At 42.1% G+C, this 115,343-nt stretch carries 114 protein-coding genes, 1 other RNA gene, 4 pseudogenes and 3 riboswitches (2 of these 122 cut by a window edge); of the genes and pseudogenes, 51 read left to right on the top strand and 68 right to left on the bottom strand.

Annotation, left to right across the window (positions count from 1 at the left end):
* On the top strand, positions 1-387 hold the end of the coding sequence (locus E3K36_05850) for a dehydrogenase (protein ID MCF6154769.1). It extends 1,296 nt beyond the left edge of the window; 387 of the gene's 1,683 nt are visible here — the last part of the coding sequence; the start codon falls outside the window, past its left edge; the stop codon is at positions 385-387.
* On the top strand, positions 380-904 hold the full coding sequence (locus E3K36_05855; protein MCF6154770.1) for a hypothetical protein: 525 nt from the start codon (positions 380-382) through the stop codon (positions 902-904). The genes E3K36_05850 and E3K36_05855 overlap by 8 nt, the downstream gene beginning before the upstream one ends.
* Before the next feature lie 71 nt (positions 905-975).
* Here the strand turns inward: E3K36_05855 and E3K36_05860 are convergent, their stop codons facing one another.
* Both E3K36_05860 and E3K36_05865 read right to left on the bottom strand, forming a co-directional pair.
* Positions 976-2,226 carry a hypothetical protein gene (locus E3K36_05860; GenBank protein ID MCF6154771.1) on the bottom strand — a complete coding sequence of 417 codons (1,251 nt, stop codon included), beginning with the start codon at positions 2,224-2,226 and terminating at the stop codon, positions 976-978.
* A gap of 85 nt (positions 2,227-2,311) precedes the next feature.
* Positions 2,312-3,496 carry a hypothetical protein gene (locus E3K36_05865; protein ID MCF6154772.1) on the bottom strand — a complete coding sequence of 395 codons (1,185 nt, stop codon included), beginning with the start codon at positions 3,494-3,496 and terminating at the stop codon, positions 2,312-2,314.
* 193 nt (positions 3,497-3,689) lie between these two features.
* On the opposite strand from E3K36_05865, the gene E3K36_05870 reads away from it, so the two are divergent.
* Complete coding sequence (locus E3K36_05870) at positions 3,690-3,959, top strand: hypothetical protein (protein ID MCF6154773.1); 270 nt, start codon at positions 3,690-3,692, stop codon at positions 3,957-3,959.
* A 105-nt stretch (positions 3,960-4,064) separates the two neighbouring features.
* Here E3K36_05870 and E3K36_05875 read toward each other — a convergent pair whose 3' ends face one another.
* The 4 genes from E3K36_05875 to E3K36_05890 form a co-directional block, all read right to left on the bottom strand.
* Positions 4,065-4,979 (bottom strand): SPFH/Band 7/PHB domain protein, encoded by a 915-nt coding sequence (locus E3K36_05875; protein MCF6154774.1) that lies wholly within the window; start codon positions 4,977-4,979, stop codon positions 4,065-4,067.
* Between the two features lie 10 nt (positions 4,980-4,989).
* Positions 4,990-5,433 carry an NfeD family protein gene (locus E3K36_05880; GenBank protein ID MCF6154775.1) on the bottom strand — a complete coding sequence of 148 codons (444 nt, stop codon included), beginning with the start codon at positions 5,431-5,433 and terminating at the stop codon, positions 4,990-4,992.
* An 885-nt stretch (positions 5,434-6,318) separates the two neighbouring features.
* Entirely contained in the window at positions 6,319-6,537 is a 219-nt protein-coding gene (locus E3K36_05885) for a hypothetical protein (protein ID MCF6154776.1), read from the bottom strand.
* A gap of 242 nt (positions 6,538-6,779) precedes the next feature.
* Positions 6,780-7,430, bottom strand: a complete 651-nt coding sequence (locus E3K36_05890) for a hypothetical protein (GenBank protein MCF6154777.1) — start codon at positions 7,428-7,430, stop codon at positions 6,780-6,782.
* Between the two features lie 11 nt (positions 7,431-7,441).
* Positions 7,442-7,558, bottom strand: a riboswitch (cyclic di-GMP riboswitch).
* 299 nt (positions 7,559-7,857) lie between these two features.
* Between E3K36_05890 and proC the strand changes: the two genes are divergently transcribed.
* The 3 genes from proC (at position 7,858) to E3K36_05905 (ending at position 12,571) form a co-directional block, all read left to right on the top strand.
* Positions 7,858-8,673, top strand: a complete 816-nt coding sequence (gene proC / locus E3K36_05895) for a pyrroline-5-carboxylate reductase (protein ID MCF6154778.1) — start codon at positions 7,858-7,860, stop codon at positions 8,671-8,673.
* A gap of 15 nt (positions 8,674-8,688) precedes the next feature.
* Positions 8,689-10,701: a transketolase gene (tkt, locus tag E3K36_05900; GenBank protein MCF6154779.1), complete on the top strand. Its 2,013-nt coding sequence runs from the start codon at positions 8,689-8,691 to the stop codon at positions 10,699-10,701.
* A 91-nt stretch (positions 10,702-10,792) separates the two neighbouring features.
* Positions 10,793-12,571: an SLC13 family permease gene (locus tag E3K36_05905; GenBank protein ID MCF6154780.1), complete on the top strand. Its 1,779-nt coding sequence runs from the start codon at positions 10,793-10,795 to the stop codon at positions 12,569-12,571.
* A 52-nt stretch (positions 12,572-12,623) separates the two neighbouring features.
* On the opposite strand, the gene queC is transcribed toward E3K36_05905, so the two are convergent.
* Together queC and E3K36_05915 are read right to left on the bottom strand one after the other, a co-directional pair.
* Positions 12,624-13,295 (bottom strand): 7-cyano-7-deazaguanine synthase QueC, encoded by a 672-nt coding sequence (queC, locus tag E3K36_05910; protein MCF6154781.1) that lies wholly within the window; start codon positions 13,293-13,295, stop codon positions 12,624-12,626.
* Between the two features lie 6 nt (positions 13,296-13,301).
* Positions 13,302-13,937, bottom strand: a complete 636-nt coding sequence (locus tag E3K36_05915; GenBank protein ID MCF6154782.1) for a radical SAM protein — start codon at positions 13,935-13,937, stop codon at positions 13,302-13,304.
* A gap of 229 nt (positions 13,938-14,166) precedes the next feature.
* On the opposite strand from E3K36_05915, the gene E3K36_05920 reads away from it, so the two are divergent.
* Positions 14,167-15,144: an alpha/beta hydrolase gene (locus tag E3K36_05920; GenBank protein MCF6154783.1), complete on the top strand. Its 978-nt coding sequence runs from the start codon at positions 14,167-14,169 to the stop codon at positions 15,142-15,144.
* Positions 15,145-15,294: 150 nt separating this feature from the next.
* Here the strand turns inward: E3K36_05920 and E3K36_05925 are convergent, their stop codons facing one another.
* The 5 genes from E3K36_05925 to E3K36_05945 all read right to left on the bottom strand — a co-directional run bounded on the left by E3K36_05925 (position 15,295) and on the right by E3K36_05945 (position 21,106).
* Positions 15,295-17,304 carry an ABC transporter ATP-binding protein gene (locus tag E3K36_05925; protein MCF6154784.1) on the bottom strand — a complete coding sequence of 670 codons (2,010 nt, stop codon included), beginning with the start codon at positions 17,302-17,304 and terminating at the stop codon, positions 15,295-15,297.
* Between the two features lie 295 nt (positions 17,305-17,599).
* On the bottom strand, positions 17,600-17,788 hold the full coding sequence (locus E3K36_05930; GenBank protein ID MCF6154785.1) for a hypothetical protein: 189 nt from the start codon (positions 17,786-17,788) through the stop codon (positions 17,600-17,602).
* Between the two features lie 143 nt (positions 17,789-17,931).
* The gene (locus tag E3K36_05935; GenBank protein MCF6154786.1) at positions 17,932-19,140 is read right to left on the bottom strand and encodes an FtsX-like permease family protein; all 1,209 of its coding nucleotides are present in this window, start codon (positions 19,138-19,140) and stop codon (positions 17,932-17,934) included.
* 41 nt (positions 19,141-19,181) lie between these two features.
* Entirely contained in the window at positions 19,182-19,901 is a 720-nt protein-coding gene (locus E3K36_05940) for an ABC transporter ATP-binding protein (protein ID MCF6154787.1), read from the bottom strand.
* A 2-nt stretch (positions 19,902-19,903) separates the two neighbouring features.
* Positions 19,904-21,106 (bottom strand): efflux RND transporter periplasmic adaptor subunit, encoded by a 1,203-nt coding sequence (locus tag E3K36_05945; protein MCF6154788.1) that lies wholly within the window; start codon positions 21,104-21,106, stop codon positions 19,904-19,906.
* 301 nt (positions 21,107-21,407) lie between these two features.
* Between E3K36_05945 and E3K36_05950 the strand changes: the two genes are divergently transcribed.
* From E3K36_05950 to lpoB, 3 genes are all read left to right on the top strand, one after another.
* Positions 21,408-22,745 carry a hypothetical protein gene (locus E3K36_05950; GenBank protein ID MCF6154789.1) on the top strand — a complete coding sequence of 446 codons (1,338 nt, stop codon included), beginning with the start codon at positions 21,408-21,410 and terminating at the stop codon, positions 22,743-22,745.
* A gap of 34 nt (positions 22,746-22,779) precedes the next feature.
* On the top strand, positions 22,780-23,244 hold the full coding sequence (locus tag E3K36_05955; protein MCF6154790.1) for a DUF1425 domain-containing protein: 465 nt from the start codon (positions 22,780-22,782) through the stop codon (positions 23,242-23,244).
* An 82-nt stretch (positions 23,245-23,326) separates the two neighbouring features.
* On the top strand, positions 23,327-23,920 hold the full coding sequence (lpoB, locus tag E3K36_05960) for a penicillin-binding protein activator LpoB (GenBank protein MCF6154791.1): 594 nt from the start codon (positions 23,327-23,329) through the stop codon (positions 23,918-23,920).
* Positions 23,921-23,936: 16 nt separating this feature from the next.
* On the opposite strand, the gene E3K36_05965 is transcribed toward lpoB, so the two are convergent.
* A complete protein-coding gene (locus E3K36_05965) occupies positions 23,937-24,728 on the bottom strand; it encodes an MBL fold metallo-hydrolase (protein MCF6154792.1) in 792 nt (263 codons plus the stop codon).
* A 99-nt stretch (positions 24,729-24,827) separates the two neighbouring features.
* Here E3K36_05965 and E3K36_05970 point away from each other — a divergent pair, with 99 nt between their 5' ends.
* Genes E3K36_05970 through E3K36_05980 form a run of 3 tightly spaced genes read left to right on the top strand, consistent with a single transcriptional unit; the run spans position 24,828 to position 26,781 of the window.
* Positions 24,828-25,424 carry a hypothetical protein gene (locus E3K36_05970; GenBank protein MCF6154793.1) on the top strand — a complete coding sequence of 199 codons (597 nt, stop codon included), beginning with the start codon at positions 24,828-24,830 and terminating at the stop codon, positions 25,422-25,424.
* The gene (locus tag E3K36_05975; protein ID MCF6154794.1) at positions 25,421-26,224 is read left to right on the top strand and encodes an acyltransferase; all 804 of its coding nucleotides are present in this window, start codon (positions 25,421-25,423) and stop codon (positions 26,222-26,224) included. Before E3K36_05970 ends, E3K36_05975 begins: the two co-directional genes overlap by 4 nt.
* A gap of 53 nt (positions 26,225-26,277) precedes the next feature.
* A complete protein-coding gene (locus E3K36_05980) occupies positions 26,278-26,781 on the top strand; it encodes a type 1 glutamine amidotransferase (GenBank protein ID MCF6154795.1) in 504 nt (167 codons plus the stop codon).
* Between the two features lie 73 nt (positions 26,782-26,854).
* On the opposite strand, the gene E3K36_05985 is transcribed toward E3K36_05980, so the two are convergent.
* Entirely contained in the window at positions 26,855-27,409 is a 555-nt protein-coding gene (locus E3K36_05985) for a hypothetical protein (protein ID MCF6154796.1), read from the bottom strand.
* A gap of 145 nt (positions 27,410-27,554) precedes the next feature.
* A riboswitch (cyclic di-GMP riboswitch) is annotated at positions 27,555-27,666 on the bottom strand.
* A 67-nt stretch (positions 27,667-27,733) separates the two neighbouring features.
* The gene (locus tag E3K36_05990; protein MCF6154797.1) at positions 27,734-29,479 is read right to left on the bottom strand and encodes a DUF1858 domain-containing protein; all 1,746 of its coding nucleotides are present in this window, start codon (positions 29,477-29,479) and stop codon (positions 27,734-27,736) included.
* 268 nt (positions 29,480-29,747) lie between these two features.
* Between E3K36_05990 and E3K36_05995 the strand changes: the two genes are divergently transcribed.
* Entirely contained in the window at positions 29,748-30,200 is a 453-nt protein-coding gene (locus tag E3K36_05995) for an Hsp20/alpha crystallin family protein (GenBank protein ID MCF6154798.1), read from the top strand.
* A gap of 246 nt (positions 30,201-30,446) precedes the next feature.
* On the opposite strand, the gene murB is transcribed toward E3K36_05995, so the two are convergent.
* On the bottom strand, positions 30,447-31,349 hold the full coding sequence (gene murB / locus E3K36_06000) for a UDP-N-acetylmuramate dehydrogenase (protein MCF6154799.1): 903 nt from the start codon (positions 31,347-31,349) through the stop codon (positions 30,447-30,449).
* A 238-nt stretch (positions 31,350-31,587) separates the two neighbouring features.
* Here murB and E3K36_06005 point away from each other — a divergent pair, with 238 nt between their 5' ends.
* From E3K36_06005 to E3K36_06020, 4 genes are all read left to right on the top strand, one after another.
* Complete coding sequence (locus tag E3K36_06005) at positions 31,588-31,869, top strand: hypothetical protein (protein MCF6154800.1); 282 nt, start codon at positions 31,588-31,590, stop codon at positions 31,867-31,869.
* Between the two features lie 311 nt (positions 31,870-32,180).
* Positions 32,181-32,450 (top strand): hypothetical protein, encoded by a 270-nt coding sequence (locus tag E3K36_06010; protein MCF6154801.1) that lies wholly within the window; start codon positions 32,181-32,183, stop codon positions 32,448-32,450.
* Positions 32,447-33,400 carry an ISL3 family transposase gene (locus tag E3K36_06015; protein MCF6154802.1) on the top strand — a complete coding sequence of 318 codons (954 nt, stop codon included), beginning with the start codon at positions 32,447-32,449 and terminating at the stop codon, positions 33,398-33,400. Before E3K36_06010 ends, E3K36_06015 begins: the two co-directional genes overlap by 4 nt.
* Positions 33,390-34,097 carry an SDR family NAD(P)-dependent oxidoreductase gene (locus E3K36_06020; GenBank protein MCF6154803.1) on the top strand — a complete coding sequence of 236 codons (708 nt, stop codon included), beginning with the start codon at positions 33,390-33,392 and terminating at the stop codon, positions 34,095-34,097. Before E3K36_06015 ends, E3K36_06020 begins: the two co-directional genes overlap by 11 nt.
* A gap of 110 nt (positions 34,098-34,207) precedes the next feature.
* Here the strand turns inward: E3K36_06020 and E3K36_06025 are convergent, their stop codons facing one another.
* The 9 genes from E3K36_06025 to E3K36_06065 form a co-directional block, all read right to left on the bottom strand.
* Positions 34,208-34,939, bottom strand: coding sequence for a DUF3047 domain-containing protein (locus tag E3K36_06025; GenBank protein ID MCF6154804.1), 732 nt, complete (start codon positions 34,937-34,939; stop codon positions 34,208-34,210).
* Between the two features lie 166 nt (positions 34,940-35,105).
* Positions 35,106-36,734: a 2Fe-2S iron-sulfur cluster binding domain-containing protein gene (locus E3K36_06030; protein ID MCF6154805.1), complete on the bottom strand. Its 1,629-nt coding sequence runs from the start codon at positions 36,732-36,734 to the stop codon at positions 35,106-35,108.
* Positions 36,735-36,749: 15 nt separating this feature from the next.
* Positions 36,750-38,165, bottom strand: coding sequence for a hypothetical protein (locus E3K36_06035; protein ID MCF6154806.1), 1,416 nt, complete (start codon positions 38,163-38,165; stop codon positions 36,750-36,752).
* Positions 38,159-38,878: an FMN-binding protein gene (locus E3K36_06040; protein MCF6154807.1), complete on the bottom strand. Its 720-nt coding sequence runs from the start codon at positions 38,876-38,878 to the stop codon at positions 38,159-38,161. Before E3K36_06040 ends, E3K36_06035 begins: the two co-directional genes overlap by 7 nt.
* Before the next feature lie 130 nt (positions 38,879-39,008).
* On the bottom strand, positions 39,009-40,112 hold the full coding sequence (locus E3K36_06045; protein MCF6154808.1) for an RnfABCDGE type electron transport complex subunit D: 1,104 nt from the start codon (positions 40,110-40,112) through the stop codon (positions 39,009-39,011).
* The gene (locus E3K36_06050) at positions 40,109-41,179 is read right to left on the bottom strand and encodes a hypothetical protein (protein ID MCF6154809.1); all 1,071 of its coding nucleotides are present in this window, start codon (positions 41,177-41,179) and stop codon (positions 40,109-40,111) included. Before E3K36_06050 ends, E3K36_06045 begins: the two co-directional genes overlap by 4 nt.
* A gap of 577 nt (positions 41,180-41,756) precedes the next feature.
* Positions 41,757-42,920: an IS4 family transposase gene (locus E3K36_06055; protein MCF6154810.1), complete on the bottom strand. Its 1,164-nt coding sequence runs from the start codon at positions 42,918-42,920 to the stop codon at positions 41,757-41,759.
* Between the two features lie 212 nt (positions 42,921-43,132).
* Positions 43,133-43,513, bottom strand: coding sequence for a type II toxin-antitoxin system PemK/MazF family toxin (locus tag E3K36_06060; GenBank protein ID MCF6154811.1), 381 nt, complete (start codon positions 43,511-43,513; stop codon positions 43,133-43,135).
* Positions 43,443-43,706 carry a hypothetical protein gene (locus tag E3K36_06065; GenBank protein ID MCF6154812.1) on the bottom strand — a complete coding sequence of 88 codons (264 nt, stop codon included), beginning with the start codon at positions 43,704-43,706 and terminating at the stop codon, positions 43,443-43,445. The genes E3K36_06060 and E3K36_06065 overlap by 71 nt, the downstream gene beginning before the upstream one ends.
* Before the next feature lie 162 nt (positions 43,707-43,868).
* Here E3K36_06065 and E3K36_06070 point away from each other — a divergent pair, with 162 nt between their 5' ends.
* On the top strand, positions 43,869-44,099 hold the full coding sequence (locus E3K36_06070; protein ID MCF6154813.1) for a DUF2283 domain-containing protein: 231 nt from the start codon (positions 43,869-43,871) through the stop codon (positions 44,097-44,099).
* 59 nt (positions 44,100-44,158) lie between these two features.
* Here E3K36_06070 and E3K36_06075 read toward each other — a convergent pair whose 3' ends face one another.
* Complete coding sequence (locus tag E3K36_06075; protein MCF6154814.1) at positions 44,159-47,554, bottom strand: hypothetical protein; 3,396 nt, start codon at positions 47,552-47,554, stop codon at positions 44,159-44,161.
* 799 nt (positions 47,555-48,353) lie between these two features.
* Complete coding sequence (locus E3K36_06080) at positions 48,354-48,647, bottom strand: hypothetical protein (GenBank protein ID MCF6154815.1); 294 nt, start codon at positions 48,645-48,647, stop codon at positions 48,354-48,356.
* Between the two features lie 99 nt (positions 48,648-48,746).
* On the opposite strand from E3K36_06080, the gene E3K36_06085 reads away from it, so the two are divergent.
* Positions 48,747-49,160, top strand: a complete 414-nt coding sequence (locus tag E3K36_06085; GenBank protein ID MCF6154816.1) for a hypothetical protein — start codon at positions 48,747-48,749, stop codon at positions 49,158-49,160.
* Here E3K36_06085 and E3K36_06090 read toward each other — a convergent pair.
* The 12 genes and pseudogenes from E3K36_06090 to E3K36_06145 form a co-directional block, all read right to left on the bottom strand.
* Entirely contained in the window at positions 49,144-49,416 is a 273-nt protein-coding gene (locus E3K36_06090; GenBank protein MCF6154817.1) for a hypothetical protein, read from the bottom strand. The genes E3K36_06085 and E3K36_06090 overlap by 17 nt on opposite strands.
* 123 nt (positions 49,417-49,539) lie before the next feature.
* Positions 49,540-49,875 carry a hypothetical protein gene (locus E3K36_06095; GenBank protein ID MCF6154818.1) on the bottom strand — a complete coding sequence of 112 codons (336 nt, stop codon included), beginning with the start codon at positions 49,873-49,875 and terminating at the stop codon, positions 49,540-49,542.
* A 337-nt stretch (positions 49,876-50,212) separates the two neighbouring features.
* Positions 50,213-50,901: pseudogene (locus E3K36_06100) on the bottom strand (hypothetical protein).
* Positions 50,902-51,173: 272 nt separating this feature from the next.
* Complete coding sequence (locus tag E3K36_06105; GenBank protein ID MCF6154819.1) at positions 51,174-51,392, bottom strand: hypothetical protein; 219 nt, start codon at positions 51,390-51,392, stop codon at positions 51,174-51,176.
* Positions 51,393-51,396: 4 nt separating this feature from the next.
* Positions 51,397-52,272: a peptidase S8 gene (locus tag E3K36_06110; GenBank protein ID MCF6154820.1), complete on the bottom strand. Its 876-nt coding sequence runs from the start codon at positions 52,270-52,272 to the stop codon at positions 51,397-51,399.
* 132 nt (positions 52,273-52,404) lie between these two features.
* A riboswitch (cyclic di-GMP riboswitch) is annotated at positions 52,405-52,538 on the bottom strand.
* A gap of 74 nt (positions 52,539-52,612) precedes the next feature.
* Positions 52,613-53,092, bottom strand: a complete 480-nt coding sequence (locus tag E3K36_06115; GenBank protein ID MCF6154821.1) for an N-acetyltransferase — start codon at positions 53,090-53,092, stop codon at positions 52,613-52,615.
* Between the two features lie 251 nt (positions 53,093-53,343).
* Positions 53,344-54,714 (bottom strand): YchF/TatD family DNA exonuclease, encoded by a 1,371-nt coding sequence (locus tag E3K36_06120; GenBank protein MCF6154822.1) that lies wholly within the window; start codon positions 54,712-54,714, stop codon positions 53,344-53,346.
* Between the two features lie 9 nt (positions 54,715-54,723).
* Positions 54,724-55,122, bottom strand: coding sequence for a YraN family protein (locus E3K36_06125; protein MCF6154823.1), 399 nt, complete (start codon positions 55,120-55,122; stop codon positions 54,724-54,726).
* Positions 55,123-55,259: 137 nt separating this feature from the next.
* The gene (locus E3K36_06130; GenBank protein ID MCF6154824.1) at positions 55,260-55,661 is read right to left on the bottom strand and encodes a 50S ribosomal protein L19; all 402 of its coding nucleotides are present in this window, start codon (positions 55,659-55,661) and stop codon (positions 55,260-55,262) included.
* 70 nt (positions 55,662-55,731) lie between these two features.
* The gene (gene trmD, locus E3K36_06135; protein MCF6154825.1) at positions 55,732-56,412 is read right to left on the bottom strand and encodes a tRNA (guanosine(37)-N1)-methyltransferase TrmD; all 681 of its coding nucleotides are present in this window, start codon (positions 56,410-56,412) and stop codon (positions 55,732-55,734) included.
* Positions 56,413-56,415: 3 nt separating this feature from the next.
* Positions 56,416-56,673, bottom strand: a complete 258-nt coding sequence (rpsP, locus tag E3K36_06140) for a 30S ribosomal protein S16 (protein ID MCF6154826.1) — start codon at positions 56,671-56,673, stop codon at positions 56,416-56,418.
* 24 nt (positions 56,674-56,697) lie between these two features.
* Positions 56,698-58,050 carry a signal recognition particle protein gene (locus E3K36_06145; protein MCF6154827.1) on the bottom strand — a complete coding sequence of 451 codons (1,353 nt, stop codon included), beginning with the start codon at positions 58,048-58,050 and terminating at the stop codon, positions 56,698-56,700.
* Positions 58,051-58,275: 225 nt separating this feature from the next.
* Here E3K36_06145 and rpmE point away from each other — a divergent pair, with 225 nt between their 5' ends.
* The 13 genes from rpmE to E3K36_06210 all read left to right on the top strand — a co-directional run bounded on the left by rpmE (position 58,276) and on the right by E3K36_06210 (position 72,406).
* On the top strand, positions 58,276-58,506 hold the full coding sequence (rpmE, locus tag E3K36_06150; GenBank protein ID MCF6154828.1) for a 50S ribosomal protein L31: 231 nt from the start codon (positions 58,276-58,278) through the stop codon (positions 58,504-58,506).
* Entirely contained in the window at positions 58,503-59,594 is a 1,092-nt protein-coding gene (gene prfA / locus E3K36_06155; GenBank protein MCF6154829.1) for a peptide chain release factor 1, read from the top strand. The genes rpmE and prfA overlap by 4 nt, the downstream gene beginning before the upstream one ends.
* 26 nt (positions 59,595-59,620) lie before the next feature.
* The gene (prmC, locus tag E3K36_06160; protein MCF6154830.1) at positions 59,621-60,634 is read left to right on the top strand and encodes a peptide chain release factor N(5)-glutamine methyltransferase; all 1,014 of its coding nucleotides are present in this window, start codon (positions 59,621-59,623) and stop codon (positions 60,632-60,634) included.
* The gene (murA, locus tag E3K36_06165) at positions 60,627-61,892 is read left to right on the top strand and encodes a UDP-N-acetylglucosamine 1-carboxyvinyltransferase (protein ID MCF6154831.1); all 1,266 of its coding nucleotides are present in this window, start codon (positions 60,627-60,629) and stop codon (positions 61,890-61,892) included. Before prmC ends, murA begins: the two co-directional genes overlap by 8 nt.
* 140 nt (positions 61,893-62,032) lie before the next feature.
* Entirely contained in the window at positions 62,033-62,893 is an 861-nt protein-coding gene (locus tag E3K36_06170) for a PAS domain-containing protein (GenBank protein ID MCF6154832.1), read from the top strand.
* A gap of 55 nt (positions 62,894-62,948) precedes the next feature.
* Positions 62,949-64,124 (top strand): phosphopentomutase, encoded by a 1,176-nt coding sequence (locus E3K36_06175; GenBank protein ID MCF6154833.1) that lies wholly within the window; start codon positions 62,949-62,951, stop codon positions 64,122-64,124.
* Between the two features lie 168 nt (positions 64,125-64,292).
* Positions 64,293-64,799, top strand: coding sequence for a PTS sugar transporter subunit IIA (locus E3K36_06180; GenBank protein ID MCF6154834.1), 507 nt, complete (start codon positions 64,293-64,295; stop codon positions 64,797-64,799).
* 40 nt (positions 64,800-64,839) lie between these two features.
* Positions 64,840-65,862, top strand: coding sequence for an HlyC/CorC family transporter (locus tag E3K36_06185; GenBank protein MCF6154835.1), 1,023 nt, complete (start codon positions 64,840-64,842; stop codon positions 65,860-65,862).
* Between the two features lie 119 nt (positions 65,863-65,981).
* A complete protein-coding gene (locus E3K36_06190) occupies positions 65,982-66,992 on the top strand; it encodes an NAD-dependent epimerase/dehydratase family protein (protein ID MCF6154836.1) in 1,011 nt (336 codons plus the stop codon).
* A 381-nt stretch (positions 66,993-67,373) separates the two neighbouring features.
* Positions 67,374-68,699, top strand: a complete 1,326-nt coding sequence (locus E3K36_06195) for a DUF92 domain-containing protein (protein ID MCF6154837.1) — start codon at positions 67,374-67,376, stop codon at positions 68,697-68,699.
* A gap of 346 nt (positions 68,700-69,045) precedes the next feature.
* On the top strand, positions 69,046-70,263 hold the full coding sequence (locus tag E3K36_06200; GenBank protein MCF6154838.1) for a class I SAM-dependent rRNA methyltransferase: 1,218 nt from the start codon (positions 69,046-69,048) through the stop codon (positions 70,261-70,263).
* Positions 70,264-70,299: 36 nt separating this feature from the next.
* Positions 70,300-71,079: an undecaprenyl-diphosphate phosphatase gene (locus E3K36_06205; GenBank protein MCF6154839.1), complete on the top strand. Its 780-nt coding sequence runs from the start codon at positions 70,300-70,302 to the stop codon at positions 71,077-71,079.
* Between the two features lie 91 nt (positions 71,080-71,170).
* Positions 71,171-72,406 carry a PDZ domain-containing protein gene (locus tag E3K36_06210; GenBank protein ID MCF6154840.1) on the top strand — a complete coding sequence of 412 codons (1,236 nt, stop codon included), beginning with the start codon at positions 71,171-71,173 and terminating at the stop codon, positions 72,404-72,406.
* A gap of 96 nt (positions 72,407-72,502) precedes the next feature.
* Here the strand turns inward: E3K36_06210 and E3K36_06215 are convergent, their stop codons facing one another.
* The 6 genes from E3K36_06215 to E3K36_06240 form a co-directional block, all read right to left on the bottom strand.
* Positions 72,503-72,919 (bottom strand): hypothetical protein, encoded by a 417-nt coding sequence (locus E3K36_06215; protein MCF6154841.1) that lies wholly within the window; start codon positions 72,917-72,919, stop codon positions 72,503-72,505.
* Entirely contained in the window at positions 72,916-73,941 is a 1,026-nt protein-coding gene (locus tag E3K36_06220; protein ID MCF6154842.1) for a hypothetical protein, read from the bottom strand. The genes E3K36_06215 and E3K36_06220 overlap by 4 nt, the downstream gene beginning before the upstream one ends.
* A gap of 80 nt (positions 73,942-74,021) precedes the next feature.
* On the bottom strand, positions 74,022-74,420 hold the full coding sequence (locus tag E3K36_06225) for a hypothetical protein (protein MCF6154843.1): 399 nt from the start codon (positions 74,418-74,420) through the stop codon (positions 74,022-74,024).
* Between the two features lie 188 nt (positions 74,421-74,608).
* Positions 74,609-75,670: an ACR3 family arsenite efflux transporter gene (gene arsB / locus E3K36_06230; GenBank protein MCF6154844.1), complete on the bottom strand. Its 1,062-nt coding sequence runs from the start codon at positions 75,668-75,670 to the stop codon at positions 74,609-74,611.
* Positions 75,660-76,058, bottom strand: a complete 399-nt coding sequence (locus tag E3K36_06235) for an arsenate reductase ArsC (protein ID MCF6154845.1) — start codon at positions 76,056-76,058, stop codon at positions 75,660-75,662. The genes arsB and E3K36_06235 overlap by 11 nt, the downstream gene beginning before the upstream one ends.
* 191 nt (positions 76,059-76,249) lie before the next feature.
* The gene (locus tag E3K36_06240; GenBank protein MCF6154846.1) at positions 76,250-76,549 is read right to left on the bottom strand and encodes an ArsR family transcriptional regulator; all 300 of its coding nucleotides are present in this window, start codon (positions 76,547-76,549) and stop codon (positions 76,250-76,252) included.
* A gap of 185 nt (positions 76,550-76,734) precedes the next feature.
* Between E3K36_06240 and E3K36_06245 the strand changes: the two genes are divergently transcribed.
* The 6 genes from E3K36_06245 (at position 76,735) to E3K36_06270 (ending at position 83,286) form a co-directional block, all read left to right on the top strand.
* Positions 76,735-78,633, top strand: a complete 1,899-nt coding sequence (locus E3K36_06245) for a radical SAM protein (GenBank protein MCF6154847.1) — start codon at positions 76,735-76,737, stop codon at positions 78,631-78,633.
* Positions 78,634-78,666: 33 nt separating this feature from the next.
* The gene (locus E3K36_06250) at positions 78,667-80,742 is read left to right on the top strand and encodes a HAMP domain-containing protein (GenBank protein ID MCF6154848.1); all 2,076 of its coding nucleotides are present in this window, start codon (positions 78,667-78,669) and stop codon (positions 80,740-80,742) included.
* A gap of 36 nt (positions 80,743-80,778) precedes the next feature.
* Positions 80,779-81,147: a response regulator gene (locus tag E3K36_06255; protein ID MCF6154849.1), complete on the top strand. Its 369-nt coding sequence runs from the start codon at positions 80,779-80,781 to the stop codon at positions 81,145-81,147.
* A gap of 106 nt (positions 81,148-81,253) precedes the next feature.
* Positions 81,254-82,147, top strand: coding sequence for a transglutaminase domain-containing protein (locus E3K36_06260; GenBank protein MCF6154850.1), 894 nt, complete (start codon positions 81,254-81,256; stop codon positions 82,145-82,147).
* Between the two features lie 113 nt (positions 82,148-82,260).
* Positions 82,261-82,878, top strand: a complete 618-nt coding sequence (locus E3K36_06265) for a CBS domain-containing protein (GenBank protein MCF6154851.1) — start codon at positions 82,261-82,263, stop codon at positions 82,876-82,878.
* Positions 82,879-82,950: 72 nt separating this feature from the next.
* Positions 82,951-83,286 (top strand): hypothetical protein, encoded by a 336-nt coding sequence (locus E3K36_06270; protein MCF6154852.1) that lies wholly within the window; start codon positions 82,951-82,953, stop codon positions 83,284-83,286.
* Between the two features lie 162 nt (positions 83,287-83,448).
* Here the strand turns inward: E3K36_06270 and E3K36_06275 are convergent.
* Positions 83,449-83,790 (bottom strand): annotated as a pseudogene (locus E3K36_06275) (DUF1524 domain-containing protein).
* A 9-nt stretch (positions 83,791-83,799) separates the two neighbouring features.
* Positions 83,800-84,741, bottom strand: a complete 942-nt coding sequence (locus tag E3K36_06280) for a hypothetical protein (GenBank protein MCF6154853.1) — start codon at positions 84,739-84,741, stop codon at positions 83,800-83,802.
* 312 nt (positions 84,742-85,053) lie between these two features.
* Here E3K36_06280 and E3K36_06285 point away from each other — a divergent pair, with 312 nt between their 5' ends.
* Positions 85,054-85,254: a cold-shock protein gene (locus E3K36_06285; GenBank protein MCF6154854.1), complete on the top strand. Its 201-nt coding sequence runs from the start codon at positions 85,054-85,056 to the stop codon at positions 85,252-85,254.
* Positions 85,255-85,435: 181 nt separating this feature from the next.
* Here E3K36_06285 and hemB read toward each other — a convergent pair whose 3' ends face one another.
* A complete protein-coding gene (hemB, locus tag E3K36_06290; GenBank protein ID MCF6154855.1) occupies positions 85,436-86,428 on the bottom strand; it encodes a porphobilinogen synthase in 993 nt (330 codons plus the stop codon).
* Positions 86,429-86,997: 569 nt separating this feature from the next.
* Here hemB and E3K36_06295 point away from each other — a divergent pair.
* A complete protein-coding gene (locus E3K36_06295) occupies positions 86,998-87,411 on the top strand; it encodes a hypothetical protein (GenBank protein MCF6154856.1) in 414 nt (137 codons plus the stop codon).
* Between the two features lie 80 nt (positions 87,412-87,491).
* Here E3K36_06295 and E3K36_06300 read toward each other — a convergent pair whose 3' ends face one another.
* Both E3K36_06300 and E3K36_06305 read right to left on the bottom strand, forming a co-directional pair.
* A complete protein-coding gene (locus E3K36_06300; GenBank protein MCF6154857.1) occupies positions 87,492-88,544 on the bottom strand; it encodes an NAD(P)/FAD-dependent oxidoreductase in 1,053 nt (350 codons plus the stop codon).
* A 258-nt stretch (positions 88,545-88,802) separates the two neighbouring features.
* Positions 88,803-90,758 carry a sensor domain-containing diguanylate cyclase gene (locus tag E3K36_06305; protein MCF6154858.1) on the bottom strand — a complete coding sequence of 652 codons (1,956 nt, stop codon included), beginning with the start codon at positions 90,756-90,758 and terminating at the stop codon, positions 88,803-88,805.
* Between the two features lie 390 nt (positions 90,759-91,148).
* On the opposite strand from E3K36_06305, the gene E3K36_06310 reads away from it, so the two are divergent.
* The 6 genes from E3K36_06310 (at position 91,149) to E3K36_06335 (ending at position 100,058) form a co-directional block, all read left to right on the top strand.
* A complete protein-coding gene (locus E3K36_06310) occupies positions 91,149-93,608 on the top strand; it encodes a glycosyltransferase (GenBank protein MCF6154859.1) in 2,460 nt (819 codons plus the stop codon).
* 64 nt (positions 93,609-93,672) lie between these two features.
* Positions 93,673-94,080, top strand: coding sequence for a hypothetical protein (locus tag E3K36_06315; protein MCF6154860.1), 408 nt, complete (start codon positions 93,673-93,675; stop codon positions 94,078-94,080).
* Positions 94,081-94,123: 43 nt separating this feature from the next.
* The gene (locus tag E3K36_06320; GenBank protein ID MCF6154861.1) at positions 94,124-97,003 is read left to right on the top strand and encodes a tetratricopeptide repeat protein; all 2,880 of its coding nucleotides are present in this window, start codon (positions 94,124-94,126) and stop codon (positions 97,001-97,003) included.
* The gene (locus tag E3K36_06325) at positions 96,955-97,743 is read left to right on the top strand and encodes a hypothetical protein (protein MCF6154862.1); all 789 of its coding nucleotides are present in this window, start codon (positions 96,955-96,957) and stop codon (positions 97,741-97,743) included. Before E3K36_06320 ends, E3K36_06325 begins: the two co-directional genes overlap by 49 nt.
* Before the next feature lie 2 nt (positions 97,744-97,745).
* Positions 97,746-98,867: a cellulase gene (locus E3K36_06330; GenBank protein MCF6154863.1), complete on the top strand. Its 1,122-nt coding sequence runs from the start codon at positions 97,746-97,748 to the stop codon at positions 98,865-98,867.
* Between the two features lie 357 nt (positions 98,868-99,224).
* A complete protein-coding gene (locus E3K36_06335) occupies positions 99,225-100,058 on the top strand; it encodes a hypothetical protein (GenBank protein MCF6154864.1) in 834 nt (277 codons plus the stop codon).
* A gap of 17 nt (positions 100,059-100,075) precedes the next feature.
* Here E3K36_06335 and E3K36_06340 read toward each other — a convergent pair whose 3' ends face one another.
* From E3K36_06340 to E3K36_06350, 3 genes are all read right to left on the bottom strand, one after another.
* On the bottom strand, positions 100,076-101,584 hold the full coding sequence (locus E3K36_06340) for a PDZ domain-containing protein (GenBank protein MCF6154865.1): 1,509 nt from the start codon (positions 101,582-101,584) through the stop codon (positions 100,076-100,078).
* 347 nt (positions 101,585-101,931) lie between these two features.
* Positions 101,932-102,282, bottom strand: coding sequence for a hypothetical protein (locus E3K36_06345; GenBank protein ID MCF6154866.1), 351 nt, complete (start codon positions 102,280-102,282; stop codon positions 101,932-101,934).
* Between the two features lie 176 nt (positions 102,283-102,458).
* Positions 102,459-102,791, bottom strand: coding sequence for a hypothetical protein (locus E3K36_06350; protein ID MCF6154867.1), 333 nt, complete (start codon positions 102,789-102,791; stop codon positions 102,459-102,461).
* 512 nt (positions 102,792-103,303) lie between these two features.
* Between E3K36_06350 and ssrA the strand changes: the two genes are divergently transcribed.
* Positions 103,304-103,659: a transfer-messenger RNA gene (gene ssrA / locus E3K36_06355) on the top strand.
* 104 nt (positions 103,660-103,763) lie between these two features.
* Here the strand turns inward: ssrA and E3K36_06360 are convergent.
* From E3K36_06360 to E3K36_06425, 14 genes and pseudogenes are all read right to left on the bottom strand, one after another.
* A pseudogene (locus E3K36_06360) lies at positions 103,764-104,942 on the bottom strand (site-specific integrase).
* Positions 104,943-104,955: 13 nt separating this feature from the next.
* Entirely contained in the window at positions 104,956-105,474 is a 519-nt protein-coding gene (locus E3K36_06365; protein MCF6154868.1) for a hypothetical protein, read from the bottom strand.
* Positions 105,464-105,730: a hypothetical protein gene (locus tag E3K36_06370; protein ID MCF6154869.1), complete on the bottom strand. Its 267-nt coding sequence runs from the start codon at positions 105,728-105,730 to the stop codon at positions 105,464-105,466. The genes E3K36_06365 and E3K36_06370 overlap by 11 nt, the downstream gene beginning before the upstream one ends.
* 235 nt (positions 105,731-105,965) lie before the next feature.
* Positions 105,966-106,454, bottom strand: coding sequence for a hypothetical protein (locus E3K36_06375; GenBank protein MCF6154870.1), 489 nt, complete (start codon positions 106,452-106,454; stop codon positions 105,966-105,968).
* A gap of 276 nt (positions 106,455-106,730) precedes the next feature.
* Positions 106,731-107,135: a hypothetical protein gene (locus tag E3K36_06380; GenBank protein MCF6154871.1), complete on the bottom strand. Its 405-nt coding sequence runs from the start codon at positions 107,133-107,135 to the stop codon at positions 106,731-106,733.
* A gap of 271 nt (positions 107,136-107,406) precedes the next feature.
* Positions 107,407-107,967, bottom strand: coding sequence for a hypothetical protein (locus E3K36_06385; protein MCF6154872.1), 561 nt, complete (start codon positions 107,965-107,967; stop codon positions 107,407-107,409).
* Between the two features lie 29 nt (positions 107,968-107,996).
* Positions 107,997-108,557 carry a hypothetical protein gene (locus E3K36_06390; protein MCF6154873.1) on the bottom strand — a complete coding sequence of 187 codons (561 nt, stop codon included), beginning with the start codon at positions 108,555-108,557 and terminating at the stop codon, positions 107,997-107,999.
* The gene (locus tag E3K36_06395; GenBank protein ID MCF6154874.1) at positions 108,545-109,150 is read right to left on the bottom strand and encodes a hypothetical protein; all 606 of its coding nucleotides are present in this window, start codon (positions 109,148-109,150) and stop codon (positions 108,545-108,547) included. The genes E3K36_06390 and E3K36_06395 overlap by 13 nt, the downstream gene beginning before the upstream one ends.
* Positions 109,147-109,332: a hypothetical protein gene (locus E3K36_06400; protein ID MCF6154875.1), complete on the bottom strand. Its 186-nt coding sequence runs from the start codon at positions 109,330-109,332 to the stop codon at positions 109,147-109,149. Before E3K36_06400 ends, E3K36_06395 begins: the two co-directional genes overlap by 4 nt.
* A 14-nt stretch (positions 109,333-109,346) precedes the next feature.
* Positions 109,347-110,051, bottom strand: a complete 705-nt coding sequence (locus E3K36_06405; GenBank protein MCF6154876.1) for a hypothetical protein — start codon at positions 110,049-110,051, stop codon at positions 109,347-109,349.
* 863 nt (positions 110,052-110,914) lie between these two features.
* Positions 110,915-111,388, bottom strand: coding sequence for a hypothetical protein (locus E3K36_06410; protein ID MCF6154877.1), 474 nt, complete (start codon positions 111,386-111,388; stop codon positions 110,915-110,917).
* Between the two features lie 301 nt (positions 111,389-111,689).
* Positions 111,690-112,064, bottom strand: a complete 375-nt coding sequence (locus E3K36_06415; protein ID MCF6154878.1) for a hypothetical protein — start codon at positions 112,062-112,064, stop codon at positions 111,690-111,692.
* Positions 112,054-112,350: a hypothetical protein gene (locus tag E3K36_06420; protein ID MCF6154879.1), complete on the bottom strand. Its 297-nt coding sequence runs from the start codon at positions 112,348-112,350 to the stop codon at positions 112,054-112,056. Before E3K36_06420 ends, E3K36_06415 begins: the two co-directional genes overlap by 11 nt.
* Positions 112,351-112,730: 380 nt before the next feature.
* Positions 112,731-112,969: pseudogene (locus E3K36_06425) on the bottom strand (hypothetical protein).
* A 492-nt stretch (positions 112,970-113,461) separates the two neighbouring features.
* Between E3K36_06425 and E3K36_06430 the strand changes: the two are divergent.
* The 3 genes from E3K36_06430 to E3K36_06440 form a co-directional block, all read left to right on the top strand.
* On the top strand, positions 113,462-113,668 hold the full coding sequence (locus E3K36_06430; GenBank protein ID MCF6154880.1) for a hypothetical protein: 207 nt from the start codon (positions 113,462-113,464) through the stop codon (positions 113,666-113,668).
* A gap of 240 nt (positions 113,669-113,908) precedes the next feature.
* Positions 113,909-114,784 (top strand): hydrolase TatD, encoded by an 876-nt coding sequence (locus tag E3K36_06435; GenBank protein ID MCF6154881.1) that lies wholly within the window; start codon positions 113,909-113,911, stop codon positions 114,782-114,784.
* A protein-coding gene (locus E3K36_06440; protein ID MCF6154882.1) for a hypothetical protein crosses the window boundary here: on the top strand, positions 114,785-115,343 show its 5' portion. Its footprint extends 365 nt past the window's final position; only the first 559 of its 924 coding nucleotides appear in the window; it begins with the start codon at positions 114,785-114,787; its stop codon lies off the right edge, out of view.

The raw sequence follows: 115,343 nt of genomic DNA on the forward strand, positions 1-115,343 counted from the left end.
GCCCCTCCTTACGCCATGTCCATGGATGCTATTATTGTTGCTGCCAATGTTTTAGGCAATAAATTATCTGGAAAGACGCAGGGTATCCTTCCCCATGCGGTTGCAGAAAGACTGGATCGGGGCGAGGATTTTGTATTGCTTGATGTAAGGACAGAGTTAGAGTATAAGAGCGGCCATATCAAGGGATGTAAACACATTCCGCTGGATAAACTTGCATCACGGGCTCACGAACTCGACGTCTCCAAGGAAATTATTACTTACTGTCGTGCAGGCCTGCGTGCTGCACAAGCCTATCGCATCTTAAAAAATGCAGGATTCAGCAATGTGAAGTATATGGATGGCAGCATTCTGGTATGGACGTATGGACTGGAAAAATACTATGGCTAAAGAAGAACTATTTAGGGCTTATCATGAAATCTATGCAACAAATTTTGGTTTCATGCCATGCATAGAGCAGTGTGACGGCCGTTGTGAGCAAAAACCGTTGTCCGTACTCTTGCCCTACGAAGATGAGTTTATCTTTGCACGGAGTGGCAAACACATTAGCAATGAAAGGTTAAAACTAGAAGAAGGAACCCTTGAAATCATCGGCAGTGTGTGTAACTTTACGGATGGCATACAATGCTTTATCCATGCACATCGCCCCATTGCCTGCCGTTTGTATCCCTTCTACCCGAATTTGACATTTGAAGGCGAGTTAGAACTGCTCATCGATGAATTCTGTCCGCTTACGGAATCATTGATCAAAGACTCTGCCTATGTATCAAATATCGCATCGGCGTTAAACAAGCTCATTCCACTAATCGACAAGGATTACTGGAAGATGCTGAACCAAATACCGTCACACCTCTGGGATGATACCTGTAAGGTAAGGCGTGTGTGCATATTGGCAAAGGATTTGTAACGAACCGTTCCCGTCATAATTTTCAAACAGAGCGAACTGAAGTTCGTGCTACAATTACAACTTCGCATTCCCTACAACATTTCAGGAGAAGATGCCTGATAACAAACAACTCCTGAAACCATGGTAAATATATTTTTCGAGTCAGCAGAGAAAATCTGGTGGTAAATATCCTTTGAGTGGAAATCCGGCAATCTAATTCCGCAGAGATCAGCCCTAAAACCCTCCTTAATTTGTCCCACGTGTAATTCGAGACCAAGGGCCTTTGCCCCGTTTACCGTAGCCATAGAGAGTATGGTCTCCGGTGAAAGATCATAGTGAAGAAATAAGAATTTCATTTCATCCAGGATGCTCAGGGTATCATTGCTGGCCAGGCTGTCGGTACCCAGTCCGACATTGACCCCTGCGCTCAAAAGTCTGTGTACAGGATGCTGTGCATGGCCAAAGAATTGGTGGCTCCTGGGACAGAATGCTACACTTGCACTGGCGGACTTAATCGCAGATATCTCTTCATCGGTAACATAATTGCAGTGAATAAGGAGTGGGCGATTATCTAATATTCCTGTTCCCTTCAGATATTGTATGGGAGTGAGTCCAGACGGTTGCCAGTTAGCAGGCATGGCTCGTAACTGCCGCAAAAAACCGGGAAAGTTTCCGGTGCCTTTTGTCAGGAATTCAATCTCGTCCTGTGTCTCTGCAATATGCGTGCAAACAGGTATCCCTGTCTGACGGGAAAATTGAGCGACTACCTGATATAACTCTTTCGAAACAGAATACGGTGCATGGGGAGAGAGGCCGGTATGAAACAAATCATCTGATTCATACACCGATAATTCCGATTGGATCTTTGTAATAACATCCCTTGCATGGTCAGGATTCAAGTCAATGACTTCTTTATAGACAACCTTGCGTAAAGGGCTTTTTTTTAATGCAGAAAAAGAATATTCCGTATTGGCAATGTCTGCAACCGTTGTGGTACCTGCCTCAATACAGAATCTAATCCCTTTTTCCGTCGATGCGGTATAGTCTGCCGCACTCCACCGTATCCTCGCCCCTACTAACTGAAATACCCAATGGGTAAAATTACTGGTAGGTTTGATACGCCCATGAAAATTGGTCAAATCGAGGTGGGTATGTATATTGATAAGACCTGGCAGGATAACTGCATTTCCCAAATCAATAATTTTATCAATATTGGTAAGCATCCTGATATCATCAAATGTACCAACCCGGTGTATCTTTGGCCCTTTAATGGCCACAGCACCGTTTTCAATACACTTCTCCGGATTTGAAATGAGATACTTTGCCTTTACGATAGTAGTCATATTTTACGGTTAATTACTCAGAATTCTTTACCTTTCTGTACCCTTTTGTTTCCAGTCCTTGTCATAAGTTTATTAAAAGAACAATTTATTTATCAACCGGTTTCATACTTTTGGGCCTCACATCAAAAAAAGTTAGTGGCCCGTGCGGATACATTCCCTGACTTACCATCCCCATCATATTGTGGTCATGGGCAATACTGATACCGGGTCCATAATTACACGACAGGCATCCTCGTTTGGCAGAAAAGTCAGAGATTTTGTACAATATGTCATATCGCTCACCCGAGCCAATAAGTAAAGTATCTTTTTCATACGGATAGCTTAGCTTTCTCCCATCCGTCCCGATTACCAGCCCATGAAACCCATGTGGGTGCCATGCATAGATATGGTTATACCCTATGGCCATTAATCGAATCAATACCGTCTCACCTTCGTATGCAACAACCCTTGTCTTGGGGTCATTAATCGTGGACAAAGGATTAGCCAAATTATCCATGAATATTCTGCCATTGAGCATAAAATAATTCGACTTCCAATCCAATCCACGCCGTATGTTGCCTTCTGTCCTGAGCATCTCCATATATCCGCTATCGACTTCGCTCATAATAAGGGTATATTCCCGGTCAAATTTATATCCGTAGATTTCATTTGGACTCTTCTCTATGATCAGCGGGAAATACATCCCCGCCATGAGATGATTGGTGGTATCCACATGGCAATGCCCCATATAGGACCCTTCAATGTCTTCCGGTATTGTTAACAAATACCGGTACTTTTCCCCTGGAAATACAGGAGTATACGGCAAATTTGGTACACCATCATAAGCAGGGATTAAATCTAATCCATGGAAATGGATGGTGTGCGGAACTCCATGAATCCCTGAATGCTTCTCTGTTTCATAAAAACCCGCATTGTGCAACACGACAACGTAGTTCTTGCCTGATCTGAGACGTATCTCGTCGCCAGGCACTTTTAATGGCAGTAATTTTTCATCCCTTTCTTCTTTTGTCTTGACTTCTCCGGCATCGGCAAAATCATTTGCATGGGTAAACCCCCAGAAATAGATAAATTCTCCGTCAGCCATTTCCTGATAACCATCTGTTGCATACAGATGAAATTCACCTTCTATCTGCCCTTTTTTACTTAATTCAGAGAAGCTCCCTTCTAATTTTGAGTCTCCGGGTATGAGTATCTCTTCAGGGGCAGCCGTAACGGGAAGGCAACATAAAATCGTAATCAAGAAATAGAATGCAAAGTATTTTTTCTGCATATATCGTACTTTAAAAATAAACTCGAAAGTTTTCCTTTTATAAGACAAAAGAAAAATAGGATAAAGTAAAGTTTAGCACACACGGTATGGGGGGTGCAAGTATCATGTGGAAATAGGGTATGGTTAAGATTTTGTGACACTCTCAGAGGAAACGGAGAGAAACAGGGAACACAAACTTTATCCGGAGGCAAAAATGAAGCGTGCCGACGGCACGGAACTCCTTTCCTACACTAGCCCGGATGCAGGCTCCCTTACCGTGAGAGGAGAACTGAACAAAGTCACTGCAAACATCGTCCTTGGGATGAACTTTGCAGGAATCCACTGGCGGACGGATTATTCCCAATCGCTCAAGCTGGGTGAAGGTGTTGCCATCGGCCTCCTGCAAGATCCTAAAAATACCCTGAAAGAGAGCTTTGCTGGGTTTTCTCTCACCAAATTTGACGGGACAACAATAATCATTTAATTGTACTATTTTTTATCCGATCGGTATTTATAATGCTTGAAAAAGACATTGCCCGATCTTAGTTGCAGTAAGGCGAGTGATCAGATCGTCTGTTTCGCGAACTTTTCAATTCTCGGTATTTTTCTTCTCGTCTTTTTCCAAAGCGCGCTTTTCTTTCAAAAGTTCACTAATTCCGGCGATACTTCCCAGAATAGCCGTGGCCTCATAAGGCAAAAAGACCTTCGTTGCTTTGCCATCAGCAATTTTTTGGAGAGATTCGAGGTATTTTATCGCGATTAAATCATTTGTCGGCCTACCTTTATGAATGGATTCGAAGACGGTCTGGATTGCCTCGGCCTCTCCTTTGGCTACTGTGAGCTTCTGATATTTATCAGCTTCTGCAACTTTTTTTATTGCCTCCGCTTGCCCTTCAGCCTTAAGGATTGCTGATTGCTTGTGGCCCTCTGCCTCAAGAATCATTGCCCGCCTCTCTCGTTCAGCCTTCATCTGTCGGTGCATGGCCTCCGTAACGTCCTTGGGAGGTTCTATTCTCTGGAGTTCGACCCTTGTTACCTTGGTCCCCCATTTGTCTGTTGCAGTATCAAGAATTTCCCGCAATTTCGTGTTTATTATCTCTCGTGAAGTAAGCGATTCGTCCAGGGCTAAATCACCGATGAGATTCCTCAAATTCGTCTGCGCAAGTTTGGTAGCAGCCATGTAATAATTGGCGACATTATACGTAACCTGTACCGGATCGGTAACCATATAATAGATTACTGCATCTACCTCGACAACGACATTATCCTTGGTAATTACTGCCTGTGGAGGGACATCAACCACCTGTTCCCGCATATCTACTTTAAGCATTCTCTCCAGAAAAGGTACGATAACGGTAAGTCCGCTATCAGCTGTACGTTGATATTTTCCCATCCTTTCTATCAGCCCTTTTTGCCATGGTCTGACGATTTTAATTCCGGTAGCAGCGATCACAAACACAACAATTGCTAAGATAGCAAATACCAGTATTTCGGCAGATATCATTTCCTGCATATCACCCTCCTTCACTCAAAATTTTGACCACAAGGTGTGTTCCAACCACCTTTATCACCTCAACCTTTTTTCCGACAGGTATTATTTCTCCCGTATCGCTATCAGCTCTCCAGTTCTCATTTCTTATTCTGACAAGACCGGTATTTTTTATAGTATCGATTTCTTCCAGTACGACGCCTTTTTCACCAATATACCGGTTAGCACCGATACCCAACGGTTGCTTTTTGGTAAACCGTTCCGCAAATCTTCTGGAAATCGCAAAAAGCACACTTGCAATAAGGAGAAAAGCGCCCCATTGCCAGCCCATACCGAATCCCAGGATCGCTAAAATACCCGCTACTGCCGCTCCAATACCAAACCACAAAAGAAAAAATCCAGGGGTAAATATCTCACCAATAATAAAAGCGGCAGCAATAGACATCCATATCCACCAGATCTGAGTCACTTTTTTATTTCCTCGTTTTTATGAATGAGAGGGTAGCGGGTCAGATATTCATCTTTCAAAGCCAATTATGAGAGACAAGTATTGAGTTATGAAGGTCTGAACTGTTTCCCACTTGACCCTATTTTCGCGCCAATTCCTGAAGTAAATACCCCGCTAGCCGGGTGTGAATCGCAAAATATATGGTGTAGTATTTACAAAAGAAGCCCCCTTCACGATATTGCGATAGGAAATGCTTGAGATTCCCAATAGGAGAGAAGGAGTAGAAGACAAAAAAAGTCTATCACATACAGTGTGTGAGTGCAAGTATCATTTTTTGCTTATACGAAAGAGATATTTTTTAAAATATCCAGCTTTTTTATTCTTGACACAATTGATAGTTCCCGTTTAAGATGAGGGGACGCAAGTAAAGGATCTTGCTAGCCGTTTAAGCAGTTTAAACCACTTATAAGACAGCCTTACTGCCGAAGGTGTTTCTGATGAATATCCTTCCAGTAAGGCTTTTTTGTTTTTACGGGTAAAAAAGAGCTATGCTGAAGCCTATAGCTGTTTTCAATTCACCGAAAAACCTGATAATCTCTCATTTTATGCCAGGAATATCCTCTTTTTCCGCATCCATTTTGTTTACTGTGATGATTCTTCGGTCGTCCGGGAAGTGCTCTTGTTTGTAGTCGATCATCTGATTGATGATCATCTCAGAAAGTTTTTCGCTGCATTTGGTATTTGAATTTCGAATTTGTCAAATAAACAAATGATAGTATAGTCAAGTTAAACACGGACAAACAAAGTTCGTTCATACCACCCTGTAACCCGAATAAATAAACTGAAAATTCCTATACAATCGAGTTAACTCTTTCACGTATCCTTGCCCATAAAAGTTGTACCCGTTCATATACCACACGCGCAACAATACTTGAAAAACTTCTTCCATAGTCTCTTTGCCGGATCAACCAATCCTGCAATCCGTTTGTGAAACGGAATGGGTGCCACGTCTGCATGTGCGGCTTCCTTAATCTTTACCGGATATGCCACTGGGTTAGCATTTTCATTATACAACCAAACGAGACGGCATTCAGGTCCTCGTCGATAAGCACATTGCACCATCATGGAATGGTTGGGTCTCTATGGTATCTACCACCCAACCCCCGGTGTTATACACATTCATCCAGCCTTGATATTCTTTAAACACCATATCGTTCTTGAAAAGTATTAGGGGTTTTGACCAAATACAAAGGTTACATCAGATGGTATATTTTGTTTGCATTCCGTCATGATCTGTTGCTTCAGGTGTACGCTCGGGTACTTCCGATGACCCATAAATATTTTTACTAAGCGCCTAATATACTGGTTTATGTATCAAGATGCTTTCCTTCAGAACGAAGACTGAGAATGAAAAAAATAAGGGATACAAACCATACAACCAGAGTAAAAAAGAGCATGTAGATAAAGGTTTCTCCTCCTGATATATCCCATACCCTTTTAGCTGTCCCCTGAACCCATTCATGATAAGAACCAAGATAGCTTGTCCTCCCCCAAAGGCCAAATACCCACAGGAAGGCATAAATAAAAATACTCACATATGTGATTCTCACCCAGGAAAGCTTGTTCTTTCGTATCAGGAATGTTGAAATAGAGAACCCACTGTTTGCAGCGAAAAAGAATGCCAGGAGAAATATGGACAGAAAGAAAGGGTAATCTGTCACCGAATCCTTATGCCACCACATATGAGTGGTTTCCCAGCCAAAGTAATTCACAAGGAAATAAACGGGAATCCAACTGAAAAAGAATATGTGGAACAAGTTATTCTTTACCAATGCGCTCAGGTAATACTCCGGCCTTCGGGTCAGTAATTGTTTCCGGGCTGCATCAGCGAAGATGTGGCCTATGGCAAATGCTATCGGTATATCGATTTGAACCATGTTTATACGGCTATCTTTCTTGCTTATTTGGAATAACCAGAATAAGCTAAAATAAAAATGCCTTACCGCAAAGATATTCATTCAAAAACATCTTCGGCAGTAAGGCTATCTTTCCCTAAGCCGTTTAAACAGTTTAAATCGTTTAAACAGCTTACAAGGACCCTTTACTTTGCGTCCCCCTGACCACTCAGGGTTTGCCTTTATCGTCATGTTTTTATATATCGGCTTATATTGTATTTTGCCTTATTAAACACAGGAAAACTAATTTATGTCAAGTAAAAATATAAAATGATGCAAAGCAAAGATAAAAAGATATAGAATTCAACAGAATGAAAATGCTATGATATCCGGGCAATTTTTTATGCCACCAGACACAAAGTCAGAAAGAAAACCTTCGTGCCACCCCCGTGTCCCTCTCAATGAGGGGGAGGCGGCAACATGAAGTTCCTTGGGCATTGAATTACCGGTTTAAATAATTAGAAAATTACGTAAAAAGGAAACATCCATCATGGTAAAAGAAAAAATTGGGTTTATCGGTGGCGGGAAGATGGGAGAAGCATTGAGCAAGGGTATTATCAATGCCAAATTAAATACCCCTGATAATATCATGGTAAGCGATGTGATTGCGGAACGATGCAAACTTTTAAACAAGGAAATTGGTATAAAGACTACCCAAAACAACAAAGACGTTGTCTCCTTCGCTGATGTTATTATATTAGCCATAAAACCACAAATGATGAACGAAGTACTCAGCAATTTAAAAAATGACATCACCCCCCGGCATTTAGTGGTGTCTATTGCGGCAGGTATCCCTATCCGATTTATTGAATCCAGATTGCAGGCGGGTATTCGAATCATCCGGGTGATGCCCAATACCCCATGTCTGATAGGCGCCTCGGCCACTGCCTTCGCTCTGGGTAAATGCGCCACGGATGCAGACGGACAATTGGTGTTTCATCTGTTTAACGCCGTTGGAAGGGTATTCCAACTGGATGAAAAGTATCTTGATGCTGTAACAGGATTGAGCGGAAGTGGCCCTGCATACGTCTACATGTTTATTGAGGCATTGTCTGATGGTGGCGTCAAGATGGGTTTACCAAGGGATGTGGCCACCATACTTGCAGCACAAACCGTACTGGGGGCAGCAAAAATGGTGCTGGAAACAGGACAACACCCCGCACAGCTCAAGGATGCCGTGACCTCGCCCGGTGGAACAACCATTGAAGGGATAAGCAAATTGGAAGACAGCGGCCTCAGATCAGCCATGATAAACGCCGTTGAGGCTGCCACCTTAAAATCGAAGAAATTAGGTGAATTATTATAAACAGAGGAGTTATAGATGCTGATACATAAGATTGATAGAAACAAAATTGACCTTGCCGTAAACACCGTAAGAATGCTTTCCGCAGACGCCGTTGAAAAGGCTCAATCAGGCCATCCCGGTCTCCCTATGGGATTTGCCGACATCGCCTTTGTCCTCTGGATGCAATTCCTGCGGTTTAATCCGAAAGACCCGCAATGGCCCAATCGAGACCGATTTATCCTTTCTGCAGGTCACGGTTCCATGTTGTTATATGCATTACTCCATCTCTTCGGATATGATTTGTCATTAGACGACATAAAACAATTCCGACAATTTGGGAGCAAGACACCCGGCCATCCTGAATATGGACATACACCGGGAGTAGAAGTTACTACGGGACCTTTAGGACAGGGATTTGCAAACGGGGTGGGTATGGCATTGGCTGAAAAAATACTGGCAGAACGATTTAACAGAGACGGCAGAACTATTTTCGATCACCACATTTACGGGGTTGTAAGTGACGGGGACATGATGGAAGGGATTACCTCTGAGGCCGCCTCATTCGCCGGACACCTTGGCCTTTCCAATATTATCTATATTTACGATAGCAATCAAATCTCCATTGAGGGAAATACATCTCTTACCTTCACTGAAGACGTTGCAAAACGTTTTGAGGCGTATAATTGGCGGATTTTTAAGATTGACGGGCATAACCATAACGAAATTGCTGCAGCCATCGAGGCAGCACGGAATGAAAAAGAGAGACCTTCCCTGATCATTGCCAGGACCCACATTGGTAAAGGAAGCCCCAACAAACAGGATACTGCCGCCGCGCATGGCGAACCGCTGGGTGCTAAAGAACTCGAATTAACAAAGGAAAAACTTGGCTGGCCAAAAAGCCCGGCATTCTCCATCCCGGACGAAGTAAAACAACTTTGTGAGGCTCGTGTAATCGAACTAAAAGGAGAATATGAAATCTGGCAATCACGGTTCAATACCTCTATCAAAGAAGACCCAAATCTATCCCAATTCTGGGATGACTACTTTAAAAAAGAAATCCCTGACAATCTGGAATCTGAATTATTCAAAACTATCAGGAAGGATTCGATGGCCACCCGCTCAGCCTCCGGTGAGATGATGCAGGTGATTGCACAACAGATACCCTCTTTTATCGGTGGTTCTGCTGACCTTTGCCCATCCACAAAGACCTACATCAAAAGTGCACCTTCTCTGGACAAAGAGAAATTCGCCGGGAGAAATATTCATTTTGGGGTCAGGGAACACGCCATGGGCAGTGTTTTAAACGGATTGGCGCTGTACGGGGGAATTATTCCCTTTGGCTCAACCTTTCTGATGTTCTCTGATTATATGCGACCCACTATCCGGCTAGCCGCCATGATGAAGATCCAGGTTATCTATGTGTTTACCCACGATAGTATCTTTCTCGGAGAAGATGGACCCACCCACCAGCCCATTGAACATCTGCCATCCCTGCGTGCAATCCCTAACCTTCACGTGATAAGACCAGCAGATGCCACCGAAACAGCAGCAGCCTGGGTAGCGGCACTCAATCACAAAAGCGGTCCAACGGCGCTGATCCTGACCCGTCAGGACATCCCGGTAATCAACCGCTCTATCTATCCGTCACACAGTCAACTAAAATATGGTGCTTATATATTGAAGGATTCGGCAAAATCTCCCGAGATTATTCTCATGGCAACGGGATCAGAGGTCTCTATTGCCCTTGAAGCCACATTACAATTACAAGGAAAAGGGATCCAGGCAAGGCTGATCAGTGTACCTTGCTTTGAGTTGTTCAGATCAAACCCTGATGAATATAAGAACCGCATACTGCCACCCACATGCAAGAAACGGGTAGCCATTGAAGCCGCGGCAAAAAGCGATTGGTATGAATTTGTTGGATTGGATGGTCTTATCATTGGGCTTGATCGATACGGTACCTCTGCACCAGCAAAAACATTAGCCGAGCACTTTGGTTTTACGGCAAAAAATATCTTGAATGAAATTAATAAAAAATGGGGTATTTAAAATAAATGGAATAACTACACAGGCACGGAGTATACAAAAGAATATGTTTTATCTTTGTGTTCTTTGTGTCTTTGTGGTTACAAAATAAATCATGCTTGGATTTGAAATCTGGTATACAGCTGCCTTACTGCTCATTATGAGCATCCTCCTTTTCAAGGAGGTGCTGGAAATAGAAGTGGTCATTTTTTCGACTTTACTGCTCCTTATTATTGGGAAGGTTATCACACTGAAAGAGGCGTTCGTTGGGTTCTCCAACGAGGGGATGTTAACCATTGCACTGATGTATGTGGTAGTTGGGGCTTTTAGTAATACCGGTATGCTCAATCAGGTTACCCATATCATTTTTGGCAAAAAAAATACCGGCGATTCCCGCAAACTCCTGAGGCTTTTATTCCCGGTGTCTGTTGTTTCTGCATTTATTAATAATACTCCGGTTGTGGCAATGTTTATTCCGGTTATACGTTCCTGGGCAGAAAAACATCATTATGCATCTTCCAAGTACCTGATTCCCCTGTCTTACGCAGCAATTCTGGGGGGAACGTGTACCCTGATTGGCACAAGCACCAATTTGATCGTTCACGGGCTAATGATCGATTCAGGAATGAAAGGAATATCTTTTTTTGAAATTTCCAAGATTGGGATACCGCTTGCTCTTCTGGGTATTTTATTCATTAGTTTTCTAGGTCACCGATTGCTTCCTAACCGGAAAGACCCCTTGGTTGAACTGGGAGAACATACCAGAGAATTTGTTATCGAACTGAAAGTTACACCAGAATATGAAAATATAGGGAAAACAATTGAAGGTGCAGGATTGAGGCATTTGCAAGGTTTATTCCTTTTTCAGATAGAACGCAGGGGTCGGATTATTGCGCCGGCAGAACCAAACGAGAAACTATTGTTAGGTGATCGGCTGTTTTTTACAGGCATACCGAAAATGATATTAGAATTACAAAAGTTACCTGGCTTGCAATTGATACAGGATTCCCATTTTGATTTAAAGCAATATGATTCTGCCGTGATAAATACCTTTGAAGCTGTCGTATCCCCCGGCTCTCCCTTAGTTGGAAAAACGGTTCGTGAAAGTGATTTTCGGGCCAAATACGAGGCAGTTATCATTGCCATCCATCGTCATGGAGAGCGGATACAGAAGAAAATCGGTAACATAAGCTTACGGCCAGGTGATACATTACTGTTACTGGCAGGAAAGAATTTCCGTAAGAAATGGTACCATTCAAACGATTTTTATCTTATTGCAGATGCAGAAACATTACCTTCCAAGCCACAGTGGCGGGGATATTTGTCTCTTGGTGTATTTTTGCTAACAATCCTGTTAACCATCCTGGAAGTACTTCCATTGTTATCTGCAGCAGGTTTAGGAGTAATTATCCTGATGGCAACACGGACGATACGAATGGCGGAAGCAAGAAAGGCGATAGACTGGCGGACACTCATTATTATTGCTATGTCCCTGGGCATCGCAACGGCAATTGAAGAATCTGGGCTTGCAGAGTTATTGGCCAACGGAATCGCCAGGATTGGCTGTCATTTTGGTGTAATAGGCGTTTTAACAAGTATTTATATAATGACGAGTTTTTATACTCTCTTCATCACCAATAATGCAGCCGCTGCAATACTGTTCCCTATAGCTATTTCTTCAGCCTCGACAATTCATGCTGAGAGTCGTGCCTTTGCCCTCACAGTCCTTTTTGCCGCCTCAGCCAGTTTTGCAACACCAATTAGTTATCAAACGAATTTAATGGTGTACGGACCGGGTGGCTACAGGTTTAAAGACTACCTGAAAATTGGCATTCCATTACAGTGCCTCATTGGCATAATTACTATTTTTTTGGTCTATTACTTCTATTTTTGATGACCCTTTTCCCGTATTAATTTAATATTTTAAAAGTTCGTCACATTATAAATTAAACATAAGGAATCGGGTCTTTAACACCGGCTTCTTTAAAGGCCTTCAGACGTAAGAAACAACTGTGACATTGTCCACACGCCTTATCGGTATTTTTGTAACAGGACCAGCTGAAGTGGAGGGGGGCATGTAAAGATACGCCCATTTTTACAATCTCTGATTTGCTCTTGTGTATCAGGGGCGTTTCTACCTCGATACAGGTTGTTGGCCTTGTACCCACCTTGATGAGTTTATTAAAGGCCTCATAATAGATGGGCCTGCAATCGGGATAGCCGGGGCTGTCCTGCTCCACAGCGCCGATAAATACCTTCCACGCGCCAATAACCTCACCCCAGGAGACGGCAATTGCCAGTAAGTGTGTATTTCGGAAGGGGACATACGAGGTAGGAATTTCTTTGGTATCTACTTGTGCATCCTGTACGTTCATGCGCGGGTCTGTCAGACTCGATCCCCCGATTTTGCTGAGATAGTCAATATTTGATATGAGGATTCTGTCTTTGGGGATGTTGTAATATGATGCAATATCGTTAAAGGCCTTAAGCTCCCTCGATTCTGTGCGCTGACCGTAGTTAATATGTAAGAGTGCAAGTTGATACTGTGTATGCGCAATGGCAGCAGTTATGCAGCTGTCCATGCCACCACTCACCAGCACAATGGCTAAATCCTTCATGTAATGTTAAACCCCCCGTGTTTGTGGTTCCCAGATATATTTGTGGAGTTGCAGTTGAAATCGGACATGGAGGTTGTCTTCCAGGATCCATTGGGCAACCGTTCTCGGCACGATGCCATCAAAGACGGTTCCCATCAATACATTGGTAATCTCGGATAAACGATATTTCTCTATCACTTCTTTTGCCCATTCGTAATCACTTCGGGAATTTAAGACAAATTTTACCTCGTCAGATTTCGCAAGATAGTTAATATTTTGCCAGTGCATCAAATGACTCATGTTGCTATCTGGGCACTTAATATCCATAATTTTTATGGCTTCTTGTGGAATTATACGGATGTCGTAACTACCGTTTGTTTCCACTAAAACCGTATACTTTTTATCGAGCAATTCACCTATTAATAACGGCATATCTTTATCTGATAGAGGTTCACCACCAGTTATGCAAACCAATTTCGTTTTGAATCCAGCAACACGACCAAGGACTGAGCCAATCGACACCTCCGTCCCTTCTTCATATGCATAGGTGGTATCACAGTAACTGCACCGTAAGTTACATCCCGTTATGCGTATGAAGGTGCACGGCATACCGGCATATGACGTCTCTCCCTGGATACTCTTAAATATCTCATTTATTTTCATATATCACTAATTTTATTGGATTTTTCACGCATCTCAAGTGCATTATCATTTTTTTCATATGGAATTGCCAATAGATAATTCTATTTATTATCTTTGTATATTTAAATATACTATATAACCAAATAATACAATTAGTTGTTCTACCTATACAGTCATGTACGTTGAATAAAGCATGGGCCAAACCCAACACTAATCTATATCAGATTAACTATTTTAGAAAGGAGAACCTATGTCGAGATACTGGATGATCACGAATCGCAATGTGGAGAATGACGGCTTCGGCCCAAATCTGGCACCGCGGACTTACTGGATCAGCGAAGGAGGACCTCTTGATAAATTCAAAAATTGGAAGCAGGTGACCGGCAATCAGTTTCAATTGGAACTGATTAAGGCAGCTGATAAATTTCCTTTAATTTTAGATCCGGAAAGGCACGAAGACCAGAAACACGTCTCCATCTTCGTTCATGGATACAACAACGATTGGAAAGATGCGGCACAAAGATACGAATCGCTAAACGCCAAATTGTTTGAGGGTAATCAGGGTTTAGGTTTGTGCATCCTGTTTAGCTGGCCTTCGGATGGATTTGTGTTAGGATACTATCCGGACCGGATGGATGCCCGTAAATGTGCGCCAGACCTTTCAGAGGTGTTGAATGCGCTCTACGATTGGATGCTGGAGAAACAAAAAGCCGCCATTGAAGATCGGACACAATCTTGCCGTGCGAAGGTCTCAGTGATTGCTCATAGTATGGGTAATTACGTGCTTCAGAATGCCATGCAGTATACCTGGACCCGTAAAAACCAACCCCTGCTCGTCTCTCTCGTCAACCAATTATTGATGGTGGCGGCGGATGTAGACAATGATCTGTTTAAAAGCGGGGAAGAAATTGATAAAAGTGATGGTGACGCAATTGCAAACCTTACCTATCGGGTTACAGCGCTTTTCACCGGTCGCGATAATGTGCTTGGCATGTCGGCAGGTCTCAAGCATTTTGGCAAACGCCGTCTCGGCCGCAGCGGATTGGATCGCACATATCCAATTCCCGATAACGTCTGGGATGTAGATTGTACAACGTTAATTTCTAAGGACGCGGATAACATCCATTCAGCATATTTCGACGAGCCCAAAACAATAAAACTCATGCGACAAATCCTCCGCGGCGTTGACAGGAAAGTCCTGGCCTTGCAAAAACTCGCTCCGCAGTAGTTTCATGGAACGAATACTCGAAGTAGAAGAAATACGTGAACAAGTGAAAGCGGCGAAATTAGATCATCTCCAGTTAAAAGTAACAAGTGATCGGCATATTGTTATCGCTGGATATATGGCTTAACTTTGACATGAAACTGGTTGCAAATTTTATGACCACTTAGGGTGTTGGGGAGTCTCATTTAAATCGATAGCGGGTTCATGTGCTACAACTACTTCCGCCTTTGCAAACCCTGTTTCAGCCCCTTCTAACTTCACCTTTTCCTGAGTATCGAACTGCATCTCAAAGAGTTTTTTATAGAGCCCTCCATTTGCAAGAAGTTCATGATGGAGTCCTGTTTCCACAATCCTCCCCTTCTCCAGGACCACGATCAAATCGGCATGTAATATGGTCGATAACCGGTGTGCTATGACGAATGTTGTCCGGTTTTTTACCAATCGGTAGATGGCATTCTGGATGAGTTGTTCGGTCTCTGTATCAACAGATGATGTGGCCTCGTCCAGGATGAGTATCCGGGGATTGGCGAGGATGGCACGGGCAATGGCGATGCGTTGTTTTTGTCCACCGGAGAGTTTCACGCCGCGTTCGCCGATCACGGAATCATACCCCTTCGGCAATTCAACGATAAAATCATGTGCATTAGCAGCACGGGCAGCTTCTTCAATTTCCTTATCCATTGCATCGGATCGGGCATAAGCAATATTCGCCTTTACCGTATCATTAAACAGAAAAGATTCCTGGAGTACCATGGCCATTTGCTTGCGCAGGGAGTGGAGTTTGACTTCTCTGATATTATAACCATCAATGAAAATCCCTCCCTTCGTCGGGTCATAGAATCGGGGGATGAGTTTTGTAAGGGTGGTCTTACCGCTACCGCTGGGGCCCACAAAGGCAATCATCTGGCCGGGGCGCGCAGTGATATTGATGCCTCTCAGGACTTCTGTATCCGGATTATACCTGAAGTAGACATGTTTGAATTCAACTACACCACGCACGGGCGGCAAATCAATAGCATTGGGGGCATCTTTCAAATCGCACGGCGTATCCAGTATCTCAAAGATGCGCTCGGTGGATGCGATGGCACGTTGCACTTGATTGTAAAAGCGTGTAAGACCGGTAATGGGACTGTACATCATCTGGAGATAGGGAAAGAATATTACAAAGGTGCCCGCAGAGAGTTGTCCCTGAAGTACCTTATATCCACCGAGACAGATGACGACCACGGCCCCCGTCTCGGTTATCAGGTCTACAATGGGCCTTAATGCTGAAACAAGTTTCAATATGCGAACGTAGAGGTTGTAGTTCTCATAGTTTTTATTCCGGAAACGTCCCATTTCTTCGGCCTCTTTCGCAAATCCAGCAATAACCCGGATACCGGAGATATTGTCCTGAATGAGAGAGTTCAGTTCAGCCGTCTTGTCCCTCAGGGAGCGAAAGACCTTTCTGATCCTTTTCCCAAAATTATAGGTACATAAAGAGATAAAAGGGCAAACAAATAAGGCAATACTGGTGAGTTGCCAGTCGAGTTTTAAGCAAAAATACAGTATCCAGCCAAATTTAAACATGTCGGTAATAAAGGTAATAACAGGACCCACAACTGCCTGTTCCAGGGAATTAACGTCATTCATGAGACGGCTCATGATATCACCGGTCTTCGTATTTTCAAAATATTGTAGGGGGAATCGCTGGATATGGCTGTAGAGTTGATTCCGCATATCATAAATGAGCCTCTGTCCTAATTCGGAAGTAATGAAGCCGTGTGCCAGAGTAATACCGCTATGAAAGGTATGCATGAGGATAAAACTCACGGCAAGAAAGACCAGCGTAACGATAGTAGAATTATAACCTTCAAACCAATGCTTATAAATAGAACGGGAGGCAGTTAGTAAAGGTTTCGAGAGTGGGATAGGGTTCTTTTGTTCATAAAGGTAAGTTTTATCGGATGGGTTTTCCTCAGATGGATTGCCGGGTATCGTTTTTATAAATTTGTCAGCTATCTTGATCTCATCCACCGCAATGCCCAATATCTGGGTCGGTAAGACAGCAACATAAGCGCTTACAGCCGAGAGGATAAGAATAATTACTGATTTATGCCAATAAGGCTTTAGATAACCCAGCAGTCTGATATAGGTGTTTTTAGAAGAAATGTCTTTTTTCATACGTAACTATTATAAGGGAAAAACATCGTTTTACAAACCTTAGCATGTGCTGAGGGTTGTGTATTATTCCGGGGACAAAGTGAAAATACTACGCTTCCAAAGGACTTGTTACCTAAAATTGCCAGGACAAACGCATGTGGCGCGGCTGTTATTTCCGTAAAGAAAAAAATATTTGCTGATTTAAAAAAAGATAACTATTTAGCCTGGTGAAATAACAGGGTTTTGGAAGATGCCATAAAGCACAGAATGTCGTTTGGTTTTTAAGTCTGACATTCTGTCACGCTGTTCAATGGAATCACTGATCCTGTATCACAAAGTTGGCGCCATCATCTTGCGAAGCTATGTATGAGCCTACAGGACAAAGTACTTTACTGTCCGATTCACAGCGTATCAGTATCTTCCATAGTGCCTCAAGATTCTCCTTCTCGTGTTCGGATTCCGGAATCATTTTAATCCTTGTTTTGCCTTCAACAGAAATTCTCATGGTATGGCTCCTTTCAACTTTTGTCTGGTGCATTATAATTCTCTGTAAATCACAGATACTAGTAATACATGATTTTTAAGAAATCAATAATGTAAACGAAAATCAACATATATTCAATCTTCTTTTTAACTCAAATCACCGTTTCATTCATACCTGAGCGCCTCAATCGGGTTAAGCCTCGACGCCTTCCTCGCCGGATAATAACCAAAGAAGATACCGACCATGTTTGAAAAGAGGAATGCAACGGCGATAGATGGTGAAGATAGTAACGATGGCCATCCCCCATAGTAAGAAACCAATTTTGACGTGAAAATGCCAAAAATTATCCCGACTATCCCACCAATGGAGCTAAGAACAGTAGATTCTATCAGAAACTGGAAGAGGATATCCTTTTCCTTGGCACCGACTGCCATTCTGATGCCAATCTCTCTGGTCCTTTCGGTTGTGGAAACCAGCATGATATTCATGATGCCGATACCACCTACAAACAGGGATACTAATGCAATACTACCGAGGAGAACGGTCATCGTATGACTTGTTTCCATCACCGTTGAGGCAAATTCTACCTGGCTGATAACCGTGAAATCATTCTCTTCATTGGATCTCAGCCGGTGGCGTTGCCTTAAAAGAGAAGTAATTTGTTCGATTGCCTCAAACCGTGACTCTGCGGTAGTCGATGAAGCAAGCATATAACCAATATATGTAACCCCCATAATCTTTCTCTGTAAGGTCGTGTATGGCAGGAGAACCATATCGTCCTGATCCTGGCCTGTAGGAGATTGTCCTTTGGCGCTCAGTACACCGATTACTTTAAATGGTATATTGTTTACACGAACCCACTTGTCAACGGGGTCCAACGTTCCAAAAAGATTGGTTACAACAGTCTGCCCAAGGACACAAACCTTTGCCATGGTATTTACATCCTGCTGAGTAATAAATCTCCCGTCTTTTAACGGCCAGTTCCGTATAATCTGATAGTCAGGTCCTGCCCCCGACACCCCGGTTGTCCAGTTCATATTTCCGTAAACAACCTGCGTGGTTGTCCTGATACCGGGCGAAATATAACTTACGGCACTACATTCCTTTACTATAGCAAAGGCGTCTTCTGCCGTTAAGGTGATGGTTCCTGTGGTACCCCTGGCAGCGGCATGTGTGGTACTTATGGGGATAATAATAAGGACGTTTGTCCCTAAACTCTCCAGTTGTTTTTCAACAAAGGCTTTGGCTCCTTGCCCGATACTTACCATAACAATTACAGCGCCAACACCAATAACGATGCCAAGGATCGTCAGGGAGGAACGTAACTTGTTCCTCATAATTGCACGTAAAGCTATTTTAAAAAGTGCCGTCATAGGCGAAAAAGTCGTTCATTATAAAACCATAAGGCTGCTTCTCAAGATGCCTGAACCACAGGCGTAGCGGCGGATGGAGAAGGAGTGTCGCTTAACACCGTACCGTCTTTGAGAACAACAACCCTGCGGGCGTATCCGGCAATATCTGTTTCATGGGTAACGAGCACAATGGTAATACCCAGGTTAAGATTGAGGTCGGTGAGTACGTTCATGACATCTTTGCTGGTAGCGCTATCCAGGTTTCCCGTTGGTTCGTCGGCAAGGAGCAAGGTGGGGTCATTGATGATGGCACGTGCAATAGCAACGCGCTGCTGTTGTCCACCGGATAGTTGATTGGGATAGTGTTTTTGAAACCCCTCAAGGCCCAAAATACGCATTATCTGATGAATCTTATCGATGTCTTTTCCGGATATTTTCCTACTATAAATAAGGGGAAGTTCGATATTCTCTACTATCGTAGTCCGGCTGAGCAGGTTAAAACTCTGAAACACAAATCCTAGTTTCTTATTCCGGATTTCGGCCAACTCATTTTTTGAAAACCGGGAAACTTCGACACCTTCCAGATAATATTTCCCCCGGGTGGGACTATCGAGACATCCGAGTATATTCATCAAGGTGGACTTACCTGACCCGGATGCCCCCATAATAGCCACAAATTCCCCTTTTTTTATAGACAAAGACACCCCTTTTAAGGCCGTGACCTTAAACTCTCCCATCGTATATATCTTATAGATGTCATTCAACAATACGATATCATGCATGTTCAATAACGGCCTCTGCTCCAGGGAACCCTTTGCTGGCCTTTTACAGTTGCCCTAGGAAGGGTCTCACTTATCACAACCTCCTGGCCTTCTTTTACATCACCCTCCAGGATTTCTGTAAAGCTATCATTACCTATTCCCAGCTTCACAGCCACTTGTTTCAATTTTCCCTTGTCTAACACCCAAATGTGCGAGACGGTTTTTTTAGCTAATTTCCTGTCAGCAAGCACCTTTTTATCTACTTCTCCTTTTAAGATTTCAGAAGGGGTATATCGCAGTGCCGCATTGGGAACCCTTAAAACGTTCTCTGCCTTAGCCACTAAAATGGAAGTATTTGCCGTCATTCCGGGCTTGAGCTTCAGGGATGTATTATCGACATTAATTATCGTATCGTATGTCACAACATTTTGAAAAATAATAGGTGCCATACGGATCTCGGAGACCTTACCCTCAAACAGGTCCTCAGGAAAGGCATCTACCGTAAACTTTGCATCCTGTCCTGCCTGAACCATACCGATATCGGCTTCATCGACATTCGTATTGACCTGCATATGAACCAGATCTTCGGCAATATTAAAGAGGGTGGGAGTTTGAAAACTGGATACCACAGTTTGCCCTACGTCCACATTTCTGGAGATCACAATCCCGTTTAATGGGGAGACAATTACCGTATGTTCTAAATCTGTTTTTGCAATTTCCAGGGCTGCTTTGGCTTGTAATACCTGCGACTCGGCCAGTTTTATATCAGCCAGACCCGCCTGATATGTAGTCCGGGCAACATCAAGTTCTTCGATGGAGACAACACTTTTAGCAAACAATTTCTTTGAACGATGGTAATTTCTCCTATTATTTTTAGAATTCACTTTGGCCTTTTCAAGGGAAGCTATAGCAGTGGCAAGGGCTGCTTCCGCCTGTTTAACCCGATGTTCAAAGGGGACCGGGTCAATCTGGGCCACGACTTGGCCCACCTTAACTTCAGAATTATAGTCAACATACAGTTTCGAAATAATGCCAGTGACCTGACTACCGATTATAACGGTTCTTACAGGGTTTATGGTACCGGTTGCAGTGACATATCTCCTGATATTTTCTCTGTCTATTTTTTCTGTCTTGTAGTGAATAGATTCCTTATTGCCAAGGAAATAAATTGACGCTACGACAATGGCAATGAGACATAGGATACCAATAATCATGTATTTTTTCATAAGCTAAATTAAGATAATACAATTTACCAAGGATAGCAATTACAATTTTAAACGCCTTCTTTCGTGTAAATGACCTTGACACCTTATAATTCAACTATATAATTCCAATCATAAAACAGATACATAAGAGTAAAGAAGTGACTGCCATTACGTGGGATGACAAAGAGACGAGAAAGTGGCCGATAGATATAGATTTATGTTGTGTCGATTGAGACGACTTTTTTTTTGCGCTTCAGTCTTTTTTGTGCTACCTGTCGCCGGTTGTTCCACTACAAGCGTCTTCACTTCTTATACATCTAAAATGAATTTGTTGATTGACGATCTCGCAACCCGCCAGTTTGACAAGTCCCTTAAAATTCTTAATAAGTACCGGAAAAGCAATGACAAAATTCTCTATCTCCTGGAGCGCGGTCGTATTGCACAGATAAAGAATGATACAGATTCAAGCATGAAAGATTTTGAGGCAGCCATAGCAGCTGTTCGTCAGATGGAGGAAAAGGCAGTCATAAGCGCCTCTGATGTTGGAGCACAGACCGCCTCTTTATTAGCAAATGATAACACCATTCCTTACAGGGGAGATGGGTATGAAAAAGTATTTATGTACCAATTCCAGGCATTTAACTATCTGGCGAAAAAAGATCTTGAAGGCGCTGGCGTTGAGGTCAGACGTGCAAATCTTGAACAGAAATTAGCATTAGAAATGCATGAAAAGGAACTTGCCAGGGCGGAAGAAAAGGCAAGGGACAAAAAGATTGATACACAACAGGCCTATAACAATCTTAATTCAGCCTATCAGGGTATGGATGATGTTGCCGGCAAGGTAAAGAACTCTTTCCAAAATGCTTACACATTTTATATGTCCGGAATAGTATATGAATTGCTGAATCAACCGAACGATGCGTACATTGACTATAAAAAAGCCCTTCAAATATTTCCTGACAATGCTTACTTACAACGGGATGTAATGCGCCTGGCAAAAGATCTTGAAATGAACCAGGAATATGAAGATTATGCTTCCCGGTTTGGCATCAACTCTGTTAAAGGTAAGAAGAGTACGGGTGGTGGGAAAACCGGAGAGCTTGTGGTATTCTTTGAGAATGGTTTGGTTCCGCAAAAAAGGGAAATTCAAATCCCGATTCCTACTCCAAATGGTCTATTGGCAATTGCGTTTCCTATTTATCATATAAAATGGTCTGAGGTAGAACCGCTTTCTCTGTCTGAATCCGGTGGTAGCGGTTTTTTGGGTACGGCGGAATCTATTTGCCATGTACAGGCACTGGCTGTGAAATCGTTAAAGGAAAAAGTACCTGCCATGGTCATCAGACACATCATCAGGGCAGCAGCCAAGGCTGCCATTCAACAAAAGGCAAAAGATTCAGCAGGAAGTTTAGGACAGATATTTTCCTCGTTTTACAATGTAGTTTCGGAGAGGGCAGACGTAAGAAGCTGGTTAACATTACCACAAGATGTTCAGATCATGCGTATTCATCTTCCGGAAGGAGCACATCGTTTGCATCTGGTACATGAAGCATCGAAAGCATCCTCATATATTGATATTTTAATAAATCAAAATAAAAAAACTATACTAAGAGTGATACGGATAAAATCAGAACTTTACACTACATCAATAACTTTTTAAATAGAAGGATCAGGAAAGGGTAGGTATACATATCATGTCCAGCCATACAAAAGTAACTTCGAAGCATACAAAATTAAACTATTATGGGTTTATAATTATTTTGATGGCATTGTCCTTCATTGGTTGTTCCACCACAGCTGGTATTGAAGGCTCTCTGTCTGCAACTACCGGACAAGACGGGCAAACAGTATACAGAAAAAATGTGATCATTCATAACGACAGTTTAGCCCGGAACATTCAACTAGTGGATATGAAATCTGATTTTGTTGGAAACCTGCTCAGGGCTCATGTCTTTTTGCTTAACAAAGACAATGATACCTTAAATTTGCAGTTCAAGTTCTCCTGGTTTGATGAAGGCGGACGCGAATTAGACCCTGACACCGATGCATGGACTCCTGTAATACTCTATGGAAACGAATCCAAGTCATTGCAAGGTGTCGCTCCTAATCCCAATGCTAAAGAATTTAAGATAAAAATACGGGAGTTGCATAACGATTAAGTTGATGAAAGAGGCACGAGCTTTTCCCTTTTCAAATTTGAGATAAACGTATGAGAATTATAAAACAAGGAGGATACAGAGAATGCCGGGGTTAAAGAAATTTGTATGCGGATTAAGTATCGTAATTGTTACAGGGTGCTCTACGAGCGTAAAGTATGAAGATGCCACAAAGGTCGAAACAACAACAACCGACTTTGGGTCTACCGATTTACAGCAGATTGTTAACAAAATGGTTGACTCGCTCCTTACCTTTCCCCCCATTGTACAGGTGACCAATGAACGCCGCCCTGTTATATTTGTAAATACCATTAAAAATAAAACGTTAGAACATATCGATACAGAATCAATTACTGATTCTATAAGGACGAAGATCTTGCGTTCTGGCAAGTTTCGATTTGTTGACATGACAAAGGTAGATGCTGTTGAGAAACAGTTTGAATTCCAAAATGAAAGTGGCATGGTTAATAAAGCCACAGCCGCAGCCTTTGGTCAGCAGATTGGGGCTGAATATATGCTCTACGGTAATTTTTCGAGCATTGTAAAAAAAGCTGAAGATGTTCGCGACATTTATTATAAATTCACTCTTAATCTGATGCATCTGGAAACAGGTATTATTGAATGGGCAGACGAAAAAGAAATACGAAAAATTTCAGAGCGTAGCTTTTTCGGTTGGTAGAGAATACCTATATTCATTAAAAATCGATCACGAGTCCATCAAAGGCAAACTCGACGCCCGCCGGAAGCTTCCTGTTGTCTTCTTCATGCTCAATATCATGACACATATGAGTAAAGTAAGCCTTCCGTGGTTTTAACTGCTCGACGATACGTAATGCCTGCTCGATGCTGAAGTGTTTTACGTGAGGGATATAGCGAAGTGCTCCCAAAACAAGTACATCCAGGTCTTTTAATTTTTCCAGCGATCCGGCTGGTATCTCGCTTGCATCGGTAATGTAAGCGAATTTCTCAAACCGGTAACCCGTTACCTGCCCACCACCGTGAATCGCTTCTATAGGCACGACAGAAAGGCTGCCTATTTTTACTTTATCATGAATGACGTTCATAGAAAATCTGGGTTTATAACCACCCGGATCTGATTCGTTGTTAAAAACATAGGAAAAGGCATTTCGTATGGTAGCGAGTGTCTTAGAAGTGCCATAAATGGGGATATCCATATGTTGAACCATATTGAATCGCCGAAGATCGTCCAGACCAAAAATGTGGTCGGCATGGGGATGGGTAATAAGCACTGCATCCAGTCTTGTGACATTGTTTTTAATGCACTGAAGTCTCAGTTCCGGTGTGGCATCAATGAGGATATTGCACCCATTTTTACTGACCAATACAGAAGTACGCATCCGTTTATTTTTCGGATTATTAGACGTACAAACCCTGCAATTACAAGCTATCATGGGAACGCCGTGTGAAGTACCGGTGCCCAGGAATGTTACCTTCATAAATTCTGCAATCCCATTTGTGGCAGACAAACAGTTTTTCTCCTATACACTATTGGCTAAATTCTGTTATTATTATATGGATAATTTTGCAATGATTTCAAGGATTCTTTCGTGTTATTGTGAATAAAAATGAGAAAAAAATTTCTTTTCTTGTGGATGATGGTTCTGCTTTTCGCCTTTTCCAAAGATGCGGATGCTGTATACTTTTTCCTGTCTGATGAGCAAATCAAAGAGGCTATTGAATATGGTGAAAAAAACAAAGACCTCGATTATATCTCCTTCTTCAGTGATTGGGTAAATGTATCGAATGATGGATATGAATGGGCTGCATTAAATACGAAATTCAGCCTCCTGGCGTATGAAGCAAGAGAGGCAGCCCTGGCCGCCGGGAAGTTAACGGAAGCACAAATATATCAGTCTATTTCAGAGATGGAGGATATTTTGTCGTTTCGTGTTGTACTATATGGAAATTCTCCTGATTTTGCCAGGGATTATCGAGCAATATTATTGTATAAAAATAAACCTATTCAACCTGTCAATGAGCAAAACGATACACATGCCAAACCTGCAAACATTGGAATCAGAATCCCCACAACCTATCGCGCCACATGTCGGTATGATTTCCCAAATTATTATATAGAACCCGATGAGGAGGTCACGCTCATAATCCTTAGTACACTCAATAAAGAACGAAGTTTTGTTTTTAACTTGAAGGAAATGCGATGAAGGTTGGTTTTTTGCAAACATCACCCATTTTTGGGAAAAAGGATGAGAATCTACAGAATGCTATTCAGCTAATAAAGCAACTAGATGCCGACCTGGTGGTCTTACCGGAATTATTTAATACCGGTTATCAGTTTACATCAAAAGAAGAAACCCTTGCGTTGGCAGAAAAAGTTCCTGATGGAGAAACGACACGTACACTGATCAATCTGTCAAAAGAAAAACATCTTTATATCGTAGCAGGCCTGTCTGAACGGGAAAAAGGGCATTGTTATAACTCGGCTGTATTGGCAGGACCAAATGGATTCATTGGCTGCTATAGAAAGCTCCATCTATTCCACAATGAAAAAAAGTGGTTCGAGCCGGGAAATGTGGAATTGAACGTCTATAACATCGGGTATGCAAAGATTGGTATCATGATCTGTTTTGATTGGTTCTTTCCCGAAGTCCCAAGATACCTGGCCTTAAAGGGAGCAGATATTATCTGTCACCCAGCTAACCTTGTCCTGCCGTATTGTCCACAGGCTATGATAACACGATGTCTTGAAAATAGGGTCTTTGCTATTACTGCTAATCGTATCGGTACCGAGAAACGTTCGGAAGAAGCGCTTACTTTTATCGGTACCAGCCAGATTGTAGGGACAAAGGGGGAAGTCTTATATCGTGCCTCATCTGATCAGGATGAGGCAATCGTTCTTGAAATTAACCCAAAAATCGCACGTGATAAGCAAGTGACCCCAATGAATCATCTATTCAGTGACCGACGGTTAAAGTTCGTTATTCCCGGTGAGGAAAGAGAGTAAACAAATTCGAAATTCGAATATCGAAATCCGAAACAAATTGGAGGAGGAATGCTATGAAGGCACTGATAATAAGCGCAGACAATTTCGAAGACTCTGAACTTCTTGTCCCGTATTATCGATTAAAAGAAGAGGGAATTCAGGTAGACATTGCATCCATAAGAAAGGACAAGATAAAGGGGAAGCACGGTTATGAGGTAACAGTAGACAAAACTTTGCAGGAGGTGAGTCCCGGTGATTATGATGTTCTTATCCTCCCTGGTGGAAAGGCCCCTGAAACCATAAGGAAAGAAAGGGCAGCCATTGAAATAGTAAAACATTTTTTTCAGAAGAACAAACCCGTTTCTGCCATATGTCACGGGCCGCAGACACTGATAACAGCAGGCTTGTTAAAAGGCAGACATGCAACCTGTTATAAGTCTGTGGCTCAGGAAATGAAGGATGCCGGTGCCATGTATGAGGATAAGGAGGTTGTTGTCGATGGTAATCTTGTCACATCAAGACAGCCTTCGGATTTACCCGCTTTTTTAAGAGAGATGATGAACACACTAAACTTATAATCCCCCCTCTTTCCCCGCCCTGCAAGGCGGGGAAAGAGAGACGACGTTTGGTGATGCTATACTGCGCAAGGGATTAACCACCGCTTATTTGCATCCATTCCGGCCACTCTGGCCATTTTGGCCGGGCAGTCTCATGGCAGGTAAAACACGCATTTTTCAACATTGCATCAAGGCTTTTATACGTTTCTACAATATTGTGCTTTTTTGAAGTTTCGGCAACATTCTTTGCGGCATCAGCAACAGTTTTCATATATTTTTCAAAATCCTTTTTTACAGCCTGTACATCCTCAGCGTTTTTTGGATCCTTACCCGTCTCTTTGAACCACTCTCCAACTTGTCCACCCTCAGGAAAGAAATTTTTCATTATGGCTTGACTACTTTCTGCAACGGCATTAGACTCCTTAATTACAGCATCATGATCACCATCCATTATGGCCTCAAGGATCCTGGACATATGGGAACTGATCACTCGCATCAATGAACGGGTAGGTGTAGGCTCTGCACTATGCTTGGCCTCTATATCTTCTTTCGCAAGAACTATACCACCCTTCCATGCATAGGAAATACCTACCGCAGCTACAACAACCAAACAACTCGCTGTAATACGCAATAGACCAGCTTTTTTCATTTTCCTGCCTCCTTTCCAAAATAGCACACTTACGTTTTAATAAAGTAATACACGATTACCACAGAGTAATAGGGTTGTGCACGAAACTTTTTGCAAGACATCCATAAAATAAAAAAGCCTTACTGCAAAGACATTTGTTACCATCTTCGGCAGTAAGGCTGTCTCATATGCGGTTTAAACTGTTTAAACCGCTTAAACGGCTAGCAAGACCCTTTACTTTGCGTCCCCTGATTGCTCAGGGTTTGCCTTTATCGTTATGTTATTCTTTCTGGATACTTATATTATACTCATGGTATTTACGTCAAGTAAAAAATCAAAATGCTTTTATTTTTTTGAAGCAATTTTGTCGTTAAGGACCTTTAGGAATTTGTCAATATCAACATTGTGCATCTTGGTTGCCATTTCTATGCTTGCAACCCTGCCCATAGTGTTTCTCATCACCGGGTTCGCCATCTGACTAAACCCAAAGTCGAGAAATATTTGTAGCGTTTCCGGGTATTGGTCTACTGCATCAAAGACCTTTGTGTCCTTTGTGATCTCGGTTAACTTCTTAGCGGAGACCAGCGGTTTTGCCTCCTGCGTAGTATTCAGGGTTTTCCACAGATTATAACCAAAGATACCCAATGCCGCTAGTTCAAACCAACCAGAACTCCCCATAGTAGCATAGAATATGGTCTTGCCTCCACTCGTGCCCACTAATATCTGTGAAAATACCCTAAGAAAACAACCCGTGTTCAATAAGATAAAGGTAATGTTTGATAATTTTAAGCTATACATGTCGATCCCTTTAAACGTAGGGATCATTTTCGATGCATACCCAATAATCATCATCGTGATAAAACCCACAGTAACGGCATGATTCAGTGATCCGTGAAACCTTCGTTGTAATTCGGAACCATGCCCCAGAAATGGGATTATGAGCAGAATAACCGTGGTGACAATGAGCCAGATATATGCAGTGCGAATAGTTTTGGCGTAACTCCTGTCCATCACCACGTCATGAAGTTCCTTGGTAGACCGCTCAAAGATACGCAGACCGTATATGAACATGATAATCGCAAAGGCTATAGGAAATACGATAAATTGTGAAAGCCGAAGCGCAACAATGCTATTATTCGCAAACATGTGGGTAACAAAATAAATCGGAACCGATATATTCATGACCCAAAACGTCAAATCGACTGCCTTTTCTCTGACGGGCTTGATATCAAGAAAGGCAAATACCGTCCTGATATTTATGGCAAAGATGAACATGAATACAAAACCGAAGAGGTAGAGATGCACAAAAGGACTGAAAACGACCTTGGGAATTTCATAAATAGCATGTTTATATATATACCATATCATCCCAAAATTTATGAACGTGGAGATGAGAAACCAGATAATTCCCGCCTTGAAAAACTTATCAAAGATGCCAACCTTTTCTTTGCTGGAAAATATGGTACTAAAGATAATAAATGCAAAGAGACATATCGAAGTAATCTCACAGATAGCGGATATGGGAAGTAAGAACCTGATGGCATGAAACGGCATGGGTTGTAATATAGTCCTTAGCGAAATACCTGTTATAATGAGTCCGTAACAGAGGTTTGTCAGGTTCCTGTGTTTGAGTTCGGCATTTTTTACCCTCGGTACAATATATAAGGCAAAGCCCATAACGCAAAGTCCCACCCAGCCAAAAAGCTGCGCATGACCGTGCGCCTGAATGAGTGTATAATAAATTGAATTAAAATTTAATTTAATAGCGATGTAACTCAGTATGATGGCGCCAAATGTCACACCTACGGTAAGCGTTAAAACAATCGCTGTTTTAACAAACTTTTCATAAATCTTGTCTTCTTCAAGCTTTGGGATTTCAATATGCTCCCCACCACCCTTCTCAATAGCCTCGTTGAGCTCCTTAACAAGGGTGTCATAATCAACTTCGTGCGCCTTGGCAAAAAAGGCTATGGGTTCATTAGGCCCACGAACCCCGCCCGCTATGACAAGGTTATACTTTTTGAATACAGCGAGTGTCTCTGGATGAGATTCGATGAGGTCTTTAATTATCGTATTTCTGTTTATTTCCATAACTCAATATACTAGCAAACTTTACTTAAAATTTTCAAGAAAATTAAAAATTACTTTCATAAATAATGCCATTTTATAACGCAACACTGCCATATTGACAGCATTAATCATACCAAGATGAATACCATCATTATCTTATAAATTATTTTTTTGCAATAGGTTATACAAAAAAATATAGACAAATCCATAATTGGCACTGTTTTAGCTAACACAATAAAGTAAATGTATTTCATATCTTTCATTTTCATTTTTTGAAAGGAGCAATCGTATGGCTAAAGATTTGATAAAGTGGTCGCAGTTGCCATCCATTTCTTCCATGCAGGAGGAAATGAATCGGATGTTTGACCGGTTTTTCAGAGGAGGAGAGTTAACTGAATTTGGCATGGCGGGTACGTGGGTACCACCTATTGATTTATCGGAAACGGCTGACAAAGTTACCGTGAAGGCAGAAATCCCTGGTATGGACCCGAAGGAAATAGACATCTCGATCCAGGGAGATACCCTCATAATTAAGGGTGAAAAGAAGGAAGAAAAAGAGGAAAAGGGGAAAAATTACTATCGCATGGAAAGACGCTATGGCAGTTTCTCACGTTCCATAGATCTCCCTTCCTCCGTAGACACAAACAAAGTAACGGCAGAGTGCAAAAACGGGGTGCTCGAGATTACCATGCAAAAGAAAGAGGAAGTAAAGCCGAAACAGATTTCGGTAAAGGTTGGTTAAGGTAAAGGCGAACAGGGCAGGTATTCTGTGAACAGCAAAACAGGATGCTTGCCCTATTTATTTTTTTCACTGCAATTCTGAGAAACTTCTTTTTCAAGTGATTATTAGCTCATTCGTCTTAAGTTGACAGTAAGCAGTTGGCAATAGACAGAAGGTATAAATTCCCATTGCCAACTGCTTACTGTCAACTGGCTATTGCTTACTACATATTTTAATAGCAGATAAGCCACTCTATAATATTCGCAGTTACAACTCTCCAACTACCGTAATCTCTGTTTCCAAGTCGTAACCTAATTTCCGTTTCACTTCCTCCTGCACATGCTGAATTAACTGCAGGATATCGGCAGCCCTGGCATTGCCTGTATTGACGATAAAGTTTGCGTGTTTCCTCGATACCTCCGCTCCACCAATACGTGCACCCTTAAGCCCGACCTGCTCTATTAGCCTTCCAGCCCCAACATCTTTAATTTTTTTAAATACTGAGCCACAGCTTGGGTATTCTGCTAGTTGCGGCTGCTTTGCATTACGCCATGCCATATTTGCATCCATCACCGCCTGTATTTCTTCTTTCTGCTTTGGACTGAGTTGAAATGTAACATCAAGCACAATATCTTTCCGCTTCTGCAAGATACTCTTGTCATAATCAAACTGAAAGTAATCAACCCTGACCGTACAAAACTGCCCATCTTCTGCAAGAATGCGGCTGGTCTGTACTATTTCCTCAACAAACACCGTCCGCTTTCTGTCGGGTGATAAAAAATGTAAGTTCTGCCACATAGCCCCGCCAACGGTACTGGGAATACCGACAAAATGTTCGAATCCGGATAAACCACGGTCGCAACATTGCACGATAAGATCAGCAACAATTGTACCACTTTCTGCCACTACTTTACCGTTATCGGAGAAGGTGACTTTATTTGCTAAATTACGAATCACCAACCCCCGAAACCCCTTATCCGTAACCAAAATATTAGCCCCGCAGCCCAGTAAAAAAAAGGGAATGCCGTTACGGCGAGACTCTAATAAGGCATGTATTAATTCATCAATGGTATGAACCTCGACAAACAAATCCGCCGGCCCACCGATTTTGTATGTGGTAAATGGGGCTAAGAGTTTATTCTTTTCTAGGTTTGGAATGTTCAGTGACATAGGGCAGTAAACAGTTGGCAGTAAACAGTTGGCAGTTGGCAATGAAAATTTTTCATCTTCTGTCTACTGCCAACTGTCTACCGCTTACGACACTTTAAATATTACATCTTTATTGACAAAATAGCTCACTTTATTATATATTTGCAACATAAATTTTCATGATAGCCGTAATAAAAGGCTGCATATAGGCAGTATAATCCCATGTAGACGTCCGGAGGGAAAACCTGGGGAGGTAATCATGGCTTCATATTGGTTGGAAAGCCCATCTCGTGCTTACGCGGAGAAACAGGTGCAGGTAACGGCTAAGACGGACGATGATTCGGTTAAGAAAGTCTCCTTTGAATTGAGTGGCGCGATTAGCTATTCGGAAACGATATACGATACCGGGTGGAAAGCGTTCACCTGCAAGACCTACGCAAGTAGCAGCACAGGCAGGGTCGATGTCAAGGTCGTCTTTATGGACGAGCATGGCTGGACGAAAGAGACGAAATACTGCTGGTTCGATGTAGTTACCTGGTAACCTGCGGTAGTTCATGCTTCTGTCTTATCGTTCTGACCTTCGCTTCGGGCAATCGGAAACGCCACGCATTTCCTCTGCCAGAGTTCAAACATTATAAGTTAAGAAATGAAACAAAAATAATATGGCGAAGAAAGCAATCATTATTGGCGCAACATCAGGAATAGGAAAAGAATTAGCCAAAGTTGTATCCCAAAATAATTAGGGTCTTCTCCCTATCGAGTGGGTAAAAATGAGAGGAAAAAGTCTCAGAACCCTTGATTTGAGAGAGTTTTACGCTTGTTTCTGCATCTAAAAATGTGATATAAAATTGCATGAGAAAAAAACGATCACTGTATGATGCATATCAGTTCTGTAGTTTTAAGCCACAGCATAAGGTATCAGGTGTTTTTGGTGATTCCAATGCCGTAGTAATAAAGCTCACCCGACAGGGAAAAAAACCGTCTGCGGTACCTGCGGCAGAGTACACCGAACCACCTATGACCGCAAAGATAGGCAAGTTCGTGATCTTTCCTGCGGCAACAGGCGTGTGTACCTCGAACTTGAGATTCGCCGTGTTTTCTGTCTTAGTTGCAACAAGGTGAAGCAAGAGAAGCTGGAGTTCCTTGCGGATAATCCTTTCTACACCAAGCGCTTTGCCTTCTATGTTGGCAAGCGATGCAATACCCAGACGATTAAAGACGTTGCCGAGGAATTGCGCCTGGACTGGAAGACCGTCAAGGAACTCGAGAAGCAGTACCTGCGGGAGAAACTCCGCCGTGCCGGAAAACCAGGTCCAAAGGTAATCGGTATTGATGAAATTTCTATTCGTAAAGGTCACAGTTACCGCATCGTAGTGAGCGACCTTGAGAGGAAGCGAGCGATTTGGTTTGGTGGCAAAGACCGTTCAGAAGAGAGCATGAATCTCTTCTATGACGGGCTGGGGCTGCACAAAACCAAGAAGATACGGCTTGCGGTTATGGACATGTGGAAGGCCTTTGAAAATGCCACCCGTTGTCACGCACCACAGGCTGCCATCCTTTACGATAAATTTCATGTCATAAGGCATCTGAACGATGCCTTAGACAAAGTGAGAAAGAGCGAATATGCCAGACTGAGTGGCAAAGATCGTAAGTTCATTAAGGGTCAGAAATATACCCTCCTCTCTCATCGTGAGAACCTTACGATAGACGGGAGAAAGGCATTAAAGACGCTTCTGACTGCCAACAAACGGCTGAACACAGCATATGTCCTCAAAGAGACATTTGGACAGTTATGGAGCTATACGTCAGAGGCCTGGGCCAGAAAGTTTTTTGATAACTGGAAGGCCTCGTTAAAATGGCAACGGCTTAAGCCTTATGAGGAGTTTGCAGAACTGGTTGAACGCCACTGGGATGGCATCGCCGCCTTCTGCAAACCCGAAAATAAGGTTTCGCTCGGATTTGTCGAAGGTCTGAACAATAAAATCAGAGTCATTCAACGCCGAGCTTATGGTCTACGAGACGAAGAATATCTCCGGCTCAAAATCTTGACCTGCATGCTGCCTGATAGTTAATTCGAAACAAAAATGGCTCATTTTTACCCACTCGATAGGGAGAAGACCCAATAATTATATTGTTGGGCTTGCAGGAAGGCGTACGCACTTACTTGATGAACTTAAGGACGGACTCCCTAACGATTCTTTTATCAAGCATATTGATGTAGCGAAGCCTGATGAAGCAATGAATCAACTGAACGACCTGATTTCTGAAATGAGAGATGTTGATCTTATTGTAATCAGTTCAGGTATCGGATTTATTAATAACGATTTGCATTGGTCCGATGAAAGAGAAACTATTGATATCAATGTCACTGGTTTTACTGCAATGGCAAATGTTGCTATGCATCATTTTTTGTTAAAAGGTTCGGGTCATTTAGTAGGTATATCGTCAATAGCAACTCTAAGAGGTGATAGTAGTTCTCCAGCCTATAACGCATCAAAAAGCCTTTATTTCAAATTACATGGAGGACTACGAAAAAAAATATCACAAAAGGGCTTGCCAATTATTGTAACTGACATTCAGCCAGGTTTTGTGGATACAGCACTTGCAAAAGGTGAAGGTCTTTTTTGGGTAGCTTCTCCACAGAAAACGGCACAACAAATTTATAATGCTATTGAAAGAAAAAAGAAACATGCCTATATCACTAAAAGATGGAGACTTATTGGATGGTTAATGAAAACCATGCCTGAATTTATCCATAACAGAATCTAGTTTTTATAAGGATAGGTTAAGCAAAGCAAACCCATCATTACTTAAATCCCCTTTTCCAAAGGGAAACTCGATGGATTATGTTGATGCATTCCGCATTACCCAACCTTGAGTTAGTATTTATTCAGAAAAATATCCGAGTACCATGCCTCAACCTTTCCGTGAGTGCGGTCGGCGTTGGTCTGAATCCCTACATAGATAATCCTGGGTGGTTCCTCTCTAAATTCCCTGATATAGTCCTGGTAATGGTTCACCTTGTAACTGAGCCATTTCCCCGCATCTTTTTCACCACTCTGCATGACAATCATCCTTGCCTTGACCTCACAGGGATTTTCAAATCGTTCCCCCACAGGCACGTTATTTCCATAAACATAGATTAATATCCTGTACCAATATGGTATGGAAAGAACCGTCTTACCATAAACCACACACACAGCGGCAGGGTAATCGTCGCCACCGATTTCTTTTTCCCGGCTTTCCGGCAGGATGTTGGATATCTTCCAGTCCCAGCTCAAAAAGGGATATTCTTTCGGGTTTAAACCAGTCGGTTTAAAAAGGATAGAGCCGTTATCGCGGGCATTCACATACAGCATCTTTCGGCCTTCTATTTCCACTATTTTTGGCATAATCCTGTTCTTAATCTCCCTGCAAATACCTTTGTGGGTCTTCCAGCCCACAGGCTCGCCTTTAGCCAGTTCCTCCTTACTAAAGTCTGTAATGGGAAAAAAATCTTGTGAATACATTTTAGCAGAAAAGGCACAAGTACAGAAAAAAAAGATAGTCAAGTTGACCAAGGACAAACAACTTTGTCCGTGCCACCCTTTAACATTAAAATTACTAAACATCAAGATTTTACTTCTTGTGAAAATCTTTTGAATAATCAAATAAGCAACTACACCTCATTATTTTACTGTACACGAAACAGAGTTTCGTTACATTGATGTTCCCAAACAGAGTTTGGGAACAAGCAAAGTAAAAACCTTGAAAGATGAAAAGGCTTGTTTTCGGATCTCAACTTTTATATGAAAGAAGCATCGATTCCAATTCCTGTGCTGACTTCCCAAGTGACTCTCTTACCCGGTCAAGGAAACGGTAGCTTTCTTCAATCTTGTCTTTCAATATCAATTGGATGATAAGGATTTGGCCAATCTTTTCGATGATTTTGTCGGCGTTGGGTATGTTTAAGCTATAAATCTTTTCCTTGATTTCGAGTTTTTGATAGATCAGGTCTACAGAGGGAGTCAGGGTGCCGGTAAAGTCGTCAAACAAGGCATTTTCCTTCTTCAAGTTCAATTGGTTGGCTGCTGCGTCAATAACGGTAACGGTCATAGGTGATGGCCCACAGAGATAAAACGCAATATTTAAATCAGGCGAGAGATATTTTCTCAGCAGTGGCCCGATAAACCCGACTTCACCCTTCCATTGATTGTCCGTCTCATCCACAAGCCCTTGTTCTTTGATAATCTGCTTGCCTTCCGGAGAAACGCAATGAAGACATTTTTTGTCCACATCATTCAGCTCGGCAGGATTATCGCCCCGAAATGCACCTGAAAGCACTGGCACAAATTTATAGTTGTGGTTCTTTCTTTGCCAGTTTAACCACTTAGGTAAATAAGCCATGGGAATATCCTGGAATCGTCTTTCACCCAGGAAAAATATCGCCTTATCCTGCCTGCCTTCCTGAAACCATTGTTCCAAAAGTGCCATAATGGGCGCCAAACCTGCCCCGCCAGCCACAAAGACGGCGGTATGCGGTTCCTCCTTCAGAGTAAAATGGCCATATGGTCCGGTAAAACGAATCTTTTCACCACGGAAAAAATTCCACAGGCTTTTCTCCAGGATATAGTTATGCACACAACTCGGCCCTATGCAGGGAGGGCCGCCCTTTTCTATGGACATGGTCGGATCAACAGGGGCCATTCGAACAATGAGTTTTAAAAGTTCCGGCTCTGTGGAAGCCAGAGAATATCCTCTGTACAGCGTGGTACCTGGCATATACGGAATGAATTCTTTTCCCACGTTCTTGCAGGCTTCCTTGATAAAGTCCCCATACTTTTTATAATGCTCTTCTACAAAATCTTCAGGAATTGCTAATTGGATATATTGTCCGGGTTTATATTGAATAGGTTTTGATGGTTTGAGCCACACCTCCATCTTATCGCTGGTAAGCGCCCTTTTCTTAATCACCCGGGCGGTGTATTTTTTCACATGCAAAGTATCTTTCGGAAGATACAGGTTAATATCCTTTTCGACCCTGACCTGGCAGGCCAGTCGCACATATCCATCACCTTCTCCCTGCTCTAAAAATTTCCTGGCTGCCTCTCTTGTACGCATGTCAAAATGGGGAGTTTCTACAGCCGTATAAGTCCCAACATCGGTGAGGAGTTTTACCTTACACTGGCCACAGGTAGCCATACCCCCACAGGCGGCAGGAATGTTAAATCCCCTATTTTGAAGTAAAGAAAGAAGCCTTTCCCCCCCTTCGATATCTAACTCCTTCTTGTACTCGTCATCACTCAATACCGTAAGCTTGCGTTTTTCACCGCGCCCAAAGAATTGGTAGGCTATCTCGCTAAATATACTGAGCAGCAAAACCAACAATGCAAGTATACCTGCACCAAGTATAAGGGGGATGGTCATTGTTTCACTCCAAGCTTAAAATATATGAATCATACCAATACCAGTAAAGATGGCAGCCATTATACCCAAAAGCAAAATAGCAATGGTATCTTCATCCCATGCCGTAGTTGGAACGAAGAGACGCTGACGTCTCAACAAGGCAAGCCACACAACGACCATCATCCAGTGAAGTCCGTATCCAAGCGCCGTCACGGTTGTGACCAGAAACTTTGCCCCTGTAGGAATCGTAAACGTGGCGCTGGCAAGGACAATACAGTTGACCGTGATGAGTTCCAGGAACTGACCCATCTGTTCGTATACATTCTTTGCAAATTTCCTTAATAGCACACTCAAAATTTGCACGAACACGGCAATAGTAACGATGAAGACCGTCAGATAGAAAATAGTTTCTAACCGGATAGGGAGAGGCGAATATGTGGACAGGAAATCACTGCACCTGACCAGGATTTGATGATATACCAACCAGTTTAATGCCGTGGATAATGTTATTACAATAATCACAGCGACTCCCATCTTCCATGCCGCATCAATTTGGCGTGATTTGTTTAGCAAGGGGCATATCCCTAACAGTTTACTGAGCACAATCCCATCAAAGAAAAGGGCATTGAGCAGGACAGGGAAAAGAATGAGGAAATGCTGATGAAGAGTCGGGATTGTTTGCATATGAATAATAAGGCTAACAAACAGACAAGCACCCAACCCTATTGCAATCAAAGATACCCTGGAAATTCCCCGCTTCGGACGGGATGTGACAATGGGAACTCCTCCGTTTGTAGCAGCGGCACATTCACAAGAAGAAACCTCCTGATATACAATCCCCGCCCTGAGAAGAAAAGGGCGTAACAAGAGCCTGAAGGCGGCAAGCGCAAAGAATCCCCCCACCGGTGTAACCATGAGAACAACCCTCGGGAATGTTTCCGAAAGCACGGGAAAGCCCATAACAGTTCCAAAACCCAGAGGTTCCCGCAAAAATGCAAGCAGGATCAAAGCCATGGAATATCCAAGGCAGGCCTTCAATATCTTCTTTTGCGCCTCCCAAAAGTCAACGGTCAACCCCTCGGAGATAACGGCAAGCACGATGCAATTCGTCGTAATAAGGTCGATGTATGCCTTTATATTGGCCGTAATCTCAGGAACAAATGCCTGTGCAAAAAATCCAAAGATGGCCACAAAGACAGATACAATAATCATCAAAAGGGAAATCTTATGATGCGTCCCGGCTGTAGATATAAGCCGCTTGAAGGGGTAGACCATGCAAAAGCTGCCAGCCGTTACCAGTGTTACACCGATTCCCATGGTCAGGGAATTTTCCAGTTTATTCGTTACCGCAAGGGAAGAGCAGAACCCAAGTCCGGCACCGGCCGTTAAGATAAGGTTATCCCTCATGAAATATTTAGAAATTTTTCGTATGTTTCGCTTTAGCCCTACCATTTAATATCCCCTTGCCCTTCCCAAAATTCTTTCATGGCATCATTCAGAAAAGACTCGATTCCTTTGCTTGTATTCGTGGCGCCTGTAATCGCATCCACCTCATTGATACCTCCAGCCTTCCTTTCCTTGACCACCAGTATCTTAGGTCTCAACTTCTTCCCAATAAATTGTCTCTTAAACTGATCCTCGGTAATCCTGCCTCCCAAACCTGGTGTTTCACTATGGTCCAGCACCTCAATACCTTTCAGTGTTTCCAGATCAGGCTCAACACAGATAAAAAGAGACATACTACTCGATTTGTTGTAACCGTAACCCATCTTGGATTCAACAAATCCAATACCCTGCAGTTTCCCGTCTTTTACATATTTGAATATCCTTTTCCCACCCTTTGGTCTTTCTCCGACCGTTTGCGTGTCGGTCGGTTGAACATCCCAGGATACCGCTGTTGGTTCTTCGACGGTTATGTTTTTCTCAAAAACCTCCTTGATATCCTTTTTGTCGTATCTCTTAAAATGAAAACCTAATATTCTATTTTCCTTAACACGGTAAGGTATATTAAAAATATCCAATACGGCACGCTTCTCCTTCACATCGTAGTATTCTGCAATTTTGGGAGACGTGTAAAAATATACCATCAGAAGCCCCGCGCAGGGCAAAAAGGTAATCAGGAGGATCGAAACAACCCGAAGTATAATTTTTTTAAGTTCTTCCATGTATTTTTAAGAAACCGCACATTTCAGAGATGAAACAGATTTTTCGGTTATTCGTCATGGCACCGTTTGATATACATTTTATGTCGTTTTATGCCGTTTGGGTTAAACTGACCAAGCTTTGGCGTTATTCTCATACACGATACCGTATTTTCACCATGAATGATTGAATCGGTATGGCCAGGAGGTTCATGAGCAAGATGGAATACATTACCCCTTCAGGCAATGTGGTAAAATCCCTTATCAGCACGGTAACAAATCCACACCCGGCGCCAAATATCCACTTTGCAGTCTGATTGTATGTTGCCGTTATGGGGTCGGTGGCCATAAAAAATGCCCCGAGGATCAATCCACCGCTCAGAAGCTGAAAGAGTGGCGGGGCAACCGACTTACCCAAAATAAATGAGAAGAATACCGAAAAGACAAGTACACTGCCCAGATAAGACACAGGTATCCGCCAGTTTGCAACCCTCATTTTGATTAACCACAAACCAGATAGTATCAACACCAACCGGCATGTTTCACCCAAAGAACCGCTTGCCGTACCCAGTAACAGTGAAAGATACGATGCAACTTCTCCATTGGCCTTGAATGCCGTCAAAGGAGTGGCATGGGTAACGGCATCCAGCCCGTAGCGAAAGGTATGGAGGTCTGGCATACCAACAAAGGGCGTTTGATAACCGGTAACCAAAAGTGCGGGAAAACAAATGGTTAAAAACAAACGGCTGAAAAGGGCTGGATTTACAAGATTATTCCCCACTCCACCCATGATATTTCTAAAAATAATGGCCAGCGCCGCCCCCAAACCTACCAACCAGAGTGGCGCCTGCGGGGGCAAAATGGCCGGGATGAACAGGCAAGAAACAAATCCACCCTCGCTGATATGTTCCTCCCGGGCAACAATAGCCCAGATCACATCCACAACAAATATACCAACAACAAATGAAACGAGCAGTTTGGTTGCCACGCACTGCCAGCCATAAAAATACATGGCCGGTAATACCCATCCGGCTACCAATGCCACCAGCACCGCACCCATAAACCGTTTCACATCGTAATTGTTCCGGATAAAGGGTTGCGTATGCGTCGTTTCCTTAGAACTTCGGAGAAGGCCGTCAAACGCTCCAAAAATGGCGCCAAAGAGAAAATTTACTTTAGGATGGGTATGAATAAAAGATTCCACATTGTCAAGACCCTTATCGAGAATGGGTTCTATCGGTTTGAGTAATTTTTTCATTTTTGTTTATCCAGCGCCTTGCATTCTTTAATGATTTGTAAGAGTTCTAACTTCGACGGACAGATAAAGCTGCACAAGCCGCATTCGATACATTTTCCCAGATTATAAAGGCGCGCCTTATGCTTTTCTCCTCTCATATAACTGTGATAATAAAGTGCGGGCTCTAAATCTACCGGACAAATACCGTCACAAAAATTACAGTAGACGCATCGCCGTAATTCACCAAGCAAGTTTGTGGTCAATACTAATTCATCCGACTTGATCATGGGAAACATTACTTTCCGATTTATCTCCTCTAAGACCACAATATGATTGACAGACCAGTCTATTTTCTGCGACAAGTCGGTTATTTCTTGACCACGTAAGGGACCGTTGATAAACACACGATACTTGCTCATAGCTTTTACTCTGTCCTTCATGATCTTTTCAAGAGATGTCCCCAGTTGCACATTGATAATCTCGTTCTCCTTTAAACACGTACCAGAAACAACTATAAAGCGCGAATTCACGTTCCTTCTCTGAATACAACTTTCATAAATAGCCAAAACTGTTTGGGCATCCAGTATCAATACGCCGAGCGATTTCGTATCCTGACCAAAATGAACATCCATACCCAGAATGGACTTCATCAATAAGACCGGGTCGTCTTGAGGATATTTCGCATACAATGGAAAGACCTGTATCCAATCTTCATTGGATGCAAAACTCTTTATATCTTCAACAACTCTGTCTTCTTTTTCATTTATGGCTAGAGAAAACCTTGCATCCGGGAAATAACTCGTTTTTATTTCTTTTAACATGTTGAGGAACGCGGGAGTTTTATGTTTCAGGATTACCCAGTTGGGTAATGCCCATGGTTCGGTGGGACAGAGATTTACAATAATATGCGCTACCTTTTGGTCAGGGACACGGAATTGAAATGTCTCAGGTATGCCGTCAGAGGAAATCTCATCTATAATATTGCAAAATTTTAGCGGATAAACATCCAGGAGATTTAAACCACCCTTAAAGCCCGTATTTTCTTTTTTTACGAACACGTTTTTCAGCCTTGATAATAAAGGGATAATTTAAATAGCACACAACGCTTCATTATATTTAAAAAGATTCCATAAAATATCAACTAGGATTTAAGATGTCAAGAAAACTTATTTGCATTATGAAAGAGATCTTTACATAGATACGAGGATACGAGCGATTTTGTTGATGGTATGGAGAAATGATGAAAAATTGAATCAAGCCGCTGAGAAAGAGGGAATTATCGTTTTATAGTTGGTATAGTCGGTATGTTTGGTAGGACGTATGCAAAACCCAACATCAACTATTCATGGCATTTAAAATTTGGGTTGGGCTGCGCGACTCTATCTAACATCCATGAGTATGTTTAATTTCTCGCGCTGGTTCAGGATTGCAGCCTGAACCAGGTCATTTGGGACTATCCAAAAACCAGACATAAGGTTGGGAAGAACATAACAGACTGGGTCAAATGAACTTTTTTGCTTCAAAAGTGGGGGAAAAACTAATATTATTGCCATTTTTATTCTCATTTTGCTGTTTAGCGACTAATGTTGGGAAGAAGCCTCACGAAATAGGGTAAAATTACCCATTATCCACGCAAATTACCCAACATAAATCAGCATTGTCCGGTTAAGTTTTTGCGTGGTCATAATTTTTAGCATGTTCTTTGAAATTGTAGTTGCCAAAAGGAGAAAAGTTTAAGTTTCTGGCTTCATTATTTATTTTGATTCTCAACTCTCTGACTCTTTTGATGGAAACTTTTTCTTTGAAATTATTGTGACAGTAAATAGCAAGTAGAAGATAGGTAATTAACCCTGCAAGTATTTGAACCATTAATCCGTGCTGTGATCGTGCGATAAGATGATAGACCTTGAGGTGGCGCTTCCACCAACCAAAGAATATTTCAATATTCCAGCGAAGCTTGTAAAGAGAAGCGATATCTTCAGCAGTAAGGTCATGGCGGTCAGTTGCAACCCAATACTCTTTAGCGTCTATACAATACCCGATAAGGCGAACAGGTTTTTCTGTCTGATTCACCTGGGGTGTTCCAAGCAGGACAAGGGCATCATAAAAGACTATGCTCCCTGGCTTGAGAGGATTGGTTTTTATAACGGATTTATTTGTATTCTCTTTGATACGGCAGACAAAATGCTTTCCTTCTGTCTGCCATAGATCAAAGTCTTTATGGCACTGATAATAACGGTCCATGATTCCCGTCTGACCAGGGGAGAGTATTTTGTTTACGAAAGGGCGTTCGTCACCTTTACCATCGGTAAGGTAAATTTTTGATGGAATAGAATGGTTAAGGTTAAAACCAAGGTGGGTTTTTGCTTTTTTTGCCCCCTTTCGGTAATCTGCCCAATGCATGGAAAGGACTGCGTCAATGAGTGAACCATCAATACTGACGAGTTCCCCCAGATGTTCATATTCCTTGGGGAGCACCTTTGCGGCATCGGCTTGAAGTTTCGTGAAAATAAAGAGGAGTTGTTCGAGGCCTCTGTGGTTGATGGCCTCGAAAAAGCTGCTCTTTTTGATACCATCGGGAGGCGCTATTTCGGTTCTGGCAAAATCATCCTCTTGGAGTTCCTGAAGGAAATCTCTGCCTGAGGAATGTTCTTCGAGATGGTAATAAATAAGTGCTTTGAGTTGTTTTTCGAAATTCATCTGCAACGGCCTGTTTCCTTTTGATTCAAGAGGTGGCACCGAATGAAAAATATTCTGTACAGGAATAAACAGTTCATGAAACGTGGGAATTTTTTGCTGTTTGCAAAACGGATCAATGGTATATGGCATTTTTATAACTCCTTTATGATTAAAGTGTTATAAAAATTTTGCCATTGTTGCCTATTTCGAAAAGTCAAGCAAAAAATACCTCTTTCTAAAAAAATTTATTGTTTTTTATTTTGCGCAAATTTCTAACCGGACAATGCTGAACATAAATCAGAAATAAATGGTAGGCGATGCCTACCCGGCTGTTAGGGAAAATGAGGAAACAAAAGGGTTGTTTAAAGGCCCAACACCTTTTTCAATATAAAAGCCACATTCTCCATAGTATCCGCCTTTACCGTTCCCCATCGTTCTGAAAACCGTTGGATAGAAAGAGATTTCACTTGGTCGCACCGTATAATTGAATTTTGGCGGATACCTCCTTCAGGGGGAGATATGGGGACATGAAGTCTGAACGGTTTATTCTTTCTGAAAGTTGTAATAGGGCAGACAACGATCAATCCCCACGGACTCTTGTTAAGTTCATCAACGGAAACAATGAGGGCAGGGTGCAGGTCTTGTATTTCTGAACCGATGGAAGGGTTGAAATCAACGAGCCAAATTTCGCCCCTTTTTGGCGGCCCTTCGTGTTTCAATGCCGTCTCCTGATGCCTTTTCAAAGGTCTTCCGTGTTTCTATCTCTTCCTTATCGAGAAAAACCATTGATTCCTCTTCAAACCCTTTCCAGAAAGACCTTTCATGCTCATCGACGAGTTTGTCAACCAAATCCGTAATACTGATATGTTCAGCCGCGGAAATCTTTTTAAGTCTTGACTGCGTTGTCTTGCGTACCCTTAGAGTCGTAGTTTCCATAATAATCCTCCATCTATTTGTCTACAAATATATCAATTATACAGAGTTTGTCAATTTTATTAAATTATTTTATCTTGACAATATTTTTTATACGATAGTAAAAAACAGAAAGGATGGGGGTAATTCAACATGAAGATAGAATAGGATAAAGAAGCAGATGCCTTGTATATCCAACTAAAAGAGGAACGTGTACTCGATAATATTGACATCGAAGACGGAGTTACCATTGACATTGATGAAAAAGGGCACATCATTGGCATCGAAATCCTCGATGCAACCAAAAAACTGTCTCGTAAGGATCTCTCAAACATAATTATCGAGAACCTTCCTCTTGAGAAAGTTGAAACTGCTTCGATTAAAAAAAATAAAGCCGTGTGGCTACAATCCATGTAAGGTGGATTCGCTTTCGCTTAATCCACTCTACCCGGCTGCAGAACCACGATCGTGCAGGATCAGAGCTCCGGCACAGTCACCTTTACCGGGCCAAGCGAGGAGTGGGCCATGTCGGGGCCGAAGTAAAAGAGCATCAGTTCTCCGGGCCCTGGAGGCATGTAGTCGAGAAGGACTGAGAAGCCACCGTTGTTATCGGTTTTTGCGGTGCCTTCGTAGGCCTTGCGGTCAGAGGCAACGAGTGCAGCATCGACCGGCTGATTGGCTCTGAAATCACCTTCGAGCCTGCCGAAGACTCGAAATTTCCTCTGTGGTTCGCGGATGAGTTCCTGAAAAACGAGCCGCGATTTAACCCCAGGCGCAACGCCAATCGAAATGCCACCGAACGGGAGGACGGAATCCTCGGTCCGTTGCATGGCGTGGAGGTTGAACCGGTAATCGCACCGTCGCTCACGGGGGCCAGGCCGTATTTTGTTCTCATCGAGCGTGAGCCGGCCGCGCAGCGTGATCTCCTCGTCCGGCGCGAGGACGACATAGCCACGTTCGAGCTCGAGCTTCATCCCGTCAGCGAGGCCGGCTGGGATGAGGTCCACGACGATGGGGCGGTCGAAGTCGTTGTTGACCTTGAACTGGAATTCGACCGGCTCGTATGGGCTGTTGCCGGGGGCTGGAGAAAAGGTGGTCACATTTTCCTGGGCTGAGTTGTTGTTGAGATCAAGCTCACCGTACTGCGAGCTGTGGCTGAAAATCTCAGCGCGCAGACAGGTGTGGCCGCGTCCTTTCGGTGGCCACTCGAACTTGAAATCGCGGAACTGGCCGCCGGGAATGTCCTGCGGCGCGGAGTCCGGAAGCGCGACGAATGTGCCTTTGTCGCCGACGCCCATCGGTTCGTTGACTGACGCACGCACGATCACGCCGGTGGCGTCGAGATTGCCGCGATTGTGGACGCGGACTTTGATGAGGTTCACGACCGAACCTTCCGGGTGCCAGTGGACTTCATCGCCGGTGCCAAGGGGCGGGTCGGAGTTCGGATAATCTTCTGCGCCGTTGCCGGGCCAATCGATCCAGATGTCATGCGTGGCGTATTCCGTCGGCGAGTGCCATGGGCGGATTTCGAGATCGAGGAACTTGCCAGGCCAGCGATCGATCTCAACGGCGAGGGCTTCTGGTTTTCCGGCCATCGGGTTCGGGAGCGATTGAACGACGCGGACGCGGATGCCGTCGTAAGCTGGATAGGTCGTGTTCAAATCAAGCGCGTCGCCGACGTGCATGGCACGTGACTGAAGTGTGGCCGGGGCGACTGCGACACCACCGCCGTGAGGATTGAGCGCGGTGACGGATGAGCGGTACAGCACTTCACTGAAGGGATCGGCGGTATCGGTTACGAGGATGCCGCCTGCCTGGCCGCTCGCGTCAGGCGGCGAAAGGCCGAGGGCGTCATCGGGAAGATTCTGAGACGCAACCGGCGCGGGCTGCCGATTTTCCACATGAATCCAATGATGATCGCTGAGCTTGATGCGCAGGAGCTGGCGGGCCGGATTTCCCGGCGTACCCATGCCGGGATACTCGGTGGTCTTCCATTCGAGCGGCAGCAGTTCGTAGCGGTGCGTCTCGGGCATGCCGTTGACCGGCGGCGGCACTTCGGCAATCGCGGCGGGCGGAATCCAGCGGATTTTCCGCTTGTGCCAGGCATCGACGTGGCTGGCGGGCGGGTGGTCGTCCATGAGGCTCCAGGCGTTGAGATAATCATGCGTTACGTCGAACTTCTGGTTGTAAGTCTTCTTGTGGTAAAGATCGACAAAGCCAAGGACGTGGCCGAGCTCATGCGCCCAGGTCTGCCACGTTCTGTGGCCGGAGCCGACCATTGCGCCGGCTTGTTTCTGCGCGGTGAAAACGTATCCGCCCGCGCCCGGAATACGGACGTTGAAGTAGTTCGACGGTCTGGCGCCGGCGCGTCGGCTGTCAATGCCTGTCCCCTGTTCGACGAAGAGGATGAGATAGGACTCGAAGTTACCCATCTCGTTGTGAAACAGGGCATTGAGATCGTCCTCGTGCGCTAAGTCGATGGGGATGCCAAGTTCAGCCGCACGCGCAGCGAGGAGATTCGAGAGCGCCTCGGAGACGATATTCGCCATATCCCCGCGGACGGTGATCGTGCCATCCTCACGGATCACACCGTCCACACGGACGGGGCCATCGAGGCCGATCGGCGTAAGGCCGATGCCGCCGAGCACACGGATCATGGCATAATCGTTCGAAAACTCTACGCGCAGCCTGAGACCGAGTTTGTCGGGACCTGCATCGAAAGATTCGACCCAGTTGAACTCGGCATTAAGCGCAGGCAGCAGCAGCGCCGCGAGCGTGCCGGGATTTGCTATTGTGCCGGCAGGCAGCGGAATCTGAAACTGGCGAACTTTGGCGTCTTCGTCTTTTGGGTCACCTTTGCCGCGCACCTCAATGTCCACGCGCGCATTTGCTGCAAGCGTTGCCGGGAACACGACCGGCCTCCCAGTAAGCCATGCGGGGACCGGCCCTGAGCCTGGCGTTTCGCGAGGCCCGTCGAGGCCAAGCGCGCCGAGGCTCGCACCATCCTTTACCCGAATGAAGGAACCTTCGCCGGTTTCGAGCTTCTTGAGTTCCAGGTGTACCTCTCCGCCCAAGACCGAGCAGGTAATCCAGTTGGATGGAACGTCTTTCACTGCGTTGACGCTGTTTTGAAAGGCGATCATCAGAGCCGCGGCATTCGGAAACGTGCCCGTCGGCGCGATGAGGATGTCTCTGTTGCGGTTCTTCGCGTCGCGGACGTGGAGCGTGGCGTTTGCGCTGCCATCAAGCGTGAGCGGAAAGGAGCCGGCGAGGCCTCGGGTCGTGAGCGAAGCGGCGACGAAGGTACGATTGAAATAATCGTTGTAAATACCGTTCATCGGCACGATGCGGTCGGGCATCGTCCACTGGATGCTGACGTTTTGATACGAGGTCTCGCGCCAGTACTGGTGCGTCTTCGACTGGTAGTCGGAGAGCTTGGCGTTGCGGTAATTCGTGAGATCGGCGGGCGAGCCGGTAAAGCGATGATCGCGCGTATCGACGATCATCGCAAAGACGCGTAACAGCGGGTCATCTCCGGCATCATAAACTTCCGACTCGGGCGCAAGGACCCGTCGCGACTCTTCCCGACATGGCGCCACATACCACGGATCGAAAATATTCTGATTCTTCGTCGAGCCATGGAATGTGACGGCATCAGTGCCGAGTGTCGGAAGAACTTTTACCGAAGGTGGCGGAGGAGGCTCGCACCCCGCGAGCGCAACCACCAGCAAAACCATCACAACCGCACTGTACCGCCAAGCCTGCGTAAGGTGAACTTTCACAAAATGGTCCTCCATGCAACCAAAGGTTGTAAGTAAAATGATGAAAAAACGCACGCGAAAACGAATGCCTTGATTTTCAATGGCCTCCACAGATTGTCCGAGAATTCAGTGACAATCTCAAACACATACAGTATATTGACTAATATTAATATGATTGGTCAATATATAGTACTACATCTGGTGCTCAAAGCAATTCTCGGACAGTCTGCCAAGGTCAGACCCCAAGATCTCTCACCCAAGTCATTGGGAATGCCAGCTAACCGGTAGCGCCCGCTGGTCTTGTATAGTGATGCTTCTGCAATAAATCCAGGCAGGTTTTTTCCTCCCTTTAATCTCCTAACGGCCGGTTCAACAAGGCGAAAGCACACCCTCTGTCGCAATCGGATGCCGCATTAAGGCATTTCTGACAGGTCGCTCCGAACGGTTCAATTCTGCATGGTGCTTCACATGCACGGTAGATCAAATTACAATAGAGAGAGCACCACAAGAAGTCAACCTCACCTCTTGAGATCCTTGAGTTACCCTTAAAGGGTAACCTGGTGTTTGCGACAGTTGGCCGTTTGCCCTGTGAAATAAGTGACCGGTCAGACACGGGCTGACCAAAGCTGGTGGTCAAATGATAGGTTTGACTTGACCTTTAAAGAGACAATTCAGCAGTGAATCCAGGCATATTCATGGTGTTCATTTCACATCTCCCTTCGATTAGTGACGAAATTCATGAGTCAACCCTGTCAGGGTTAATTATTTTTTCTAAAAACGTCAAAATTATCTTTGGTATATGCTAACAGCCAAGTAGCCGGAATGCAGCGCAGTGTAACCTGTATACAATTTACCGAGAAAAGTGCGCCTGGCCTCTTAGGAATTCGTTCCTTAGTCCTTCTGCATGGGCTCAAAACGCAAGCCAGGGATTACGCACAGCCTCAGGGGTACACCTCTCGAACCAACATACCGATGTCAACTCAAGTTGTTTTGTTATCGGGTTCCACTCCCAGACCTTTTCACAACAAGATCTTAATCCTATACCTCTTATGCTACCCAAAGCGCCAACTGTCCCGCAGTTGCCACATTGTTCCAACATGGGCAAAACATCACCGGTACCTGATCTGCCGAAAACAGCCTTCCCGCCATATATGCCCTTGGTTGGGCCAAGCGATGATTCTGCATTAAATCCAGGTATGTTCATTTCATCCTCCCTAATCACATTTTCAAGTTCAACGGTCATAGTAAGTACCCCAGATGCAGAGAAGAGTCATCCGAGGAGATATTTCCAGGATTCCACTCCATGCCATGCGGGCTACATTCTCACATAGTAAAAGACATCTACTGGATCGTACCAGACGACAATTGGGGGGCGAATCGCGGCCGCTTTCGCTTTGCAGAAGTCATAGGGCTCCGATCCCTTCGCGAACACCTCCTTGTCTTTGCACACACTAGCACATTGACCGGTGACGTCCTCCCCCTTTGCACCGCATCCCTTGCAAGTACATTTGTGGTTCGGGAAATCCTGCCCCGGCGCTGCCAAGTAGATCGCGCTAATCATTTGTGTGGAGGAATTGATTGCATGTTTATCGGTGTGGTAATGCCCGCTCGTCTTGTAGAGCGAGGCCTGTGCGGTAAATCCAGGCATATTCATGGTATTCATTTCACATCTCCTTTCTTGGTTAGCCCGTACGCTCAGATCATAGCCGGGCAGTAAATGAAGATTCATAACATGTGCTCTGGCAGTCATTCATGCACCGGTCAAAAAACCCACCAAACGTCATGCAGACGTGCAAACATGCCCCGTAACAGTCTTGACCGGGAAATCCTATAGGTCCGTACGGGCCAGTCGCTCGACACATTTGCGGGTATACAGTGGTGCTTAACTGTATGGCTTGGAGAGTTCCAGCCATACCGTAAGGCTTGCTTCCTTTGTAGAGCGAAGTCTCAGCGGTAAATCCTGGCATATTCATTTCACACCTCCTATTGTTTTTAAAGTTCAACGGTTATGGCAAATCGCCCGAATGCAGCGAAGCATAATCCGGGGACACCTTTCACGAGCTCCACCTCGTTCCATCCGAGCTACACTCGCTGCCTCAGGCAATGTCCCGACTACATGCTTGCAGGCATGCCCGGTAATTCTCATCGCAAATCAGGCAGTTCCTGGATGGCTTCGGATTCTCCCACGTTCCTTCACAGGTGTCCAAACATGTGGAGTAGGTAGCTTCACAACTACTCTTGCAAACCCAGTAGTCTCCAAGACCGCCAAATACTCCACCACCGCGCGGCCTGGAAAACATACTACCCGCAAGCTGAGAGACAATCTCTTGACTCCAGGTGGTATAGACACGGTTAGCAACAGATTGGTAATGCCCCCTTGTCTTACCGTGCGATACTTCTGCGGTAAATCCTGGAATATTCATGGTGTTCATTTCAAACCTCCTAATCGTTTTCGGTCTAACAGTTACGGCAATTTGCCTGTTGAGGTCATGCGTCAGAAGTTACTTGATAACAAATACCGTCGTAGAAACAAAGGGTATCTACGCGCACGTAACCAGGAACGGTTATCGATGATTTACAGAAACGATGACGATCATCACAAAAGTAATAAGACTTGAAGGCGGAGGGAACTACTTCTCCTCCTTGCTTAAAACCAGTATACACTGCACCTACTTGGTGGTGTGCACTACTCCGATACAACGAAGCTTCTGCTGAAAAGCCTGGAATATTCATGATGTTCATTTCGCATCTCCCTTCACATAATCAGGTTCAACGGTCATAGTACGGCGACAACTTGGTCACCAGGAACGGAAACTCCTCGGTCACATCCACCCTCACAAAAAACTTCTCCGTGAATTCGGTGTTGCGATTCGTGTAAGAGAAGATGACCTCGACGATCTTGCGGGTACTGCTGAGCGGCGATGGACGTACCTCTAACCCGGTCAGCGAAAAATCCCGTGCAAACTCTTCGGCCGCCTTGACATAGATGGCGGGGTAACGCATGGCCATGTAGTTCAATGCCCGGTGATCGTCCGTCGCCCCGGCATTATCCGTCATCTGCAGGATCCTGTCAAAGACCTCCTCGGCTGCCGGTCTAAACGTCTCCGGTTTGGCCTTCTCAGGACATGGAATAGCTTTCATGAGCACATCACGACCGAAGGAATAAATCTGGTCGAACGCAACGATGGGCACCATGAGCCCATTACACATCTCCGGTGGGGCAATAGGTCCCCGCACTCCGATGATGACACAATGTCCATAGGACTCAGCTGAGGTTGGATGGCTTCCACCAGCCGGTCAAAATCCCCTGGATCTCTCGGTTGAAGCAGGTAGGTTTCCAGCCCCTGAATAGTGAACACCCAGCACATCTGGCGCGCGAGGTAGCGGTTCTCGCGCTTAGACAGCGCGTTATGGAATGCCTGCTGGTCGGTTTGTTCTTTGGTCTCCGCGCGCCCTATAGCCTGGGCAAATTCCTTTTCCACCGAAAGGCGCGGGAAGCGCGCCTCGATCCTGCCAATTGCATACACGTAAGAGACGGACACTGAGGCAGCTCCAGAATCACAGGTCGGACAGGGACTCTGTTTGACAGGTGGGGTTGTGACGATCTCTTCCTGGGATGGTGTGATCACGGCCACACCCTGTCCCGTCGTCGTTTGGCTTACCGGTTGTTCTTTTATTTCATTCTGTTCCATGGTTCTCCTCCGTTTGAAATGGTTTCCTGTACTTTGTTTCACCTCGTGCCCCGGCCAGTAAAAACGAGCCAGTGGTTCAGCGCGGCGGCACGACGTTCGCATCCACCGCAGGGTCTGATTCCGAAAGCCGAGGTAACTCGTTTGATGACGTCGCCAAGGCCAATCTCCTCGTCGGCAATAAATCCCGGTAGGCGCACCCGATAGGGCTGATGTTCACCCCGCTCAACTTGATCACCTTTTTCCTCTTTTTCACTCATACCTTCATCTCCTCGTATTCGCTGTCATCAGGAATTGATAAGACCCCCACGCGTTCAACAACGGCGGCACCACCGTCGTTCGCCTGGGTGCATACGCTTGTGTGACGGCAAATTTCACTTGCGCCGCAGTCGCCGCGGGAAACGCTGACCACAACAACGCAATGGCGCCGGTCACAAAAGGGGCGGCGGCACTGGTGCCACCGAGTGTCAAGGGCTGACCCGTCGATCCGAGACTGGTAACGTTCTCACCGGGCGCGCCCAGTCCCCGCCGTCCAATTGAATTTCCCAGGTTCGAGTGATTCATAGGCTTGCGTTGAAGATCATACGCCACCACCGGTATGACCCAGGGGTGGCGGGTAATAGCGGTGCTGCCAAGGGTTCCCTGATTGCCCGCCGCTACAACCACGAGCACCTCGCGCTTAGCGGCATAATCCAAAGCTTCTTCTAATGCGCGCTCGCTTTTGAGGGAGGGTTGGGCGAGAGACGCGCTAACGTTCAGTACTTGAGCACCCGCGTTAATACTGCCGAGAATGGCCTGGGCAAGTTCCTCTGGGGTTGCGCTCGGCATCTCACCGTTGGTCATTTCCGTTTCGGTAAAGATAGGATGCACCAGGAGAGTACAGCCAGGGCAAATCGCTGGAGCCACCGATCCCCGCCTTGCGGTTAGAATCCCAGCTACAAAGGTACCATGCAGACAGGCGCTGCTGCTGGTTTGGGTACAGGTGCTGCTCATTCTTCGTGAGACTTCGCTGATATTTCCGCGGGCTAGATCAGGATGGTCCAGAGCGATGGGTCCATCGATGAGCCCAATTTTCAACTCCCCGCGACCACTTGTGCGTTCCATCAAAGAGGGAAGTTTAACCAATTCCAAAGGGGTCATAGAGGTTCGTTCTTGGCCCATATAACACCCTGACATAAAATACTTAATGTTAATACGTGATTTTTAGGCCACAATCTTTTTGACTCATAAAAATAAAAAAGCCTTACTGCAAAAATGTTCTCTTAAAACATCTTCGGCAGTAAGGCTGTCTTTATATTGCTTTATTGCTACGATAAATTCGTCTTTTGAAACCTACATCCGTGTATGTCTAGAAAAGACCCTTTACTTTGCGCCCCCTGATTACTCAGGGTTTGCCTTTATCGTGATTTTTTTATTACTCTCCTTTTATAAGGAATGGCTGTTGTATACCAAATATCTCTTTTGGATGTCAAGATAAAACTTAAGAAGCAGTACCTCTTCCATTGTTTTTATTCAATTCGTAAATCAGCGGGATTTCCCCACAGTCAGGGAATTTGTGGCATTTGACACATTCTGACCATATCTTGTGAGGAAGGGTTTCTTTTTCTACCCTGCGGAATCCGCATTTCTCAAAGAATTCAGGCACATAGGTAAGGACAAACATCTTCGCAATTTGCAATTTCTTTGCCTCCCGTATGCAGGCCATCGCGAGTTTTTTACCAACACCTTTACGTTGGTGAGATTCCAGCACAGCGACCGATTTTATCTCTGCGAGATCCTTCCAGAAAATATGCAGGGCTGCACAACCAACCAGGTTATCATCCTCTATGAATACAAAAAAATCCCGGATATTTTCATAGAGTTCGCTTAACGAACGAGGCAGCATCACATTTTTTGCTGCAAAGTCGTTAATGAGTTTATAAATCTTTTCTACATCTTCAATGATTGCTTTTCGTAACATGTATTTCTCACACGCCACTATGGCACAAAGACACAAAAGAAAAAATAGTTTTGTTCTTTGCGTCTTGGTGGATTCATGGCAAAAGGCAATTTAAGTTATTCCTTTTAAGGGGGTTGTGTTTTTCCCATGATTATTTTACAATCCCCGATGCCCCCCTTTGTAGGGACACGGAGCACCGTGTCCCTACGGGGATCTTTATGATTCGTACCCTGAGACCCGCTTAAATAAAATGAAAATTCTTTGCAATCAAATTAACCAAGCACATTATATTTTCTTACCCTGAAATCGACTCCCAACTCCCGGGCTATCTTTTTACATTTTTCAACATCAACACCAGGTATTTCGACAATAGAAACCTGTACATTGGGTATCACCTGCTTTGCGTCCTTAATAAACTGAATGAGGGCAGGATATGCCTTTTCCCCAAAAACCGGTTTACAGATCTCTTCATACTTTTCTGCCGTATCAGCATTCAAACTAATGCAAATGGTATCGATCAGGCCTTTTAACTCATTGATAATGGGCCTCCCGTTGATCAGGTCACCATGACCGTTTGTGTCTAATCGAATACGCTTTCCCTTCGATTTCAGGAATCGAGCAACGGCTATCAACACATCCAGTCGTTCCGTAGGTTCACCATAACCACAAAAGACGGCCTCGTCATAACCACCCGGATCTCCAATGGCGTGTATTACCTCTTCTGCAGTCGGTTCTTTCTTTAATCCCAAGTGGTGTCCCTTAACAATAGGATAGGTCTCCCTCATGCAAAAGGTACACACATTTGAACACCGATTTGTGAGATTTATGTATAATGAATTTCGTATGGCGTAAGCAACCTTCCCTTCTTGCTCAGGCTCACCGATTCCAAATAATTTATACGCGTTAAAGGTGGTAATTCGTTTAATATCCTGTACAGACAATCCATAGACATCGGCTAGTACAGGAATAATGAAAGATAGATAGGATGGCTCGTTGCGCTCACCTCTTTTGGGTTGAGGCGACAAGAAAGGGCAATCTGTTTCCAAAAGGAGCCTTTCGACAGGAACTGAGTTGGCAACCTCTCTCAAATTGTTTGCATTTGAAAAGGTAATCGGCCCTGCGAAAGATATGTATAATCCCAACTCTATACATTTCTCTGCTAACTCCTTCGTTCCACTGAAACAATGCACAACCCCTTTTAACATACCATTTTTGTGCTCGTTTAATATTGTTAAGCAATCGTTACCGGCATCACGGCAATGGATGATCACCGGCAAATTGTGGGATTTCGCCAGGGTCAGGTGTTTACGAAAAATACGCTGCTGATCGTCATGGGGGCTGCGATTCCTGTAATAGTCAAGCCCTGTTTCCCCTATTGCTATCACCTTCGGCTCTTTAACCAGGGATTCCAGGGTTTGCCAATCCTGCTCGGAAACCTTTGAGGCATCATGGGGATGGATCCCAATACTGGCATATATATTGTCAAATCGATTAGCTAACGCGATACTTTTCTTGCTCGAAGCAAGACTTGTGCCCACATTAATCATACAACCCACATCGGCTTCCTTTGCGCGAGACAAAACAGATTCCAGGTCTGCTTTATACTCAGGAAAATCGAGATGGGCATGGGTATCGATAATCATACTGAAGCTTTACGTCCCGGAAGCGACCAAATCATTTTTAGTAAAGGCATTTTTAAAAAGTGTTATCGTCGGATGTTTTTTATTTGGCGAGTAAAAGATGGAAACTACGTCAAAGCGCAGGTTTATACCTTCTATCTTCTTTTCTGCAACATACTGCGAGGCGACCTTGATAATTTGCCTCTTTTTGGCTCCTGTAACAGAGAGTTCCGGAGGACCATATTTGTCAGAATAGCGTGTCTTTACCTCAACAAATGCGATGGTTCCATGATCATAACAAACAACATCTATTTCCCCGTTTCTGCGCCAGTAATTTCGCTGCAGTATTTTATATCCCTTTTTTTTCAAAAATTTTACAGCAAGCAGCTCCCCTTTTGTACCGATAGCCCTCTTGTAAGGTAGTTCCTGAATTTTGCGTTTGAACAAATGTATTATCGAAGTAACATATTTAGCATAAAATAGTTGCAATATTCTTTATCCCTAAAACTGCTCGTTTGTTTTTCTGACAAATTTCAAATTCAAATAAAGAAGTGTACGATAAAATTATGCTATTTATCTTGTCCCTGACCTTTGGTGTTTTGTGTTGAGCCACTTTTCGGCGCCACAGTTTCAAATTTTTCCTGCAATCTTGTTCCCTTGCTTGTTCTCTCACGCATATAATAAAGTTTTGCGCGCCTTACTCTACCTGATTTTATGACTTTAATATCAACGATCTTTGGTGAATGAACAGGAAACACCCGCTCAACGCCTTCGCCCTGAACAATTCGTCTTACGGCAAAAGTTTCTTTGAAACCACCCCCATTCTTTGCAATTACCACGCCACTAAAAACCTGTACACGCTCCTTATCGCCCTCAACAATCTTTACTGATACATCCACCTGATCCCCCACAGAAAATTGCGGGGTTGCTTTTTTCATTTGTTCTTTTTCAATAGCATCAATAATATTCATGGTCATCATCTCCTGTTTTAGCTTATAAAATTCCTGGCGCGGCATAGCCGCAACCAAACGAAAAGTTAGATTATATCTTATTTAAGAGATCCGGTCTTCTTTCCATGGTTCTTTTCATAGCATGGTCTCTTTGCCATTCTTTTATCTTCTGATGATTCCCGGACATCAACACATCAGGTACCTTCATACCCCTGTATTCCGCCGGCCGGGTATATTGCGGATACTCCAAAGAAATCTCAGTAAAAGATTCTTTGGTTGTGGAATCCAGATCACCTAATACCCCCGGAATCAGGCGAACCACGGCATCTATAACCGCCATCGCCGGTATCTCGCCCCCAGAAAGTACATAATCGCCAATAGAAAGCTCCATCACATCCAATCCTATCCGTACCCTCTCATCAAACCCTTCATAATGACCGCATATCAGCATTAAATAAGGTTCTTTTGCCAGTTCTCTGGCAATGGGTTGTGAAAACCGGTACCCCTGAGGTGTTAACAATATCTTTTTAGGACAAACATCTGTTTGTTGTTCGATAGCCTCTATCGTATTGAAAATAGGTTCGGGCTTCATTACCATGCCAGGCCCTCCGCCATAAGGTCGATCATCCACACATCGTCTGTTTTCTGCATATTCACGGATATTGAAGAGGTTATATTGCACAAGCCCTTTCTCTTTGGCAATCTTCAAAATGCTATGCCCAAGCACATTTTCAAACATCTCCGGGAATAATGTTAAAATATCGATACGCATGTCTTATTTTTTGAATGGAATACCAAACTTTTTCAGTACGGCAGCAACTGACTCCGTCGGCTTTGCACCCACACTCAACCAATACTCCACCCGGTCTTTTTTCAAAGTAACCTGCTTTTCATTATTTGATTCCAGAGGGTCATACGTTCCCAGATTTTCAATCACCTTTCCGTCTCGTTCTTCATGGGCATCAAATGCCCCAATCCTATAATACGGCCTATTCTTACGGCCCATCCTCTTCATTCTAATCCTTACAGCCATTTTTTTCTCCTAACAAAATATACATTATCGCATCATCCCCTTACCAAAGGGCAAACTATTGGATAACTGTTTCATTTTCTTCAGACTTTTTTCATTTCCTTTAAAATGTTTCATCAATTTCTTCATTGACTTAAACTGTTTTAGCAATTGATTTACATCCTGAATGGTTGTTCCGCTTCCATTGGCTATTCGCTGTCTCCTGCTCCCGTTAATAATGTCCGGTACCGCCCTTTCCTGAATTGTCATGGATCTGATTATCGCTTCAACCCTCTGTAGCTGCTTTTCATCCACATTCAGGCCATCCATCTTATTTCCCATACCCGGAATCATCCCCAGAATTTCCTTTATCGGCCCCATCTTTTTAATCTGTTGAAGTTGCATAAGAAAATCGTCCAGGCTAAGCGTGTCGTCTTGTATTTTCCTGCTCAGCTTCTGGGCCTCTTCCAGATCAATCGCTTGCTGGGCCCGTTCTACAAGAGATACAACGTCTCCCATCCCAAGTATCCTTGAGGCCATGCGATCCGGATGAAACTCTTCCAGGCGATCTAACTTCTCTCCGATACCTACAAATTTAATCGGCTTCCCGGTAACCGCCCGTATCGAGAGGGCAGCCCCACCCCTCGTATCACCATCGAGCTTGGTTAAAATCGCACCATCAAACCCTAACTGGGTGTTGAATTCCTTTGCGCTGTTAACGGCATCCTGACCCGTCATCGAATCACAAACAAAATAGATCTGATCCGGCTTGAGTTTTTCTTTGATCTCCTTTAATTCCAACATCAGTTCATCGTCGATATGTAACCTTCCTGCAGTATCAAGGATAACAACATCATTTGTATTCTCTCTGGCATGCCTGACGGCATTCTTGCATATCTTGACAGGCTGAGAATTCGCTTCAAAGTACACCGGGACATTGAGTTGTTGACCCAACACCTTCAACTGCTCGATCGCAGCGGGTCGCTGCACATCCGCGGCCACGAGTAGGGGCTTTCTCCCTTTCGAAAGTATCGTTTTGGCAAGTTTTCCCGCCGTGGTCGTTTTTCCGCTACCCTGCAACCCCACCAGCATGATCAACATCGGCTCACCATCCTTAAAAGGAATCGATGTATCAGACTCCCCCATCAGTTTAATCAACTCATCGTGAACAATCTTGATAACTTGCTGGCCTGGGGCAATACTCTTAATCACTTCTTCACCAACGGCACGCTCCGTAGCATGTTGGATAAAATCCTTAACGACTTTATAATTTACATCTGCCTCAAGGAGCGCCAAACGTACCTCATGCAACCCATCCTTGATGTTGGCCTCCGTGAGACGTCCCTTCCCGCGAAGTTTGCTAAAAACACCTTCCAAACTATTTGCAATTGCTTCAAACATAAACCCTTAAATCCTATATCTCAACAATGAAACAGGTAAATATAAACCTAAAATTTCTATTATATGTAATTACTATAAATATTCAAATGAATTTTTAACACTATTATAAAATTCTATTGCAGAATGTTAACTGGTCTGTTAAAATTTTTAACGTGTTCAGGATAATTTGGTTGTCTCATTTTATTATGCGTTCTATGAACGCATTGTTTATTTCAGGAGAAAGCAATGAAGGAAGGAATTCATCCGGAATATAGAGAAACTATTGTAACATGTGGATGTGGTGAGACTTTCAAGACACGGTCAACAAAACAGAAAATTGCTGTAGAAGTCTGCTCGAAGTGCCACCCATTTTATACAGGCAGACAGAAGTTTGTTGATAGTGCAGGCCAAATAGAAAAGTTTCACAAGAGGTTTCAAAAGAGTCAAAAGACTGAAGAAGTTGTAAAACAAAAATGAATGATAAGTTGTTAAAAAAATTAGAAAAAATATACGAAAGATACACTGAACTGGAGAAGCTGTTGTCTGACCCTGAGGTGATTGCAGATTCGGGTCGTTATACCGCATGTATAAAGGAACACGGCAGCCTTTCGAAAATGGCAAACAAATATATGCAACTGACGGAAACCCTTGCCAGGAAGAAGGAAACTGAGGGTCTTTTATCCCAGGAGGGCGAAGATAAGGAATTAGCCAGGATGGCTCAGGATGAGTTAGGGTTCCTGGAAAAACAGGAAGAAGCATTATTTGATGAAATTAAGGGGTTGTTTGTCACGGAGGATAAAATTTCTGGCAAAAATGTAATTGCCGAAATACGTGCCGGCACAGGTGGCGAGGAGGCTGCTATCTTTGCGGCCGACCTGTTCCGCATGTACACTAAATATGCAGAAAATCAGGGGTGGAAGGTAGAGCTTTTTGACTGCAGCGAAACAGACCTGGGGGGATTCAGAGAAGTCACCTTTTCCATCGAAGGAAACAACGTGTACCAAAAGTTGCGCTTCGAAAGTGGAACCCATCGTGTTCAAAGGGTGCCGCGGACAGAAGCCAGCGGCAGGGTTCACACATCAACGGCAACGGTAGCTATTCTCCCGGAAATTGAAGAGGTAGAAATTGATATCAACCCAAACGATATTTTAGTGGACACATTCCGCGCCTCTGGCCCTGGCGGGCAAAAGGTCAATAAAACCAGTTCTGCTGTCAGGATTACGCACGTTCCTACGGGGTTAGTTGTAAAATGCCTTGATGAAAAATCCCAGCACAAAAACCGGGCAAAGGCCATGCGTATCTTAAGAAGTCGCTTGTACGAATTAATCGAGGGACAAAAGCGGAATGAACGTGACCAAATACGCCGGGATCAGATTGGAACCGGGGACCGCAGTGAGAAAATACGCACCTATAACTATCCGCAAAATCGAGTTACTGATCATCGGATAAACTTCTCCGTGCACAATCTGGAACAAGTCATGCTGGGACATCTTGACGAAATCATTGACGCTTTAATGGGCTATTATAAAGAAGAGCAATTAAAGCAACTTGCAGCAAGCATCTAAAAGAACCGTTAATAAACCAGACAAAGATGCCGCCCGAGACTCATGAAACAAACACGCCCCATAAAGATTCAAAACAAAATGCAAATTACCACCCATTAATTCCGGATTCCCAGGATAAAGACGTTACCGGAGGAATTAAAAATGCATTTCCAGACAAATATACCGTATCCAGTCTCGTTCAGTGGGCAAGTAAGATGTTACAAATGCATGGCGTCGATTCCCCACGTCTGGATGCGGAGGTTATTTTATCATATCTCCTGGGTTGTAAACGCATCGACCTCTATGTAAATCCTGAAAAGCCCGTAGAAAATACTATTGTAATAAGTTACCAAAAAGCCGTCCGGAGGCGCGCACAGCGGGTTCCGCTACAATATATCACAAATCATGCAGAATTTATGTCCCTGGATTTTTACGTAGATGAACGGGTGTTAATCCCACGCCCTGAAACGGAATTACTCGTAGAGGCCGTTTTAAAAAGATCGCAAATTCTGTCTCAAGAAAATAAAATCATTGTTGTAGATATTGGGGTAGGAAGTGGTAACATTGCAATAACTTTGGCAAAAAAGCTAGAGAAAGCCAGGATATTTGCCATAGACATATCACCTAATGCCTTAGCGGTAGCCAGGATCAATGCCCAAAGACACGAAGTACTCGATAAGATCACATTTTTATGTGGCGATATCTTCAAACCGCTCGAAGGATACGGAATCGAATCAAAGGTAAATTTCATAGTATCCAACCCCCCTTACATATCAAGTGACGAATTCAATACCTTACAAAAGGAGGTAAGGGATTATGAACCGTATGCAGCACTTGTCAGTAGCCAGGATGGTTTGCACATGTTCAAACGTATTATCTCACAGGCAAATACATGGCTCAAGCCAGGAAGTTTTATCATTTTTGAGGTCGGTGAAAAGCAGGCACAACAGGTAGCGTGGTTGTTCGAGAAGACAGGGTGTTTTAAAAAGCCGGAATGTATGAAGGACTATCAGCACATATACCGCATCGTCATTGCACAAAGGGAGGGAGATTGTGGATAAAATCGTCATCGAGGGAGGAAATTGTTTGGAGGGAAGTGCAAGAATCAATGGAGCAAAAAACGCTGCCTTACCCATCATGGCAGCCTGTTTACTATTAAATGGCCGGTCTCGAATAAAAGGAATACCAAACATTGTCGATATCCAGACACAATCGGAAATACTGAGGAATCTTGGAGGAGAAGTAAAAAAGCTTGAGGATGGAACCCTTGAAATAATGTTCAGGGACGGGGAAAATATCGATAAATTCACGGCACCCTACGAACTTGTCAGAAAAATGAGGGCATCCATATGCGTTTTAGGCCCGTTATTAAGCAAGAGACGCAGGGCAAAAGTCTCCTATCCCGGGGGGTGTGTTATTGGTCAACGTCCCATCGATTTGCATATAAAAGGGCTTAGCGCATTGGGCGCCCAGATAGAAACGACGGAAGGTTATGTAAACGCCTCAGTGGATAGATTAATAGGGACAAATATTTCCTTCACGGGAAAAACCGTGCTTGGAACCTGTAATGTCATGACAGCAGCCGTATTGGCAGAAGGTACAACCACAATTGAGTATGCGGCATGTGAACCGGAAGTGCAGGATCTTGCAAATTTCTTAAACAAGGCAGGCGCAAAAATTACGGGAATTGGAGAGAACAAACTGACGATTGAAGGCGTTCAGGAATTACGTGGTGTTGACTATGAAATTATTCCTGATCGGATAGAGGCAGGGACCTTTATGATTGCCGGCGCTATTACCAGGGGTGACATAACACTGGAAAATGTGAAGGCAGAACATATGGGTGCGGTAATCGATAATTTAAGAGAAATCGGTGTAGAAATAACCACTATCGGTAATACCGTCAGAGTCAAAGGGAATAATGTATATCATGCCGTTGACCTGACAACGTTACCTTACCCAGGTATGCCTACCGACATGCAGGCCCAGTTTATGGCCTTGTTGTGCATTGCAGAAGGAAAAAGTATTATCACCGAAAAGATATTCCCCGATAGATTTATCCATGCTGCGGAATTACGGCGGATGGGTGCCGATATCCGGATAGATGGGCCCAGTGCGATCATAAGAGGGACGCCCTTTCTCTCCGGTACCGAAGTAATGGTCTCCGATCTGCGCGCCGGTGCAGGTCTTGTACTTGCTGGTTTGGTGGCAAAAGGGACTACGCATGTCCATCGCGTTTATCATTTAGACCGGGGATACGAGCGGCTCGAAGATCGGCTATCAAAACTAGGGGCGGCCATAAAACGCATTGGAGATTAGACCGCTCTATAGCATTCCTCTGAAAAACTTCTTTTTTTGTGGTTAAATTTTCTTGGTTGCTGCTACGCCGCGATGGGGTATTACCTTGTAAAAATTTTATACATTAAGGATACAAAAGAGGTAAACGGGATTTGGGAAAGATGTCATCTATTTCAGATGAAAAGAAGCTATACCACCGCATAAAGGTCCTCTCGGACGCTTTTTTGCTATCATCCAGAGCTTTAGAGTACAAATCATTTTTACGGACGATAACAAGACACTTTAAGGTATTTACCGAAGCAGATGCATCAGTACTTCTGTTAAATAATGAAGAAAACCTCACACCGGTTTGTTCTGTAGGAATTCCTTTCTCCAAGATTAAGGATGCGTGCCTGCCATGTTCTACACGGTTGAAAGACATTATTACCCGTCCCGTCATAGATGTACGATATACGTCCTTTATGAATACCCCCATTATTCACAACCGGAAACTGATCGGGCTATCGGCTGTATTTAGTATTATACCCGAGAAATTTCATACTTTTGAACATGATAAATACGAAAGCCTTCTCCTGACTATGCTGGCCGGTTATATCGCCGTGAGTATTGAAAATGCAACTTTGATTAATACACTCAAGTCAATAGAACGTTCTAAATCGGAGTGGGAATGCGCCTTCGATACCATTGATGATTTAATCAGCATACACGATGCAGACTTTACTATTATCAGGGCGAACAAGGCGGTAGCCAAAAAATTCAATATGGATATTAAGTCGATTATTGGAAAAAAGTGTTATAAGATTTTTCACGGCACGGAAGCACCATGGAAGAAATGTCCACACCGTAAATCTATGGAGACGATGACTCCATGTACAGAAGAGATCGAAGACCCCCATATGTGCGGCATCTTTCATATCTCTGCATTTCCCTATTTTGATGATGCGGGGAAGTTCATAGGTTCAATACACGTAACGAAGGATATAACCATACAAAAGAAGCTGCTGGATCAAGTGACTCAGTAAACAGGCCTATGGCTTTCGATCTGTAACCAGGATTATTCCTGGTGCGGCATCAAATATGATACCAATTCAAAGAGTTATCATTATTGTACTGGATAGTGTAGGTATTGGCGCTATGCCCGATGCGCATTTATACGGAGACGAATACAGCAATACCCTGGGGAATATTGCGGATGCTTTGGGAGGATTGCAATTACCCCATCTGGAAAGTTTAGGACTGGGAAAGATTGCGCCTATCAAGGGTATTTCCTCTTCAATTATTCCTTCAGGATTCTATGGCAAGATGTCAGAAGTTTCCAAGGGAAAGGACACAACTTGTGGTCATTGGGAGATGATGGGGATTATCACCCCAAAACCATTCCCAACCTATCCGAATGGTTTTCCAAAAGAAGTTATCGACATCTTTGTGGGAAAAATTGGCAGGCCCATTTTAGGGAATAAATCTGCATCAGGCACTGAGATTATTCGGGAGCTGGGAAAAGAGCACATCAGGACTGGTTTCCCAATAGTATACACCTCCGCCGACAGTGTCTTTCAGATTGCTGCAAGCGAGGATGTCATCCCCGTTCCCGACTTATACCAGATGTGTGAAATAGCACGGGGAATATTGACAGGGAAACATGCCGTAGGGAGGGTTATTGCACGCCCTTTTATTGTAAAAAACGGTCAATTCATCAGAACGGACAGGCGTAAGGATTTTTCTCTGGCACCGCCATCACCTACCGTTTTGGATCACGCACTCCAGGATGGATTCGAGGTAATCGGAGTCGGCAAGATCGGGGATATATTCGCGCACAGAGGGTTGTCAGAAGAGATCCATACTCAGGACAATCAGGATGGCATTATCCAGACGACAAAATGGATAAAAAGAGATTTTAAAGGAATACTTTTTACCAACCTCGTTGATTTCGATATGAAATATGGTCACAGAAACGACGTAAAAGGTTATGCTGATGCGTTAAAAACCTTTGACACGAGTATTCCCGAAATCATGGAAGCACTTACCGAAAGTGACATTTTGTTTATTACGGCAGATCATGGTTGTGACCCCACCACCCCCAGCACAGACCACTCCAGGGAGTATGTACCTCTGCTGGCTTATGGAAAGGGGTTACATCATCCCAAATCATTGGGCATTCGCCAATCCTTTGCGGACGTGGGAGCCACTATCACCGAAATATTAAGTCTTAAACCCCTCCGGTGTGGCGGGAGTTTTTACAAGGACATGGCATAAAAAGCCTTCGCGTTGGCCAAAGACTCAGGAAAGGTGAAATAATTTAAATACATTGATTTTTATTAACCATAAATTAGAATATACGAAAATATAGTCCGCTATCTAAAGAAACGATTATTTTCGTGGTTTCAGGATACCGCTTATGCAACATGATGACCGTGATTAAGTTTGTCATACCTGGGTGAGAAAAGGAATTATGTGGTGAAAGGGGGGAGTGTGAAACTCTCAGATGTTCTGACCAAAGAACGCATAATCATCAACTTGAACGGAAGGGATAAATATGATGTGCTGGAAAAAATGGTACAAGTGACCAGGACATCGGAAAGGGTGACAAACGAAATAGACCTCCTGAAAAAGGTAATCGAACGAGAGAAAATTAAAAGTACTGGCATCGGCGGAGGAATTGGGATTCCCCATGCCCAAACCTCCGGGGTAAGTGATATTATTGCATGTCTTGGGATTTCGGAGCAAGGAATCGAATTCAATGCAGTAGACGGGAAACCCGTTCATTTAGTCTTTTTGATTGCCACCAAAGAGCGAACGGATAGCAGGTATCTCGGCCTTTTAAGTCGAATAGCCCGTTTATTTATCGATGAGCCCTTCAAGCAACGAATTATAAAATCTAACTCGTCTGAAGAGATCATGCGCCTTATCATTGAAAAAGAAAAGGAATAATATTTACTTATGCCGAAAGAAGCAAGAAGGAGTTGCCTTTATGGATCACATGCATTTTTCCACCCCAACAATCATTTTTATGTTGATACTCTTTCTTATCCTCCTGATTGTCTCAGCCTTTTTTTCGCTAACCGAAACGTCCCTTTTTTCCATTAACAAGATACGCTTGGATTACCTGATCAAGCAGCGGAACAAAAGGGCCATCTCCATTTATAATAGTATCAATGAGCCAGACAAGCTTCTCAGTACCATCCTCACGGGAAATAACATTGTCAATACTATAGTATCAACGATAGGAACGACGATCGCAATATATTATTTGCATGAGTGGGGCGTAATTCTGGCACCTGTAATCGTCGCCTTTATTTTACTTTTGTTTGCAGAAACGTTTCCGAAAGTGTTAGCAACCCAGTTTCCTGAACAACTTTCCCTGCTGATCATCAAACCATATGAGTGGATACGATGGGTCTTATCACCCAGCGTTACATTAATTACCTATATTACCTACCTGTTTTTTAAACTATTTGGTGTGAAAATTGAGTATAAAAAAACAATTTTCAGCCGTGAAGAAGTAAAACATATTATCAGGGAAAGTGGAGAGACAGGTGTATTGGCTGATGGTGAGCACAAGTTATTGCACAAAATATTTGAATTTAGTGATAAGCTCGCTAAAGAGGTTATGGTACCCAGACAACAGATTGTTGCCATAAATGCAGATATGGGACGTGAGGACATAGTAAGAGTCGTTACTGAAGAAGGCTACACCCGGTATCCGGTATACCGGCAGTGCATCGATAAGATAATTGGGATCGTCCATGCAAAAGGAATCATTAACATGGTAGCGAATAATTCACTTTTTGTCCTTGAAGACCTTATGATGGAACCCTATTTTGTCTCTGAAAACAACAAGATTAGTAAGATATTCACAGAATTTCAGCAAAAGGGATTGCACATCGCCATTGTCAAGGATGCCAGAGGCACTGTCTCAGGTTTAATTGAGATAAAAGATATCTTAAAGGTCATTTTCGGGGAATTAAGGGAAAAGACCAGTCCGGAAGAATAAATATTATGCAACCATGGATCAGCATCGACAGATAGCTGGTAACCAAAAGCGGTTTAAACTGTTACTATAAAATAATGGTCTGGAATTAAGATACCTCAGGGTGTGGTAAAGGATTTAGTATGCCTATCTTTGTTACCGGCGGAACGGGATTCCTGGGAAAACAGCTCATAAAGGAGCTAAGTTATTTAAGTGAAGATATACATCTCTTGGTGAGAGAAACCAGCAATTTAAGGGATCTTGATAATAAGCGATTTAAAATATTTCCCGGAGATATAACGGATGCCAAAACAATCAGAAATGCAATCAAAGGATGCAAAACAGTATTTCATGTGGCGTCTCTGGTAAAGGAGAGGGTGAGTAATTCCTCAGAATATTATCAGGTCAATGTAAAAGGCATTAAAAATGTTATGGAATGTGCCATGGATGAAGACATCGTCAAGCTTGTGTACACCTCTTCCTTTATGGCGCTGGGCCCGTCTCGTGGAAAAAACAACACTGAGGAGACTATTCATGACCCGAACCATTTCCATAACCATTACGAACGGACAAAGTATATTGCCGATCAATTAATCCCTGAATACCTAGATAAGGGATTGCCTGTAATAACGGTATATCCCTGCGTCATTTATGGGCCGGGTGAAATTACCGAAGGGAATCTGGTTGTCCGTATTATCCTGGACTATCTGGAAGGAAGGATATCTGATATCCTGGGCGATGGAAGCAGGTTGTGGAATTATGCATTTATTACCGACGTGGTAAAAGGCCATTTACTGGCATGGGAGAGGGGCAAGGTTGGGCAAAAGTACCTTCTTGGGGGAGAAAATGCTTCGATGGGGAACTTTTTTAAACTCCTGGAAGAATTGACCGGACTCAAGGGTCCCAAACGTCATATACCATTTTGGGTTGCAAAAATGTCTGCATGGTGGGAGGAATCCCTTGGCTCCTTATTGGGGAAAAGACCAAAATATATACCTTCCACCATTGAAATTTATAAACACGATTGGGCATACAGTTCTGAAAAAGCAGAACGAGAATTGGAATATACACACATTCCTTTAAAAGAAGGTCTGAAGCGTACACTCGATTGGATATTGAAAAACCGTAAGCATTCAGCGATCAGTTATCAGTAATCAGGGATCGCAGTAACAGGCTGAATACGGACGGCTGATGGCTGAACGTTTATTTAATTAGGTTGGGTTTTAAAAGACAAAATTTGCTGGTTCAATCGTCCTCGATTGAACCGAAACATTCGGTATAATTCCGTCTCACAGCACGAGCTTTAGAGTACCGTTCAAATATATGGTTCAATCTGCAAGATTGAACCAGCCTTGAGACAGCTTGTGTAGGGTGCGTCCTACGCACCAAAACAATCCAACGTATGGATGGTGCGTAGGACGCACCCTACAGGATTGAAACTCCTGAACAACAAGTTAAGATGAGCACGGACAAAGTTTGTCCATGCCACCCTGTAACCCGCATGAATAAAATGAAAATTCCTATATTATCAAGCTATGACAAGTGAAACGAAACGCAAGATTGAACACATCGTACCAGTCATATTCGCTTTTTTATTGAGGTATTTCAATACCTGGCAAGCACTCCTTTTTGCATTTGTAGGAATTATGTATGGACTTTTTTTATCAAAGATATTCGTAAAGGGCGCTTTCCGGGAACATGAACAGGAAAGGGGCTTTTCCTTCGGTAAACTGATCTACGGGATAATGGTCTTTGTCCTTATCCTCCTTTTTAACAAAAAAATGTATATTGTAGCAGGCGCCTGGGCCATCATGTCCCTGGGTGACGGCTGCTCTAATATCTTTGGAAAGGCTTATGGGAAAAAGAAACTTCCCTGGAATCCTGAAAAGTCATGGATCGGTTCTCTGTCCTTCGTCTTCTTTGGCGGACTGGGCGCCACCCTCCTCATGTGGTGGGTAAATCTGAATCCGCTACAGATACCGTTACCGTGGTATCATCTGCTGATCACGGCGTTTTTGGCCTCTTTCGTAACGGCAGGAGTAGAATCATTGCCGCTGAAAATCGATGACAATATTACGGTACCGCTGGCTGCGGGGCTATTTCTTTATGCTACTACTCTTGTGATTTGGGAACATCTCAGTCATGCCTATAGCATCTTCGCCGCCTTAAGTATCAACGTTTCATTCGGCCTGCTTGCCTATTCTTTAAAAACCGTAAGCAAGTCGGGATTAATCGGCGGTGTTGTTCTTGGTACTGTAATCTATCTTTGCCTGGGGCCGGGGGGATTTTTAATCCTCTTTACATTTTTTTTACTCGGCAGCTGGTCATCCAGGTATAAGTATGCGTGGAAGGCTTCGCATGGAGTTGCTCAGGAAAACAAGGGCAGGCGCGGTTCAAAGCACGCAATCGCAAAGGGTGGAGTTGGGCTTGTGATGGCCGTTATGGCCTTATTGACCAATACCCCGGAAATTTTCAAGATTGCCTTTGTTGCAGCCTTCGCTACGGCCACGTTCGATACAATCTCCAGCGAATTAGGCCAACTTTATGGTAAGAGACCGATCTTAATAACCACACTGAGGTCTGTACCGGTAGGGACGGATGGGGCAATATCTGTCGAAGGAACCATCTTGGGGATCTTGTCTGCTGCCTTTATTGGCGCTGAAGCATATTTGCTGCAATTAATCAATCTTCAGTCAATAGCCATTGTAATACTTGCATCATTTGTTGGTACAACGGTTGAAAGTATTTTAGGTGCAACCATTGAACGAAGAAACTGGATAAGTAACGAAGTTGTCAATTTCATTAATATCTCTACAGGTGCCGGGATATCCTTATTCCTTGCAAAAGTATGTTTATCGTAAAGAACCAAATTAGATTTACCTGGAATTGTTCAGCAGCAAAGAGACCAGTAAGCAGGAGACAATAACGGTAGGCAAAAGTGATAAATTTCATTGCCTATTGCTTATCGCCTACTACCCGCAGTGTTTTGAACAATGTACCAGATAATATAGTATCTTCAAAATTTTTTAATTTTTTAGCAAAAATTGAGTGGAAAAATTCGAATATCGAATTCCGAAATTCGAAACAAATCCTAAATTCGAATGTTCGAATATCCAGACATTTTGTATTTTGTTCATTTGAATTTGTTTCGGATTTCGTGCTTCGGATTTTGTCTTTTCCGACTCGTTCGGGTTAGGAATTTACATTATGGAACTACCGGTAATCTCATTAAAGGCCAGGAGAAACTCACTCCATCCATGGATCTTCACCAGGATGATCCGTCATCCTCAAAAACGCCCGCAGCCGGGTACCTTAGTAGAAGTAATTTCCAAGGAAGGGACCTTTATTGGCAGGGGTATCTACAATTACAAAAGTAATATTGGTATTCGCCTGTTAACCGAGAATATATCCGAACAGTTAGACCACGAATTTTTCTTCAAAAAACTGGAACAGGCCAGGACACTTCGTGAGGAAATTCTTGGAATTCAGAAGGCTTCTGACAGCTACCGATTAGTCCATGGGGAAGCCGATGGCCTGTCAGGACTGATTATTGACAAGTTTGCCAACGTCTTTGTCGTGGAACCATATTCCGCCGGATACCTTGGAATCGTGGAATGGATCGTATCGTCTTTACAGTCCCTTTACCCGGGCACCCGGGTTGTTGTACGCCCCGATGAACGAATTGCAGCTAAGGAAGGAGTAGATTTTTCAAAGGCAGCTAAGGCTTATCCCGGTCCTGATTCTGTCGAAATAAAAGAAAATTTTCTGACGATAAAGGTAAATCTCAAAACAGGACACAAGACTGGTTTTTTTCTCGATCAACGTGAGAATCGCTTAACATTGTCACAGTATTGCCACGGGAAGGAAGTACTTGATTGTTTTTGTTATACCGGTGGATTTGCCGTTTCTGCAATGCTGGCAGGAGCAAAGTCGGCTACGGCAATAGACCTGGATGAAAAAGCACTGGAAACGGCACAAGAAAATGCACGGCTGAACTCTGTAAAAGTGACGTTTCTACATGTCAACGTGTTTGATCATCTGCGCATGATGATCAGCAAGGGTATGCAGGCCGACGTCGTGATCCTCGACCCGGCCAAACTTGCTGGATGTACTGAAGAGATCAGACGTGCACATCGGACCTATGGAGACATCAATAGACTTGGTATACAGGTTGTCAGGCCGGGCGGCATTTTGCTAACCTGTTCTTGTTCGGGTCTCGTATCAGAAAGGGACTTTCTTTCTATCCTGACTCGTTCTGCGGCGGAAGCTGGAGTTGTGTTGCAAATCTTTAAGATCACGGGGGCGTCATCAGACCACCCCTTTTCTACCATCTTTCCCGAAGGGCGATACCTTAAGGCCGTCTTTGCAAGGGTGTTCCCCATACATAAGTCCGTAGGGACACGATGCATCGTGTCCCTACATTGAAATCCATAAACGTTAATAAGAAAGGGAAATAAACGTATGACCTATTTAGAGGCATTGATTCTTGCCATCATTGAGGGTATTACCGAGTTTTTACCTATTTCATCTACCGGCCATATGGTAATCGCTTCTACATTTATGGGTATCAGCAATAATACCCTGACAAAGAATTTTGAAATCGTCATTCAACTTGGCGCTATTTTATCGGTGGTGGTACTTTATTGGCGTAAATTTCTCACCTCTTTCCGGTTTTATTTGAAACTAGCCTTTGCATTCCTGCCAGCAGCAGTTGTTGGTTTTGTCCTGGAAGATTATATCGACTGTTTACTTGCAAACGTATGGGTAGTCATCGCCTCACTTTTTCTTGGGGGAATTGTCCTGATCTTTGTAGACCGATGGTTTAAACGCGCCGAAGGAATGGAAGAACAGGAAATATCCTGGTTCCAGGCTTTTAAAATCGGTTGCTTTCAGTGTATTGCAATGATCCCGGGAGTATCACGGGCTGCTGCTACTATTATTGGAGGAATGGTGGTAGGGCTTAACCGGAGAACAGCCACTGAATTTTCATTTTTTCTTGCTGTTCCAACCATGCTGGGCGCAAGCGCCAAGAAAATGATGGGTTCTTACAAGACAATCCAACACCCTGATATAGCTATCCTGCTCCTGGGGAGTTTCGTGGCATTCGTCGTAGCTATGTTTGCAATCAAGGCCTTTATCGGTTTCCTAAAACAATATGGTTTTAAATGGTTCGGGTATTATCGTATAGTCGTTGGGGTAACTTTAGCTGTTATTGCATTTATCATGAAAATCAACATGTAAAAACTTTACGAAAACGTATTCGTTTCTTTTTTTTAAAACGAGCATTTCATTCGCTGAAATAGATATCTCCGGTTTATCATACATCAATATTATGAAAAAGCCTGTCAAACAGCTATGGTCAAAAGGCCTTCGTTTCTTTATCGCCTTTCTCCTTGCATTTCACTTTCTATTACCGATGAGCGCATTTCCAGATGCGGACAGATTGAAAAATTTCCCTGCACAGGTTGTGATTGAAGATATTATCCATGTCCCAACAGGCCAAAAGATACCGTTCTCTGCCCTTTCCAGTTTCTTTGATTGTGCCAGCGTCCTCTATGTAGGTGAAACCCACGCCAACAAGGCATCCCATCAGGTACAGTTAAAAATTTTAAAGGCTCATTATGAGAGATTCGGAAGTAAGTTAGCTATTGGTATGGAGATGTTTACCAGACCCTATCAACCTTTTTTAGACCAGTGGGTCGCAGGTGAGATTGATGAGAAAAAATTTTTAGAAGATACCCGATGGTATGGGGAGTGGGGATTTGACTATGCCTTGTATAAAGAGATCCTGGACTTCGCAAGGGAAAAGAAAATCCCCGTAATTGCCTTAAACGCACCAAAGGAAGTAGTAACCATGGTGAGGACAAAGGGATTAATAGATTTAAGCGAGGAGGAGAAAAAACTCTTGCCGGAAATCGATACCTCCGATTTCTTCCACAGATTCTATCTGGAAAAAGTCTTGCCAGAGCTTGTAAAACGAATGGCCAATATTGAGAGATTTGACAACGTACAATGTCTATGGGAAGAGTATATGGCGCAGATCATAACGGACTATTTGTCCTCGTGGGAGGGGAAAGACAGAAAGTTTCTTGCCTTTGTAGGAAATGGTCATATCATTTATGATTTTGGTATTCCCAAAAGGGTATTTCGACGCGCCTTCTTGCCATACTACACAATTTATACAACTGAATTTAAAGATGGCAAGCCGACAGCCCAACACCTGTTTATGCCGGAGATACCATTAGAACCCGCCGATTTCGTCTGGGCTATTGCCCCCCTTGAACCTGAGAAAAAACGGGTTTATCTGGGTGTCCGGTTTCAAAAGAGAGACGACAATAAACTGGTCATAGAAAAAATAACACCGAAAAGTCCGGCTGAAAAGACAGGATTCCTGGAAGGCGATGTTATTTTGTCAATTGACCACAAAGCAGTAAAAAATGCCATGGAACTTATTCATTACCTTCAAACAAAACGGTTCGGGGATACCTGCATTGTAGAAATTGACCGTGATGGTACAAAGATTACTTACGCAGTCACCCTTTTTGAATTTGAAAGGGAAGAGAAGTAAGATTGAGAAAATAAAGATTACTTCGTTGTTTCACTCCTCGTAATGACACTTTAGTTTTGGCGTTTTACTTCAATTGCCCATATATCGTTCGTCTGGTCACTCATCCATGCCAAACGGATCATCGGTCATCGTTCCATGAAACTTTTCCGCATGGGTGAGGGCATCCTGTCGTTGTTGAAAGACATGGATGCGGTTATCATTGGTCTCGTTAGTAATGAGTTCACTTTCTACAAAATATGCCATGTATGAGTCTATCTTATTGCCCCTGATTTCATCAGTGACTATAACATGATCAACCCATTGGGCGTTGTTTTGGAACCACTGCACTGCGCAATAGATAGAGCAAAATTTCTTTACTGAGTGGTCCTTAAGGACTATATCAACCTCATAGATAAGCGGAATCGCAGATCCATCATAGACACAACGCGGGCTTTTCAAGAATTTTTGATAAGATACCCCTGCGAGCGCAACGATCAAAATAATGATAAGTCCGATCCAGAATTTTTTTGTCATGTAAGTATCAAATGTATTGTCACCATCGCAATGGAGGCAAGCAGGCAAAAGGCAGATAAACTATTTACCTTCATTAAAAGCCTCTCTGTTACAATTTTCGTTTCTGTAACCATGCAAAAAAGACGCAGGATGCCCATCCAGCCAATAGCAAAGGTACCAATGACAAACAGCCCCAGCATAATGGGTGCGTCAGGTACCAGGCCATTCCCCATAAAACAGTAAATACAATGATGATAGGGCAGTTGCATAAGCCTTGGGGCAATGTTTTCAATAAACGCATAGATCACAACAGGGATATTGATAACCCCTATTACAGCCTGACCGTAAAGGATAATTTTCCTGTATAATGGTGCTAATGAAAGCCATTTTTTTGAAAGAGGTATCCATAACAAAGCAATAAGGATTATATTTGTCAGATAATATACAATAAATAAAATCTTTTGAAAGTGCCTTCCAAAGATGGCCTGGGGGATCATTGCAGAAGGTCTTAGTGGCACATCAAAGAAGGTGGCACAGCAGGAGACGGACATCAATGGCTTCATACGGAGCACATAATAAATATCCGCAATACTATCGGCCAGGAGTATGCTACAGACGATGAGCAGAAGGAATAAATTCTTCCTGACCAGAGGTGTCGTGGGGATAGATTTGTCAATGTAATAACACAGCAACCAGCCACCCATGACAAAAAAGGAAATAGGTTTAATGATTTGTAAAAAGGTGACCGTGGAGGGTAAAATCTGGGTAACCCCGAACATACACATCGCACCGGGTACCTCAGACACAAAGCTCTGGAGCATGAAGTAAAACCACGGCCAGGCAAGCATCCTTACGGATAGAATCACACACGCCAGGAGAAATATCAGATAACCCTTCTGTTCAAATTTGCCTTTCGTCTCTGACGGTATCCTAGGTTCAAAACGAAGATACGTCTTTAAGGCTGTGTAAAATAAAAATCCGCCTAAGAAGAGAGACAAAAAGGCAATAAACAACATGATAAGGGTGTAGACATTAACAATCATCAGAATAATTTACCAAGGTTTAGCAATTGACTTTCGGAAGTTAAAAATGCGTGTCTGATAGATAACATTTTACCTATTCTTCATTTCTTTGTTACCTTGATATTGTAATTCACTCCTTGTTCTAAGTTTAGCACGTTCCCATATATCATTATCGACATGAGCTCACATCCACCAAAAGACGATGTCTTTGTAATGGTTAGACCCAGGTTAATATCCTTAACCTGCACAGGGGTATTTCTATCCGTATCAGTACCATCTCCCAATTGACCATGATCATTACACCCCCAGGCCCAGACTGTGCCATCTGACTTCACGGCAACGGTATGATACCATCCAGCTGAAATTTGTGGGCTTACTAATCCAGGCGATGCGCTACTGGCAATCAATGGCTGTGAAAACAGAACTGCTATACACCAAAAAGAGTATAAAATAAACCTCCACGCCATAGGCATGATAAGGCTGAATGATACGTTTTTCATAATCTCGCTTGTCTCCGCTTAATAAATTATGAGATTTTTCGGAGGTTCGTCAGCATTTACCACTTCGGCAAAGTCGATTTTTTTAGAGTTACAAACAACACCAACATTTTGGCATACTTCGCAACGTTATTGGAAGTACTACCAATAAAGATCTCTTTAAATTTTTGAATACATAATTTTCCATCCTTTTATTTAAACCAATTTTGTGTTTTGAGACATATCTTAACTAACATGAGCATCACAGGAACCTCAATTAGTACTCCCACAACAGTAGCCAGAGAGGCCCCTGATGACAGGCCAAAAAGCATCGTTGAGGTGGCAATAGCCACCTCAAAATGATTGCTTGCCCCGATCATCGCAGTGGGCGCCGCATCCCTGTAACCTAACCCCAGAAATCTTGCTAATGCATAACTTATTGCAAAGATAAAACAGGTTTGAATAAAAAGGGGGATCGCTATAAAAAGAATCGCTTGTTGTTGAGTAATAATCACATCGCCCTTGAATGAAAACAAAAGAACCAGTGTGGCCAGAAGTGCTGTTATGGATACCGGCGTTAAGAAGTGCAGGAATTTTTTCTGGAACCACACCAACCCCTTGGTTTTAATAATCCATCTCCGGGAAAAATACCCCGCTACCAGGGGAAGGGCAACGTAAATTAAAACAGAGAGCGCTATTGTTTCCCAGGGAATAGGCATCTTGTTTACTTTTAATAAGAAACCACCCAACGGGGCATACAAAACCAGCATGGTCAAAGAGTTTATGGCCACCATCACCAGGGTTAGCCCGTCGTTGCCCCTTGCTAAATATCCCCACATTAAAACCATCGCTGTACAGGGTGCGATTCCTAAGAGTATAGCGCCTGATATATATGAACGATAAAGCCCCACAGTGCTTCCGTCTTTAATAATTTCTGTGCCGGGTAAAAAATCTTTAAACAGATGCCCCAAAAAAAATGTCGCGATTACATACATCGTAAACGGTTTAATACACCAATTAATAAATAAAGTCAAAAAAACTGGCTTAGGAGTCTTTCCTGCTTTTATAACTTCCGCAAAGTCTATCTTCACCATGATAGGGTACATCATAAAAAAAAGACAGACCGCAATAGGAATAGAAACTTCATATACTGCAAGGGAATCTAACTTGACTGCAACGTCGGGCGCTGCCTTTCCCAGAACAATGCCTGCCCCGATACAAAGCAAAACCCAGAACGTTAAGTATTTCTCAAAAAAAGCTAATTTAAAGTTTATCTTGTTTGAGTAGCTCAACAATGTGTCTTTCAATTAAATCTCTGACCGTAACGAAATATTGCTTATTCTTGGCTTTGGGATCAGGAATATTCCAATCAATGGTTTTCTCTTTCGGGGTAAGAGGATAGTTTTTCGTACATCCCATGGTGATAAATTTTGTGGCATTAACGATCATTTTTTTATCAAGCACTTTTGGCTTTTGTTGAGAAATATCAATGCCTCTTTCTTTCATAACCTCGATTGCCACAGGGTTTATTTCTTTAGCAATCTCCGTTCCTGCACTCCGCGCAACAGCTTTATCAGTCAGTGTATTAAAAATACCTTCTGCCATCTGACTGCGGCAGGCATTCTCTACGCATACAAACAAATAAATTGGCCTTGAATCCATAATTAAATATCATTGCAACATTTTAGCTGTTTGAAAAATTTCCTTTAATAAGTTACTACTACTTGTTCCCAAACTCTTGTTTGGGAACACAATTGCAGAGAAACTGAGTTTCTCACCCATTACACTCCCAAACAGGAGTTTGGGAACGAGCAGTTGAAAAATATTTTTATATAGCAAACACATGAAATATGTTAACATCTTTCTTCTTTCTTTTTCTGTACAATCTCTTGTAAAAAATGTGTCACTTTTTCTATATTTTCTTCTTTGAGTGAATAGTAGACCCATTTACCGTCCTTCCGGTCTTTAATGAGACCGCTTTCCCTTAAAATTCCCAGGTGGTGAGAAACAAGATTTTGCGAGAGTTTGAAATATTCATAAATATGACACACGCATTTCTCTCCGGATGCAAGATAGGAAATAATATTGAGACGGATGTCACTGCTCAGCGCTTTTAGTAATTTGGCAAATTTTTGAGTTTTAAAAGCATTCATGAATATATATCAAATTATATTGATATAATATGGATTGAAAACCTGAATGTCAAGGTGCTTGTTATGATAAAAATAATTTTAACTGTGATTATAATTTCGATTTTAAATTTTAAATATGGATAAAATTTGTTGTTTTTTTCATCGTAATCCTATATCATTTTTAGTAAAAAAACCTTGAGGAATTTATGAATTACAAACCCTACGCCATCTCCTGGAACACGACCTATCGATGCAACCTGCGCTGCAGCCACTGTTATCTTGATACAAACGCATTAACGAGGCAATCTGCCAGCGAATTGAGCACCCAAGAGGGATTTCGGCTCATAGACCAAATGGCTGAGCTTAATCCCAATCAGTTGCTGATCCTTACCGGTGGTGAGCCTCTGTTGAGAAAGGATATTTATGACCTGGCTTCCTACGCCTCTCGAAAAGGGATGATGGTAGTCCTGGGAACAAATGGCAACCTGATTGATGACGATGTTGCTAAGAAACTCAAAGAAAGCGGTGTTACAGGGGTTGGTATCAGCCTTGACTCCATCGTACCTGAAAGACACGATAATTTCAGGGGAATTCCCGGTGCATGGGACGACACCCTGAATGGAATTGAGGCATGTCGCAGACAAGGTATCGAATTTCAAATACAAACCACGGTTACCAGGGAAAACTTCCATGAAATCCCTGATATTATTGAGTTTTCTTACAATCTGGGAGCCAAGGTCTTTAATTTGTTCTTTTTAGTGTGTACCGGGAAGGGACAAGAACTGACGGATATTACACCTCAGCAGTACGATCAGGCATTGCACCAACTGTATGAGATCCAAAAGAAATATCAGGGGAAGATGATGGTGGGCGCAAAGTGTGCACCGCACTATCGAAGGATTGTGTATGAACACGATGCATCCTCTCCGCTCATTCGAACCTATGCAGGTGGCTGCCCGGCCGGCACTCACTATTGCAGGGTTACACCCGAAGGAAATGTTACACCGTGTCCTTACATGCCGAATATTTCCGGGAATGTGAGAGAAAAAAGCTTTGGAGAAATCTGGAAACACACCGCTGATTTTCAAACCTTGCGTAATGCCAATCTCCATGGCAGATGCGGTATGTGTGAATTTCAATATATCTGCAAGGGATGCCGTGCACGGGCATTGGCGGCCGCGGGAAATCAGATGGACGAGGATGCATGGTGCGACTATGTTCCCGGAAAATATGGAAGCAAGGTCATCCAATTGGCAACATCCGAAACCTTTGGTATCGAAGAGAATTTTACCATGCCATGGAGTATTGACGCACGGAATATTCTGAAACAGATCCCTTCTTTTGGGCGAGGCATGGTTATTAAAGGTGTGGAACGTTTTGCAGTAAACAAGCGGTATCCGGAAGTAACGGTAGACGTAATGAGAGCAGCACGTGAAGAAATGATGTCGAATAGGAAGACGGCATTTCCCATGAAAAGCGACGAAAGAACGCAACCCCCTTCCCCTTCGATGGGTAAGAACGGGGGCGAGCCATTGCAAAATGAAGAAATTCCCTGGACTGAAGAGGCCTGGAAACGGGTGGCAAATGCGCCGGACTTTGTTCGACCGGGCATTTACAAGCTCATGCAAAAAAAGGCACGACAGCATGGTTATAAGGAAATTACTTCAAAATTTCTTTCGGAAATACGGGATGAATCCATGCAGCTCGCATCAAAACGCATCAGGAATATTGGATTTGATGAACTCAGTATGGATGCATGGGACAAGGCCAAAGAGAAGCTAAAGAATGCACGGAAAAAAGAGGTCATTGATAACATTAAGGCATTTCTTGGTGAACGAATAAACAAGAATGACGGTATTATTACCAAATTTCAGGCATATCTTAAGACAGCAGGGAAGACGGGAAAAAAAGAAACCCCAGTAACAACGGTATGGGCGGAGGAGGCAAAGCAACGCCTGGAAAAGGCGCCGATATTTGTTCGTGGCAGGGCAAAGAAATCAATTGAGGATTTTGCTATTCAGAAGGGTGTTACCGAAATTACCTGTGAACTTATTGATCAATACATGGAAAACATCCCTTCTTTTGTAAGAAATAGGTTCAAATAGCACAAGAGGTTTCTGGAATCTGTAAGTCTATTCATGAATACCTTTATAAAACAGTTCCTGCAAAAATACCTAAGCCGAAAAAATTTCTTCCCCAATATTTTAAGTAAATTTCACATCCCCTCGTATAAATCCATAAAAACGAAGATTATCATCTCTTCAATCCTCCTTTCTGTGTTCCCTATATTTATCATGAGGGTGTTTATTTATCCTACGGAAAAAAAGGCCTTGCAGGATGCATTAATACAGAACCTCGAGGGGGTTGGGCACAAGCAGGCAGAACTTATTGTACGATGGATAAAGGAAAGGAAGGCCGATGCCCGGATCGTTGCTGAAAATCCAAATGTACCTGGTGTAATTTATAAATCCGAGGGGAGTGAAAATTTTTATAGACTGTTGCACCATTTAAATACCCTTCGGGAGGCTTACGGGTATAAGGAAATCTTCATCTGTGACCGGTTTGGGGATTTAAAAATAACCACCTCAACGGGAAAGGTGATTACCAATCTGGCTGGATTCGAGTTTTTCCAAATGGCAATAAGCGGTGTTACGTTTGTTTCACCAATTATGCCTTCAGTAATTCCCTTGGAAAATGAATATGGAAAGCTAGAGCACGGTTTGCCAACCCTTTATATTTCCACCCCGGTGGTTTATGAACACAAAGTCATCGGTGCGGTATGTCTCAGGGTAGATGTGATGGAGATCAGTAAATTAATGCGGAGTGTTCGCCTGGGGGAAACGGGGGAGACGTATTTGATAAATAAAGACGGCTATATGATTTCTGAATCCAAGTATTTAAAATACCTTAAGGATGCAGGATTTGTCCAGCAAAGAACAACACTTGAACTTCAGGTGTTAAACCCAGGGACAAAAGAACTCACACGGAGTGCTGAAGAGTGTATAAAAGGTAAAAAAGGTCATGATGCAGATGGCTATACAGACTATCGGGAAACAAAGGTGCTGGGCTTTTGGCAATGGATACCAGAACTGGACTGGGGTATTATTGCAGAAATTGATGTAAATGAAGGATACGGCCCGGTAGAAAGACTACATACTATTGTTACTCCGATCATAATACTGATAACACTTGCTGTCATCTCCTTTGCATTCTTCTTTGGGAAAAAGATATCAGATCCCATTTTGTACCTTACCGAGATAACAAAAAGTATTTCAGAAGGTGATTACAGCAAGCGGGTGAAAATTACCTCCAACGATGAAATTGGAGAACTCTCAAATTCTTTCAACAAGATGGCTAGTTTTTTAGAAGAAAAAACACAAATACTTAAGGAATACACAGCCAACCTGGAAAGGACCGTGGAGGAAAGGACAAGGGACTTGACCCGTATGAATCAAGAATTGGAAAAACAAAGTAGCAATCTGGAGAAGGCATATAAGGAATTATTGACGCTTGATCAGATGAAGGATAAGATGATCCGGGATGTGTCTCATGAATTGAAATCGCCCGTTGCACAAGTACAGATGGCAATTGATCTCTGGTCCATGGAAGTCAAAAAAGAACATATTGACCGCTCAAAGGAAGAAAAATTTGGCAAGATAATAAATAATAGTTTGCAGCGGTTGCGTAAGACAATCGGGAGTATCCTTGATCTCTCTGTTTTGGAATCGGGTAGGTTAGTGTTTAAGAAAGAATCCATCCAGATGGACGAATTGGTTTTACAAATAACTGCCGGTATGAGACTGTTGACCGGAAAAAAAGGATTGGCTTTGATAAATCACGTGAGCCAGGGATTACCTCCGGTAATTGGCGACAAAGATGAGATTCTGCGTGTAGTTACCAATCTTATAGATAATGCAATAAAATACACAGAAAAAGGAGAAATTCATGTTTTTTTAGAACAAAAGGATTCCTTTATAGAATTTGCCGTAAAAGATACAGGTGTTGGCATTGGTTTACCAAAAGACCAGTTTGGGAAATTATTTGAAAGGTTTTTTCAAGAACGTCCAAGAACAGATGGCGCAGGGGTCGGCCTTGCAATATGCAAAAATATCGTAGAGGCACACAAAGGGAATCTCTTGGTAGAAAGTGACGGTACGGGTAAAGGTGCAACCTTTAAATTTACCTTACCGATAGCACAGCAATACGCTTCATGAATATGAAATGTATCATGAATAAAAAAGGAGTTGGGCTTGGGCAAAAAAATACTCATAATAGAAGATGAAGATGAGTTTTTCTTTTTTTATACGATGATGTTAGAAGGTACTGATTATATCGTCCTTCGCGCCATCGACGGAAAAGATGCGCTTGAAAAAATACATGAAAATAAGCCAGACCTTATTATCCTGGATTTGTTATTGGATCAAATAACAGGCGATACCTTCCTGAAACAATTGAAATCGAATCCTCTGTACGCAAACATTCCTGTCATTATTGCAAGCAGTTTTTCGCCTCGGTCGTATAAGACAATTTTCGAAATAGATTCCGGGTTGGTCTTCCTGGAAAAACCATTTACGAAGGAAAGGCTGCTTGCTGAAATTAAGGCCAGGCTAGGCGCTTAGCAAAAATAATGTGGTATTTTTTGCAAAAAAATTTCATTGTGTTTGTTCAGAATTCATGGGAAGCACCAGTTTTTCATGATAATCTGTTTGGTTCCAGTTTTTCCAGATGAAGGTATCCATGAACTATTTTCTATCGATCAAAGAATTTTGCATCATTGTTTTTTTGCTCCTTGTGGGTTGCCATACCTCACTACACACAGAATCTGTTATTAAAAGAGATACCTATTCCTTAGAAAGATCATTATTAGACGATGCAGGAGACGGACAATTAGACATGTCATTTGAACAGGCATGTCTTATTGCATCGGGTGTCGATACCGATAAAAAGATGCGGACTTATCTGGCAAAAATCGACCTCCTTATCTTCCGAATTAGCCATGAAACAGATGTCGGCAAAACCAGCGATCCAATAACAAAGACAGAGAAAATATTCGATTGGCTGCAAAAAAACGCTAATGAAGGGGTATATAATGATTGCTATGATATCAGAGACACCCTCAATCTCAAGGTGGGGAACTGCCTCTCCTATGCAATACGGTTTACCATAATATGCCGGCGCTTTGGTATCGATATAAAAAACATCTTTGTTCCAGGACATATTTATAATATGCTGGTGTCCAATGGACGAACACATTATTTTGAACATACCCATAGTGATGGTATTGTAAAGAAAATGGACAAGTACAATCCTCAAAAAAAGATCATGAAGGATGAAGAACTGATTGCCGAGATATTTTTATATAAGGCCCGGAATGCAAATCATGATATGAAATATGAAGAATCGTGGAAACACTGCCAGCAGGCGTTGATGTGCAATCCTCATGATAACCGTCCTGTAATTTTGCTTTTGGATAATTACATTGCAAAGAAGAATTACGAAGAGGCATTTCGATATCTGAATGAATATCTCTCCCGGCATCCCGATGACATGAAATCGTTGAAAAATGCCTATATACTATTACAAAAGTTGTGTAAAAAAGAGGGTAATAAAGTTCAATAAAATGAGAACTGTATGTTTTTTCTTACTGGGAATATGGAGGAACAAGAAAGACAATGTATACGTGGTAGGAATTAACCCAAAATAGGTACTGATTTCAGACATTTTTCCTGCGTATGGGAGGAGCGGTTGTGGCTACTTATAAATTCGTGGCGAAAGATTTAATGACAGAAAAGGTGGTTTGTGTCCATACGGAAACCCCAATCAATGATCTTATAAAAATACTTGTCAAAAACCATATAAACGGGGCACCCGTTGTTGATAAAAAGGGAAAACTGGTCGGGGTTGTTTCAAAGACAGATATTGTTGAATATGACGAAAAAACAAGCAAGAAGCGAAGAGATATTACGAAAAAATCGTTTTATAGCGACACCAATGGAAAATTGAAAAAAGAACTGGATAAGCTATTAAAGACAAAAACTTTTGGAAAAACCTCCGTAAAAGACATCATGACACCGCGTGTCATTACTGCACAGACGGATGATACGATAGACCGCCTTGCAAAGATCATGTATGACAAAAAAATTCATAGGGTCATTATACAGGATAAGGAGCAGGTTATTGGAGTTGTGAGTACCCTGGATATCCTCCGTGCCGTGAGCACCATGGGCTATGGCAGCAGTGCCTTTGTTACGGAAGAGGCAATTCTGGATCTGCAGGAACGGCTGGAAGCAGCAGAAAAGTCCATCATGTCCCTGCGTGATATTCTGGACAGAATTCACGGAGAGAAGTAAAATGCAGGGGCAAACCGCTGTTTTCACCCACGTCTTTTGATAATTCTCTGGATACATTTTGTAGTTAAAATAATGAGTAAAAAATCGTTTATTTTTTTTAGTATTCTTCTTAGTTTGGTACTTGTTGTGGTTATCTATTTAGTTACAGAATCCTTATATAATGGGGGAAGAAGCAATAGTATAGAAAATAGCTTTCAGCAAGTCGTGCATGGTGTGGGTCTGGGTGCCACAACAAAACCGACATGGTGTTATATCAACTTCGACCCAAGGGTTGACCCTCGGTGCCCGTGTATCGAATGGCCCATCCCGGGGGGATACTGTTACTGTCCTGATCATACCGGCACGGTTTCTTATATAGCGGGTAATATGGAAATGGGTGTAGCGATTGAGATTGTTAGAAATCACTGAACACCGTCTATAGATTATTATTGCAGCATCCAAAAGCTGCATTTTTCGAGAGCATCAGAACCGGGCAGGTCGGACAATGCACGCCATAATCAATCTATCTTGATCCAATTCGTAATGCAAAATCCACCCCGATTTCTCAATTTTTGGTAGGCAGTGCCTACCCTAACTGGTTTTTTTATACAGAGTCAAATTTTCCCAAAGATAACGTTCTTTTGGCACGAGATGTTTATCAAGATATTCATCGTTTTTGTTAGCAAACCATTGTTCTTGAAGAGTATCTGATTTTCCCCCAAAACCATTTTCCGCTTTTGTTAGCAACATACAATTCGCAAGTTGATTTCGATCGGCTTCCTTGTATTTCATTATGCCGAGCATTCCCGCTCGAGGATTTTTGATACGTATTTTTTTCAATGCGCTTTGTGGGAAAACATGATCTACTTAAGGAAAGTTGTTTTTTTAAGCAGGTGTATAGTCGAAATCCCGATACCATAAATTGAAAAGCAGCGATTCGTATCAGTATGGCCCCATTTCGACCATTATTTTGTTACCTCTGTCCACCTTAAAATATTTTTGGGCGTTTCCCTGATTGACAGAGATTTCTAAAAAACCTGCACTTCCAAAGAGGACGAGTGGTTCTCCTGGCTTTACATCCATGTAAGTCTTACGCAACCCCATGATTTTCTTTTTTCTAAGGGTCGTCTCCATGACATATTTCCGAACTATCCCTTTTTCTCCACACGAAAGATGGAAAATAGAAGCTCGTTTGGCATACTTCCCTTTCATTCCCGCCTTGCGGATGTAGAGAATAGGAGAGGTGGTCTTGTCTCTGCGTGTTGTGGGCTTGGATTGGTTGATGATGTGTTGCTCAATATGCGATTGCGTAATATTGGTAATAAGGTTTCCAAATCGGTCGATGTAGATGATCCGACCCTCCAATTGTCCTGTCTTTTTACATTCAGGACCGGGTATATTCAAGTGTTCCAACTGGTTGATTTTGGAACCTAATTGTTGCGGTTTTATGCCCAACGACAGATGTGCTGCAACGGGTGCAAAGACGTCCCGACCGTGAAAGGTATTGCTGAGCGATGGTAAGAAAAATTTAGTATTTGTTACACGGATGATGTTTTTTGGTTTCTCTCCTGGAACAATGAAGCTGAGAATACCGTTGTTGGGTACAAGAAAGATATAGTTCCGTATGCACACACAGATAATATCTCTCCGGCTTCCAACGCCAGGGTCGACAACTGCTACATGGATAGTTCCTTTAGGAAAATATTGATACGATGTAGAGAGAAGGTAAGCACCATTCAATATGTCATGTGGAGGAATAGTATGGCAGATGTCGATAATATTTGCTGAAGGATTTATGCCCGCTATCACTCCTTTCATGATACCTACGTATGCGTCCTGATTGCCAAAGTCTGTTAACAGGGTAATTATGTGAGATCGGCGCATCGGTAAGCAAGTCTCCCGCCTGGACTGACAGAGGTCTGTTCTCCAAAAAGAACGGACAGTAAATCCAGCAATTTATATCCACAAGATTTGAATTATAGTAATAACAAAATATTTTAAATTCAAGATGGAAAATTTATTTTAATTTTTCTTTGCATTTATGCATACTCTTTGGTAGTATTTGTTTTATAATGTTTGGTTGTATTATAAAGTCATACGATAATATTGGTGTTATATTAAGGCTGCAAGGTTTATAACCTCGTAGCCTTTTTTGTTTTTAAAGGTTTTTAAAATGTGAGAGGGGGTGATTTAAGAATGGCAAATGGAACAGTGAAGTGGTTCAATGACAAGAAGGGATTTGGTTTTATTTCCCAGGATAACGGTCAGGATGTGTTTGTACATCAAACATCAATCCAAACTGAGGGTTTTAGGACCCTTGCAGAGGGAGACAAAGTCGAGTTCGAGGTCATAAAGGACCAGAAGGGCTACAAAGCCACAAAAGTCGTTAAATTATAAGTTTATTAAAAAGCACACTCTTATATTTTAAAGAATAATCAGTTGCAGTAGTTATGGTGTATAGAAATATGGAGTAGCCGTTTAAATTATCGTTATAATTACGACATGAAAGCCCCAATATCGGAAAGGATATTGGGGCTTTTTGTTTGATGTCCTAGAAAGCCTCCCGGTAAAGTGATCCTTATTTTTTTAGCCATCGTGCGACATCCTTTGCCCAATAAGTGAGGATCATGTCGGCACCGGCACGTTTGATTCCGGTCAAAATTTCCAGGGCAACACGCTTTTCATCAATCCAACCCTTTTCTGCCGCAGCCTTCACGACAGAAAATTCACCACTCACATTATAGGCTGCAACAGGATAATCAAATGTGTCTTTTATTATTCGGATAATATCGAGATAGGCCAATGCCGGTTTTACCATCACGATATCGGCACCCTCTTCAATATCCAGCGATACCTCACGTAACGCCTCTACTGCATTGTGGGGGTCCATCTGGTAAGAAGAGCGATCTCCAAATTCTGGCGTGGACTCAGCGGCCTCCCTGAAGGGACCGTAAAACCCCGAAGCATATTTGGCGGAGTAAGCCATAATGGGGATATGATTAAATTCCTCCTCATCAAGCGCATCCCGGATTGCCCCGACGCGACCATCCATCATATCACTCGGCGCTATGACATCTGCACCCGCCCTTGCATGAGAAACGGCCTCTTTTGCCAGGAGTTCCAGGGTCATGTCGTTATCCACTTCAAAATGACCCGTCTTGTCGTCTCTTCTTACAAACCCACAATGTCCGTGATCGGTATACTCACACATGCAAACGTCTGTGATTACGAGAATGTTTTTTGCTGCTTTTTTAATGGCGATGATGGCCTGTTGAATTATACCTTCATCAGCATAGGCGCCGGAACCCATCTCGTCCTTTTTCTCGGGAATCCCAAAGAGAATTACGCCAGGGATCCCCATCCCTTCTAATTCCTTTACCTCTTCAGTAATCTTGTCAACAGACATCTGATAATTTCCCGGCATGGATGGTATCGGTTGCTTCACACCTTTCCCTGGTCGGATAAAGAGTGGCATGATCAGGTCATCCACTGAAAGATGTGTTTCTCGAACCAACCTTCTGATATTTTCATTCTGGCGTAATCGGCGCAGCCGCTGTTTTGGAAAGCCCATAGTATTTTTCCCTTATAAATTATGATAGTTCACCACTTCCTTTTTATACTGCTAAAAGGAAGTATGAACCGTTACAAAAATTATACTCAATGCACGCTGATATATTACCACAAAAAACAGATTTTTACATATTTTTTATATTTCACCTTATTTTCTCTGCATCCTCGTGTTCCCTGAGGTGAACTATTACTATTTTCTACAGGTATCCCAAGGGGAATCTTATTAAATGTGTTTTTTATTTTCCCGCTAAATAAACATTTCATAAGGAGATACCCTTATTCAGAAACCATCATCAGGGGATTGATATTTCAGATATTTGACTTTATCCCGGAAATGCTTTTTAATGAGGGCAACGAGTTCATCAGGTTTTACGAAACAGTGTGTTTTCTTTCCCGGATGGTACATTCGTCCTGTTAGATATTGTTTGTGCTTACTTTTTGTAAACAAACAATATGTCTTATCTAACAGGGTGAAGATATTTCTGCTCGACTTATGACCTAAAAATTTTTTTAATCACGTATTTTTTAACAAAGTAATACTTTTAACGACTTATAGAGAAGGAGCCGGGTATGTTACCTGTAAAACCAGAAATCATATCGTTCCTTATTGCAGACATGGTTATTCAGGAAAAGGGGACAAACAAATGGAGTGCAATAGGGATATTCGATAAAATTCGAGCTGCAAACTTTCCATATATACATCCCTGTTTAGCCCTTTACATCCGTCTTGCAGATGCGGAAGGAGATTACGATATTCGCGTTGAATTTTGTGACGATAACGACCGTATATTCGCTGTTTTTGAAGGAATAACCCTGTCGATTCTTTCCCGGTTGCATCATCCGGACATAGGGATAAGGGCCGTAAATCTGCTTATTCCGAAATCAGGAAAATATTATTTTAAACTCTATTTCAATGGAGCATTTGCTAAAGGTTTTCAATTAGATGTTGAAGAAATACAACCAATAAAACAGAAAAATGAATAGGTTGTGGTAAATAAGGGCATATCACAGTGGTCTAAATTCGAATTATTTCATGTTTTTCCGTAGCACGCCAGTGAATACCCTCATAACGGCATGAGGTTTCTCCCGGCTATTTTCGCTCCTAATTTCCACGATATTGTAGTTTGCCTTCTTTCCATTTTTGTTAATTCTGCATACGTCGCAAGTGCATCATCTCCTGATTTTATGCTCTTACTTATTGCTTCTGCTGCAAAAAGTCCCGTTGATAATGCACATGAGATGCCTTCACCGAAGGCATTCAGAAATCCTGCTGCTTCCCCAACCAGAAGTATGTTTCCCCTGCCCAAGTAAAATCTTCCTGTTGTGCACATGTCATTGCCCAGGCAGCCAACTCTCCTTACCAGGTTTCTGAGTTTCAGGCCAAATCTTTTTTTGAGCATCTCCGTATATTTATTCAGGTAAGGATTTATCTTCACACCATTTCTTACAGCGGTTCCAAAGATTTGCAAGTCATTCTTTACATTAAACCATGAATACACATCGCCATATTGTGAATCCAGGAAACCGTTATAGAAACAGGGGTCTAAATCGGAATTGCCTTCATAGTAATTCTGATATGCAACAAACCATTTTAAACCTTTTTCAAACTCAGGGTCAAGCCCTGCCCGGATTATCGACCTGCTGCCTTCGGCACTTATTAAGTATCGGCACGTAATAACGTTCGTTTTGCTATTGGATATATTAGAACATTCCACTATTACGTGTTTCCCTGAATCCTGAAACCCTATCAGGCTACAGCAATCCCGGACTTCTGCCCCTGAGCTTTTGATAAGCCAATCATCATACCCAGAACGCCATACATTGGGTGCACCGCTGCCGTCCTTGCTGAACGGCCAATCGGTATAATGTATCTCATCAGACCAGAATCTTACCCCCTTTAAAATATTTGGGGTAACATATGCGGACTTCGGAATTTTGCCGAAATATTTTTCTGTGATATCCTGCGATTTTTTAAAGATAATACCGGAACACATCTTATATCGGGGGAGTTTCTTTTTTTCTAGCACGAGGACTTTTAGCCCTTCGTTTACTAGCCCTCTGGCTGTGGCTGCACCTGAAGGGCCTGCCCCTATGATTACAACATCATATTCCACCATCCGTAAATAACTCCTGAAATTATGTAAAAAAGAAAAGCTCCTTTCATAGGATGTCTACTTGGGTTGTTTCAGTGGTCAATCCGTAAAAAAGGAGCCGGAAGTGGAAAAAGTTTAGCACATCCCATGAGGGAATACAAGTATCATATTGTGTGGTTGAGAAAACGACGTACTTTTAATTTACGGAAGGTTTTGGGAATAGTGGAAATGGTTGGTAAACTACAAGCATGCCAGTAAGTCGCCAACGAATCCTGTTTGTTTTTAAATACAGGTATTCATATTAGCATTATAGAATCGGAAGGTATCTTTGCCATGTTCCTTGGATAGGTACATCGCAATATCAGCCTGTTTGATGAGACTATCTTTGTTATCAGAATCCAGTGGATAAATGCTAATGCCTATACTCGCGGTGGTATGGAGTTTGTGCTCATTAAGAAAAAAAGGTTGCTGTAATGCATGAATAATTTTGTTTGCTACCGTAGCTGCATTGAGCGCATGATCCAGATCGTGAAGGATAACCATAAATTCATCTCCCCCCAAGCGTGCGATAGTATCACCTTTGCGTATACACCGTGTTAGTCGCTCAGCAACAGCCTTAAGCAGCAAATCGCCCACGGGGTGTCCAAGCGAGTCATTGATGGTTTTAAAACCATCAAGATCAAGGACCATAATAGCCACAATACAACCGGTACGCTTTGCCTGGGTCATCGCTATTTGCAGACGGTCTTGCAATAGATTTCGATTAGGCAGGTTCGTAAGCGTATCGTAGTAGGCCAGGTAATTAATAAGAGCCTCCGTTTGTTTCCGTGCAATTGCATTTCCTATTATTTCTGATGTGATGCGGACCAGAGAAACGTCTTCTTCTTGCCATGCAGCAATAGTTGTGAGATTATCCAAACGGATAAATCCTAACAATTTCTCCTCAATATACAATGGAAAAGCCAGTAGTGATTTAATACCCTGCCTCTCCAGGAACTCTTTTTCAATACTAGCTTCTAGAGGCATTTTAGAAACATCGGTGATATAAATTACATTATCGGCGTGCAGGTTTTTCATCCACCAGGGAAACATTGCAGTCTGCAGATTCTTAATTTCAGGTATAACACCCTCGTCGCACCATTCATGGGTGTTATCCATTATGCTACCGTTATCACAGAACTGAAACAGGCAGACTCTACAGGCACCGCTTAACCTGCCGATATCAGCCAATGAGACATCAATAGCTTTATTAAAGTCTGTAAACTTAACTAACCTGGCAGAAATACCCGCTACGGCTTTTTCAGTATCTATTCTGCGCATGAGGGCTTCCTCCGTCCGCTTAAGCTCAGTAATATCCTGAACGATTCCGTTCATCTGGATTGGTTCCCCCGTATCGCCAAAAATGACTTCAGCTTGTTCATGGACAATGCGTTCCGAGCCGTCAGGTAAAATGATGCGGTGGTTAATGCTGTAGGGTATTTTTTCGTACAAGGCCTTATTGACAGATTCTTTCACAAATTCCCGATCGTCAGGGTGAACTGAGTTCAGAAACGCCTCATATGTAGCGCCAAATTCCAGTGGAGCGAGACCAAATATACGACATACTTCATCAGACCATCGCAATTCATTTGTTACGATATTCCATTCCCAATTCCCTAAATGGGCAATTCGTTGAGCATTGGCGAGGCTTGCTTCGCTTTTTCTTAGTGATTCCTCCACACGCTTGCGGTCTGTGATGTCCAGAATTATACCAATCAAACCAGCAATCTCTCTTTCATGACCATAAAAAACTGCTTTGTGAAAGACGACATCACGTACAGAGCTGTTGCTGGGCTTCACTCGAGCTTCATAAACCTGACTACCCCTATTGCGGAATAAGGCTAAATCCGCTTCATAATAGCAGGCAGCAAGTTCTTTAGGTGCTACTTCATATACTGTTTTACCAATAATTTCTTCCTTCTGCATTCCTAAAAAATCTTCAAATGCCTTATTGCAACCCATATATTTTCCATCTGTGTTCTTGTAAAATATCGGGGCAGGAATCGAATCCATGAGGGTTTGCAGAAACTGTTCATTGTCTTTTCTTGCTTCTTCGATTCTCTTGCGCTCTGATATTTCTCCATATAGTTTATCGGTTTGTTCAAGCGCAGTTTTTTCGTGTGCCACAAGTAACTGCTCCAGAGCGGCTATTTGAGACCTGAGGTATTGAGTTTCTGTATTTTCAATGCTATTTTCCATAATAACACTCTCTTTCCGTTCAAGCGAATCGGAATACCGATTTAAACAAATGCTTCGCCCCTCCACTATGGGAAATTTTTCAAAAAATAAATAATACAAAGCATTTTATATGCAAACAATATACCTTTTAATTAAATTAAACGAGGCCTTTAAAATGTCAAAACACCAGTGGAAGCGAAATAGATATATTTACTAAATACATAAATCAAAAAATATGTCTTTAATTGTGTATAGATACACAAAAATGTTTAACTCAAAAAGAATTTAGGTTTTATTTTTGCTCACATTCCCTTTGATGGTATGAATTTTCCTTAATTATGTATAATTTTTAAACATTTTATTGTGAATCTTGTTTAAAAAAAGAACAAGCTGCATATGAAAGCTGGGTAAGTGAAGTACCAGGTTGTTATCGTATTCACTTTAGGCGTTTATCTTTATTACCTTGTATACCGGTTTCGCTATACCATCAATCCAGACGCCTTGGTTTTCTCGCTGTTTTTTTATTATGCAGATGTTCACGGTTTCATTTCTCTATCTCTCTTTGCCTTTCAGTTATGGGGTAAAGTAGAGAGAAAATCTTCTGCCCCGCTTCCCGATTTATCGGTAGACATATACATTCCTACATATAACGAAGACATTTCCATTATCAAAAAAACGGTACTTGGTTGCGTTGATATAAGGTATCCTCATAAAACGTATATCCTCGATGATGGAAATCGCCCAGAATTAGCCAAGAAGGCGGCAGAATGGGGCTGTGGATATATCACCAGAAAGGAAAGGACGCATGCCAAGGCAGGAAATTTAAATAATGCCCTTCAACTTACCAACGGTGATTTTGTGGTCGTATTTGACACAGATTGTGTTCCTCAACCTGACTTTCTGGATAAGACCCTGGGTTACTTTCAGGATCAAAAGCTTGCCTTCGTCCAAACCCCCCATAATTACTATAATGTTGACTCATTTCAGTTCAGGGTAAACATGGAAAGGGAAAAATATTGGAATGAGCAGAATCTTTTTTACCGGTTAATTATGCCAGGGAGGGATTATTGGAATTCCACCTTTTTTGCCGGAACTGCAGCTATATTCCGAAAAAAAGCCCTGGAAGATATTGGGGGATTTGCCATAGGAAGTATTACTGAAGACCTCCACACGACCATTCATCTCTATGCACGTGGCTGGAAGGGTATTTATCATAACGAGATACTTTCAAATGAACTTGCTGCAAAAGACCTGAAGAATTATCATGTCCAGCAACTCCGGTGGGCGGAGGGAAACATTAGCATGTTTTTTAAGTGTAATCCCCTTATAACAAAGGGGTTAACCGTTCCACAAAGAATCTGTTTTTTTTCCACGATCTTTGGCTGGCTTTTTGGATTGCCCAAATTTATTTACCTTATTATACCACCAGTTGCAATTTTTACCGGGATGAATCCCATACAGTCATTTGATTTCGCTTTTATCTGGAGGTGTGTACTTTTTCTTTGCATACTCGTATTCGGCTTTGAATTTGTGACCCGTGGATATGGCAAAATTATATACTGTGAGTGTTTTAATACGACAAATTTTTTTGTCGTCATTAAGGCAACCGTTAGGAGTCTTTTTGGGCTTTTTGGCTTAAAATCAATTTTCAAGGTGACCGGGAAAGGTACCCATGAATCTGTCAGTATCTCTGATATTATCCCTCAATTGATAATCTGCCTCTTCTGCTTTTCAGGGGCAGTGTGGGGAGGTTTAAAACTCTATTATGGTATGTCTGCTGCTTTTATGGGTATCAGTGCAGCCATCTTCTGGAATATCGCCAATGGGCTTTTAGCCGCTTCTGTAATTGAAAAAGTAACCAAGCCGCACCAGAAGCGCAATAATTTCAGATTTATCGGTTCTGTACCTGTGCGATATTCCCTTATGAATGGCACTAGTTCCGTAAATGGTCTTGGAGTTACTAAGGATATTAATGAAGACGGTATCTCCCTTGTTACATTTACTGCATTGCCAATTGGTAAAAAAATTACTCTTTACATGTACTTAAACCAAACGATTTTGCCCTGTAAAGCTATCATCCTTTACAAGACCAGTAGTGATTTTATACAGGGAAGAATGTTTGTTCATGGTGTAAAAATTGAAGAATTAAACGAAAATGACAGGGATGTAATCAGTCTGTATTGCTTTAACACCATCCTTCCCCGATTTCAACATAAGTTTGGCAAAAAACCTTCTCTTTTTTTGAAAATGCTTTCCAAAGTTTATAGTAAAGAGCGGTTCAGAAAACACGTGCGAAGAAAGATGCCACTCCCTCTTTTCGTTCAAAGCAATGGAAATACTTCTCTAACTGCCGTTACAAATGACATAAGCATGACTGGACTTTCCTTTACCAGTTATGTCCCATTCGAATTGGGGACGATGCTGATCATGGAGGTCTTTACACCATTTGGAACATTAGCTGCTAAAGGAGAGGTAAGGCATGTAAGAGAAATCATGGTGGGACATTCATATTTCGTTGGCGTCAAATTTATTGAACTTCTGCAGTCGAGAAAACATATCCGGAGGAGGATGTCTCTTCCTCTTATTGTTCGAAACAATGAAAATATCTCTCTCACTACTGTTACAAATGATATTAGTATATCCGGACTCTCTTTTACCAGTTATGTTCCACTCGAATTGGGAACAAAACTGACCATGGAGATCTTTACGCCATTTGGGACATTGGCTGCAAAAGGAGGGATAAGGCATACAAAAGAAATTGAGGTTGGGTATTCGTATAATATTGGCGTAGAATTTACCCAATTTTTGACCGCTCAGAAAAACATTCTTTTAGACCGACTCAGAAATACCACCTCTGTTGCCCATGAATGAATACTTCAGCTTAAGTAGGGTGCGTCCCACGCACCAATCCATCAAGAATAAAAAGATCGTTTATATGGACTCGATCAAACTAATACGGAACAAGCGGTTTCTTTTGATCTTTCCACTCGCCTTTTTTGGAATTATCTGGGTCTCTTTCCAGTTGGTTTATAAAACAGAACTCCTTATACAAAACATGTACGGGGGTAATGAACCTCCTGATATTTTACAGGTCATGATGTTATATAACAAAATGACGAAGTCGGCACTAAAGCATAATGAAATCGATTTATATTGTCATCTCTCTCAGATCCTTATGAGGATAGGAAAGAAGAAAGAAGCTGTAAAGGTATTAAACAGGCTTGTAAAGACTGTTCCGGAAAATAGAAACTTGAGGTTATCTCTTGCCATTGAGCTTCATAATCAGAAGAGGTACAGGGAAGCGGAAAAACATTTTGTCGTGCTTCTCAGGGGAAAAAATTGATTGGTGCGTGAGACGCACCAATTCATAAGGAATGTAAAGGGCAATGAAAAGAACGTTATTGGCTTGTATCTTTGGAATAACAACTTTTTGGCATTTGGTCGTATCTCTTGAGGCATTTGAGAAGGAAGAGGATGAATCGTTACTCTTTTTAATGGCTGCCCGAAATGCAGCGAAGGCAGGGTGGGCCAATAAAGCCATTCAACGGTATGACGCTTATCTCAGAAAAAATCCTGACGATGAGGTTGTTGTGCTGGAATTTGCAGATTTTTTGCAGGAGAGTGGACATTACCGTAAAGCAGAAGCCCATTATGATACTTTAATTCAAAGGATAGGGCATGTACTTGAGAGGAAGAATGGTTTTACAAAAAAACTTATGCTTAATGCGGCTCGAAATGCGGTCAAAAATGGAAACGTCGACCGTGCTGTGGAGTATTATAAACAGGCGTTATCATCCAATAAAGGCAATTCAAAGATTGCTGAGGAACTAGCCGGTATCTTGGCCAGGTTAGGAAGATTTGGAGAAGCCCTTGAACTGTATGAAAAGACTTTGCTACACGATCCAGAAAATTTGGAGGTATTAACTCTAAAAGTCAACCTTTTAGTACAGCTGAAAAAATATGCAGAAGCAAGGGAAACGTTAGAAAAAATTCCGTATGAGGAAAAAAGCAATCTGAAATTGCTGCGCCTCGAAGCAGATGTTGATGCATGGTCAGGAAATTACGGAAGGGCGATAGAGAAATATCAAGATTTGGTTAACCGGTTTCCGGAAAATCGTGACATTCGGTCTCACTATATTAAGGTTCTATCATGGGCAAAGAAGTGGTCTTTGCTCCTTGATACCATACGTGAGGAAAGGGATAAAATTGAAGTTACCGATGATATTCGTTCCACTCTGGTCGGGGCTTATTTATCATTAGGTGAAGACGAAAAGGCAATTGAGGTATGGAAAACAATTCACAGGAAATCTGATACCTGGCGCACTACTTCTTTGATGATCGTTGACAAATTCCTTTCCCGGAGAAAACTGACGGAAGCATCGAATCTCCTCGAAGAAATTGTATCGGTCAGTAAACCTGTTCCTGAAGTTCACCTGGCAGTGAAATTAGCAATTATTTATGCCTGCCGAGAAATGCCCGGTAAGGGATTTGAAGTCCTGAATCAATTTCCCGTTTCTCCCGAGTCGAAACCTATTATTGATATTACAAAAGCCGAGATATTGGCTTTAACAGGGCGATATGAGGATGCATTATCAATACTCCATACACTGGAAGGAGATAAAAAAGCTGGATTTCGCCCACAAATAGTAGAGCTGGAATGCTACTACGCTCTGGAGAAAGACGAAATACTCCTTGAAAAATCGTCCATGATTTTACAAAAGCTATCTATCGAAGAACGGATTGATAAGTCAAAAGTCTTAACATTGCGTGTTCTTTCGTATATACGGATGGGACTATATAAGGAGGCGGAAAAGGAGATTGAATTATTATCGGAGACGAACAAAGAAGATTTATGTCCTGCAATTCTTACGGTTTTGTTGCATGATGCTAAAAGACAGTTGAACAAATATGAGGAGTCAGTTCTGGTTTTGGGCAAGTTATTATCGGAATATTCAACGGAAACAGAAATGGTCAGACCTCAGCTTTTTGATGACGTGCCACTTTCCGCCTGGAAAGCTGCCGATGAGGTGGCCATGCATCGGAATCAAGAGGTAACCGCTCAATATGCAAGGGCCGAATTTAAGGCAGGCAATTTTCTACAGTCTTTAGATTTATACAAAGAACTGGATGAAAAAAACAAAGACCAAAAATATAGGCTTGGAATGGTAGAATGTTATTTGAATTTGGGTAAAGAAGGGGAAGCGAACAAAGTATTTGAAGAGATTCAAATACGTAAATTGCCAGAAAAAGAAATAGTCCGTTATTGTGAAGCATTGGTTAAATTGAGGAGAAACAAACAGGCACTTTATGCCGGGTTGTCCTTACTTCCGAAAGATATTTCAGAAAAGATCGTTGTCAAAGGGTTAACTATAATCGCAAATATTCAATCTGAGGACTATGACATTGCCAATGGAATGATGAAAAAATATCTTTCGAATCAGCCAGGAAATATGACCGTTTTTCAAGCAATCGTGGAACAGGTCGGATATTTTGACAGAGGCAGGAAAAGCAAGAACTATGAGTTTGCAAAAGACTGGCTGTGTCAGGCAGTTGAACAATTTCCCGGTGATCCCGGACTTCGTTATCAATATGCCAGACTGCTGGCCACCCACAACGAGTATGATTTGGCCTGCGAACAATTCCTGACACTTCAAAAGAATAGTCCCAAGGATGTGAGAATTCTGCGATGGTTAGCACAGGTAAATAGTTGGAGACGTGAATATGACGAATCATTAAGGTGGTATGATTTCTATTTGAGAGAACAGCCTACTGACTTTAAACGACGCCGTGAAGTGGCCAGGGTGTATGGATGGGCTTTACGTTTAAAGGATGCCAATGAAGCTTACAAAAATCTTTGCTGGAATTATGCGGAAGATTTTGAAATATATTGGGAATGGCAGGCGAAAAGGAATAACTGGTTAGGACGAAAACAGACTGCAATTTCTTTCTACAACAAACTGGTCGGGCGCCATCCTGAAGACACTGAAATGCTCTTCGATTTAGGTCAGATGTACTCCCAGCTTAATGTTAGCTCAAAGTCAGAAGATGCTTACAAAAATTGCTTGCCTATGCACCAGAACACAATCGTGCCTCTTTTGCTAAAGAATCGGAACGATGGAGGCATAAGCAATCTGTATGGCTTAAACAGTCGTATATCCATCAAAAAGGAAGTGGTGATGAATTTGGAAATTTTGAAATCACCCTGTTCAGGACAGACGTGGATTATTCTCCTGCAAGACTTTCTGAGGCAATGGACCTTTCGTTAGGATTGGGAAATACGATATTTAAATTTACGGAACATGGCGGTTCAACAGCCGAACATCTCACCTTACATGTAAACAAGCATTTTGAGAATGGAATAGCAGCATACCTGGATGGGGAATTATCGACCTACTCCGAGAATCGCCATGAAACGGGACAGTTTGGGACGGGCGTTAATTATAGAATTTATGATATGTTTGATGTTACCTTATTGGGTGGCCGTGAGGACGTGCTGCAAAATTTCAACACCCTAGAGAATAGCCGTGGGCGTTATTATACAGGCGGGCGTTTTGCGTGGGATATTTCACCCCATATTAATATTTCCAGTTATTTCAACGAGTATTGGTATAATGATGGTAATAATGGCACAGAGTATTATACGGTCGTTGGGTACAAATTATTTTTGTATCCAAAGATCTTTAAACTTATTGCGGAGACGTATGGCTTTGATGTAGATAAAAGACGTGATGAATACTGGTCGCCGGACAATTACCGCAAATATATGGGTGGTGTTGTTTGGAGACAGTATCTGGGAAGAGAGCATTTTAGCGGTGCCCCAAAACTTTATTATGAGCTTGCCATAAAACAAGGTGTGGATTCTGACGGTATTGATTTTACCGAACCAAAGTTTGAATTTGGATGGGACAACCAGAGGAGGTGGAATATAGGTTTTGAAGTAAAACCCGTACGATCAACGGTCTATGAAGAAGAGCAAGCAGATTTATTTTTTAATATTCGTTTTTAAAAATGAAAAAAAGTTTAAATTATAAGAATATTATTTTTATATTGGGCTTCTTTTGCTTAACATGTATCGGTTGCATTACCATGAAAAGACCCCCGGAAACACAATTAGAAACTTGGTGGAAATTATACAAAAAAAACTACATTCTCCCTGATGGACGTGTGCAGCGACCTGAACATGGTCTTGATACAGTCAGCGAAGGGCAGGCCTATGCCATGCTTTTCTCTGTTTTTCTGAATGACAAAGAAACGTTTGATTTGATTTTTGGATGGACAGAAGAACACCTTAGCAGAAGCAATAAACAGGGAGACCGTCTCCTTGCCTGGCATTGGAAGGACGGTGGAGTAAACGATTGGATGGCTGCTTCGGATGCCGATTGTGATTATGCATTTGCCCTATTGCTAGCTTCAAACCGATGGAGGGAAAATACCTATCGTGAGAAGGCTGAACTGGTGATTAACGACATTTTAAAATTCGAAACAGCACGTGGGGCTGATAATCGTCTTTTTTTGTTACCCGGTTTATGGGGTAATGAAAAAGATGGGTACCTCATACAAAATCCATCTTATTACAGTCCGGCGGCATTTCGCTTATTTTTCGAAATAACTCAAGACCGCCGATGGTTGGATTTAACTGAGACCGGTTATTGGATTTTACATCATTCCGGCGTTCGTCTGGGTAATGTAAGCGGGTGTGGTTTGATCCCAGACTGGTGCATAGTAGATTTTCAGGGAAACATTTTGGCGATGGAAGGCAAATCAAACGATTATGGATGGGAGGCAGTCAGAATCCCAATGCGTGTAGGACTTGATCTACTCTGGAATAAGTCTGAAGAGGGGAATAAGGTTTTAGAAAAAGTGTATCATGTTTTACAGGAATCCAACTCAGATGTAGGAGAGGTAAAGGCCGTATATCGATATACGGGAGAGTCTGCGATTGAATACGGTAGTTTACCATCAGCCGCAATGGCTTTTTTTTCAGCACAGGCATTAAATACTAAAGCGGATAGATTAGAAGTTTCGTTCAGGAATAGATTGGGCGAGAAATCTTTGATTCTCAATTATTATGGACAAAGCCTGGCATTCTTTCCCCTTGCCTTTGAAAGTGGTATTTTGAAAAGGCCATAATTGAAAAAAAACTTTTTCTGTGACGTATTTTATTATGTAAAACAATATTTATTTATACTAAATAATTTTTCATTATTGAAATTTTCGTGGAAAATTATATAATATTTAGTAAAGGAATTTGAGTATTTATAAATTATTTAATATTTTTAATAATGGTATACGAGAGTACAAGAGGAATTAGAGCCAGGTTAAAGGATATTCTTAAAATATTTCTGATAAAAGATTGAGCAGAATCGAGAAATGAGGGAAAGTTAGCATGATCAACATTCCGGGACATTTTTACCATGCAGGTTATTCACATGTTTATATGGAAGAGCACTGTATGGAAAAATGTAAAAAAAGGAGGGAGGAGAAAAAATGCTAGCAATTGGCTTTAGTAAGCAAGAGAAATCGTTAATTCGAAACGTAAGAATAGGCGCCTTTCTTACTTTTATAGGGATCAATTTACGCTTTATCGTTGGTGAAATTATTAAACCTCTAATACTTTTTGATGTCATACAACCTAGCGGTCATGGTCATCACCATCATCATCGCTATGAATTTCATACACCGAATTTACCTGATATGTGCGGTGATTTTATAACGATTGTCATACTTGCATTCGCTTATTTTTTCATGACATCTTTCAGTTTTAGAAAGAATATAAAAGGCATGATGTATAGTTCCTGTGATAAGCGTTATAAATATCGTGAATCCATCCGGAAAATCAGGGATTATCTGATAGATGCAAAAAATATATTTATTGTAACAGCCGTTGGTTTTGGTTTGTATTTTTTCTCAAAATATGCTCTGACTATTGGCTTGGAGGCTTTCTCCTCTGAAGAATCAGAATCTGAAGGTATTCCTCATATACTCAATTTTTTCAATCATACAATTAAACTCCTTGCCTCTCTTGCTTTTGTCTATGCTTATTGCAAATACATCGGCGCAAACAAATCAATTAAACCTGTCCTGTATACCTTCTTTTTCATTAAAACTTTGCTTCTTACCAATGTGCTAGGATTTGTTCATGAGTTTGATTTGGAAATGATTGCTCCCGTTTTAGATGTTATGTTACCCTGGATACTTATTTATTCAACGATTGACTTTATTGCACGGGTCAAGGCTGGCCAACGCGAAGAAATAGAATACTCTTACCTTACGTGTAAAGAAGGATTTAATGCTAACATTTTAAATAAAATCATAGAATAATCGCGCTCTTGTAAGATTTATTTTAACGTTACAAAGCCCTTATTCTTTACATAAACACTTATTGGCATATCTTTCTCTAAGAATTCGTCCATAAGGGCCATGAATTCTGGAACAGAATTTACCTCTTTTGTACCGACTTTTGTGATCAAATCACCGGGACTTATCCCAGCACGCTCGGCGGGGCTTCCTACTTCGACATCGACAACCAAAACACCACTCTCGCCTTCAAAACCCAGTGATTTTGCAATTGCAGGATTTAAATCATTGACCACTAATCCTAAAGAAAATTTTGTAGGTTCATCTAATTTCCGAATAGCAAGGTAAGTTTTCCCTGCGAGGTCTTCCGGCTGTCGTTCCACCATAACCTCTAATGCGCTTTCTACCCCGTTGCGTACGATCTTTACAATAATCTTTTCGTCCACCTTTGCACGACGAATGGCCTGCTGCAGATCCGTGGTACCACCGATTTTCTTTCCGTCTATCTCTGAAATTACGTCGCCTGGGGAGATGCCCGCCTTTGATGCAGGAGTATCACTCCACACCTCTAAAACAAAGGCCCCTTTTTCCGATGATAAGTCAAAACGACTGATAATTTCTTTTTTATCTCTTAAGCCAAGCGTCATAGCCAACTCATCATTAATATCATGGGTTCCTACCCCTAAATATCCTCTTACAACACTCCCGGTGGCTACAATGGTTTCAACAGTTTCTTTTGCAATACTAGCAGAAATTGCGAATCCTACACCCTGGAATCCGCCTGACCGGGTTGCAATGGCGGTATTTACCCCAATTAATTCTCCCCTGAGGTTGACAAGCGGTCCGCCGCTATTACCAGGATTAATGGCCGCATCCGTTTGGAAAAAATCTTCGTAAATAAAAGGCAGTTCAAACGGAATGACATGGGTTCTCCCTTTCGCACTGATAATACCCGCAGAAACTGTTTGCTGATATCCGAAGGGGCTACCGATGGCAATAACCCAATCGCCTACCTGCACATCTTCTGAATTACCAAATTCGAGAGGAAGGAAATCCTCTCCTTCTATTTTAATGACTGCAATGTCTGTATTCGGATCAATCCCAACAATTTTGACATCCTTATATTGTTCTCCATCGTAAGTAACCACGGTAATTTCATCTTCAGCAAAACCGACGATAACATGATTATTCGTTAAAATGTAACCACGTTCATCGATAATAATTCCTGAACCCAACCCTTTTTTGGGTAGATTTTCCGCGTGAGGGTCATGTTTCGGAGAAAAATTTTGGTAGGGTGGCAAAGGTTCTGTTTCCTTGCCAAACTTCGGATGGTCTTTTTTCTCAGTACTGAGACTGACAACCGATGGGCTGACGAGTTGTGCAACTTTTCTAAAAGTTTGAATAAGCGGATCGGTGGCCTTCTCGAGATCCAGAAGTTCTTTCTTTAATTTGTCAGTTTCAATCTTCTGATTAGCAAAGAGAGAACTACTATACACGAAAAAGAGGCAGCTTACCACCCACCACAAAGTGAATGATTTTGTATCTTTCATGGTTTGTTTGTTGGAACTTTTAATTTATAAACTAAATATCCGCTTCCTGCAAAGATACATAAATCTACAAAGAAAGTTAAAATGACCACCTTTTTTGCGTGTGCAGGATTTTTTGTTCTATGTACTCTTGCGATAGCGTTAAAAGTCACATATATAATCAAAATATATATCAGGCACAGGCTTATAATCAAGGATATTTTCTTTAATGGTTTCATTGATGAGCACAACAGATGTTAACGTCTCTTTTTATGGAATCGGTGGAGGTGTGGTCTTCTCTTTCCCCCCCTTTCATGCCTAACTTCATTATTTCCAATCAATTAGATAACTCAATTTCGGTCTTTTTATTGTTATCCATCCGTTTTGTTAATATCATCTTCCATGTCTTCGTAATCGGTCTTTAGGCTACTGGTAGATCTTTTAAGTTCCTTAACAACTTCTTCTATGTCTTCAACCTTTTGCTGAATATCCTTCCTGAAGGTTTTCATATCGTCCATTTCATTATGGAGTTCATTCCCATCAACTACGAGCAATGAAATAGATCTGGACAAATCGTCTACCTTTTTCCCTAAAGTTTGCGTTGTCTTAGACAGCTCGATTATTCTACGGTCGATATCCCTCAACTTTTCCTGAGAAATGGTACCGCATCCGACAAAGAAAATCAGTAACAGCCAAGCATAATTTATTAGGTGTCTTCTCATTTTTCTATAATTGCACAATTATAGTTTAATTATGTATAAACACAAAAACAAATTTGTCGTAAAAGGGAACTTTTTTTTCGTCAAATATGTTTTAATAAGCATAATTGTTCTCCTTTTAGCAAGCTGATTTTTCGCTTTCCTCCTTTTCTTCGAAAATCAGCTTGCTATTCCTTTCTCTAGAGGTAGATATCCAAAAAAGAACCCACAAGTTCTCTGCGTAGATTCTTTTCTGTATTTGCCAAGTTAGGCTGTTTTACTGTTTGAATATCTTTTCCAGATGATTTCCTTTTGCTATCTTCGACAAGTTGAATAGATACATCATTTTTTTTCTGAATCTTTTCCAGATTCGACAAATTTGTACCCTTAAGTATATTGATGTTATGAGTATGGTTGTCCAATACCTCTTTTTTAAAATCAAGATGATTATTTTCTTTTTGTGTTGCACCTGCTGATAATCTTTTAATTTGCTCGAGAAGTTTGGATGCCGAAGGATTTATATTATTTACCATATATGCCTTCCTCTTGAATGAGATTATGAAATTAATAGCGTATAAAATTAGCGATTTTTATGCCTAAATTGAGATTTAGTCATAGAAAAACGTTCAATTTGTGCAGTCAATAATGATGTTTGTTTTTTTTAAAAAATATTTATTTTTTAGATAACCCATTATTTTCATAACTACTTTTATATAATAATATTACAATTTTATCAATTTCTGCCCACGCATCTTCATCTCAAGGGAGGGTGATTGGGCTGTGACATTTCGTTATAGAAAAGGTATAGATTTATTGTAATTTGTTTACTAAATAATGGTTTGTTATTATAATTCATACAAATGCGTTGTGAAATTCAACCAATATATAATGATTTGTTGAGTTGTATTTTTACGTTTAAAATGGTATAATAATTTAGAAAATTAATGAAGATGATTCTAAGTGAGAATGTGATTAAATTATTACCAAAATTGATAAAGTACGGTGATTTTCGATTATTTGAATTCAGAAACGTTTAATTAAGATAGGGGGCGAAAGGATTCGACCGGACAGGTTGAGGTATAGGTGGCGTATTGAGGTTGTCAGGCGGCCTCATTAAAAACCTGGCAAAATGATTTAAATGCCGAATATCCAATGGCAATGGCTGCTTAATTGACAGCCACGTTTCATTATCCTTACCTGCGAGGGTAATGAAACGACGACTAGCAGGTTAGTTTAGTCCTTTTGGTAGGTGAGGATTGAATGAACCCTTAAACCTAGCTGGTTATCAGAAACCCTGTCTATTGGGGTTCCAGATGACGAGATGCAAAAAATAGACTATATACGTAGAAGCCTATGCTGAAATGTCCAGGGACGCGGGTTCAATTCCCGCCGCCTCCACCATAACATATTGATATTACGAGACTTACAAAGCCACTTTTTTGGCTGGTGACGGTTTGATCTTTTAGTGATAGGTTTATGATGTCTGCTTTCAGTCTTCCAACATCGGTATGAACGTAATATTTTTCAGCCATTTTTGTTGATGAATGACCTAATAATTTTGCTACGTTAAGTAATGGTATGCCTCTATTAGCCAACTGAGATGCTACGGAATGACGTGTCGCATCGTAAAGCCTAATTGACTGGTTTAATCCAACTTTCTCCCTTATATCATCCCATATTCTCCTAAGACTATTCTCCGAATAATGCTTACCGGTTTTAGGATTCACAAACACGTATGCTTCAGGAAGGTTATTTTTTATACGGTCTGCGATGTATAGAAATACTTCCGGGTGAAGTGGAATTGTTGAATCCTTTGAATTCCTCCCTTTCCTTCTTTCCATAAACACCCTACCAGAAAAGGTTGATGATACGGTAATTATACCCCGCGCTACATCAATATTCTTGCACTTTAAAGCCCGTGCCTCCGATGGACGGCATCCATGTAACATTAAAAAGGCAAAGATAGGTTTGTGATTATCTGGTACGACCTCAAAGACTTTCTGTTGTAACTCCTGGGTAAGCCAGGTGATCTTTGGTTGTGGTATACCGATAATAGGGAATGACGGGACAACATCCAATATTTCAAGGTCGGATTTCAGGTAATTCAGGAAGATTTTAAAATTATCCAAAATGTTTTTAATCGTCTTTTCGCTGAAATTGAAATTCTTACTGAGATGCTCTTTGTAATTTATAATATCAATCTTTCGAAGTTCTCTTGCATCCGTACCGCCGAAATAATCCTTCGCAATCTGTACAAACCGCCGATAATCTTTTTTATAACTTGGAGCAATAGAATTAATTTTGAATGTTAGAAACTTATCTAACAAGGTTGAAACATAAAATTTTTCAAGGTCTTGTTTAACATATTTCGTAGGGTCAAAAATGTGGCTCTGGATTTCATAATTGATGTGACTGAGCAAGCTTGATGCTCGTTGATAGGTATCAATGGCTTGTCCGTGTTTATCTGAAAATAGACGTATCCTTTGCCCTTTGTGGAAGATGTCAATATAAAATCGATTCGGTACGGTTTTATGCTCTGCACAAATATAGCCCAACTTCTTTATTTCGGTAAAACTCCCCTGACAAACGGGACAATGTCCTTTCGCTCTTATTGCTCCTTTCATGGTTTCTTCCCCTTTCTCCTGGAGAAGATACGCTACCAATTCGTTATTTGTCAAGGTCATAATAAAGTTTTTCTTACCGCTCGTTATGTTGAATGTTTAAAGGTGGTCTCAAAGCCTTTATTAGCTTGTATTCGATGGAATCAAGTCTGTTAGGTTGTATGTAGAAATACAGTACCCGGTTAAATCGCTTACCGTCCTCTATATGCTGGAATAATCTCTGATACAGGTTTTTGCTCTGTCCAACATATAAAATCTTTTTCCCGTCACATAAAAAATAGACACACGATGGGATTATCTGGAAGTTACATTCTTTCAATTCGCTTATACCGCTTATTTCCTCTGGAATATCGCCAATACAAGGCTTATCCTCATGAGGGTATATCTTAACTATGGGTGTTAACTGCTTGCCTTCTGAATAAACGTAGAGATTCTTTTCAATCCAGTCCACAACTTCCCCTTTTTTAAAGACAGGAAACCCTGTCTCGTGGATTAGACAGGGTACAAAGCCCTTGATTGCCAGGTCTTTCAATCGCTCAGGATCGATGTATTCCTTGAAATCTTCTGCCGTAAATCGATACCCGTTAATTTTCATACGCTTCCAACCTTTCCTGCCGTATGCGCGCCTTGATATCCTCTAGCCGATCCTGTGCAAGTGTTTTGTTGTTTATACCTGGAAATATCTTTGATACCCACCGCCCGTCAATCTCTCTGTATTCAACACACCATGCCCCGCATGTTCTGTATTCACCATTTGCCCGCTTCGGGATCTCAGGACATTGTTTTGACTTTCTCCCATTACAGCGAATCGGCTTACATTCCTTAAAATATTGCTTGAATCTTATCGCCATTGCTTTACCCCCTTGTTTAAAAATCAAAGTCCTGTTAAGCCAAAAATTCTGATATAATCCGCAAAAGCTCAAAGGCTGCAATCCATAAAACTATGTCTGGGTAGTAATACATTTTCCGCCCTCCAAAGATTCGATTTCCGCCTTCAATTCGGATGCTTCCCGTAGAAGCATTTTCAGTTTGCACATGAGATGGAAATATTTCAGATTTAGAACGGTTAGTTCCTCAATCCTTTCTTTACTTTTCAGCATCGTTTTTTACCTCCGGTTGATTTAAATTGCTTGATAAATTTTCAAGACATTGTGTAATTTCCTTTGTAAGAATCCGATTGATTTCCCTGTGATCGCTTATCGCTCCCAAAATCGGCGATATCCTGGCCGGAATACAAAAAAGGCTATCCCTAACCTGCCTGGCCGTTGCAAAGGCTGCCTGACGGACTTCGGCTGCACCAACAAGTTTCCCGGATTCCCTCTCATAATTTAACTGCGATTGCCGGGCTAACCAAAGCATGCGTTCCGTCCGTGCTTTCTCGTATTCGCTACCGTTTTGCTTTTTCTCAGATAAATATTGCTCTCTCCACTTGAAAACGGCGTCAGGATCGCAAAAATAACCCCTGTGAGACCTCTCGTGAGGCGCACCCTTTGAAAACCAGCTACGAATTGTAACCGTTGATACTTGCATGATTTTTGATAGCTGACGAAGATTGACTTTTTTCTTTTCTGCCATGACTTAATCTCCTAATCTGTAATAATTACTGTTTAGCAATCGTGTGTTATAACAACCCTAAATTTTTTCCCTGAAAACTAGATAAAACGTGGGGTCATCTTGCCCCCGCATGCTTCACCAAACCGAAAGAACATATGTATTTACACAACAAAGACTTACGACTTTTACGCTTATACTTACAACCTAGCATTACATGATATCATTATTTTAAATGGCCTGGCCGCTATGCATATGAAGTAAGGCCGTGAACGGCCAGGCCAAGTGGAGCTCACGGCCTTATCTTACGACTACTCCTCTGTGAATCCTCGCCCGCCCTTGTGCTTCCGCCTTCCTAAATGCAGTATAATTTTGAAGACTTACAAACTCTTGTCTGATGGCCGGATTTGCCCTCCAGTCCGCAATTACCTGCTCCTCGAACGTGAGAGGTTTTACCGGTGGTTCCGGTTCCTTGATTTCGGCTTGCGGTGAATAACTCCGGCTGAACGGAATCCCTGCCTTTAGCTTTGCAAGGTCGCTCATTGCCCTCTGTCCTTCTGCTGAAATTGTAGGAACAACTGTTTCTGGCTTGCTCTTTCCCGCCCTTAATCTTGCAACCTCGGCCATTGCTTCTCGCTGTTCGGGTGTCGCTTCAGCTTTTTGAACAATTTCTTTAGACTCGTCTGGTTTTATTGTGGTCAACACAGGTTCTGCGACTCCAGTCATATTTCGGAGATGTTTAAGTAATTTCGATTCATCATATGATAACCTGCTTTTTTTCCCCTAATCGTTCTCGCATTTCATCCAAAGTTTCATGTTCTGTCACATTCTGGGGACAATTATGTTTGTAATTATGCAACCCAACTACACACCGCTTGAAATAATCCATATCATGATCCTTTCAAAAAAAGTTTAAAGAGGCATGGGCAACGCCAGGGGTATAACGCCACCCATGCCGCCTGCAGGAGGGAACAGGCTAATCAATGTTGTATTGCTCCATAAGAGTATCTCTACTACTTTGATATTCACCTGGATTTAATTGTGGGAAGATCGTATTTAAAACATGCTGACGGGTACCGCCGGTTTGTGTTTTACAGATGATTAGTTCCTGGATAGCCATTATCATATCTGTGGATATTTTCTTTTGGATTTCATCCGCAACAGTTTCCCAGCATTGACGCCGTGCAACTGACATGGCCTCATTCAATCTGATAAATTCGGCCTGCCGTGTCTTTAGCCCTCGTTCGCTGGCTTCAAGTAGCTCCTGGGTTTCGCCTCGCTGCTTTATAGCATCCTCGTGGGCCAGCCTCACCCGCTTTAATCGGTCGCAGTTTTTCTCATTGCTATTCAAAGCAAACGCATCTAATGCCGATGTTTTCGCCCTTTTGGCATTCTCAATCGCCCGGCTGAGTTCCGGTAAAGATTCTTGCAACTCATCGCATTTCTTTTGCAACTCCAAGATGCTGGCTTGGCACGCCTCAACATTCTGTTTCGCATCGTCATATTTCCGCCTTACTTCTATTACTGCATTTGACATTTGCTACCCTCCAAAAAAGTTTTAAAAATTTAACCAATAAGAGTTTTAACGGCTGTTATAAAGTCCACGTCGTTTATCTGCATATAAACCGCTATCGTATCCCCATACCAGCCACAAGAATAGCAATGTGCAAAATTATTCCTGATATCCATTGATGGATGCCTGTCCTCGTGTGTCCCGCTGATACAATGAGTTATCCCGTTGCGGATATTCTGCAAAAGATTTTCTATCGGATACGCCTTCGCTCGCCCAATGTCGCCTTGCGTTATCCGGCTATTCTTTCCGGTGTTTTTGAAACTCAATTCCATCTCATACTTTTTTATTTCCTTATTGAGGATTTTTATTGTATCCATCAAAATGAATCTGCTTAGCTCGTTTTTCCCTGACAAGAGCTGTAACGCCGCTTGTTGATCGTTTTTCAGTTCGGCAATTTTCCGTTCGAGATATTCCTTGCTTTTGGGAGTAGCCCGCTCGGTATTAACGCCAAGTTCCTTCCTGGTAATTTCTCGATCAAGATATTCCTTGCGTCTGGAAACAGCCCATTCAACGTCAACGCCAAAATCTTTTGCGGTTTCGATTATGGAATGCATATCGCCTCCATGAGAAGGCCATCTACTTTCACAAGTCCAACCTTCTTATCCATGACGCCTGTTCGCCGATGAAAACAAACTTTCAGCCACGCTTCATTATCGCTTTGAACATTCCGCCAAACCATAATCCCGGCATCACTTTCCTGACTTACAAAACTCGAATCCCTAATATTGTCGTCCGAAGGTTCTTGATAAGGGTCTAACTTAGCCATGTGACACATAAGAAAGATTGTGATATTCAATTCGACTGCTAGCATCTTCAGCGTTCTGATAACCTGCCCGATTTCAATCGAAGTGTTTCGCATCCTTGCGAGGTCAAACAAGTAATGCAGGTGGTCTATGAAAACCATTTTGACGCCATACTTCGCCAGTCCCTCTAAAATACGATGCCTTACCCATTCAAGGGTGTTTGCCTTCATCTTTGCTGGCATGACAAAGACAGGCAGTTCACCAGGAAAGCGATTGATAAACTCCCCGGAAGAAAGCTCGTAACTAAACCACAAACTCATAACATCCTGTCTCGCAAAATTAACAGTCAGGGTTTGCGCAAAAAGGGTCTTACCCGCTTTTCTCGGCCCGGAAATGGCTATCAATTCACCCGGTAGAAAAAACCACCAACGTGCTTATCCAACTGCGGTAATCTCGACATGACAGGAACGGCTTTGGGCTGCTTAGCAAGAAGCGCCTTCATATCACGACTGGTAATAATTTTGTCCTCTCCGCTATACTCGTTAAGTTCAATTAGTAAATCCGATGTAGTTTTTTTCTGTGTCATAACTCAAATTCCTCCTAAAAGTATCTTTGCCGTTCAAGGGTATGTTTGCCGTTACTATTGAATGCCTTCAAGTAAAGTGCGTCGTATTGCTTTCTAAGTTTTTCGGTAGATAGGATGTTGTTTTGCCAAAAACTATCAGCCTGGCACCAGGTAATAACTTTTTCGATCTCGTCAGGCGAACGCCTATCAAGTCTAATCATTAGGTCAATATGCTTAACCCATGATTGAATATTAGGTTGTTTAAAATCTGACTTTCGTTGCTTAATCAAAGAAAGAAGTTTCTCTGATAGTCCGACTTCGATAGAATCGGACGTATATATTTTCTTTTGTATATATTTCTTTTGTGGTATCACTTTTCTGATACCCTTTTGAATCACTTTTCTGATACGGTAGCAGTTTTCTGATACGGTCTTCCATGTCTCGAAATCCTTATTAAATCTATACTTTTTGGTTAGACCGTTGCAGAAATCTGATACGGTTATGATATTTCGGTCTTCTAAAACGTTGATTATTTGTGAACATCTACTCTTAGAAAGCCCCGTATCTTTTGCCATTTGACTTAATGAGATCAGGTCTTCTTTCTTGTTGAAACCGTATGTTTTACGCGGCACAAGTAAGGCAATCCTGAAGCAATGACCTGATAAATCAGTCCTGATCAGTGCCTCAAACAGCTCATTTGCGATTTTCGTATAGCCGTCTTCGCATTGTGGGTTTGCCATGTTCAGCCTTTCGATTGAATCGCAAACAAAGCTTGCTTAATCCTTGGAATATCGCTTTCACGATAGACTCTTTCACCGTTCGGCAATCTTATAAAATTCTCACTTCGTAATTTCCTGCTGTCAAAAAGGTATGACAAGCGATGCTTCGGAACGTTCAGCATTTCTACAACCTGGGATAGTGTGAAAAGCTTTTGGTTCAACAAACTTTTTTCGGTCATTTTTTACCTCACATTCTAATCAGAAAAATAAACTCTTTACCCTTATGTATCGACTGTCGACGACTTGTCGATTTGTCGATGATACAAATTTCAATGAAATGCTCTGTGAATGGCTTAAATAGTGGGGTTTGTGGGAATGAAAATATTTTGGGAAAATCTGAAAATAAAAAAACCCCATTATCGATTTGTCGATAACAGGGTTTTTAAACAGTGGAGATTTTGGTTATCTGATTAGGTTTTTGTGTGCGTCCGTATAAAGGTCGTCATGGCATTCCCTACAATGTTCTGTTTCATCGTTGCAAATAAAACAAAAATGTTTGTGCACATCTTCGCATGATGGGCATACCTTTTCTTGAATGTAAATAGGTTTTTTACTATTAACCGTCTTTTTGCAAACATTAAAAACCGTCCGATGATTTACAATCAGGTTTTCATGGGTTTTAAAAAACTCTTGCAAGGCTTTATTTAACCTTTCGATACGCTTTTGCTTCGCCGAATCAACATTTATCAAAATCCCGTTATTTTCTGCAAATTCAAGCAAGATATTCCACCCTTCAAGCATACGTCCATTACGAAAAAACCCCATTTGCGCATAGTGGAAAGGTTCGGACTTGTCTTTAATTATTATACGAACGTTTTCATCGTTCAAAAAACCATTTTTATATCGCTTGCCTTAGCTCCTGGAGGTATAGGGAAGGAAATAGCCTTTTCTAAATTGCCTGTGGTAAGGTCTTGCTCCTCTGCTTCCAACTCTATAACATCAAACAACCTTCTGAAATATTCCGGAAGATTATCAACGCTCTGGACATGGATTATTAATAAACCTTTGGGTATGCCTGGATTGCCGTTTATGGTGACCTTTATAAGTCGTGGTTTTACATCTGACCTGATAATGTCATTTATTCTGGTGTCCAGGCGCTTTATAAAGGCGTGATCCTCTGAGTTAAAATCTTCAAGAAATAATGTGCTTCGTTCAAAATAATGAAGTTTCTTTTCAATGAGATCACTCTCATTCAAACAGTCGACATGATAAAAGCCCCAACTGTTGCCTTTGTAATAAATATAACAAGCGATTTTCCTGGCTAAATCAATATCTTTGCTGAGTTTTTCTTGTTTCATCTGTCATTTTCTCCTGAATGACTCTCCAAGATAAAATTAAGGGAAACCGTTGGAGATAACGGCTTGTCGCCCTGCAGGAGCTATCCCTTAATATTCAATTTTAACCCCGGAAAACCTATCTAAAACGCATGAAAAACACACTCAGAAGCATTGCATTGACCTTACCCACGCTGAAAGCAATCCGAAGCGTTTCCAGGCCGTTTTATTGCTTCTGAGAATGGAAATTTTCGGAAATCTTTGCAGTTCCACAACTGGCTACCAAGAAACACAAGATCATTGCAATTTGCTTCATGATAAAACTTTAAACCGCAATTTCCAGATTTATCGTATTATAATTCACTGTAGGTTTCGACTCTCTCCGTCCTTTCTTCTTCCTTTTCATGCCAATTAACCCCAAGCCTTCCAGGATAGCAATATCAGTTGCAACGCTCTTAATGTCTCTTTTGGCTAATCTTGCAAGCTCCTGAAGGCTTCCCGGCTGTTTCTCCCTGATTAAATGAAGCAATTCAAGCCTCTTTTGGGTAAGTGCCTTTCTAAATCCCTCTATACTCTCAAAGTAAAGCCCCTTTTCTGGCTTAACCTTCTCTCCCCGTTCAAGTTTTTTCATAGCCTCTTTTGTATCTTCAAGAACATCCTTAAGGCTTTTTATTCCTATTTTCACCCTTTTAACTCTCATGTTTTTTAACCCTCTTTATATCGTTATAAAAATCTTCCAAAAGCTTATCTACGCTTTTAAACGTGTACACTTCCTCTTTGTCTCCATAATGCCTGTGATCTCCCTTGCCTTCTGCGTTGTCATAACCAATAACCCGCTTGCCTTTCACAATGTAAACAAAAGAATATTTATAACCGTGTGGTTTATCGGGAGAAGGATTAACTTGCCACACCCTTACCTCAATAATATTCCCGTTATCCTCTACAACTTTGATATGTCTAATAAGTTTGCTTTTCACTGTTGGCATATTATACCAGAAACAATTTAAAGTCAATAGGGTTTCTGAAATTAAAAATGGTATGTTTTCGAGGTAAGAAAAAAGGCCATTAACCCTTGATAGAGTTAACAGCCTTTTTTAATTCTGGTGACGGTCTGGTGACGGTATTTTTAAGGGGTTAAAAGTCATAACTATTCAAACACATTAGACTTAATATTTTTTGGCGGCGGGTTCAATTCCCGCCGCCTCCACCATTTAAAGACTTTTAATCTCATTGAAGATAATCGGAAAAACATTTCTAGGCTTTCGTAATGCGTTTTTAATAGGTAATTTTCGTGTCTCTTTTCATGATGAGACCTCGGTTACATGATCGTTACGTGGTCATTTAAACTACAATTTCCAGGCTTATCTTAAAGTTTATCTACGCTTTTAAATGTGTACACTTCCTCTTTATCTCCATAATGCCTGTGGTCTCCTTTGCCTTCTGCATTGTTATAACCAATAACCCGCTTGCCTTTCACAACGTAAACAAAGGAATATTTATAACCGTGTGGTTGTTGGGAGAAGGATTCACTTGCCACAGCCTTACCTCAATGATATTTCCATTATTCTCTACAACTTTGATATACCTAATGAGCTTGCTTTTCACTGTTGGTATATTATACCAAAAAATTTAAAGTCAATAGGTTTGCTGAGATTAAAAAAGGTATATTTTAAGAGCTAAAAAGCCATTGATTTCATATAGGAGTCAATGGCTATTTTTATTTTATCAAAGACCATATTTTGTTTTCCAATATGGAGTAAATCGAAGCTATTATAAGCCAAAGTTTTTACTGTTAATGGCCTTAAGCTGTTAGATGATAAAGTTTTACTAATGTTTTAAGTGTTTTGGAATTTATTAGCAAAGTATTAGAAGGTAGCGGTTGAATGTAATGGAAAATATGATTGGATAAATTCGGCTTTGTTTGTTAAAAATAGGAGATCAAAAGGTTTTTGCTAAGATTTAGGTAACAAAAGGTTACTACACATCTTAAATTCTGCCAATTCAGTTGATTTCCGTAATAAGAGGTATATGGGATATGCAACTTGCAGAGACAATTTTAAACCAAATAAAAGGCGTACGAAATCATGAGTTAAATTTATGGTTGTTTTGGAATCTTCGCTGAATGTACTAAAAGACACGTTGAAATCTCCAAATTTATTTAATGACGTCAAAGATATCGATGCAATGCTTTGCAAAATTACAGAAAATAATTTTGTTGATCAGGGCAATAATATTTTTGATACAATAACGTCAATAGACGATTTTGAACATTTTGGACGTGATAGATTTCCTTTGATGATGTAAGAGCAAATCAATTCCCAGACGAATGGAGCACAATTTTATAGGATAAAATAGCCCAGAGAGATATAGTTCTATTGAGCGGGGTAAATGGAGTGCGCTGTTTTTTAAAATCCAATTTGCCAAGAGATAAAACACTAAACGAGTACAAAACCTAATAAGGCTACAGAAATTTTATTAGAGATTGTACATTTAAATTGATTAACAGATGGAGTAAAGCCGCCTCTACAATAAAGAAACTCTACCGTGGTTATAAAGAAATTGAAAGTTAATAAAGAATCAAAAATGGATATAATTGAACCCCACATCCATATGTACTCCAGAACGACCGACGATTATACCGCAATGCACAATGCCGGTTTTAGGGTTGTAGTAGAACCATCTTTTTGGTTAGGAAGCGAACGGCGTTATGCTGGCACTTTTTTTGATTTTTTTAGGCATATACTCGAGTTTGAAACGGTTAGAGCTGCAAGATTTGGAATAGACCATTACGCCGCCATCTCAATTAACCCAAAAGAAGTTGAAGACATAAACCTTGCAAATGAGGTAATTGAGGGATTAGAGGAATATATCGATCATCCACGGTGCGTCGCTATTGGTGAAATTGGATTAAACAAAAATACTGAAAAGGAAATAATTGCATTTCGGAAACAGCTGCTCATGGCTGAGGAACGTAGAATGCCTATAATTGTACATCTACCGCATTTAAATAAGGTTGAAGGCACAAGAATCATTGTCGACATCATCAAAGCGGAAGGTGTTACACAAGAAAGGATTGTTATAGACCATAATACTGAGGACAGTATGCCAATCAGCAGGGAGACCAATTGCTTTTGTGGGCTTACAGTATACCCATATTCAAAGCTAGATCCGATGAGAATATCGTCTATTATAAAGAAATTCGGGTTAGAGCGAATAATTGTTAACAGTTCAGCAGATTGGGGTGTCTCAGATCCACTCTCACTGATCAAGGTAATAAGTTGTCTTCAGAAGGATGGTCATGATGATACTACAATCCGCAAATTGGCATATGATCATGCCAATGAACTTTACAGCCATTCTGTAAATTGGAAACCAAATTTTGGTTTAGTTCCTATACCTGTATCAGAGTATCAGCGATAATTGAATAACATTGGCAATATAAAACAAATATATAAGAATATAGGAAATATTGCCCTTACGTGGTTTGCCCTGATACGATTACCAAATTTGTTTACTATACCAGGGGATATTCTTGTTGGATATTTAATAGCAATGCCTTTGGGAGAGAATCCGAATGCATACATTATTTTTACAATTATGGTTATTTCTCTTGCGCTTTATATTTTTGGGATTTTGCTTAATGATTTTTTCGATGTTAATATTGATCGAATCGAACGACCCAACAGACCTCTTGTTTCCGGGAAGATAAAGCGTAATACTGCCTTAATAGTGGCTATATGTATTGGAATGTTTGCACTCATAATTGCGGCGTTTGTTGGGAAAAATACCCTAGCCTTAGTTAGTTTATTGGCTTTGTTAGTGTTTTTTTACAATTTTCTGGCAAAACATATTCCAGGAATTGGTTTTATTATTCTGGGACTCTGTCGTGGCATGAATATTTTTTTAGGTGCATCTGTATTCATCCCAAATGTTCCCTCCCGAATTTGGAGCATGACGATTGTTGAAGTTTGTTATATAA

The sequence above is a fragment of the Candidatus Brocadia sp. genome (assembly GCA_021646415.1).
Taxonomy (GTDB): Bacteria; Planctomycetota; Brocadiia; order Brocadiales; family Brocadiaceae; genus Brocadia.

Bases quoted from the DNA above. Each gene is read 5' to 3' on its own strand.
- E3K36_05855 (MCF6154770.1), top strand. From the start codon at position 380: ATGGCTAAAGAAGAACTATTTAGGGCTTATCATGAAATCTATGCAACA.
- E3K36_05860 (MCF6154771.1), bottom strand. From the start codon at position 2,226: ATGACTACTATCGTAAAGGCAAAGTATCTCATTTCAAATCCGGAGAAG.
- E3K36_05865 (MCF6154772.1), bottom strand. From the start codon at position 3,496: ATGCAGAAAAAATACTTTGCATTCTATTTCTTGATTACGATTTTATGT.
- E3K36_05870 (MCF6154773.1), top strand. From the start codon at position 3,690: ATGAAGCGTGCCGACGGCACGGAACTCCTTTCCTACACTAGCCCGGAT.
- E3K36_05875 (MCF6154774.1), bottom strand. From the start codon at position 4,979: ATGATATCTGCCGAAATACTGGTATTTGCTATCTTAGCAATTGTTGTG.
- E3K36_05885 (MCF6154776.1), bottom strand. From the start codon at position 6,537: ATGATGGTGCAATGTGCTTATCGACGAGGACCTGAATGCCGTCTCGTT.
- E3K36_05890 (MCF6154777.1), bottom strand. From the start codon at position 7,430: ATGAATATCTTTGCGGTAAGGCATTTTTATTTTAGCTTATTCTGGTTA.
- proC (MCF6154778.1), top strand. From the start codon at position 7,858: ATGGTAAAAGAAAAAATTGGGTTTATCGGTGGCGGGAAGATGGGAGAA.
- tkt (MCF6154779.1), top strand. From the start codon at position 8,689: ATGCTGATACATAAGATTGATAGAAACAAAATTGACCTTGCCGTAAAC.
- E3K36_05905 (MCF6154780.1), top strand. From the start codon at position 10,793: ATGCTTGGATTTGAAATCTGGTATACAGCTGCCTTACTGCTCATTATG.
- queC (MCF6154781.1), bottom strand. From the start codon at position 13,295: ATGAAGGATTTAGCCATTGTGCTGGTGAGTGGTGGCATGGACAGCTGC.
- E3K36_05915 (MCF6154782.1), bottom strand. From the start codon at position 13,937: ATGAAAATAAATGAGATATTTAAGAGTATCCAGGGAGAGACGTCATAT.
- E3K36_05920 (MCF6154783.1), top strand. From the start codon at position 14,167: ATGTCGAGATACTGGATGATCACGAATCGCAATGTGGAGAATGACGGC.
- E3K36_05925 (MCF6154784.1), bottom strand. From the start codon at position 17,304: ATGAAAAAAGACATTTCTTCTAAAAACACCTATATCAGACTGCTGGGT.
- E3K36_05930 (MCF6154785.1), bottom strand. From the start codon at position 17,788: ATGAGAATTTCTGTTGAAGGCAAAACAAGGATTAAAATGATTCCGGAA.
- E3K36_05935 (MCF6154786.1), bottom strand. From the start codon at position 19,140: ATGACGGCACTTTTTAAAATAGCTTTACGTGCAATTATGAGGAACAAG.
- E3K36_05940 (MCF6154787.1), bottom strand. From the start codon at position 19,901: ATGCATGATATCGTATTGTTGAATGACATCTATAAGATATATACGATG.
- E3K36_05945 (MCF6154788.1), bottom strand. From the start codon at position 21,106: ATGAAAAAATACATGATTATTGGTATCCTATGTCTCATTGCCATTGTC.
- E3K36_05950 (MCF6154789.1), top strand. From the start codon at position 21,408: ATGAATTTGTTGATTGACGATCTCGCAACCCGCCAGTTTGACAAGTCC.
- E3K36_05955 (MCF6154790.1), top strand. From the start codon at position 22,780: ATGTCCAGCCATACAAAAGTAACTTCGAAGCATACAAAATTAAACTAT.
- lpoB (MCF6154791.1), top strand. From the start codon at position 23,327: ATGCCGGGGTTAAAGAAATTTGTATGCGGATTAAGTATCGTAATTGTT.
- E3K36_05970 (MCF6154793.1), top strand. From the start codon at position 24,828: ATGAGAAAAAAATTTCTTTTCTTGTGGATGATGGTTCTGCTTTTCGCC.
- E3K36_05975 (MCF6154794.1), top strand. From the start codon at position 25,421: ATGAAGGTTGGTTTTTTGCAAACATCACCCATTTTTGGGAAAAAGGAT.
- E3K36_05980 (MCF6154795.1), top strand. From the start codon at position 26,278: ATGAAGGCACTGATAATAAGCGCAGACAATTTCGAAGACTCTGAACTT.
- E3K36_05985 (MCF6154796.1), bottom strand. From the start codon at position 27,409: ATGAAAAAAGCTGGTCTATTGCGTATTACAGCGAGTTGTTTGGTTGTT.
- E3K36_05990 (MCF6154797.1), bottom strand. From the start codon at position 29,479: ATGGAAATAAACAGAAATACGATAATTAAAGACCTCATCGAATCTCAT.
- E3K36_05995 (MCF6154798.1), top strand. From the start codon at position 29,748: ATGGCTAAAGATTTGATAAAGTGGTCGCAGTTGCCATCCATTTCTTCC.
- murB (MCF6154799.1), bottom strand. From the start codon at position 31,349: ATGTCACTGAACATTCCAAACCTAGAAAAGAATAAACTCTTAGCCCCA.
- E3K36_06005 (MCF6154800.1), top strand. From the start codon at position 31,588: ATGGCTTCATATTGGTTGGAAAGCCCATCTCGTGCTTACGCGGAGAAA.
- E3K36_06010 (MCF6154801.1), top strand. From the start codon at position 32,181: ATGAGAAAAAAACGATCACTGTATGATGCATATCAGTTCTGTAGTTTT.
- E3K36_06025 (MCF6154804.1), bottom strand. From the start codon at position 34,939: ATGTTTAGTAATTTTAATGTTAAAGGGTGGCACGGACAAAGTTGTTTG.
- E3K36_06030 (MCF6154805.1), bottom strand. From the start codon at position 36,734: ATGACCATCCCCCTTATACTTGGTGCAGGTATACTTGCATTGTTGGTT.
- E3K36_06035 (MCF6154806.1), bottom strand. From the start codon at position 38,165: ATGGTAGGGCTAAAGCGAAACATACGAAAAATTTCTAAATATTTCATG.
- E3K36_06040 (MCF6154807.1), bottom strand. From the start codon at position 38,878: ATGGAAGAACTTAAAAAAATTATACTTCGGGTTGTTTCGATCCTCCTG.
- E3K36_06045 (MCF6154808.1), bottom strand. From the start codon at position 40,112: ATGAAAAAATTACTCAAACCGATAGAACCCATTCTCGATAAGGGTCTT.
- E3K36_06055 (MCF6154810.1), bottom strand. From the start codon at position 42,920: ATGCCATATACCATTGATCCGTTTTGCAAACAGCAAAAAATTCCCACG.
- E3K36_06065 (MCF6154812.1), bottom strand. From the start codon at position 43,706: ATGGAAACTACGACTCTAAGGGTACGCAAGACAACGCAGTCAAGACTT.
- E3K36_06080 (MCF6154815.1), bottom strand. From the start codon at position 48,647: ATGAACATACCTGGATTTAATGCAGAATCATCGCTTGGCCCAACCAAG.
- E3K36_06085 (MCF6154816.1), top strand. From the start codon at position 48,747: ATGCCATGCGGGCTACATTCTCACATAGTAAAAGACATCTACTGGATC.
- E3K36_06090 (MCF6154817.1), bottom strand. From the start codon at position 49,416: ATGAATATGCCAGGATTTACCGCTGAGACTTCGCTCTACAAAGGAAGC.
- E3K36_06095 (MCF6154818.1), bottom strand. From the start codon at position 49,875: ATGAACACCATGAATATTCCAGGATTTACCGCAGAAGTATCGCACGGT.
- E3K36_06105 (MCF6154819.1), bottom strand. From the start codon at position 51,392: ATGAGTGAAAAAGAGGAAAAAGGTGATCAAGTTGAGCGGGGTGAACAT.
- E3K36_06110 (MCF6154820.1), bottom strand. From the start codon at position 52,272: ATGACCCCTTTGGAATTGGTTAAACTTCCCTCTTTGATGGAACGCACA.
- E3K36_06115 (MCF6154821.1), bottom strand. From the start codon at position 53,092: ATGTTACGAAAAGCAATCATTGAAGATGTAGAAAAGATTTATAAACTC.
- E3K36_06120 (MCF6154822.1), bottom strand. From the start codon at position 54,714: ATGATTATCGATACCCATGCCCATCTCGATTTTCCTGAGTATAAAGCA.
- E3K36_06130 (MCF6154824.1), bottom strand. From the start codon at position 55,661: ATGAATATTATTGATGCTATTGAAAAAGAACAAATGAAAAAAGCAACC.
- trmD (MCF6154825.1), bottom strand. From the start codon at position 56,412: ATGCGTATCGATATTTTAACATTATTCCCGGAGATGTTTGAAAATGTG.
- rpsP (MCF6154826.1), bottom strand. From the start codon at position 56,673: ATGGCTGTAAGGATTAGAATGAAGAGGATGGGCCGTAAGAATAGGCCG.
- E3K36_06145 (MCF6154827.1), bottom strand. From the start codon at position 58,050: ATGTTTGAAGCAATTGCAAATAGTTTGGAAGGTGTTTTTAGCAAACTT.
- rpmE (MCF6154828.1), top strand. From the start codon at position 58,276: ATGAAGGAAGGAATTCATCCGGAATATAGAGAAACTATTGTAACATGT.
- prfA (MCF6154829.1), top strand. From the start codon at position 58,503: ATGAATGATAAGTTGTTAAAAAAATTAGAAAAAATATACGAAAGATAC.
- prmC (MCF6154830.1), top strand. From the start codon at position 59,621: ATGCCGCCCGAGACTCATGAAACAAACACGCCCCATAAAGATTCAAAA.
- E3K36_06170 (MCF6154832.1), top strand. From the start codon at position 62,033: ATGTCATCTATTTCAGATGAAAAGAAGCTATACCACCGCATAAAGGTC.
- E3K36_06175 (MCF6154833.1), top strand. From the start codon at position 62,949: ATGATACCAATTCAAAGAGTTATCATTATTGTACTGGATAGTGTAGGT.
- E3K36_06185 (MCF6154835.1), top strand. From the start codon at position 64,840: ATGGATCACATGCATTTTTCCACCCCAACAATCATTTTTATGTTGATA.
- E3K36_06190 (MCF6154836.1), top strand. From the start codon at position 65,982: ATGCCTATCTTTGTTACCGGCGGAACGGGATTCCTGGGAAAACAGCTC.
- E3K36_06195 (MCF6154837.1), top strand. From the start codon at position 67,374: ATGACAAGTGAAACGAAACGCAAGATTGAACACATCGTACCAGTCATA.
- E3K36_06200 (MCF6154838.1), top strand. From the start codon at position 69,046: ATGGAACTACCGGTAATCTCATTAAAGGCCAGGAGAAACTCACTCCAT.
- E3K36_06205 (MCF6154839.1), top strand. From the start codon at position 70,300: ATGACCTATTTAGAGGCATTGATTCTTGCCATCATTGAGGGTATTACC.
- E3K36_06210 (MCF6154840.1), top strand. From the start codon at position 71,171: ATGAAAAAGCCTGTCAAACAGCTATGGTCAAAAGGCCTTCGTTTCTTT.
- E3K36_06215 (MCF6154841.1), bottom strand. From the start codon at position 72,919: ATGACAAAAAAATTCTGGATCGGACTTATCATTATTTTGATCGTTGCG.
- E3K36_06220 (MCF6154842.1), bottom strand. From the start codon at position 73,941: ATGATTGTTAATGTCTACACCCTTATCATGTTGTTTATTGCCTTTTTG.
- E3K36_06225 (MCF6154843.1), bottom strand. From the start codon at position 74,420: ATGAAAAACGTATCATTCAGCCTTATCATGCCTATGGCGTGGAGGTTT.
- E3K36_06235 (MCF6154845.1), bottom strand. From the start codon at position 76,058: ATGGATTCAAGGCCAATTTATTTGTTTGTATGCGTAGAGAATGCCTGC.
- E3K36_06240 (MCF6154846.1), bottom strand. From the start codon at position 76,549: ATGAATGCTTTTAAAACTCAAAAATTTGCCAAATTACTAAAAGCGCTG.
- E3K36_06245 (MCF6154847.1), top strand. From the start codon at position 76,735: ATGAATTACAAACCCTACGCCATCTCCTGGAACACGACCTATCGATGC.
- E3K36_06250 (MCF6154848.1), top strand. From the start codon at position 78,667: ATGAATACCTTTATAAAACAGTTCCTGCAAAAATACCTAAGCCGAAAA.
- E3K36_06260 (MCF6154850.1), top strand. From the start codon at position 81,254: ATGAAGGTATCCATGAACTATTTTCTATCGATCAAAGAATTTTGCATC.
- E3K36_06265 (MCF6154851.1), top strand. From the start codon at position 82,261: ATGGGAGGAGCGGTTGTGGCTACTTATAAATTCGTGGCGAAAGATTTA.
- E3K36_06270 (MCF6154852.1), top strand. From the start codon at position 82,951: ATGAGTAAAAAATCGTTTATTTTTTTTAGTATTCTTCTTAGTTTGGTA.
- E3K36_06280 (MCF6154853.1), bottom strand. From the start codon at position 84,741: ATGCGCCGATCTCACATAATTACCCTGTTAACAGACTTTGGCAATCAG.
- E3K36_06285 (MCF6154854.1), top strand. From the start codon at position 85,054: ATGGCAAATGGAACAGTGAAGTGGTTCAATGACAAGAAGGGATTTGGT.
- hemB (MCF6154855.1), bottom strand. From the start codon at position 86,428: ATGGGCTTTCCAAAACAGCGGCTGCGCCGATTACGCCAGAATGAAAAT.
- E3K36_06295 (MCF6154856.1), top strand. From the start codon at position 86,998: ATGTTACCTGTAAAACCAGAAATCATATCGTTCCTTATTGCAGACATG.
- E3K36_06300 (MCF6154857.1), bottom strand. From the start codon at position 88,544: ATGGTGGAATATGATGTTGTAATCATAGGGGCAGGCCCTTCAGGTGCA.
- E3K36_06305 (MCF6154858.1), bottom strand. From the start codon at position 90,758: ATGGAAAATAGCATTGAAAATACAGAAACTCAATACCTCAGGTCTCAA.
- E3K36_06315 (MCF6154860.1), top strand. From the start codon at position 93,673: ATGGACTCGATCAAACTAATACGGAACAAGCGGTTTCTTTTGATCTTT.
- E3K36_06320 (MCF6154861.1), top strand. From the start codon at position 94,124: ATGAAAAGAACGTTATTGGCTTGTATCTTTGGAATAACAACTTTTTGG.
- E3K36_06330 (MCF6154863.1), top strand. From the start codon at position 97,746: ATGAAAAAAAGTTTAAATTATAAGAATATTATTTTTATATTGGGCTTC.
- E3K36_06335 (MCF6154864.1), top strand. From the start codon at position 99,225: ATGCTAGCAATTGGCTTTAGTAAGCAAGAGAAATCGTTAATTCGAAAC.
- E3K36_06340 (MCF6154865.1), bottom strand. From the start codon at position 101,584: ATGAAAGATACAAAATCATTCACTTTGTGGTGGGTGGTAAGCTGCCTC.
- E3K36_06345 (MCF6154866.1), bottom strand. From the start codon at position 102,282: ATGAGAAGACACCTAATAAATTATGCTTGGCTGTTACTGATTTTCTTT.
- E3K36_06350 (MCF6154867.1), bottom strand. From the start codon at position 102,791: ATGGTAAATAATATAAATCCTTCGGCATCCAAACTTCTCGAGCAAATT.
- E3K36_06365 (MCF6154868.1), bottom strand. From the start codon at position 105,474: ATGAAAATTAACGGGTATCGATTTACGGCAGAAGATTTCAAGGAATAC.
- E3K36_06370 (MCF6154869.1), bottom strand. From the start codon at position 105,730: ATGGCGATAAGATTCAAGCAATATTTTAAGGAATGTAAGCCGATTCGC.
- E3K36_06375 (MCF6154870.1), bottom strand. From the start codon at position 106,454: ATGGCAGAAAAGAAAAAAGTCAATCTTCGTCAGCTATCAAAAATCATG.
- E3K36_06385 (MCF6154872.1), bottom strand. From the start codon at position 107,967: ATGTCAAATGCAGTAATAGAAGTAAGGCGGAAATATGACGATGCGAAA.
- E3K36_06390 (MCF6154873.1), bottom strand. From the start codon at position 108,557: ATGCATTCCATAATCGAAACCGCAAAAGATTTTGGCGTTGACGTTGAA.
- E3K36_06400 (MCF6154875.1), bottom strand. From the start codon at position 109,332: ATGACACAGAAAAAAACTACATCGGATTTACTAATTGAACTTAACGAG.
- E3K36_06405 (MCF6154876.1), bottom strand. From the start codon at position 110,051: ATGGCAAACCCACAATGCGAAGACGGCTATACGAAAATCGCAAATGAG.
- E3K36_06410 (MCF6154877.1), bottom strand. From the start codon at position 111,388: ATGAAACAAGAAAAACTCAGCAAAGATATTGATTTAGCCAGGAAAATC.
- E3K36_06415 (MCF6154878.1), bottom strand. From the start codon at position 112,064: ATGAGAGTTAAAAGGGTGAAAATAGGAATAAAAAGCCTTAAGGATGTT.
- E3K36_06420 (MCF6154879.1), bottom strand. From the start codon at position 112,350: ATGCCAACAGTGAAAAGCAAACTTATTAGACATATCAAAGTTGTAGAG.
- E3K36_06430 (MCF6154880.1), top strand. From the start codon at position 113,462: ATGGTTGTTTTGGAATCTTCGCTGAATGTACTAAAAGACACGTTGAAA.